The 112812-nt window shown below is 59.3% G+C and carries 110 protein-coding genes, 1 tRNA gene and 2 pseudogenes (1 of these 113 only partly in view); 59 read left to right on the top strand and 54 right to left on the bottom strand.

Going from position 1 to position 112812, the window contains the following annotated elements; genetic code table 11:
• Positions 1 to 1712: the 3' portion of an ABC transporter ATP-binding protein gene (locus tag AC1RT6_RS16565; RefSeq protein WP_079446119.1), read on the top strand. The gene continues 97 nt to the left of window position 1, outside the view; the window shows 1712 of its 1809 coding nt (coding positions 98-1809); its start codon lies off the left edge, out of view; the stop codon is at positions 1710 to 1712.
• A gap of 64 nt (positions 1713 to 1776) precedes the next feature.
• Positions 1777 to 2481, top strand: a complete 705-nt coding sequence (locus AC1RT6_RS16560; RefSeq protein ID WP_079446118.1) for a fumarylacetoacetate hydrolase family protein — start codon at positions 1777 to 1779, stop codon at positions 2479 to 2481.
• 38 nt (positions 2482 to 2519) lie between these two features.
• Here the strand turns inward: AC1RT6_RS16560 and ligA are convergent, their stop codons facing one another.
• From ligA to murB, 9 genes are all read right to left on the bottom strand, one after another.
• Positions 2520 to 4670: an NAD-dependent DNA ligase LigA gene (gene ligA / locus AC1RT6_RS16555; RefSeq protein ID WP_079446117.1), complete on the bottom strand. Its 2151-nt coding sequence runs from the start codon at positions 4668 to 4670 to the stop codon at positions 2520 to 2522.
• A gap of 6 nt (positions 4671 to 4676) precedes the next feature.
• Positions 4677 to 6362: a DNA repair protein RecN gene (recN, locus tag AC1RT6_RS16550; protein WP_079446116.1), complete on the bottom strand. Its 1686-nt coding sequence runs from the start codon at positions 6360 to 6362 to the stop codon at positions 4677 to 4679.
• Between the two features lie 174 nt (positions 6363 to 6536).
• The gene (locus AC1RT6_RS16545; RefSeq protein ID WP_079446115.1) at positions 6537 to 7433 is read right to left on the bottom strand and encodes an outer membrane protein assembly factor BamD; all 897 of its coding nucleotides are present in this window, start codon (positions 7431 to 7433) and stop codon (positions 6537 to 6539) included.
• Positions 7434 to 7788: 355 nt separating this feature from the next.
• A complete protein-coding gene (lpxC, locus tag AC1RT6_RS16540) occupies positions 7789 to 8745 on the bottom strand; it encodes a UDP-3-O-acyl-N-acetylglucosamine deacetylase (protein ID WP_079446114.1) in 957 nt (318 codons plus the stop codon).
• Between the two features lie 337 nt (positions 8746 to 9082).
• Positions 9083 to 10876 (bottom strand): cell division protein FtsZ, encoded by a 1794-nt coding sequence (ftsZ, locus tag AC1RT6_RS16535; protein WP_472789306.1) that lies wholly within the window; start codon positions 10874 to 10876, stop codon positions 9083 to 9085.
• Positions 10877 to 10967: 91 nt separating this feature from the next.
• On the bottom strand, positions 10968 to 12290 hold the full coding sequence (gene ftsA / locus AC1RT6_RS16530) for a cell division protein FtsA (protein WP_079446112.1): 1323 nt from the start codon (positions 12288 to 12290) through the stop codon (positions 10968 to 10970).
• Positions 12287 to 13291: a cell division protein FtsQ/DivIB gene (locus AC1RT6_RS16525; protein ID WP_079446111.1), complete on the bottom strand. Its 1005-nt coding sequence runs from the start codon at positions 13289 to 13291 to the stop codon at positions 12287 to 12289. Before AC1RT6_RS16525 ends, ftsA begins: the two co-directional genes overlap by 4 nt.
• A gap of 362 nt (positions 13292 to 13653) precedes the next feature.
• A complete protein-coding gene (locus AC1RT6_RS16520; RefSeq protein ID WP_079446110.1) occupies positions 13654 to 14643 on the bottom strand; it encodes a D-alanine--D-alanine ligase family protein in 990 nt (329 codons plus the stop codon).
• Positions 14644 to 14746: 103 nt separating this feature from the next.
• Positions 14747 to 15667 (bottom strand): UDP-N-acetylmuramate dehydrogenase, encoded by a 921-nt coding sequence (murB, locus tag AC1RT6_RS16515; protein WP_079446109.1) that lies wholly within the window; start codon positions 15665 to 15667, stop codon positions 14747 to 14749.
• A 140-nt stretch (positions 15668 to 15807) separates the two neighbouring features.
• Between murB and AC1RT6_RS16510 the strand changes: the two genes are divergently transcribed.
• Entirely contained in the window at positions 15808 to 16143 is a 336-nt protein-coding gene (locus AC1RT6_RS16510; protein WP_079446182.1) for a GIY-YIG nuclease family protein, read from the top strand.
• A 59-nt stretch (positions 16144 to 16202) separates the two neighbouring features.
• On the opposite strand, the gene murC is transcribed toward AC1RT6_RS16510, so the two are convergent.
• The 4 genes from murC to murD form a co-directional block, all read right to left on the bottom strand.
• Positions 16203 to 17606, bottom strand: a complete 1404-nt coding sequence (gene murC / locus AC1RT6_RS16505; protein WP_472789302.1) for a UDP-N-acetylmuramate--L-alanine ligase — start codon at positions 17604 to 17606, stop codon at positions 16203 to 16205.
• A 153-nt stretch (positions 17607 to 17759) separates the two neighbouring features.
• Positions 17760 to 18872: an undecaprenyldiphospho-muramoylpentapeptide beta-N-acetylglucosaminyltransferase gene (murG, locus tag AC1RT6_RS16500; RefSeq protein WP_079446107.1), complete on the bottom strand. Its 1113-nt coding sequence runs from the start codon at positions 18870 to 18872 to the stop codon at positions 17760 to 17762.
• A gap of 69 nt (positions 18873 to 18941) precedes the next feature.
• Positions 18942 to 20090 (bottom strand): putative lipid II flippase FtsW, encoded by a 1149-nt coding sequence (gene ftsW / locus AC1RT6_RS16495; RefSeq protein WP_472789300.1) that lies wholly within the window; start codon positions 20088 to 20090, stop codon positions 18942 to 18944.
• Between the two features lie 207 nt (positions 20091 to 20297).
• Complete coding sequence (murD, locus tag AC1RT6_RS16490; RefSeq protein ID WP_079446105.1) at positions 20298 to 21698, bottom strand: UDP-N-acetylmuramoyl-L-alanine--D-glutamate ligase; 1401 nt, start codon at positions 21696 to 21698, stop codon at positions 20298 to 20300.
• 29 nt (positions 21699 to 21727) lie between these two features.
• On the opposite strand from murD, the gene AC1RT6_RS16485 reads away from it, so the two are divergent.
• Positions 21728 to 21865, top strand: a complete 138-nt coding sequence (locus AC1RT6_RS16485; protein WP_493029544.1) for a hypothetical protein — start codon at positions 21728 to 21730, stop codon at positions 21863 to 21865.
• Positions 21866 to 21904: 39 nt separating this feature from the next.
• Here the strand turns inward: AC1RT6_RS16485 and mraY are convergent, their stop codons facing one another.
• The 6 genes from mraY to rsmH form a co-directional block, all read right to left on the bottom strand.
• On the bottom strand, positions 21905 to 23011 hold the full coding sequence (gene mraY / locus AC1RT6_RS16480; RefSeq protein ID WP_079446103.1) for a phospho-N-acetylmuramoyl-pentapeptide-transferase: 1107 nt from the start codon (positions 23009 to 23011) through the stop codon (positions 21905 to 21907).
• A gap of 11 nt (positions 23012 to 23022) precedes the next feature.
• A complete protein-coding gene (locus tag AC1RT6_RS16475; RefSeq protein WP_079446102.1) occupies positions 23023 to 24462 on the bottom strand; it encodes a UDP-N-acetylmuramoylalanyl-D-glutamyl-2,6-diaminopimelate--D-alanyl-D-alanine ligase in 1440 nt (479 codons plus the stop codon).
• Entirely contained in the window at positions 24459 to 25916 is a 1458-nt protein-coding gene (locus AC1RT6_RS16470) for a UDP-N-acetylmuramoyl-L-alanyl-D-glutamate--2,6-diaminopimelate ligase (RefSeq protein ID WP_079446181.1), read from the bottom strand. Before AC1RT6_RS16470 ends, AC1RT6_RS16475 begins: the two co-directional genes overlap by 4 nt.
• A gap of 188 nt (positions 25917 to 26104) precedes the next feature.
• Positions 26105 to 27844, bottom strand: coding sequence for a peptidoglycan D,D-transpeptidase FtsI family protein (locus AC1RT6_RS16465; RefSeq protein WP_079446101.1), 1740 nt, complete (start codon positions 27842 to 27844; stop codon positions 26105 to 26107).
• The gene (gene ftsL, locus AC1RT6_RS16460) at positions 27841 to 28221 is read right to left on the bottom strand and encodes a cell division protein FtsL (RefSeq protein WP_079446100.1); all 381 of its coding nucleotides are present in this window, start codon (positions 28219 to 28221) and stop codon (positions 27841 to 27843) included. Before ftsL ends, AC1RT6_RS16465 begins: the two co-directional genes overlap by 4 nt.
• Positions 28222 to 28224: 3 nt before the next feature.
• The gene (gene rsmH / locus AC1RT6_RS16455) at positions 28225 to 29223 is read right to left on the bottom strand and encodes a 16S rRNA (cytosine(1402)-N(4))-methyltransferase RsmH (RefSeq protein WP_472789294.1); all 999 of its coding nucleotides are present in this window, start codon (positions 29221 to 29223) and stop codon (positions 28225 to 28227) included.
• Positions 29224 to 29744: 521 nt separating this feature from the next.
• Between rsmH and AC1RT6_RS16450 the strand changes: the two genes are divergently transcribed.
• Entirely contained in the window at positions 29745 to 30602 is an 858-nt protein-coding gene (locus tag AC1RT6_RS16450; RefSeq protein ID WP_079446099.1) for an N-acetylmuramoyl-L-alanine amidase, read from the top strand.
• Positions 30603 to 30954: 352 nt separating this feature from the next.
• Here AC1RT6_RS16450 and AC1RT6_RS16445 read toward each other — a convergent pair whose 3' ends face one another.
• Entirely contained in the window at positions 30955 to 31515 is a 561-nt protein-coding gene (locus AC1RT6_RS16445) for a hypothetical protein (protein ID WP_244553434.1), read from the bottom strand.
• A gap of 478 nt (positions 31516 to 31993) precedes the next feature.
• Between AC1RT6_RS16445 and AC1RT6_RS16440 the strand changes: the two genes are divergently transcribed.
• From AC1RT6_RS16440 to AC1RT6_RS16425, 4 genes are all read left to right on the top strand, one after another.
• The gene (locus tag AC1RT6_RS16440; RefSeq protein ID WP_079446179.1) at positions 31994 to 32236 is read left to right on the top strand and encodes a CsbD family protein; all 243 of its coding nucleotides are present in this window, start codon (positions 31994 to 31996) and stop codon (positions 32234 to 32236) included.
• Positions 32237 to 33069: 833 nt separating this feature from the next.
• Positions 33070 to 33459, top strand: coding sequence for a hypothetical protein (locus tag AC1RT6_RS16435; protein ID WP_079446096.1), 390 nt, complete (start codon positions 33070 to 33072; stop codon positions 33457 to 33459).
• 389 nt (positions 33460 to 33848) lie between these two features.
• Positions 33849 to 34070, top strand: a complete 222-nt coding sequence (locus AC1RT6_RS16430; protein ID WP_420799271.1) for a hypothetical protein — start codon at positions 33849 to 33851, stop codon at positions 34068 to 34070.
• A 455-nt stretch (positions 34071 to 34525) separates the two neighbouring features.
• Entirely contained in the window at positions 34526 to 36448 is a 1923-nt protein-coding gene (locus tag AC1RT6_RS16425) for an ABC transporter ATP-binding protein/permease (RefSeq protein ID WP_079446095.1), read from the top strand.
• Positions 36449 to 36586: 138 nt separating this feature from the next.
• Here the strand turns inward: AC1RT6_RS16425 and AC1RT6_RS16420 are convergent, their stop codons facing one another.
• Positions 36587 to 36712: a hypothetical protein gene (locus tag AC1RT6_RS16420; RefSeq protein WP_274533947.1), complete on the bottom strand. Its 126-nt coding sequence runs from the start codon at positions 36710 to 36712 to the stop codon at positions 36587 to 36589.
• Positions 36713 to 36897: 185 nt separating this feature from the next.
• Here AC1RT6_RS16420 and AC1RT6_RS16415 point away from each other — a divergent pair, with 185 nt between their 5' ends.
• Complete coding sequence (locus AC1RT6_RS16415; protein ID WP_079446094.1) at positions 36898 to 37050, top strand: aa3-type cytochrome c oxidase subunit IV; 153 nt, start codon at positions 36898 to 36900, stop codon at positions 37048 to 37050.
• A 332-nt stretch (positions 37051 to 37382) separates the two neighbouring features.
• Here AC1RT6_RS16415 and AC1RT6_RS16410 read toward each other — a convergent pair whose 3' ends face one another.
• Entirely contained in the window at positions 37383 to 37586 is a 204-nt protein-coding gene (locus AC1RT6_RS16410) for a hypothetical protein (RefSeq protein ID WP_158081506.1), read from the bottom strand.
• Positions 37587 to 37860: 274 nt separating this feature from the next.
• On the opposite strand from AC1RT6_RS16410, the gene AC1RT6_RS16405 reads away from it, so the two are divergent.
• From AC1RT6_RS16405 to AC1RT6_RS16360, 10 genes are all read left to right on the top strand, one after another.
• Complete coding sequence (locus AC1RT6_RS16405; protein WP_079446092.1) at positions 37861 to 38883, top strand: L,D-transpeptidase family protein; 1023 nt, start codon at positions 37861 to 37863, stop codon at positions 38881 to 38883.
• A 648-nt stretch (positions 38884 to 39531) separates the two neighbouring features.
• On the top strand, positions 39532 to 40869 hold the full coding sequence (locus AC1RT6_RS16400; protein WP_472789287.1) for a tyrosine-type recombinase/integrase: 1338 nt from the start codon (positions 39532 to 39534) through the stop codon (positions 40867 to 40869).
• A gap of 3 nt (positions 40870 to 40872) precedes the next feature.
• Positions 40873 to 41418 (top strand): hypothetical protein, encoded by a 546-nt coding sequence (locus tag AC1RT6_RS16395; RefSeq protein WP_472789285.1) that lies wholly within the window; start codon positions 40873 to 40875, stop codon positions 41416 to 41418.
• Between the two features lie 67 nt (positions 41419 to 41485).
• A complete protein-coding gene (locus AC1RT6_RS16390; protein WP_472789283.1) occupies positions 41486 to 41692 on the top strand; it encodes a hypothetical protein in 207 nt (68 codons plus the stop codon).
• 119 nt (positions 41693 to 41811) lie between these two features.
• Positions 41812 to 42165, top strand: a complete 354-nt coding sequence (locus tag AC1RT6_RS16385; RefSeq protein ID WP_472789281.1) for a hypothetical protein — start codon at positions 41812 to 41814, stop codon at positions 42163 to 42165.
• Between the two features lie 216 nt (positions 42166 to 42381).
• Positions 42382 to 43008 carry a hypothetical protein gene (locus tag AC1RT6_RS16380; RefSeq protein WP_472789279.1) on the top strand — a complete coding sequence of 209 codons (627 nt, stop codon included), beginning with the start codon at positions 42382 to 42384 and terminating at the stop codon, positions 43006 to 43008.
• Between the two features lie 63 nt (positions 43009 to 43071).
• The gene (locus AC1RT6_RS16375) at positions 43072 to 43992 is read left to right on the top strand and encodes a DUF7146 domain-containing protein (RefSeq protein WP_472789277.1); all 921 of its coding nucleotides are present in this window, start codon (positions 43072 to 43074) and stop codon (positions 43990 to 43992) included.
• Complete coding sequence (locus AC1RT6_RS16370) at positions 43989 to 45500, top strand: YfjI family protein (RefSeq protein WP_493029543.1); 1512 nt, start codon at positions 43989 to 43991, stop codon at positions 45498 to 45500. The genes AC1RT6_RS16375 and AC1RT6_RS16370 overlap by 4 nt, the downstream gene beginning before the upstream one ends.
• A 532-nt stretch (positions 45501 to 46032) precedes the next feature.
• Positions 46033 to 46515 carry a P-loop nucleotide/nucleoside kinase family protein gene (locus tag AC1RT6_RS16365; protein ID WP_472789273.1) on the top strand — a complete coding sequence of 161 codons (483 nt, stop codon included), beginning with the start codon at positions 46033 to 46035 and terminating at the stop codon, positions 46513 to 46515.
• A 291-nt stretch (positions 46516 to 46806) separates the two neighbouring features.
• Positions 46807 to 47235 (top strand): anthrone oxygenase family protein, encoded by a 429-nt coding sequence (locus AC1RT6_RS16360; protein ID WP_472789271.1) that lies wholly within the window; start codon positions 46807 to 46809, stop codon positions 47233 to 47235.
• A 191-nt stretch (positions 47236 to 47426) separates the two neighbouring features.
• Here the strand turns inward: AC1RT6_RS16360 and AC1RT6_RS16355 are convergent, their stop codons facing one another.
• Positions 47427 to 47603 (bottom strand): hypothetical protein, encoded by a 177-nt coding sequence (locus AC1RT6_RS16355; protein WP_472789269.1) that lies wholly within the window; start codon positions 47601 to 47603, stop codon positions 47427 to 47429.
• 696 nt (positions 47604 to 48299) lie between these two features.
• On the opposite strand from AC1RT6_RS16355, the gene AC1RT6_RS16350 reads away from it, so the two are divergent.
• From AC1RT6_RS16350 to AC1RT6_RS16325, 6 genes are all read left to right on the top strand, one after another.
• Positions 48300 to 48842 (top strand): hypothetical protein, encoded by a 543-nt coding sequence (locus AC1RT6_RS16350; protein WP_493029542.1) that lies wholly within the window; start codon positions 48300 to 48302, stop codon positions 48840 to 48842.
• A gap of 147 nt (positions 48843 to 48989) precedes the next feature.
• Positions 48990 to 49172, top strand: coding sequence for a helix-turn-helix transcriptional regulator (locus AC1RT6_RS16345; protein WP_472789265.1), 183 nt, complete (start codon positions 48990 to 48992; stop codon positions 49170 to 49172).
• 185 nt (positions 49173 to 49357) lie between these two features.
• Positions 49358 to 49561: a hypothetical protein gene (locus AC1RT6_RS16340; RefSeq protein WP_472789263.1), complete on the top strand. Its 204-nt coding sequence runs from the start codon at positions 49358 to 49360 to the stop codon at positions 49559 to 49561.
• A gap of 5 nt (positions 49562 to 49566) precedes the next feature.
• On the top strand, positions 49567 to 49743 hold the full coding sequence (locus AC1RT6_RS16335; protein WP_472789261.1) for a hypothetical protein: 177 nt from the start codon (positions 49567 to 49569) through the stop codon (positions 49741 to 49743).
• Positions 49744 to 49752: 9 nt separating this feature from the next.
• Positions 49753 to 50610 carry a hypothetical protein gene (locus AC1RT6_RS16330; protein WP_472789259.1) on the top strand — a complete coding sequence of 286 codons (858 nt, stop codon included), beginning with the start codon at positions 49753 to 49755 and terminating at the stop codon, positions 50608 to 50610.
• Between the two features lie 154 nt (positions 50611 to 50764).
• Positions 50765 to 51619, top strand: a complete 855-nt coding sequence (locus AC1RT6_RS16325; protein WP_472789257.1) for a hypothetical protein — start codon at positions 50765 to 50767, stop codon at positions 51617 to 51619.
• 163 nt (positions 51620 to 51782) lie between these two features.
• Here AC1RT6_RS16325 and AC1RT6_RS16320 read toward each other — a convergent pair whose 3' ends face one another.
• Together AC1RT6_RS16320 and AC1RT6_RS16315 are read right to left on the bottom strand one after the other, a co-directional pair.
• On the bottom strand, positions 51783 to 52439 hold the full coding sequence (locus AC1RT6_RS16320) for a hypothetical protein (protein ID WP_472789255.1): 657 nt from the start codon (positions 52437 to 52439) through the stop codon (positions 51783 to 51785).
• A gap of 963 nt (positions 52440 to 53402) precedes the next feature.
• Positions 53403 to 53654: a GlsB/YeaQ/YmgE family stress response membrane protein gene (locus AC1RT6_RS16315; protein ID WP_472789253.1), complete on the bottom strand. Its 252-nt coding sequence runs from the start codon at positions 53652 to 53654 to the stop codon at positions 53403 to 53405.
• A gap of 175 nt (positions 53655 to 53829) precedes the next feature.
• On the opposite strand from AC1RT6_RS16315, the gene AC1RT6_RS16310 reads away from it, so the two are divergent.
• The 6 genes and pseudogenes from AC1RT6_RS16310 (at position 53830) to AC1RT6_RS16285 (ending at position 57976) form a co-directional block, all read left to right on the top strand.
• Entirely contained in the window at positions 53830 to 54252 is a 423-nt protein-coding gene (locus AC1RT6_RS16310) for a PRC-barrel domain-containing protein (protein WP_472789251.1), read from the top strand.
• A gap of 674 nt (positions 54253 to 54926) precedes the next feature.
• Complete coding sequence (locus AC1RT6_RS16305) at positions 54927 to 55523, top strand: hypothetical protein (protein ID WP_472789249.1); 597 nt, start codon at positions 54927 to 54929, stop codon at positions 55521 to 55523.
• Positions 55524 to 55612: 89 nt separating this feature from the next.
• Positions 55613 to 55846 (top strand): hypothetical protein, encoded by a 234-nt coding sequence (locus tag AC1RT6_RS16300; RefSeq protein ID WP_472789247.1) that lies wholly within the window; start codon positions 55613 to 55615, stop codon positions 55844 to 55846.
• Between the two features lie 432 nt (positions 55847 to 56278).
• Positions 56279 to 56436, top strand: a pseudogene (locus AC1RT6_RS16295) (transposase); the annotation flags it as partial.
• Positions 56437 to 56751: 315 nt separating this feature from the next.
• Positions 56752 to 57111 (top strand): hypothetical protein, encoded by a 360-nt coding sequence (locus tag AC1RT6_RS16290; protein ID WP_472789245.1) that lies wholly within the window; start codon positions 56752 to 56754, stop codon positions 57109 to 57111.
• Positions 57112 to 57784: 673 nt separating this feature from the next.
• On the top strand, positions 57785 to 57976 hold the full coding sequence (locus AC1RT6_RS16285; RefSeq protein ID WP_493029541.1) for a helix-turn-helix domain-containing protein: 192 nt from the start codon (positions 57785 to 57787) through the stop codon (positions 57974 to 57976).
• Between the two features lie 305 nt (positions 57977 to 58281).
• Here AC1RT6_RS16285 and AC1RT6_RS16280 read toward each other — a convergent pair whose 3' ends face one another.
• Both AC1RT6_RS16280 and AC1RT6_RS16275 read right to left on the bottom strand, forming a co-directional pair.
• Positions 58282 to 58509, bottom strand: a complete 228-nt coding sequence (locus tag AC1RT6_RS16280) for a hypothetical protein (RefSeq protein WP_472789242.1) — start codon at positions 58507 to 58509, stop codon at positions 58282 to 58284.
• Positions 58502 to 58714, bottom strand: a complete 213-nt coding sequence (locus AC1RT6_RS16275) for a hypothetical protein (protein WP_472789240.1) — start codon at positions 58712 to 58714, stop codon at positions 58502 to 58504. Before AC1RT6_RS16275 ends, AC1RT6_RS16280 begins: the two co-directional genes overlap by 8 nt.
• Before the next feature lie 50 nt (positions 58715 to 58764).
• Here AC1RT6_RS16275 and AC1RT6_RS16270 point away from each other — a divergent pair, with 50 nt between their 5' ends.
• The 5 genes from AC1RT6_RS16270 (at position 58765) to AC1RT6_RS16250 (ending at position 63811) form a co-directional block, all read left to right on the top strand.
• Positions 58765 to 59340: a hypothetical protein gene (locus AC1RT6_RS16270; RefSeq protein ID WP_472789238.1), complete on the top strand. Its 576-nt coding sequence runs from the start codon at positions 58765 to 58767 to the stop codon at positions 59338 to 59340.
• 18 nt (positions 59341 to 59358) lie between these two features.
• Positions 59359 to 60342, top strand: a complete 984-nt coding sequence (locus AC1RT6_RS16265) for a DUF2971 domain-containing protein (protein WP_472789236.1) — start codon at positions 59359 to 59361, stop codon at positions 60340 to 60342.
• A gap of 35 nt (positions 60343 to 60377) precedes the next feature.
• The gene (locus tag AC1RT6_RS16260; RefSeq protein ID WP_472789234.1) at positions 60378 to 60599 is read left to right on the top strand and encodes a hypothetical protein; all 222 of its coding nucleotides are present in this window, start codon (positions 60378 to 60380) and stop codon (positions 60597 to 60599) included.
• A 130-nt stretch (positions 60600 to 60729) separates the two neighbouring features.
• Positions 60730 to 61149: a hypothetical protein gene (locus AC1RT6_RS16255; protein WP_472789232.1), complete on the top strand. Its 420-nt coding sequence runs from the start codon at positions 60730 to 60732 to the stop codon at positions 61147 to 61149.
• 208 nt (positions 61150 to 61357) lie between these two features.
• Positions 61358 to 63811 carry a hypothetical protein gene (locus AC1RT6_RS16250; RefSeq protein WP_493029540.1) on the top strand — a complete coding sequence of 818 codons (2454 nt, stop codon included), beginning with the start codon at positions 61358 to 61360 and terminating at the stop codon, positions 63809 to 63811.
• A 1014-nt stretch (positions 63812 to 64825) separates the two neighbouring features.
• On the opposite strand, the gene AC1RT6_RS16245 is transcribed toward AC1RT6_RS16250, so the two are convergent.
• The 3 genes from AC1RT6_RS16245 to AC1RT6_RS16235 form a co-directional block, all read right to left on the bottom strand.
• Positions 64826 to 64902 (bottom strand) — tRNA-His (locus tag AC1RT6_RS16245).
• Positions 64903 to 65172: 270 nt separating this feature from the next.
• A complete protein-coding gene (locus AC1RT6_RS16240; protein WP_079446079.1) occupies positions 65173 to 65595 on the bottom strand; it encodes a phasin in 423 nt (140 codons plus the stop codon).
• A 183-nt stretch (positions 65596 to 65778) separates the two neighbouring features.
• A complete protein-coding gene (locus AC1RT6_RS16235; RefSeq protein WP_079446176.1) occupies positions 65779 to 66159 on the bottom strand; it encodes a phasin family protein in 381 nt (126 codons plus the stop codon).
• A 260-nt stretch (positions 66160 to 66419) separates the two neighbouring features.
• Here AC1RT6_RS16235 and AC1RT6_RS16230 point away from each other — a divergent pair, with 260 nt between their 5' ends.
• A complete protein-coding gene (locus AC1RT6_RS16230; RefSeq protein ID WP_472791496.1) occupies positions 66420 to 69386 on the top strand; it encodes a PAS domain S-box protein in 2967 nt (988 codons plus the stop codon).
• A 131-nt stretch (positions 69387 to 69517) separates the two neighbouring features.
• Here the strand turns inward: AC1RT6_RS16230 and AC1RT6_RS16225 are convergent, their stop codons facing one another.
• A complete protein-coding gene (locus tag AC1RT6_RS16225; protein WP_079446077.1) occupies positions 69518 to 70168 on the bottom strand; it encodes a 3-oxoacid CoA-transferase subunit B in 651 nt (216 codons plus the stop codon).
• Positions 70169 to 70246: 78 nt separating this feature from the next.
• Positions 70247 to 70954 (bottom strand): CoA transferase subunit A, encoded by a 708-nt coding sequence (locus AC1RT6_RS16220; RefSeq protein WP_079446076.1) that lies wholly within the window; start codon positions 70952 to 70954, stop codon positions 70247 to 70249.
• Between the two features lie 299 nt (positions 70955 to 71253).
• Between AC1RT6_RS16220 and AC1RT6_RS16215 the strand changes: the two genes are divergently transcribed.
• Positions 71254 to 73197 carry an AsmA family protein gene (locus AC1RT6_RS16215; protein ID WP_079446175.1) on the top strand — a complete coding sequence of 648 codons (1944 nt, stop codon included), beginning with the start codon at positions 71254 to 71256 and terminating at the stop codon, positions 73195 to 73197.
• Between the two features lie 50 nt (positions 73198 to 73247).
• Here AC1RT6_RS16215 and AC1RT6_RS16210 read toward each other — a convergent pair whose 3' ends face one another.
• From AC1RT6_RS16210 to AC1RT6_RS16200, 3 genes are read right to left on the bottom strand one after another with little or no spacing between them, the layout of a single operon-like run.
• Positions 73248 to 74066 (bottom strand): ABC transporter permease subunit, encoded by an 819-nt coding sequence (locus AC1RT6_RS16210; protein ID WP_472791516.1) that lies wholly within the window; start codon positions 74064 to 74066, stop codon positions 73248 to 73250.
• A complete protein-coding gene (locus tag AC1RT6_RS16205; protein WP_472791493.1) occupies positions 74066 to 74980 on the bottom strand; it encodes an ABC transporter permease in 915 nt (304 codons plus the stop codon). The genes AC1RT6_RS16210 and AC1RT6_RS16205 overlap by 1 nt, the downstream gene beginning before the upstream one ends.
• Positions 74977 to 76125, bottom strand: a complete 1149-nt coding sequence (locus AC1RT6_RS16200; protein ID WP_079446073.1) for an ABC transporter ATP-binding protein — start codon at positions 76123 to 76125, stop codon at positions 74977 to 74979. Before AC1RT6_RS16200 ends, AC1RT6_RS16205 begins: the two co-directional genes overlap by 4 nt.
• A 494-nt stretch (positions 76126 to 76619) precedes the next feature.
• Between AC1RT6_RS16200 and AC1RT6_RS16195 the strand changes: the two genes are divergently transcribed.
• Positions 76620 to 77723, top strand: coding sequence for an NAD(P)/FAD-dependent oxidoreductase (locus AC1RT6_RS16195; protein ID WP_079446072.1), 1104 nt, complete (start codon positions 76620 to 76622; stop codon positions 77721 to 77723).
• Positions 77724 to 77884: 161 nt separating this feature from the next.
• Here the strand turns inward: AC1RT6_RS16195 and AC1RT6_RS16190 are convergent, their stop codons facing one another.
• Positions 77885 to 78070 (bottom strand): YdcH family protein, encoded by a 186-nt coding sequence (locus AC1RT6_RS16190; RefSeq protein WP_079446071.1) that lies wholly within the window; start codon positions 78068 to 78070, stop codon positions 77885 to 77887.
• A 240-nt stretch (positions 78071 to 78310) separates the two neighbouring features.
• Between AC1RT6_RS16190 and AC1RT6_RS16185 the strand changes: the two genes are divergently transcribed.
• Positions 78311 to 78517 (top strand): YdcH family protein, encoded by a 207-nt coding sequence (locus AC1RT6_RS16185; RefSeq protein WP_009799179.1) that lies wholly within the window; start codon positions 78311 to 78313, stop codon positions 78515 to 78517.
• 73 nt (positions 78518 to 78590) lie between these two features.
• On the opposite strand, the gene AC1RT6_RS16180 is transcribed toward AC1RT6_RS16185, so the two are convergent.
• A complete protein-coding gene (locus AC1RT6_RS16180; RefSeq protein WP_079446070.1) occupies positions 78591 to 79274 on the bottom strand; it encodes a GGDEF domain-containing protein in 684 nt (227 codons plus the stop codon).
• A 121-nt stretch (positions 79275 to 79395) separates the two neighbouring features.
• On the opposite strand from AC1RT6_RS16180, the gene purE reads away from it, so the two are divergent.
• A complete protein-coding gene (purE, locus tag AC1RT6_RS16175; RefSeq protein WP_079446069.1) occupies positions 79396 to 79884 on the top strand; it encodes a 5-(carboxyamino)imidazole ribonucleotide mutase in 489 nt (162 codons plus the stop codon).
• Complete coding sequence (locus tag AC1RT6_RS16170) at positions 79881 to 80978, top strand: 5-(carboxyamino)imidazole ribonucleotide synthase (RefSeq protein WP_079446068.1); 1098 nt, start codon at positions 79881 to 79883, stop codon at positions 80976 to 80978. Before purE ends, AC1RT6_RS16170 begins: the two co-directional genes overlap by 4 nt.
• 118 nt (positions 80979 to 81096) lie before the next feature.
• On the opposite strand, the gene aqpZ is transcribed toward AC1RT6_RS16170, so the two are convergent.
• Complete coding sequence (aqpZ, locus tag AC1RT6_RS16165; protein WP_079446066.1) at positions 81097 to 81810, bottom strand: aquaporin Z; 714 nt, start codon at positions 81808 to 81810, stop codon at positions 81097 to 81099.
• A gap of 267 nt (positions 81811 to 82077) precedes the next feature.
• Here aqpZ and rpsU point away from each other — a divergent pair, with 267 nt between their 5' ends.
• Complete coding sequence (rpsU, locus tag AC1RT6_RS16160) at positions 82078 to 82365, top strand: 30S ribosomal protein S21 (RefSeq protein WP_079446065.1); 288 nt, start codon at positions 82078 to 82080, stop codon at positions 82363 to 82365.
• Positions 82366 to 82448: 83 nt separating this feature from the next.
• Here the strand turns inward: rpsU and AC1RT6_RS16155 are convergent, their stop codons facing one another.
• The 7 genes from AC1RT6_RS16155 to AC1RT6_RS16125 all read right to left on the bottom strand — a co-directional run bounded on the left by AC1RT6_RS16155 (position 82449) and on the right by AC1RT6_RS16125 (position 89650).
• The gene (locus AC1RT6_RS16155; RefSeq protein ID WP_079446064.1) at positions 82449 to 83276 is read right to left on the bottom strand and encodes a hypothetical protein; all 828 of its coding nucleotides are present in this window, start codon (positions 83274 to 83276) and stop codon (positions 82449 to 82451) included.
• A 243-nt stretch (positions 83277 to 83519) separates the two neighbouring features.
• Positions 83520 to 83969: a DUF3606 domain-containing protein gene (locus tag AC1RT6_RS16150; RefSeq protein WP_079446062.1), complete on the bottom strand. Its 450-nt coding sequence runs from the start codon at positions 83967 to 83969 to the stop codon at positions 83520 to 83522.
• A gap of 29 nt (positions 83970 to 83998) precedes the next feature.
• Complete coding sequence (locus tag AC1RT6_RS16145) at positions 83999 to 85396, bottom strand: NAD(P)(+) transhydrogenase (Re/Si-specific) subunit beta (RefSeq protein WP_079446061.1); 1398 nt, start codon at positions 85394 to 85396, stop codon at positions 83999 to 84001.
• Between the two features lie 172 nt (positions 85397 to 85568).
• Complete coding sequence (locus AC1RT6_RS16140) at positions 85569 to 85886, bottom strand: proton-translocating transhydrogenase family protein (RefSeq protein WP_011314297.1); 318 nt, start codon at positions 85884 to 85886, stop codon at positions 85569 to 85571.
• A 117-nt stretch (positions 85887 to 86003) separates the two neighbouring features.
• Positions 86004 to 87134, bottom strand: coding sequence for a Re/Si-specific NAD(P)(+) transhydrogenase subunit alpha (locus AC1RT6_RS16135; protein WP_079446060.1), 1131 nt, complete (start codon positions 87132 to 87134; stop codon positions 86004 to 86006).
• Positions 87135 to 87229: 95 nt separating this feature from the next.
• A complete protein-coding gene (locus tag AC1RT6_RS16130) occupies positions 87230 to 87382 on the bottom strand; it encodes an aa3-type cytochrome c oxidase subunit IV (protein WP_079446059.1) in 153 nt (50 codons plus the stop codon).
• Positions 87383 to 87778: 396 nt separating this feature from the next.
• Complete coding sequence (locus AC1RT6_RS16125) at positions 87779 to 89650, bottom strand: M3 family oligoendopeptidase (protein WP_079446058.1); 1872 nt, start codon at positions 89648 to 89650, stop codon at positions 87779 to 87781.
• Positions 89651 to 89801: 151 nt separating this feature from the next.
• Between AC1RT6_RS16125 and AC1RT6_RS16120 the strand changes: the two genes are divergently transcribed.
• The 4 genes and pseudogenes from AC1RT6_RS16120 to AC1RT6_RS16105 form a co-directional block, all read left to right on the top strand.
• The gene (locus tag AC1RT6_RS16120; protein ID WP_079446057.1) at positions 89802 to 91316 is read left to right on the top strand and encodes a sigma-54-dependent transcriptional regulator; all 1515 of its coding nucleotides are present in this window, start codon (positions 89802 to 89804) and stop codon (positions 91314 to 91316) included.
• Between the two features lie 317 nt (positions 91317 to 91633).
• Complete coding sequence (locus tag AC1RT6_RS16115) at positions 91634 to 93988, top strand: L,D-transpeptidase scaffold domain-containing protein (protein ID WP_079446056.1); 2355 nt, start codon at positions 91634 to 91636, stop codon at positions 93986 to 93988.
• Between the two features lie 272 nt (positions 93989 to 94260).
• The gene (locus AC1RT6_RS16110; protein ID WP_079446067.1) at positions 94261 to 95826 is read left to right on the top strand and encodes a peptidoglycan L,D-endopeptidase MepK; all 1566 of its coding nucleotides are present in this window, start codon (positions 94261 to 94263) and stop codon (positions 95824 to 95826) included.
• Between the two features lie 100 nt (positions 95827 to 95926).
• A pseudogene (locus tag AC1RT6_RS16105) lies at positions 95927 to 96095 on the top strand (transposase); the annotation flags it as partial.
• Between the two features lie 88 nt (positions 96096 to 96183).
• On the opposite strand, the gene pyk reads toward AC1RT6_RS16105, so the two are convergent.
• Both pyk and AC1RT6_RS16095 read right to left on the bottom strand, forming a co-directional pair.
• Positions 96184 to 97620, bottom strand: coding sequence for a pyruvate kinase (gene pyk / locus AC1RT6_RS16100; protein ID WP_079446055.1), 1437 nt, complete (start codon positions 97618 to 97620; stop codon positions 96184 to 96186).
• Positions 97617 to 98180, bottom strand: a complete 564-nt coding sequence (locus tag AC1RT6_RS16095) for a DUF1036 domain-containing protein (RefSeq protein WP_079446054.1) — start codon at positions 98178 to 98180, stop codon at positions 97617 to 97619. The genes pyk and AC1RT6_RS16095 overlap by 4 nt, the downstream gene beginning before the upstream one ends.
• Before the next feature lie 181 nt (positions 98181 to 98361).
• Here AC1RT6_RS16095 and AC1RT6_RS16090 point away from each other — a divergent pair, with 181 nt between their 5' ends.
• The 3 genes from AC1RT6_RS16090 to AC1RT6_RS16080 all read left to right on the top strand — a co-directional run bounded on the left by AC1RT6_RS16090 (position 98362) and on the right by AC1RT6_RS16080 (position 99528).
• Positions 98362 to 98664, top strand: a complete 303-nt coding sequence (locus tag AC1RT6_RS16090; RefSeq protein WP_079446053.1) for a DUF1244 domain-containing protein — start codon at positions 98362 to 98364, stop codon at positions 98662 to 98664.
• A gap of 176 nt (positions 98665 to 98840) precedes the next feature.
• Entirely contained in the window at positions 98841 to 99110 is a 270-nt protein-coding gene (locus AC1RT6_RS16085; protein WP_079446052.1) for a DUF2312 domain-containing protein, read from the top strand.
• 256 nt (positions 99111 to 99366) lie between these two features.
• The gene (locus AC1RT6_RS16080; protein WP_173815918.1) at positions 99367 to 99528 is read left to right on the top strand and encodes a hypothetical protein; all 162 of its coding nucleotides are present in this window, start codon (positions 99367 to 99369) and stop codon (positions 99526 to 99528) included.
• A gap of 126 nt (positions 99529 to 99654) precedes the next feature.
• On the opposite strand, the gene AC1RT6_RS16075 is transcribed toward AC1RT6_RS16080, so the two are convergent.
• Both AC1RT6_RS16075 and ykgO read right to left on the bottom strand, forming a co-directional pair.
• A complete protein-coding gene (locus AC1RT6_RS16075; protein ID WP_079446051.1) occupies positions 99655 to 100323 on the bottom strand; it encodes a tetratricopeptide repeat protein in 669 nt (222 codons plus the stop codon).
• A gap of 251 nt (positions 100324 to 100574) precedes the next feature.
• Complete coding sequence (ykgO, locus tag AC1RT6_RS16070; RefSeq protein WP_011314284.1) at positions 100575 to 100700, bottom strand: type B 50S ribosomal protein L36; 126 nt, start codon at positions 100698 to 100700, stop codon at positions 100575 to 100577.
• Positions 100701 to 101053: 353 nt separating this feature from the next.
• On the opposite strand from ykgO, the gene AC1RT6_RS16065 reads away from it, so the two are divergent.
• Together AC1RT6_RS16065 and AC1RT6_RS16060 are read left to right on the top strand one after the other, a co-directional pair.
• The gene (locus tag AC1RT6_RS16065; protein WP_079446050.1) at positions 101054 to 101359 is read left to right on the top strand and encodes a hypothetical protein; all 306 of its coding nucleotides are present in this window, start codon (positions 101054 to 101056) and stop codon (positions 101357 to 101359) included.
• Positions 101360 to 101520: 161 nt separating this feature from the next.
• Positions 101521 to 102735, top strand: coding sequence for an EAL domain-containing response regulator (locus AC1RT6_RS16060; protein ID WP_079446049.1), 1215 nt, complete (start codon positions 101521 to 101523; stop codon positions 102733 to 102735).
• Between the two features lie 40 nt (positions 102736 to 102775).
• Here AC1RT6_RS16060 and AC1RT6_RS16055 read toward each other — a convergent pair whose 3' ends face one another.
• Together AC1RT6_RS16055 and AC1RT6_RS16050 are read right to left on the bottom strand one after the other, a co-directional pair.
• Positions 102776 to 103075 carry a hypothetical protein gene (locus AC1RT6_RS16055; RefSeq protein ID WP_493029539.1) on the bottom strand — a complete coding sequence of 100 codons (300 nt, stop codon included), beginning with the start codon at positions 103073 to 103075 and terminating at the stop codon, positions 102776 to 102778.
• Between the two features lie 138 nt (positions 103076 to 103213).
• Positions 103214 to 104149, bottom strand: a complete 936-nt coding sequence (locus tag AC1RT6_RS16050; protein WP_472791487.1) for a LysR family transcriptional regulator — start codon at positions 104147 to 104149, stop codon at positions 103214 to 103216.
• 171 nt (positions 104150 to 104320) lie between these two features.
• Here AC1RT6_RS16050 and AC1RT6_RS16045 point away from each other — a divergent pair, with 171 nt between their 5' ends.
• Entirely contained in the window at positions 104321 to 105019 is a 699-nt protein-coding gene (locus AC1RT6_RS16045) for a pirin family protein (protein WP_472791486.1), read from the top strand.
• 177 nt (positions 105020 to 105196) lie between these two features.
• Here AC1RT6_RS16045 and AC1RT6_RS16040 read toward each other — a convergent pair whose 3' ends face one another.
• The gene (locus AC1RT6_RS16040; RefSeq protein ID WP_493029538.1) at positions 105197 to 105622 is read right to left on the bottom strand and encodes a hypothetical protein; all 426 of its coding nucleotides are present in this window, start codon (positions 105620 to 105622) and stop codon (positions 105197 to 105199) included.
• Positions 105623 to 105632: 10 nt separating this feature from the next.
• The gene (locus AC1RT6_RS16035; RefSeq protein ID WP_472791484.1) at positions 105633 to 106214 is read right to left on the bottom strand and encodes a hypothetical protein; all 582 of its coding nucleotides are present in this window, start codon (positions 106212 to 106214) and stop codon (positions 105633 to 105635) included.
• Between the two features lie 119 nt (positions 106215 to 106333).
• Between AC1RT6_RS16035 and AC1RT6_RS16030 the strand changes: the two genes are divergently transcribed.
• Positions 106334 to 107062, top strand: a complete 729-nt coding sequence (locus AC1RT6_RS16030) for a hypothetical protein (protein ID WP_472791483.1) — start codon at positions 106334 to 106336, stop codon at positions 107060 to 107062.
• A 124-nt stretch (positions 107063 to 107186) separates the two neighbouring features.
• Here AC1RT6_RS16030 and AC1RT6_RS16025 read toward each other — a convergent pair whose 3' ends face one another.
• The gene (locus AC1RT6_RS16025; protein ID WP_472791482.1) at positions 107187 to 107402 is read right to left on the bottom strand and encodes a helix-turn-helix transcriptional regulator; all 216 of its coding nucleotides are present in this window, start codon (positions 107400 to 107402) and stop codon (positions 107187 to 107189) included.
• Between the two features lie 79 nt (positions 107403 to 107481).
• Between AC1RT6_RS16025 and AC1RT6_RS16020 the strand changes: the two genes are divergently transcribed.
• From AC1RT6_RS16020 to AC1RT6_RS16005, 4 genes are all read left to right on the top strand, one after another.
• Complete coding sequence (locus AC1RT6_RS16020; RefSeq protein ID WP_472791481.1) at positions 107482 to 108300, top strand: YqaJ viral recombinase family protein; 819 nt, start codon at positions 107482 to 107484, stop codon at positions 108298 to 108300.
• Positions 108284 to 109426 carry an ERF family protein gene (locus AC1RT6_RS16015; RefSeq protein ID WP_472791480.1) on the top strand — a complete coding sequence of 381 codons (1143 nt, stop codon included), beginning with the start codon at positions 108284 to 108286 and terminating at the stop codon, positions 109424 to 109426. The genes AC1RT6_RS16020 and AC1RT6_RS16015 overlap by 17 nt, the downstream gene beginning before the upstream one ends.
• The gene (locus AC1RT6_RS16010; protein ID WP_472791479.1) at positions 109423 to 110691 is read left to right on the top strand and encodes a DUF2130 domain-containing protein; all 1269 of its coding nucleotides are present in this window, start codon (positions 109423 to 109425) and stop codon (positions 110689 to 110691) included. Before AC1RT6_RS16015 ends, AC1RT6_RS16010 begins: the two co-directional genes overlap by 4 nt.
• A gap of 1473 nt (positions 110692 to 112164) precedes the next feature.
• Positions 112165 to 112812 (top strand): MotA/TolQ/ExbB proton channel family protein (locus tag AC1RT6_RS16005; protein WP_493029549.1); only part of this gene is annotated, 648 nt, incomplete at its 3' end.

Genomic DNA, 112812 nt, shown 5'->3' with positions numbered 1-112812 from the left:
GCTACCTCGCCGCATTTGCGCTGATGGCCGTCTCCGCGGCGGCGACGGCGACCTCGGCCTACCTGCTCGGCGAAGTCATCAATCAGGCTTATGTGGACCGCAACGTCCACGGCATTTTCATGCTGTCGATTGTGGTGCTCGTCATCTTCGTGGTCAAGGGTGCGGCGACCTACGGTCATTCCGTAATCCTGTCCCGGATCAGCAACGCCATTCTCGCCAATAATCAGCGCCGCTTGTTTGCGAAGCTGATGAGCGAGAGCATCGGCTATTTCTCGCAGCGACATTCATCGGAGTTTCTCGCGCGGCTCACGGCCGGCGCGACATCGGTCACCCAGGTGCTCAACCTGCTGATCAACGCCGTGGGTCGCGATCTTTTGTCGTTGATCGCGCTCGTCGTCGTGATGGTGATGCAGGATCCGTATATGTCGCTGCTTGGCGCGCTGGTGGCGCCGCCCGCGATGATCGTGCTGCGCAAGCTGGTCAAGCGCATCAAGGGACTGGCGCACATGCAGTTCCATGGCACCGCCGACATCATGGAGACGATGCAGGAGTCGCTGCAAGGTATTCGGACCGTCAAGGCGTTCACGCTCGAACAGACCATGCGCGAGCGGATCGACGCCAGCATCGCCGCGGTGGAGCAAACCAACAACAAGATGGCGCGGGTTTCGAACCGCGCCAGCCCGCTGATGGAAACGCTTGGCGGTTTCGCCATCGCGGGCGCGCTGATGTATGGCGGCTATCGCGTTGTCGCCATGGGCGCGACGCCGGGCCAGTTCTTTTCGTTCCTCGCAGCCTTTCTCTTGGCCTATGAGCCAGCCAAGCGGCTGGCCCGTCTCAACATCGAACTCAACAGCAGCCTGATCGGCGCGCGCAAGCTGATTGAAATCGTGGACAGCCCCGCCAGCGAGCCGGACGACAGTGACAAGCCCGCTCTGCAATTGACCGACGCGCGCGTCGAGTTGCAGGATGTCACGTTCGCCTATCGCGCCGACGAGCCCGTGCTCAAGCGCATGAGCTTTGTCGCCGAGCCGGGCAAGATGACGGCGCTGGTCGGCCCATCGGGTGGCGGAAAATCCACCGTGCTGGCGCTCCTGCTGCGCCTGTATGAAGCCACCGACGGCGACATCCTGATCGATGGGCAGGTCATCTCCGGCGTATCGCGCACATCGCTACGCCAGCAGACTGCCTATGTCGGCCAGGACGTTTACCTGTTCCGCGCCACCATCCGCGAGAACATCGCGTTCGGCCGCCCCGGCGCCAGCGAGAACGAGATCGTCGCGGCGGCGAAAGCCGCCTGCGCTCACGACTTCATTATGAGCTTTCCGCTCGGCTACAATACCCCTGTGGGCGAGCACGGCACCCAGCTCTCCGGCGGGCAACGCCAACGCATCGCCGTGGCGCGCGCACTCATCAAGGACGCGCCGATCATCCTGCTGGACGAGGCCACCGCCGCACTCGATTCGGAATCCGAAAAGCAGGTGCAGGAAGCGATCGAGCACCTGTGCCGCAATCGGACCACGATCGTGATCGCGCACCGCCTGCATACCATCATGCATGCCGACGCCATTCTTGTGGTCGAGAACGGCGAGATCGTCGAGCGCGGGCGCCACGACGACCTGCTGCGGAGCGGCGGACGCTATGCTTCGTTCTTCCGCCTGCAGCATCGTGAGACAGCGCCGCTGACGCTGGCCCCCTTGAGCGCGTCAGCGTAAGCTCATTGCGATTGTCCGCAATGACGATCTCGTCGCGCCAGCGCAGGCAGAGCGGAGAGTTCGCATGAGCGTATCGTCGTTCGTGATTCCACAGCCGCCCCAACCCGTCATCGCGGTCGCAGGCGACGACAGATTTTTTCCGGTCCGCCGCGTCTGGTGCGTCGGGCGCAACTATCTCGACCATATCCGCGAATTGGGCCACGACGAGCGCGCGCCGCCGTTCTTCTTCGCCAAACACGCCGACATGATCGACGCCAACGGCGCGGTTATCCCCTATCCGCCCCTCACCCAGAATCTGCATCACGAAGTCGAACTGATCGTCGCGATGAAGAGCGGCGGCTTGCGCATTCCCGCCGACACCGCGCTCGATCACGTCTACGGCTACGCCGTCGGCATCGACCTCACCCGGCGCGACCTGCAAAACGCTGTGCGCGAAAAGAAGCAGCCCTGGGAGATCGCAAAATCGTTCGATCACGCTGCGCCCTGCAGCGCTCTGCAACCCGCCGCCAGGATCGGGCATCCGTCGAAGGGCCACATCTGGCTCACGGTCAATGGCAAGGAAACCCAATCCGGCGATCTCGCGCAGATGATCTGGAATGTGCCGGAGATCATCGCGCAGCTCTCGCAACAGGTCGCGCTTGACGCCGGCGACATCATCATGACCGGCACGCCAGCCGGCGTCTCCCCCCTTCAGCCGGGCGACCACGTCGAATGCGGCTGCGACGGCGTCGGTACGCTGACAGTGACGATCGGCCAGCCAGCAGCTTGAGCGCCATCACGTCCTCGACGCACCACTCAGGAAACCGCTTACCCCTCGATCAGTTGCAGCCACTCGTCTTCCGAAATCACCTTCACGCCGAACTTCTCGGCGTCCTTGAGTTTTGAGCCAGCTCCGGGACCAGCGACGACAAGATCGGTCTTTTTCGACACCGAGCTGGACGTTTTCGCGCCCATCCGCTCAGCCGATGCCTTAGCCTCGTCGCGCGTGAATTTTTCCAGCGAACCCGTGAACACAACGGTCTTGCCGGCCACGGCCGAGTCGCTGCGGGCCTGCGCGACCGGCAGCACTTCGATCTCAGCGAGCAGATCGTTCAGCGCCTTGACGTTGCGCGTCTCAGCGAAGAACTCGACCACTGCGTCGGCGACGATATCGCCGATGCCTCCGATGTTGTTGAGGTCGGCATAGGCTTCGGAATCATTGCCCGCTTCTGTCTGCGCCGCAGCGGCCTCCGCCATGGTGCTGCGAAAATTCTCGATGCTACCGTAATGCCGCGCCAGCAGCTTGGCGTTGCCCTCGCCGACATGGCGGATGCCGAGCGCGAAGATCAACCGGTTCAGTTCGATCTTGCGGCGAGCGGAGATCGCAGCGAACAGGTTGCGCACCGAGACCTCACCATAACCTTCGCGATCACGCAGCTTCTTTGTCGCGCGCGCGTCGCGCTTCTGCAACGTGAAGATATCGACCGGATGCATGATGAGGCCATCGTCATAGAATTCCTGAATCTGCTTTTCGCCGAGACCGTCGATGTCGAAGGCAAGACGCGAGACGAAATGCTTGAGCCGCTCCACCGCCTGCGCCGGGCAGATCAGTGCTCCGGTGCAGCGGCGCACCGCCTCGCCCTCCTCGCGCACGGCGTGACTGCCGCAGATCGGACACTTGTGCGGAAACGCATACCGCTTGGCGCTCGTTGGCCGCTTGTCGATGACAACACTGACCACCTGCGGAATCACGTCACCAGCGCGCTGCACCACCACGGTGTCGCCGACGCGAAGATCAACACCATCGCGGATCGGCTGGCCGTCATTTCCAATGCCTCTAATGTAGTCTTCGTTGTGCAGCGTCGCGTTTTGCACCACAACGCCGCCAACGGTGACGGGCTCAAGCCGCGCCACCGGCGTCAATGCACCGGTGCGGCCGACCTGAATGTCGATGCCCTTGAGGATCGTGATCGCCTGCTCGGCAGCGAACTTGTGCGCGATCGCCCAACGTGGGCTTCGCGATACGAAGCCGAGCCGTTCCTGCCAGTCGAGCCGGTTGACCTTATAGACCACGCCATCGATGTCGTAGCCGAGCGTGACGCGCTGCTCGCCGATGCGGCGATAAAACGCCAGCACCTCCTCGACGCTATGACACAACTCGATCAGCGGATTGACGACGAATCCGATGCCCCTGAGCCACTCCAGCATGCCGTGTTGGGTGTCGGCGGGCCGATCCGTCATTTCCCCCCATGCATAGGCGAAGAATTTCAGCGGTCGCGACGCGGTGACCGCGACATCCTTCTGCCGCAACGAACCGGCGGCCGAATTGCGAGGATTGGCGAACACGGTATCGCCAGCTTCTTGCTGCTTTTTATTCAGCGCAAGAAAATCCTGCTTCAGCATGTAGACCTCGCCGCGCAACTCGCAGGCGGCGGGAATGTTGCGGCCTGTGAGCGTCTGCGGCACGTCCTTGATAGTACGGACATTGGCGGTGACATCCTCGCCGGTGAAGCCGTCGCCGCGCGTCGCCGTGCGCACCAGTTCGCCGCGCTCGTAGCGCAATGATAGCGACAGGCCATCGATCTTCGGCTCGGCGACAATGGCGGGGAATTCGTCCGGGGCAAGCTTCAGAAAACGCCGGATGCGTTCGACGAATTCGGCGACCTCCTCGTCGCTAAAGGCATTGCCGAGCGACAGCATCGGCACCGCGTGCTGCACTTTCGCGAAGCCGCGCGCGGGGGCGGCTCCGACGGTCTGCGTGGGCGACCTTGCAGTGACGAAGTCCGGAAAGCGGGCCTCGATCGCTTCGAGCCGCTGCCGCAGCGCATCGTAGGCGGAGTCTGAAATCGTCGGCGCGTCTTTTTGGTAATAACGTTCGTTATGCGTCTCGATCTCAAGCGAAAGCCGCTTGTGCTCAACCCGAGCCTGCGACCTGGTGAGGAGATCGACGGGCGGAGGCGTTTTGGGCTTCGCCGCCACAGCGACTTACCCCGCCGCTTTCAGCAGCCGGTCCGCGGCGGCGCGAGCCTCCGCGGTGATCTCCGCACCGGCGAGCATCCGCGCGATCTCCTCGCGGCGGTGATCCTCAGCCAGCGTCGCAACACGCGTGGCGACGCGCTTGCCGCGATCCAGCGCATCCTTTGAAATGAGCAGATGCTGATCGGCCCGCACCGCGACCTGCGGCGCGTGCGTCACCGCCATCACCTGCACCTTGCCAGCGAGCCGCGCCAGACGCGCGCCGATTGCGTCGGCCACCGCACCGCCGACCCCGGTGTCGATCTCGTCGAACACCAGCGTTGGTGCCGAGCCCTTGTCGGAGAGCACCACCTTGAGCGCCAGCAGGAAGCGCGACAGCTCGCCTCCCGAGGCGACCTTCATCAGCGGCCCCGGTCGCGTGCCGGGATTGGTCTGCACCCAGAACTCGACGCGGTCGAAGCCTTGCGGTCCCGGTGCCGACGGGTCGGACTCGATCTGCGTGGAAAATCTGGCGCGTTCGAGTTTCAGCGGCGCAAGCTCGACGTTGACTGTCTTGTCGAGTTTGTCAGCAGCCTTCGTGCGCGCGGCCGAAAGTTTCGCCGCTGCCGCTGAATAACGTTTGTCGGCGGCGGCCGCCTCTTTTTCCAGAACGGTCAATCGATCCGCGCCGGCGTCGATCAGCGCGACCTCCGCAGCGTATTTCTTGGCAAGCGCAGCCAGGCCGTCGACCGGCGTCGCATATTTGCGCGACGCCGCGCGCAGCGCGAACAGCCGTTCCTCGATGCGCTCCAGCTCGGCCGGATCGAAATCGGCGGCAATGAGCGCCGCCGCGAGATGCTGGTCCGCCTCCTCCAGCGCGTTGATGGCGGCATCGATGGCCCTGACCGCCGGCTCGACCAGTTGCGGCGAATTCGCAGCTCGCCGTTCCAGCCGCCGCACCGCAGCCGCCAGCACGCTCACCGGTGAGCCATGACCGCTGACGACGTCCTGCGCCTCGCGCAGGTCGGTCGCGATCTTTTCGCCCGCCATCATCGTGGCACGGCGTTCGGCAAGCGCGGTTTCCTCGCCGTCCTGCGGTGCGAGTTGCGTTAACTCGTCGGAGGCATGACGCAGAAACTCGGCCTCTCGCGCGGCGCGCTCCACGCCGGCGCGATGATCGTCAAGCGCCGCGCGGGCGCGGCGGCGAGCTTCCCACAACACCTCCAGCGCGGCGACTTCGGTGTCCAGCCCCGCAGAGGCATCGAGCAGCCGACGGTGGGTCGATGCATCGACCAGCGCCCGCTCGTCATGCTGGCCATGAATTTCCACCAGCGTCGCGCCTACCGCCTTCAAGGTCTGCACGCTGATCGCTTGATCATTGATGAAGGCTCGGGTGCGACCGTCGGCGAGTTGAACCCGTCGAAGAATCATCTCGCCCGAATCTTCAGAAATAGAGCCGTCGATGCCATTGGTGGTCAGGATGACGCAGGCCGGATGGTTCTTGGGAACATCGAAGGTGGCCGTGACCTGCCCCTGCTCCGCGCCGTGACGGACCAGCCCGGCATCGCCGCGACCGCCGAGCGCCAGCGCAAAGGCATCAAGCAGAATGGATTTTCCCGCGCCGGTCTCGCCGGTCAGCACCGCAAGACCGGAGGCGAACTCGATGTCGAGCCGCTCGATCAGGACGATGTCGCGGATCGAAAGGCGCGCAAGCATAGGAGGCCGGTTCCTGCCGAAAGTCGTTGAGAGGTGCAGAGAAGCGTGGCACGGAGACTAGCGAAGTTCGGATCGCGAAACCAGAGCCGCGGATTGACCACAGCATTGGCAGCCCAAGGGGCGCCCTTCGATTCCGCATTCGCAACAGCATTCGCTGAAACGGCGTGGGAATGTCTAGCCAAGCCCCACTTTCCTGAACGCCTTGCTGATCCACGAGCCCTTATTCTCGCTGGGCTGGCTTCCCCCTGACGTCACGAGATTGTAGGCGTCCTTGTACCAGCGACTGTCCGGAAAGTTGTGGCCGAGCACAGCCGCGGCGGTCTGCGCCTCGGCAACGATTCCAATCGCCATGTAGGCTTCGGTCAGCCGCGCCAGCGCTTCCTCGACATGCCGCGTGGTCTGGTAGCGCGTCACCACGGCCTTATAGCGGTTGATGGCGCCCGTATAATCACGTCGCTCCATATAATAGCGGCCGATCGCCATTTCCTTGCCGGCGAGTTGATCGCGCGCGGCCTGAAGTTTCTTCTTGGCTTCGCCGGCATATTCGGACGTCGGATATTTACGGATCACCTCTTCCATGGAGTGCATGGCTTTTTCGGTGCGAGCCTGGTCGCGCGAGACATCGGGGATCTGGTCGTAGTTCGAGACGGCGATCAAATATTGCGCATAGGCGGCGTCCGGGGTGCCCGGATGGAGCGTCACGTAGCGCGATGCGGAGCCGATGCACGTATCGTAATCGCCCGCCTGATAAGATGCATAGGCCGACATCAACAACGACTTCCGCGCCCATTCCGAATAGGGGTGTTCACGGTCGACCTCGTCGAATTTCTTCGTGGCCGCCTTGAGGTCACGCTCCTTGTTCATCAGGAACAAGCCCTCATTGTAGAGCTTGTCCGCCGGATCATCGCTGAAGGTCTGTTCGTCCTTTGCCGTGAGCTTGTCCAAGAGCGGTCCGGTCCCGCAGCCGGCCACGGTAACGGCAACAAGTGCAAGACTGGCGGCGAGCCGGAGTTTCCCGCCAAGCCGATCAAGAGCGGCGCGATCCATGAACTCGCTCAGTCCGAGCGCCATACGCTTAGCCAACATTGATGAAAATCCGACGTCCGTGATACGGCGATCCAAGCACGAGGCAAACAGGATGCGCTGCTTTTACCGCGACCCGTTTAGCCGAAAAGAATCCGTCCACCAACGGGGTAAGCAGGTATTTCGCCGGGATTAAGGCGGGAACACCGGGCGCGGTGCCGAGCGGAAATCACTTTTCGGATAAGATCATGTTCGATCGAAAGTAAGGCTTTGGTCCGATTCATTCGGATCTCGCCTGTCCATACTATCGCCCAAGCATTTCGCGTGAGACTGCGGAGCCGTGCCAGGATCAGGGCGCGCGTATGGAGCAGAATGGATGAAAGCGTGCGAGGCCGGGCAGAACTCAGGACACGTTGGGACCATAGGCCGCAACCATACCGCCCACCATTCCGCCGACCACTTCGCCCTGACTGCGCGGACGCGGGGCCGGCTGATCCTCAACCACCCGCCAGGCAGTCCGATCGGCCATAAGAGCCGTGAGCACCGCGTGGTTGAGCTTGTGCCCGCCACGCACCGAACGATAGCCGCCGATCAGCGGAAACCCTGCGAGAGCCAGATCGCCGATCGCATCGAGAGCCTTGTGTCGCACACACTCGTCCGCGTAGCGCAGACCGCCGGTATTCAACAGGCGCTCATCATCGAACACCATGGAGTTTTCAAATGACGCGCCCAACGCAAAACCCGCGCTCCGGAGTCTTTCGACATCGTTCATGCAACCGAAGGTTCGAGCCCGGCTAATTTCGCGACGAAAACTTTCGGGATTGAGATCGATGGAATAGTCCTGATGACCGATCACCGGATTGGCGAAATCGATCTCGATGTCGATGCGAAAACCGCGCCTGTGCGGTCGCAGTTCGCCGAACGCCTCGCCCTTCTTCACCCGGACCGTTTTCAGAACCTGGATGAAGCGGCGCGCTGCCGACTGCTCGACAATACCAGCCTGATCGATCGCGGCGACGAACGCCGCCGAACTGCCATCCATAATCGGTACTTCAGGCCCGTCGAGTTCAATGGTTGCATTGTCGACCCCAAGGCCTCGCAACGCAGCAAGAACGTGTTCGGCGGTGGATACAAGCGAGCCTTGCTGGTCGCCCAGGACAGTGGCAAACTGGGTCGCGGTGACGGACTTTACCGCAGCTCGTACCCGACGTTCGGTTCCATCGGGACCGATACGGACAAAAATAAAACCCGCATCGATCGAGGCAGGCCCAAGGGTCAAATTGACTGGTAATCCGGAATGAACGCCGACACCCGTCACGGTGGCTCGCGAACGAAGCGTCGTCTGGCGGTTGAATCTCATAAAGTCTTGCCCAAGTGACTAATCCCGAAAGCCGATGTCTCCGCCTGCAAAGGCGACGAATCGATTCGTGATCCCCAAAGTCACGCCTAGAACATACCGGTTGCCACAAAGCACGCCAACTCACGCTTCTTTACCGATTGTTACCCCATCTCCGCCGCAATCACGCCGCCCCTTAACCAAATTTTCCGTCGGAGCGTGACCTTCTACGAAAATCCGAAGACCCTAATTTTCTATTAATTTCAGTAAAATACGTGGAAATGCTAGATACCGTATCAAGAGAGAAAGGGCCCCGACCCTAAAAGGTCGGAGCCCTTCCAATTTTCAATTGTTACAGACTTCAATGGGCCTGGCGGCGAAGAAAAGCGGGGATATCCAGGTGATCATCGCCTTGCGGGGCGGGCGTAACGGGAACCGGACGGCCGTGAAAATCCAGTCCTTGAGGCGACGGACGGCGCGCGTACTCTGATACCGGCTCGTTACCCATCTGCTCGGCAACGCTGCGCTGCGGCCGGCGCTCCGGCAATGGCGGCATCTGAGCCATGGCTGGCCCGGCCTCGCGACCCGCGAGAGGAGGCTCGGCGTCCTGATCGCGCCGGCCGAGGCCAACATTGGCCAGACGTTGCAGAAGTGACAGCCGATTCTTCTGCGGATGCTCTCCGTCGACCTCGCCCCGGGCCTGTCGGATTTCATTCTGAGCCGGCATCGGTAGTTCTTCCATCCTCGGCATCCGAGGAACGCGGACCGGGGCACGTTCGGCCGGCTGCGGGATGAAGTTTTCCGGCGGCGGCGGCTCGTGCTGCTCGCGCGGCGCAGGATCGTGATCTGGGAACAGCGTCGGCTTCTGCGCAATCGGCCGAACAGTAACGTCGCCGTACGAGGCCGGCTGCACGGGAGCCGGAGCAGGCGGTGGCGGCGTTGGCTCGGCAACCGCCGCGGCAATCGCCTCCAACGCTGCACGCTCTACATTAGCGGCGGGTTGAGCGGTCGGGGCCTGAGCTGGCTGCACCGGCTGCGCAGCAGGCCGGGGCTCGATGGGCTTCTGGGCGAGATTAGCGGAAGCACGCTTGTTGTCCTCACGGAGCTTTGCAGTCAGTTCGGCCGCGCGGGGGTCGGGCGCAGCGGATACCGTCTTCGCGGCGGGAGTGGCCGCAGCGCGCGCGATCGTGCCCTGGTCGATGCCGGTCGCGACCACGGATACCCTGATGATGCCGTCGAGACTCTCATCGAAGGTGGCGCCGACGATGATGTTGGCGTCCTGATCGACCTCCTCACGAATCCGCGTGGCGGCTTCGTCGACCTCGAACAGGGTGAGATCTTTGCCGCCGGTGATCGAAATCAGGAGCCCTTTGGCGCCCTTCATCGAACTGTCGTCGATCAGCGGATTGGCGATCGCCGCTTCGGCGGCAGTGAGCGCGCGCTTCTCGCCGGAAGCCTCCCCGGTGCCCATCATCGCCTTGCCCATCTCGCGCATCACGGCGCGGACGTCGGCGAAGTCGAGATTGATCAGACCTTCCTTCACCATCAGGTCCGTGATGCAGGCCACGCCCGAGTAAAGCACCTGATCGGCCATCGCGAAGGCGTCGGCGAAGGTAGTCTTCTCATTAGCCACGCGGAACAGGTTTTGATTGGGAATGATCAGCAGCGTATCGACCACCTTGTGGAGTTCGCCGATCCCCGAGTCGGCAGTGCGCATCCGGCGCTGGCCCTCGAAGTGGAACGGCTTGGTGACGACGCCGACGGTCAGGATCCCCATTTCGCGCGCGGCCTTGGCGATAACCGGCGCAGCACCGGTCCCCGTGCCGCCGCCCATTCCGGCGGTGACGAACACCATGTTCGCCCCTGAGAGGTGATCGCGAATTTCGTCGATGACTTCCTGCGCCGCAGCAGCGCCGACATCGGGCTGCGAACCCGCGCCGAGACCCTGGGTGACCTGCGTGCCCATCTGGATAATGCGCTGCGCCTTGGACATGGTCAGCGCCTGCGCATCGGTGTTGGCAACCACGAAATCGACCCCGACCAGTCCGGCCGTGATCATGTTGTTGACCGCGTTGCCGCCAGCGCCGCCGACGCCGAATACAGTGATCCGCGGCTTCAGCTCGTGAATGTCGGGAACGTTGAGATTGATGGTCATGGTTGCCTCTCGATTACACGCGCGGTGTCGCTATGCCGGCGGTCGTCGACCGCGGGAATTGATGGAAATCTGCAAATTGGCGGAAAATTCATCAGAAGCCCTCCCGGAGCCATCGTCCGACCTTTCCGAAATAGCCGTCTGTCCCTGTCCGGACCTGCCGCGTGCGCCGCGGTTCAACATGTTCCAGATGCGCGTATTGCGGATACACCAGCAGCCCGGTCGGAACGGCGAACGAAGCGCCTTTGGCCTCATTGGGCAGGCGGCCGAAGCCGAGCGGACGGCCGATGCGAACCGGGCGACCGAGGACGCGTCGGGCGAGTTCGGGAATGCCAGTAAGCTGAGACGCACCGCCGCTCAACACAACCCGCGCACGCGGCTCGGCGGCAAATGGGGAATCCGCGAGCCGGTCCCTGACCATCTCAAAAATCTCCTCAACACGCTGACGAACGATGTTGGCGATGGTCGCACGCGACACGACCTGCGGCGCATCACTGTCACTGTCTCCGGCTGCCGGAACCGTCATCAGTTCGCGGACATCCGAGCCGCCCGTTAGCACCGTGCCATATAACGTCTTGATTCGCTCGGCATCCGCAATGCACGCACCCAATCCGCGCGCGAGATCCATCGTGACGTGATGTCCGCCGATGGCAAAACCGCTGGCATGAATAAAGCGCCCAGCCGAATAGATCGCGATCGTGGTGGTTCCCGCGCCCATCTCCACGACCGCGGCGCCGAGATCGACCTCGTCGTCGGTCAATACCGACAAGCCAGCAACATAAGGGCTGGCAGCCATGGCTTCGACGGTAAGATGGCAGCGCTCCACCGCCAGCATCAGGTTTTTCGCGACGGTCGCCTCCGAGGTCACGACGTTCATATCGACGCCAAATCGGCGTGCCACCATGCCGCGAGGATCGCGGATACCCTTTACGCCGTCGAGCGAATAGCCGACCGGCAGCGCATGAAGCACAGTGCGTCCCGGGGCCGTGGCGTGATGCATTCCGGTCGAAGTCACCCGGCTGACATCGGACGGCGTAACCGCGCCACCCTGAATGTGGGAGGCCGCTTCAATCAACTGTCCTTGCAGCCGTCCGGCCGAGACCGACAGCAACACGGATTCGACCCGGACCTTTGCCATTTGCTCGGCCAGTGAAACGGCTTGGCGAACCGCCTGCTCGCATTGGGCGAGATCGGTCACCGCGCCGGCCTTCATGCCGCGCGACTGAATCTGGCTGTAGCCGATCAGCTCCACTGCGTGGGTTCGTCCGCGCAACGCATCGTTCGGTGCGCTCGGCCGCAGCCTTGCGATCATGCAGGCGATCTTGCTGGTGCCGATGTCCAGCGACGCCACCAGCGCGCTGCGATTACGCTGCATCGGCCGGGTTTTCGGGGCCTGGTCGCGATCGAGGACCGTCATGCGCTGCCGGCCTTTTTGCTGGACTTCTTGGTCTGTTCTTCGCGCGCCTTCGCGGCCTCTTCCGAAAGCCGCACGGTCAGGCGATCGGGCAGCCGCAGGTCGATTGCGGTGATGTCGCGCGACAGCAACTTGTTTTCTCTGTCATATTTTACGAGCGAAGCGAGCGCGAGACCGACGTCATTCTCCGGAAGCCGGATGTCGAGTCCGTCCTTGAGACGCAGATTCCAGCGCCGCTCGCCGACGAAGATCGCGGCCTTGAGTTGGCTATTCACAACCGGATAGTTCGCAACCAGCGCAAGAAAATCCTTGGCGCGGGTTTCCGCCCCCTTGCCGACCACGAGTGGCAACGACGCGAAGCGCTGCGCGACGTATGGCGTAAGCACCATTCCGTCGGCGGCGATCACCGCGAGCTTGCCGTTCTCCTGCCAAAGCGCAAAGGGAAGACGCTCGGTGATGTCGATCTGAAGCGCGCCCGGATAAAGCTTCAATACGGTCGCATCCGCGATCCACGGATTAGCCTTTAGGCTGTCACGCACGCTGGCGGCATCGAGGAACAGGAGGGATGAACGGCCGTTGACGCCGCCTGCGGCCAACACCTCATCCTGCGTCAATTGCGTGCGGCCATTAACGGTAACGGATGTGATCCCGAAGCCCGCAGCGTTGGCGAGTGCATTGCGCGTGTCGTCCAAGGCCGCGATCGCTTCATCGACATGGCCGCCCGCGACCACGCCGAACGCAGCGCTGCCACCGACGACGACAACGGTCATGACCGCGCCAAGCCGGCGCGGAACGTGGCGCTCGATAAAGGCAATCGCGCGGTTGGGATTCCTGGCACGCGCATCCAGACGTTCCGCCCGTGCGCGCTTCAGCTTGTCGATCTGTTCGCGCAGCAAGATGGCGGCACCGCTGGCGGCCAACCCGAGCAGGCCGACCTCCTTCAAGAGGCCAGACTTGAACCTCGGCAATCTCAACGACCGATCGAGGTGTCCTCCACCATTCATTGCGCGAGCTCGTCACCGTTTCGCCCCGCCCCGCTTGAACCGCGGTGCTGAACGCAGAAACACGAATTTGGGAGCGCGCCCAACGTTTTAGCGATACCGGGCGGGGTGCCGACCTCCGGCAGGTCCGCTATTCCCTCGATGCGGTCGGAAGCGGAAAATTCCGCCAGCTCGCGCCCCGGCAGCCAAAACGCCACATGCGCCGCCAGTGTTAACCTTGGGACGTCCTGGTAAACAAAAGGTAAATGCGGTGCGGACAGGCCGCATTTTGACGCGATAAAAGAATGCCTTGCGGCTTTTCGGGATCAGCCCGTCGGATTGCCGTGCACCCTTCGCGGTTCCCTCAGCGCGCTGCGTCAGGCTCCTCAAATCGGACGTACTGTCTTTTCGGCAAGCACGATTTGATCCCTGAGGAAATCCGCAAACCCGACCCCGTGTGCATGAAGCGCCTTCGGATAAAGCGACGCCGCGGTCATGCCCGGCAGGGTATTGGTCTCAAGATAGACCGGCCCCTTGTCTGTCACGATGAAGTCGGTGCGGGAATAGCCGCGACAGGACAACGCCAGATGCGCCCGCAGCGAATGATCCATAATCTGCGTGGCTATCTCCGGCGAAAAACGCCCCGGACAGATCTCTTGCGTCGTCTTCGCCAGATATTTCGCGGCATAGTCGAACGCGCCCTCGGCCGGCACGATCTCGACCGGTGGAAGCGCGACGACCGAACCGTCGGAATGCTCCAGCACGCCGCAAGTCGCCTCAATGCCGGACACGAACGGTTCGATCACATAGTCTTCTGTCTTCGCTGCGTCGCGAACGGTGACGAGGTCCTGCGGCGCATTGATGAAGATCAGGCCATAGCTCGATCCGTCACATGCGGGTTTAGCAACCAGCCGGCCGTGTTCGACGAACGCACGGTCGATGTTCTCAAGCAAGACATGCGCCGGCGTATTAACACCGGCCAGGGCCACGAACCGCTTGGCCGCAACCTTGTCGAACGCAAGATGAGAGGCGGCCGAGCCTGACCCCGTAAACGGAATGCGGCGGAGTTCGCACATCGCCTGCAGTTCGCCATTTTCGGCGCGACCTCCGTGAAGGCCGAGCACCAGAAGGCGGCCCTCGGCCTTCGCCCTATCCAGCGCCCGTTCAAGCGGCGTGCCTGCGTCGGCAGGGACGAACTCGTCCTCGAACGGCCGCGCATGATTTCTCAGCGCGTCGGGTCGCACGTCGATGACTTCGTCGCGATGGTTCCAGAACCAAAGATCGGCCTCCGGCAAAGCGTGATGCAGCGCCTGCGCGCTCGCGACCGAAACGAGACGCTCTTTGTTGCTGCCGCCGAACAAAATGGTGATGCGCATCGACCTTCTCGAGAGTCTGATCAACTGCGTTGAATCAGCCGCTCGCCTTATCTTTATGATCGAGCATGATCTTATCCGAAAGCCAGGCTTCCTTTGTCGGGGGTCATGCTCCAACCCCGATCCGCTTGATTTCCCACTGCAGTTCGATACCGGAATGCTGTTTTACCCGTTCGCGGACGGATTCGCCCAAGGTTTCGATGTCACGCGCCGTGGCCTCTCCAGTGTTGATGAGAAAATTGCAGTGCATTTCCGATACCTGCGCGCCGCCGACACGATGGCCGCGCATCCCGGCGGCATCGATCAATTTCCAGGCACTCTGGCCCGGCGGATTCTTGAACGTCGAACCACCGGTCTTTTCGCGGATTGGCTGCACCGTCTCGCGGTGAGCCTGCACGCCGTTCATGCGCGCACGGATCGTTTCCGGATCGGCGAGACGGCCACGAAATATCGCGCCGGTGAAGATGACGAAGGGGTCGACTCTGCTGCTGCGATATTCGAACGCCATGCCGGAATTATCGAAGACCATCTTTTCGCCACGGCGGCTGACTGCGCGAGCTTCGAAGAGAACATCTTTGGTCTCGCTGCCGTTGGCGCCCGCGTTCATGCGCAGCGCGCCGCCGATGGTGCCGGGAATGCCGAAATAGAATTCAAGCCCGCTAATGTTCGCTGCAGCCGCAGCTTCCGCGACGCGCTTGTCGAGCGCGGCCGCGCCGGCGCGCACGATGTCGCCATCGGTCGTAACGTCGCCGAATCCGCGCGGAGACAGGCGGATCACCACGCCCGGCAGGCCGCGGTCGCGCACCACAACGTTGGAGCCGACGCCGATGCAATAGACCGGGATCTCTTGCGGCAGATGGAGCAGGAAATAGGCGAGATCGTTTTCGTCCGCGGGCGTAAACAGCACCTGCGCCGGGCCACCGACGCGAAACCATGTCAGCGGCGCCAGCGACTCATTCGCCAGCAGCCGCCCGCGCAACTCCGGCATTTGCGATTTCAGCTTTGTCGTGATGTCGGGGAAGGTCATTGAAACCACCGCCCGACGCTATGACTCAAAAGACGTGGATGGCCGGGACAAGCCCGGCCATGACGCGTTGAGATGCAGAATTCTTTATTGGATACTAGTATCCCGCAGAAACCACTCAGAAGAAAATCTACATGTTCGTCATGGCCGGGCTTGTCCCGGCCATCCACGTCTTGCAGAATTCCCACATGGCAGGCGGATATGTTTATTTCCTGACTAACCGGCCGAACGGCGTTCTTTACGTCGGCGTGACGAATGACCTCGTGCGGCGCATCTTCGAACACCGTTCCGGATTCGTCGCTGGATTCACGAAGCGGCACGGTCTGAAGCGTCTTGTTTATTTCGAAATCTTCGACGATATCCCCAGCGCCATTCAGCGAGAACGCAACATCAAGCACTGGGCGCGCGCCTGGAAGGTCCGGACAATTGTCGCCGCGAATCCCGAATGGAACGATCTCTATCCGACGATCATCAAATAAAGACGTGGATGGCCGGGACAAGCCCGGCCATGACGAACATAAACTTCGCGCCTGTTGCATCATCCCAGCGCCTTGAGTTCACCGGGTAGCGCATAAGCCCATTGCGTGATGTTGCCGGCGCCGAGACACACGACATAGTCATCCTGCTTCGCGAGGCCTGCAATAACACCCGCGAGCGCCGCGGACTCCTGCAGCGGTACCACCTCGCGGTGGCCGTGGGCACGCAGGCCGAGCACGAAGTGATCGCGGTCGATGCCCGCGATCGGTGCCTCGCCCGCCGGATAGACGTCCGCGACGACAACCGTATCGGCGTCGTTAAAGCAGGTGCAGAATTCCTCAAACAGCGCTTGTAACCGCGTATAGCGATGCGGCTGCACCACGGCGATGACCCTGCCGCCGGTGGACTCGCGCGCCGCCTTCAGCACCGCTGCGATCTCGACCGGATGATGACCGTAGTCGTCGATGATGGTGACGCCGTTCCACTCGCCGGTCTTGGTAAAGCGACGCTTGACGCCGCCGAACCCTGCGATAGCGCTGCGGATTGTCGCGTCGGGAATGCCGAGTTCGTGCGCCACCGCGATTGCCGCTGTGGCGTTGAGCGCGTTGTGGCGGCCCGGCATCGGCAGCACCAGATCGGAAATCTCGTGGGCGGCATCGGTCTTGCGATTGCGGAACACCACCTTGAAATGCGAGCCGCCGCCGTTCGGTGCGAGATCGATCAGCCGCGCGTCTGCTTGCGGATTTTCGCCGTAGGTAATGATGCGGCGGTCCTCGATCTTGCCGACCATGCTCTGCACGACCGGATGATCGATGCACATCACCGCAAAGCCGTAGAACGGCACGTTCTCCACGAACGAGCGGAATGCATCCTGGACGGCATCGAAGGTCTTGAAGTGATCAAGATGCTCGGGATCGACGTTGGTGACGACAGCAACGTCGGTCGGCAGTTTCAAAAAGGTACCGTCGCTCTCGTCGGCCTCCACAACCATCCACTCGCCGGCCCCCAGCCGCGCGTTGGTGCCGTAGGCGTTGATGATCCCGCCGTTGATGACAGTGGGATCGAAATCGCCTGCGTCGAGCAGCGCCGCAACCATTGATGTCGTCGTCGTCTTGCCGTGAGTGCCGGCGATGGCGACGCAGCTTTTCAGCCGCATGAGTTCCGCGAGCATCTCGGCGCGGCGCACGACCGGAATGCGCTGCGCGCGCGCCGCCATCAGCTCGGGATTGTCGCGCTTGATCGCGGTCGAAACGACCAGCACGTCAGCGCCGTTTACGTTCTCGGCCTTATGGCCGACCGTGACCTTGACGCCTTTCTCACGGAGACGCACCACATTAGCGCCTTCGGAAGCGTCCGAACCCTGCACCGTGTAGCTAAGGTTGCACAGTACCTCGGCGATGCCGCTCATGCCGATGCCGCCGATGCCGATGAAGTGGATAGGGCCGATTTCGCGCGGCAATCTCATGGGTCGTCTTCTCGCAAAAGTCCTGATGCCCGCTAACCCGGCACTCGCCGGCACATGGCTTTATCACGGGTATCCACGTCTTGCTTTCGAACCGATTCATGCAAAACGCGGATGGCCGGAACAAGTCCGGCCATAGTGGCAAATGTCAAGCCGTCACGCCGGCGAATCAAGTCGCGCCACCTTCATCACCAGATCCGCCAGCCGTTCGGCTGCGTCGAGGCGGCCTACCTTGCGCGCCGCCGCCGCCATGGCCGCGAGTCGCGACGGTTCCTCCGCGAGCGCGGACAATTCCGCCGCGAGCCGGTCTGGAGTGAAGTCGGACTGCACGATGCGAATCGCGCCCCCGGCATCAGCGAGCACACCGGCATTGGCGAACTGGTCCTGATCGATCGCGCCGGGCAGCGGTACAAGAATGGAGGGGCGCCCAATCGCACCGAGTTCAGCCACCGTACCCGCCCCCGAGCGTGATACGACGATATGACTCGACGCCAGCCGCGCCGGGAGGTCGGCAAAGAACGGCGCAAGCTCCGCTTCGATCTTCAGCCGGTCATAGACCAGGCGCACCCGCGCCACATCTTCGTCGCGCACCTGCTGGGTCAATATCAATCGCTGCCGTAGCGCCGGTTCGAGTCTCTCAATTGTATCCGGCACGATGTCGCTCATGACGCGCGCACCCTGGCTACCGCCAACCACAAGAACGCGCAAAGGATCGTTCGAGCCTGGTGCGGCGAACGGCACCATGGCGGCAGCGAGAATCGCAGGCCGCATCGGCGTTCCGGTCGTCGTGGTCTTGCCGATCAGCGACGGCTCCTTGTCGAGCACGCCCGGCAACGAGGTGGCGATGGCGCTGACGCGCTTGGACAGAAAGCTGTTAGCGCGGCCCATGACCGCGTTGGAATCATGGATCAGCGTCGGAATGCCCTTGAGTTGCGCCGCGATCAGCGGCGGCAAGGTCGGATAGCCGCCAAATCCGATAACGGCGGCCGGTTTCAGGCGACGCATCAGGTTGAGCGCGACGACAGTCCCGATCGCGAGCATCAGGCCGGTGCGCGCCAGCGCCAGCGGCGAGCGGCCGCGCACCGTCTCGCTCGGGACCACGTCGGTCATGTCTTTCGAGAACAGCCCACTATAACGCAGCGCACGCGCATCCGTCACCAGCCGCACGCGCAAGCCGCGCTTCATCAGCTCGACGCCTAGCGCCTCGGCGGGAAACAGGTGTCCCCCGGTTCCGCCAGCGGCGAGCAGGATGAGAGGCGTGGTGGTCATGAGATTTGCGTTCCGAACGTCATTGCGAGCGTAGCGAAGCAATGACGAAGTTGCTTCAGCAGGACCAGGTCACGCATAACTCGCGGCGGCAGTGGCGTTTATTGATTCCATTTCCGTGCGCGGCCGTTCGCGTGTCAGCGCCAGCATCAAGCCGACGCCGTAGGCGAGCGAGATCATCGACGAGCCGCCATAGGAAATGAACGGCAGCGTCATGCCTTTGGCCGGAATCAGATGCAGGTTGACCGCCATATTGATGGCGGCCTGCACGCCGAACATGATCGCGAGCCCGGACGCGGCAAAACGCGAGAACAGATCCTCCGATACATAAGCGCGCGACAGTGTGCGCATGACGATGAAGGTGAACAGCGCCAGCAGTCCGAGGCACATGATGATGCCGAATTCCTCGGCGCCGACCGCGAACACGAAATCGGTGTGACTGTCCGGAAGACTCCGCTTGGCGATACCCTCGCCGGGGCCGAGCCCGAACCATCCACCGTTGGCGAAAGCGTCCATCGCTGTGTCGACCTGGAAGGTATCGCCGGAGGCCGGATCCATGAAGCGCCGGATGCGGAGCGCGACGTGCGGCACCATCATGTAGGCGGCGAACAAGCCGGCGATCGCCGCGCCTGCGAGACCGAATACCCAGACGATGCGCATGCCTGCGATGAAGAACAGCGCGCCCCATACCATCAGGATCAGCATGGTCTGGCCGAAGTCCGGCTCCATCACCAGCAGTGTGACGAGTCCCAGCAGCAGTGTCAGCGCCATCGAAGTCGCCGGCATCTCGGGCTTGCGCGCGGATTCCGAAAACAGCCAGGCCGCCAGCACGACGAAAGCGGGCTTCGCGGATTCCGAAGCCTGGATGTTGACACCGAGGATCGTGATCCAGCGTTTCGCGCCCTTGACCTCCGGACCGAATCCGAGCGTGGCGACGATCAACACCACGCTAAGCGCGAACACGATCAGCGCCGAGCGGCGGATCTGACGCGGAGACAGAAACGACACGCCGACCATCACGACGATCGACGGCAGCAGAAACAGCACATGACGATGAAAGAAGTGAAATGGATCAAGGCCGATCCGGGTCGCCACCGACGGGCTCGCCGCCAGCGACAGCACCACACCGGTGAGCATCAGAAGCACCATACCCGCCAGCAGCAACCGATCCACGGTCCACCACCATTCCGAGAGCGGTGTGCGTTGTTCGCGTGAAATCATGGCGGGTCCTGCGGGCGGAGATAACCCATTGGTCCCTCATCGTGGTTACCGGAGAGTTAAGGCTGTTGCTATATCTTCGTCATCGCTCGCCAAAAGCGCAAAGCACGTCTTCGCGCAAAGGGGCAACCCATCCTCTTTGCAAATTCACGAAGTTCGATGGATGTCCGGATCAGGTCCCGGCAAGAGGCCATATTTGCGGTGGACGAGCTACACGACGGGTGTGACGCCCGGTAACGCCCGAACCAGCTCGCGGAAACGATCACCACGAATTTCGAAATTGCGGAACTGATCGAATGAAGCACAGGCCGGCGACAACAGCACCACGGCGTCCGCAAGGCCGGAGGCTTCGGCATCACGCGCCGCAGCAGGTACTGCGGCCTCCAGCGTCGTGCTGATCTCGTAAGCCGCCTTGCCTTCCAGCGTCGCGGCGAACTCCTGTGCCGCTTCTCCGATCAGATAGGCTTTCCGGATGCGCGGAAAGAACGCGTCGAGCGAGGCGATGCCGCCGCTCTTCGGTTTGCCCCCGGCGATCCAGAAGATATTGGTGAAGGACGACAACGCTTTCTCGGTGGCGTCGGCGTTGGTGCCCTTGGAGTCGTTGACGAACAGCACGTGAGCCTTGTACCCCACCTGCTCCATGCGATGCGCGAGACCGGGGAAACTGCGTAAATCCTGCTGCAGAATCTCCCGGCTAACCCCGAGCGCCAGCGCCGCCGCCGAAGCGCACGCTGCATTCTGCGTGTTGTGCCTCCCGCGCAGCGACCCGATTCCACCAATGTCAGCGATTTCGCTGCGCGCACCACCAGACGCGAGAACGATCCTATCCTGTTCGACGCTGATACCGTACGCCAGCGGCCGCTTCACCGACACCCGCACGACGTTGCGGCCGGCCTGCTCCTGACGGTCGGCGACTGCTCCACACCAGCGATCGTCAACACCGACGACCGCTGTGCCCTGCGGCTGCACACCGGCGATGAGTCGCTCCTTCACCTCCGCATAGTGTTCGATGCTGCCGTGACGATCGAGATGATCGGGACTGACATTGAGCAGAATGCCGACGGTCGGATCGAGCGAGGGGGCGAGGTCGATCTGGTACGACGACATCTCGATCACATGCACGCGTCCTCTGCGCGGAGGCTCCAGCGACAGGATCGCGGTGCCGATGTTGCCGCCCATCTGCACATCGTGTCCGGCCTCGCGCATCAGATGCGCGACCAGCGCTGTGGTGGTGGATTTGCCGTTGGTGCCGGTGATGGCGACGAAGGGCGCGTCGGGGGCATGACGCTTCCGCTCGCGGCAGAACAGTTCGATGTCGCCGATCACCTCGACACCCGCCTGTCGCGCCGCAAGCACGCTCCAGTGCGGCGCCGGATGGGTCAACGGCACGCCGGGCGCAAGTACCAGCGCGGCGAAATTCGTCCACAATACGTTTCGCAGATCCGCGGTGATGAAACCAGCCTGCGCCGCCTTCGCAAGATTGTCGACGTTGTCGTCGCTCGCAATCACTTCAGCGCCGCCGGCCTTCAGCGCGTGGCAGCTTGCAAGACCCGAGCCGCCGAGGCCAAACGCCGCGACCGTCTTGCCGGCAAAGGAGGTGACGGGGATCATGTGGATAAACCGGCGAGGTTGTGGCCGTCATGGCCGGGCTTGTCCCGGCCATCCACGTCTTTGATGATTGGACCAAGCAGCACGGACCGAAGCATCAAGCACCGGCCTCGCGCCTGGAAGATTCGAAAAATCATAATAAACAATCCGAACTGGAACGATTCGCTTAAGACGTGGATGGCCGGGACAAGCCCGGCCATGACGACGAGTCACCGCAGCTTCAGCGTCGAAAGGCCGGCAAGCGCCAACATCACCGAGATGATCCAGAACCGGATCACGATCTGCGGCTCGGTCCAGCCGAGTTGTTCGAAGTGATGGTGGATCGGCGCCATTTTGAAAATGCGCTTGCCGGTGAGCTTGAACGACGTGACCTGAACGATCACCGACACCGCTTCCAGCACGAACAGGCCGCCAATCACGGCCAGCACGATCTCATGCTTCACCGCCACTGCGATCGAGCCGAGCATGCCGCCCAGCGCCAGCGAACCGGTATCACCCATGAAGATTGAAGCCGGCGGGGCGTTGAACCAAAGGAAGCCGAGGCCGGCCCCGAGCACCGCCCCGCACAGCACTGCCAATTCGCCCGCCCCCGCGATGTAGTTGATCTGAAGATAGTCGGCGAAGACCGCATTGCCGGCGAGATAGGCGATCATGGCGAAACTCGCCGCCGCGATCATGACCGGCACGATGGCGAGACCGTCGAGGCCGTCGGTGAGATTCACCGCGTTGCCGGCTCCGACGATGATGAAGGCACCAAAGGCGAGAAAGAACCAGCCGAGGTCCAGCGCCACGTCCTTGAAGAACGGGATCACCAGCGCCGTCGAGAACGGCTCGCGGCCGAGCCGCGTCAGCGCATAGCACGCGGCCAGCGCGATCAACAGTTCGAGCAGCAGGCGGGTGCGCCCGGAGAATCCGGCGTGGGTCTGCTTCGTCACCTTCAGGTAGTCGTCATAGAAGCCGATGAAGCCGAAACCGAGCGTCACCGCGAGCACGATCCAGACATACGGATTGAGGGGATTGGCCCACAGCACGGTCGACACGACAAGTCCCGACAGGATCATCAGGCCGCCCATGGTCGGCGTGCCCTTCTTGCTGACGAGGTGCGACTGCGGCCCGTCGGTGCGGATCGGCTGTCCCTTGCCCTGACGCAGGCGAAGATTGTCGATGATCCAGGGGCCGAACAGAAACACGAACAACGCGCCTGTCACCATCGCGCCGCCGGTGCGGAAGGTGATGTAGCGGAAGACGTTCAGCAGCGGCTTGAAAATGCCGAGCCCCGGAACCGTGTTAGAAAGATCGATCAGCCAGTAAAACATTTTATGAAACCCTAAACCGCGACTCCGTCGTGCGCGGCGTTGTCGGGAAACCGCTTTTCAAGCGCCGTTATAATCAATTTCATTCGCGATCCGAGCGAGCCCTTGACCATGATGACGTCGCCGGCGCGGATCGCCGCCACCACCTGCGATTCGAGCGCGGCCGAGTCCTCTGCATAACCGCCCCGCTTGCCGGAGGAAAGCGCGTCCCACAGATTGCGCATCAGAGGGCCGCAGCAAAAAATCATGTCGACCGCATTGGCATTGATCGCCTCGGTCAGGCCACGATGCAGGTCCGCACTTTTGGGACCGAGCTCCAGCATATCGCCCAGCACGGCGATGCGGCGACCCTGCGTCCCGACCCTGGTCCCGCCAAGTACGCCCAGCGCCGCAGCCATCGAAGCAGGATTGGCGTTATAGCTTTCGTCAATCAGGGTCGCCTCCCCGCCCAGCACGGTCAGCGCATGGCGCACGCCGCGCCCCGCGGCCGGCTGCGCTTGCGACAGCGCAAGCCCCGCAAGCGCAAGATCGGCGCCCGCCAGTGACGTCGCCGCCAGCACCGCCAGCGAATTCATCGCCATGTGACGGCCGGGCATGCCGAGCTTATAGGTCAGCTCATGGCCGAGAATTTTGGCGTGCACGGCGGAGCACGCCGGATGCAGCGCCACGTCGAGCAGGCGCGCGTCGGCCTTCTCGTCCGAGCCGAACGAGACGATCTTCGCGATGCCGAGTTTCTTTGCACGTCTTTGCAGCCGCGCGAACTGAGCGTTGTCCCGATTGAGCACGACGGCTCCGCGCGGCTCGACGCCTTCGAAAATTTCCGCCTTGGCGTCGGCGATCCCCTCTATGCCGGAGAAGAACTCGAGATGCACCGGCTCGACCGTGGTGATGACCGCAACATGCGGCCGCACCATCTTCACCAGCGGCTCGATCTCGCCAGCGTGATTCATCCCGATCTCGAAGATGGCGAAACGCACATCCGCCGGGCAGCGCGCCAGCGTCAGCGGTACGCCCCAGTGATTGTTGAACGAAGCCACCGAGGCGTGTGTCTTGCCCTGCGCGCCAAGGACGCTCCGCAACGCCTCCTTGGTCGAAGTCTTGCCGACAGATCCCGTCACCGCGATCACCTGCGCTGAAAGTCGCGCGCGCGATGCCCGCGCCAGATTGCACAAGGCGGCAAGCACGTCCTCGACGATCAGCAGGGGCGCATCGGCGGCGAATTTATCGCGCTGCGCGTCCTCAACCACCGCCAGCGCCGCACCCGCCTTCAAGGCGGCATCGACAAAAGCGTGACCGTCGTGCACGTCGCCCTTGATCGCGAAATAGGCCTCGCCCGGCGCGATAGTTCGGCTGTCGATGGAGATTCCGGTAATCACCGCCGGCAAAGCCCCGCGTCTCTCGGCCCGCATCGCCGTAACCATCGCGTCCAAAGTCCACAATGCGCGCACGCTCATATCTGCCTCGATGTCAGTGCCGCGATAGCCGCCTCGTGGTCGCTGAACGGCAGCACGCGATCACCCACGATCTGCCCGGTCTCGTGCCCCTTGCCGGCAATCAGCAAGGCGTCGCCCGGCTGCAGCCCCGCAATCGCAGCACGGATCGCTTCGGCTCTATCGCCGATCTCGCGGGCACCCGTGGCGGTGGCGAGGATCGCGGCGCGGATCGCGGCGGGATTTTCGCTGCGCGGATTATCGTCGGTCACGATAACCACATCCGCGTTATCGGCGGCGATTGCGCCCATCAGCGGACGCTTGCCTGCATCGCGATCACCGCCCGCTCCGAACACCACCACGAGCTTGCGCTTGGCATAGGGCCGCAACGCCTGCAACGCCTTTGCCAGCGCATCCGGTTTGTGGGCGTAATCAACAAAGACCGGAGCGCCATTGCGCTCACCGACTAGTTCAAGCCGTCCCCTGGCGCCTTCGAGATGTTCGAGCGCCGCAAATACTCCATCCACGTCGCCACCGCTTCCGATGACGAGACCGGCCGACACCAGCGCATTCTCGATCTGGAACTCTCCGACCAAAGGCAGACGTATGATACGTTCGCGTCCGGCATGTTCGAGAGTCACCCGTTGCGCAAAGCCCTCGATAGTGGCCGCGACCAGACGAATGCCGATGCGCGCACCGTCGCCGCGACGGCCGACACGCATCACCGGCACGTTGCGCGCGCTTGCCGCTTCGATCACGATAACCGAACAGTCATGATCCGCGGAAATCACCGCGACCCCGTCCGGCTCGACCAGCTCGCGGAACAGCCGCAGCTTCGTATCGAGATAGTGCGCGACGGTCGGATGATAATCCATGTGATCACGCGACAGGTTGGTGAAACCTGCAGCACGCACCCGCACGCCATCGAGTCGATATTGATCAAGACCATGCGAGGACGCTTCCAGCGCAAGATGCGTCACGCCTTCGCTCACGAGCTGATCCAGCTCCCGATGCAACTCGATCGGATCGGGCGTCGTCACAGAGCCGTAGACCGTGCGCGACGGTGCGACCACGCCGATGGTGCCGATGCTCGCCGACGAATAGCCGAGCCGCTGCCAGATCTGCCGCGTGAATGCCGCGACCGAGGTTTTGCCGCTGGTCCCGGTAACGGCGGCAATGGTCGTGGGCTGCTGCTTGTAAAATTTAGCGGCGGCCAGCGCCAGCGCGCGCCGCGGATTCGGCGTTACGATGAACGGAACGCGCCCGGACGCGGGCGCGTGGTCACCGACCACCGCAACGGCGCCCGACGCGATCGCGACATCGATGAACCGCGCGCCATCTGTCTTCGTACCGGCAAGCGCGAAGAAAAGGTCTCCGGGCTTCACCGCGCGGCTATCCACCGCGAGACCCGTGACGGCAAGCTCGCCAGTCGGCGCGTCCATGGTGGCGTCGTCACCGAAAAGCTCACGAAGTTTCATGTTCTCCCAGCCCGGTGGTTCAACTCTAACATCCCATTTCAGCGAGTTTCCGGCAAACGTCAGAATCATCAAAGTACCACCGGCGAATATCAAGTTGCCGGTGTGCTTTTTAAGTCCGAAGTTTGCTGCGTGGCGCGCTGAAAATGAGGCGAACCTCCAATTCGGGACGCCGGAAAGGCCCGGTCGTCCTATTGCGTCGCACGGGATGCCGCAAGAATGAGGCGCTCGGACGGCGGCAAATCGAACCGCGGTTGCACGCCCAGGATCGGAGCGATGCGCGCGATGACCTTGCCCCCGGTCGGAACTGCGTTCCATCCCGAGGTGATGAAGCCATGGGTTTCTTTGAGCGGCTGCGGCTCGTCCAGCATCACAAGAAGCTGGTATTGAGGATTGTCCGCGGGCAGGATCGCGGTGAAGGCATTGAGCACGCGCTTCTTGGCGTAGCGACCGTTGATCACCTTCTCGGCGGTGCCGGTCTTGCCGCCGACATAGTAGCCCTTGACGTCGGCCTTCCTTGCGGTTCCGATCTCGGCGTTCAGGCGCAGCAAGAAGCGCATCTTGTCGCTAGTTTCCTGCTTGATGACGCGCTTGGCAACCGCCCTTGCTTCCTCTTCGGTGCGCTTGAGGAATGTCGGCGGAATCAACCAGCCGCCATTGACCAGCGCATCGATCCCCATCACCGCCTGCAACGGAGCCACCGCCATGCCGTGCCCGAAAGCAATGGTGACGGTGTTCAACTCGCCCCACTTGCGCGGCAGAATCGGTGACGCGCTTTCCGGCAACTCGGTACGCAGGCGATCCATCTGGCCCATCTTGCGCAGGAACGCCTTGTGCGCCTCGACGCCTTGCGCCAGTGCGATCCGCGCCGCGCCGATGTTGGATGAGTAGGTGAACACTTCCTTCATATTGATGAAGCGGCCGAGCCGATGGTCATCATGAATCGCGAAGCGGCCGAAATGCAACGGCGCACGCGCGTCCCACATCGAATTCAGATCGTACTTGCCGGAATCGAGCGCCATCGCCAGCGTGAACGCCTTGAAGGTCGATCCCATTTCGTACACGCCCGTTGTCAGACGGTTGATACGATCGGGATCATGCGCCTCTTTCGGATTGTTGGGATCGAAGTCCGGCAAGGAGACCATCGCGACGATCTCACCGGTTCGCACGTTGGAGACAATACCCGAGGCGGCCTTGGCTTGATAGTGCTCCTTGGCATTCATAAGCTCGTCGCGCAACGCGTGCTCGACACGCAGGTCGATCGACAATTCCACCGGCTGCTGCAGGCGGTCGGTGGCGAAGCCGGCGCGGTGCAGGTCCGCGAGCCCGTTGCTGTCGAGCCACTTCTCCATCCCGGCAATGCCCTGGTTATCGATGTTGACGAGCCCGATCAGGTGCGCAACCTCCCGCCCGCTTGGATAGACGCGTTTATTCTCGCGCAGGAAGCCAATCCCAGGAATTCCGAGACCATGAATGTCCTTTTGCTGGGCAGGGGTGATTTCGCGTTTCAACCAGACAAAACCCTTACGGGTGCCAAGACGCTGTCGAACCTCGGCGGTCTCCAGATCTGGCAGCGTCGCCGTCAGTAACTCGACCGCCTCGTCCCTGTCGATGATGCGTCGCGGTTCGCCAAACAAGCTCGGCGCCTTGATGTCGGTGGCAAGAGCCTGGCCGTTACGATCGATGATATCGGGTCGCGCTGTGGCGATCGCGTCCTGCGAGGCGGCACGATGCCCTCCCCGGTCGTCCGGAAATGTTGCAAACATGACGAGACGCGTTGCGATTACCGCATAGATCAGCCCGAATAAGATGATGACGAAGCCGACGCGCACCCGCGCCTTGGCGGCGCGATCGACGTTCTGCCCATAGAGCAGGTTACGGATCACGCGCTGACTCCAAGACGCCGACGGAAGCCTGTTTTGACCACTCACTGCGGGGCCTCCTGCAACGGCAGAGAACCGGTGACGGCGTCGGGATCGATGATCTCGATCATGGCACCGATCGGATCGGAAGTGCCGGGCGGCACCAGGCTCGGCGGTCGCTCCGGCAGGTTCTTCAGAGAATCGAACTGTCTGGTTTCAATCGGCTTCAATTTCAGATGTCGTTCGGCCAAAATTTGCAGACGCCGTGGCGCATCGAGCTTTGCCCATTCCGCGCGCAGGACCGCGATGGCCTCGCGCTGCTCGCGCACCTGAGCCTGAAGCCGCGACACACGCTCAGTACGGGCGGTCGAATCCATCTTGATGCGATAGACATACGATGCCGCATAGATAAGCGCGCAGACGACGAGGAAATGGATGATCCGCACCTATCAGCCTCCCCGCATCACGTTTGCAAGCGATGGCCAGGCCGGACGCTCGGCGCCGTCATCGATTGCCGCCGCATCGGTGCGTTCGGCAGCGCGCAGCCTGGCCGAGCGAGCGCGCGGATTGGCGTGCATTTCTTCTTTACCCGGCGTCAGCGGACGTTTCGTTAGAATGGCAAAGCTGAGTGACGCCCGTTCGATTTCCGGCCGATGGCGCGAACCGCCACCCGTCTTGCCGCGCCTGACCAGGAAGTTCTTGACGATACGGTCCTCAAGGGAATGAAAGGACACCACAGCAAGCCGGCCACCCGGCTTTAGTACGCGTTCTGCCGCGGCTAGCGCCGCGATCAGTTCGTCGAGCTCCTCGTTGACGAAAATCCGCAGAGCCTGGAACGTCCGCGTCGCGGGATGAATCTCATGAGGCTTTGCGCGAACCACCTTCGACACGATATCGGCCAGCGCCCGTGTGGTCGCGATTGGCGCGAGCCGCCGGGCCGTGACGATGGCGCGGGCGACGGCGCGCGAGCGACGTTCCTCGCCGAAGATGTAGATGATATTGGCGAGATCGGTCTCGGACGCGCGCGCCACCACGTCGGCGGCAGTTGGCCCTTGCCCACTCATGCGCATGTCGAGCGGACCGTCGAGACGAAAGGAGAAGCCTCGATTGGCCTCGTCGAGCTGCATCGAGGATACGCCGACGTCCATGACGATGCCATCGACAGCGGCTGTGCCCTGCGCCGCGCAGACCGCGGCGAGATTGGAGAAGCGGTCCTCGACCAGCGTCAGCCTGCCGCCGGACTCCTCCACCAGACCGAAGCCGCCAGCAATGGCGGTACGATCGCGATCGATTCCGATCACGCGGGTATCCGCAGTTGCTAGAATGGCGCGTGAATAGCCTCCGGCGCCGAACGTTGCATCAATGTAGATGCCGCCGGCGCGCGGCGCCAGCATGGCAACAGCCTCGCGGCCGAGCACAGGCACATGACGGATGGGCGGCGCCGTCATGATCGGGCCTCCATCCGCAAATGTCTCGTTCTCGCCGCGTGTGTGCCCATCCGACTCCGACCGTCCGGAATTCCGCCTTTTCCGGTCCTGGAGCCAGCTCACCACCGTAAAACCGCTCGGACCGGCCCCCAATCGCTTCTCCACAAGGAGATGAGCTGACAAACCCGGGCTTCCGCATGGAATTTGAAGGGTTGCCATGGGGATTTCGAACGCAAATGGGACCTCGGCCGTCCCGATGCCGGTTCGGCTCTTCACCACTTAGTAACGGCGTTTAGCGTTAAGAAAGCGTTGATAGCCTACACAGCAATCGAGCTATCCCTTCCCTGTGGTGGCCCTGGGTGGTGCAGCACCCACACAGCTAACGGAAAAGCCAAAGCCGTTAACAGGAAAAAGCGAAAAGGAGTCACGCATTCGATTGCATGCCGCATGACGCCTCCGGATAATGATCCTAGTGATTCGCTGACAAGTCGGGCACGCGCTCCCGTTTTCCGCGATTTCTAATGCCTGTTTTGGATCGTTGCATGTTTGCGTCCGTCAGTCTTGACTTAAAACGCCGACGCCCTCTTCCGATCCCCAAGGCCATCGTTGGAATGCCGACCTTCGTCCCTGACTCATCCCTCGTCTCCGACACGGTGCCATCCTTAAACTTTGGCGACCGCGCCAAAGGGCGGCCGCCGGATATGATCGTGCTGCACTATACCGGGATGCCCGACGTTGAAGGCGCGCTGGCGCGGCTATGCACGTCTGGAACCGAGGTGTCCGCACACTACGTCGTGCTCGAGGACGGTCGCGTTGTGCAATGCGTTCAGGAAGCGAAGCGGGCCTGGCACGCCGGTGTCTCCTCATGGGCGGGCGAAGAGGACATCAACTCCTGCTCGATCGGTATCGAGATCGTCAACCGCGGCCACGACTGGGGCTATCCGGCTTTCCCGCTACGACAAATCGCCGCTGTCATTGCGCTATGTCGCGGCATCATTCATCGAAGGGATATCCTGGCTCATCGCATTGTCGGCCATTCGGACGTCGCACCTGCGCGCAAGAAGGATCCTGGCGAAAAATTTCCATGGCATTCGCTGGCCGATTCGGGCGTCGGACATTGGGTCCGGCCGGCGCCAATCGTGGCCGGCGACGTACTGAAGACCGGCAGCGAAGGTGAGAACGTCCGCGCGCTACAGCAATCGCTGGCGCGGTACGGTTACGGCATCAAGGCGAGCGGCAAATTCGATAACCCGACCATGGAAGTGGTCACAGCTTTTCAGCGCCACTTCCGGCCTGAAAAGGTCGACGGCGTCGCCGATCAATCGACGTTGACCACGCTGCGAGCGCTGCTTGAAAGCCTGCCCGTCCCAACCGTCGCGGCATCCCGGGACATCAGCTAAAAGCCGGAGCCACCGGTGGCGCGCAGATTTCAAACTGCGCGCTTGAGAGCGTATTCGAACCCCACCCGACAAGGCTGTTGAGCGTTGTCATCGATTCCAGCGTTGCGGGTTCCACCTATCAACGTTTCGTGGGGCGTGCATCATAGCGATGGAAAAGCCAGCGGAAGAGTCGTACCATTTCTCTCAATGGCACACGCCGGGTGACAACCGGCCGCGACGGGGATGATGGACGTAGCCTATTTTGCCGGTTTCAGGCTGCGGCACCAACGCATTGGCACGCGTTTTGTCTAACCCGTTCCCGGCGTGTGCAGCCTCCCTTTTGACCCTCCCGCTGGATCGCAGGGGCATTGCGTTAGGCGGGCAGATCCGCGACGAATTTGGGCACCTCAAGACCAGAGTCGGCAAAGAAGGACATGACCGCCGTCTTCGACCAATACTGCTCGATGAGCAATCTGGCGAAACGTTCCTTTTCTCGCGAGAACCTTGCCATGAGTGTATCGATGCTGTCCGGTTTCTTGCCAAACAGGTCGTCATTCCACGGCTCCTCGTTGAAAAAATCCTGCTCGAGGACCATTCGTTCCGATACGTCCTGGCCTTCCGCCTCACCGCGCCGGGCGAGCACGGCTTCCGATACTTCTGTAATCAGGGAAAACAGTCGCGCCTGTTCCACGAGCATATCCTGAGTCGGAAAAACATTGTCCACCAGCAGGCCGGGAACGAAATCTCGCGCCAGGGAAGTCGCTAGTTGCATCCAGGCGTCCTCCGGTGCGCGCGCTGTAATTTTGTAGAAGTCGAACAGTTCCGTCCACCGGCCGCGCAATTCCTCGACCTGGCAGGCATACCAACGCGACCAGACGGAGAGCTGGCCGAGCCGCCCATGAGCTTTTTGGGCAGCGTCAATCCGCGCCAGCAATGCCAGGTCAACCCGCATAGGATCCCTCAACCGTTCCGGAAAATCAGGCGCACTGTATTCCTCAACGTCGTGCGTGAATTCGGTCGAGTCAGGATCCGGGAAAGACGTTCTGTATGTTCCGCTTCCAGCTTTCTGTCCCATGCGAACGTCTCCTAAATATGCAGCCTGATTAACCACAGACGACATCCCGGCGCTTTCAAAGCGCAGAACGTGAAACCGCGAATTCAACCAGACAGCTATAGATTGCCGTTCGAGTCGGTCCCGGACAAGTCAACAGCAGCGGGGTATCGGGAATTTGCGCCGGCACGTTGCCATCAAGGCATTGGCGGCACAGCCCTATTCTACTCTGTTCTTGGATTCCTTGGATAAACCGGCCATGCTGCAGTCCATGTGCGACCATTCGTCCTTCGCAGCGGCGGAACGAAGTTCGAGTTTTTTAGTTTTCCCCTTTCGCGGCAATCGCGCGAAGGAGGGAACTATGGACTGGGACCGGATTGAACAAAACTGGGATCAGGTCAAGTACAAGGTCAGAGATCAGTGGGGTAAATTCACTTTCGACGACCTCTGGGAAATCTCCGGCCATCGCGAGCAACTCGAAAAGAAACTGAAGGAGCGCTACGGGTACCAGGACGACTTCGCGAAAAAGCAAGTCGATAACTGGTATGCGAAGGCGCAGTCCTGGCCTGACACGAAAGAACCGCCGCGCTGGCAGGGATACTAGAATCCCTTTCCGGCGAAGTGGACAAGACTTTTCCCGGCTAAGTGGAAATCCGGTTTAGCCGGGAGAATGCTCGAATTAGTAGCTAGCGCGTGTTCCGAGCGCAAACCGGACAATCCACTGTTCGGATGCGTGCTGGTCGTTGTTTCGCGTCTTCGATTCCTTTGGAGTGCATCGCGTATTTTGTCCGATTTCCAACGTTCGGTCTGAAGCGGACTGCACGGCGTCAACCGCCTCTGAAGATATTTTGCATCTCGTCACGCATCACAGCTCCGGCGACGCGTCTGATGGCCTTTACTTCGGCCGCTGCATTTTTGGCGAGTTCGCCCATGCATCGATTCTTGCTGCCGTTTTGGCACTCTCGATTTTCTTGATTATCTTTTCTCGCTCTATGCCGTCTGGGGCTTCGTCGGCTCTTTGTCGCGATTCCGCAAGGAAATCAAAGAGACGGTCCTGAAAAGGCTTGGTCTGTTTGTAACGGCGCCGATGAGTCATGGCTCTCTCTCCTTTCGCTTTTCCAGGAGACTGGGCTATGTCTGCGTGCCATGAACGCTGGGGGCCGCGTGCATTGGCGCCTGTCAATGTGCGGCGGGCCTTATGGTTCCAAACGCTCAAGGGACTACGGGACAAGCCGCGCTTATGACGACGAACAATGACTCCGCTCACCGCTGTTTACTGGCCCCAGCCTTATGGTAGGCTGCCGCGCGGTAGAAATTGCGGGCCACTCCTCGAGTTGATCGTGCAAATCACGCACGCCGGATTTGAGGATCCCTGTTCGCAGGTCAGCCAGCGCGAAAACTTGTTATTCTCTACGAGACAAGAGCACTCAAGAAACAATGAACCTCATGCTGACCGGCGTATTTGGCCTTATCGGATTTGTTCTGAGCTATGGATTTTTTGTTCCAGAGCTCTCTGCATTTCGGCTTTTAGCACCTGTTGGAGTTATGGTGGGATATCAGGCTGGCCAACTTGTTGGCCGGCTCGTCAGGCCACGACCCAAAAGGTTTCTCATTCTAAGCGTCGGCGTATTGTTTTGTTTTTACTTTGCGTTTGCCTACGTCCAGTTGGGAAGGGCCGACCAATCGGATATTGTGAACTTGAGCGTGCTATTCAGCTTGTCTTTCTTCTGGCTGGGATTTTTCTTACCTTTCACACGCGCCCCGAACGAAGTGAAGATCCTGTTGTCTAAGGCGGTTGAAGCATTCGGAAGGCGCTCTCGAGATTAGAAGATCAGACAACGCCGACCGGACGGATCTTTAATTCAAAGACTTACTCGCAAGACACGTTCGTGCGATTGAATCACGACCCGCGCTTTAGCACGCGAGCGCCAGCCCATTAGGGACTGGCCACTCGCGCGACGCTCTTAATTACTTAAGGCAGGATCTGATTTGTGCGGATTTTGATGTTTTCGTCCCCGCCATTTTCAATGGTGGCGCATCTACGAGAAGACTATCTTTGGAGCTGGAATTGCGTTGCGGTATACGCGGATGCGGGGCCGCGTTCGGGTGTAGACGAAGCAGCGACCGACCAGTTCGGGTGGAACCTGCTCTTCGCTCGCGAGTTGTGGGATGGCGCCGGGCAAACGGCCGAGAAAGAGGACCCCACAATGCGAAGGATGCTTTTGATTGTCCCGCTCATGCTTACAAGCACATATTGTTTTGCTCAGGGCGCGCAACATATGGGCACGCCGCAGGAGCAAAAAGCATGCTCCCGAGACGCCTCACGCTTTTGCCGACAGTTGCTAGGCGATGACATGGCCGTTCAACAGTGTCTTCAGCAGCATCGGGCGAAACTTAGCCAGAAATGCCAGAAAGTCTTTCAAAGCCACGGCATGTAAACTTCGCATGCGTGTCGCCGACTGTTGGTCAGGCTAACCAATCGAAATCCGAGAGACCCAGACGAGATGGGAGCGAGGAGATCGCCGTTCCGGTTGAGTCAATGCAGGTGGACGGAACGTGTTTCATCAAAAAAGGCCCACCGGGCAGGCGAGCTAAAGAGACGGTGTCTGGAGAACGCTGATGGGGGGTTAGCGTTCCGGGTACCGCCATATCCCGCTCTAGCGGTGTTTTCTATTTCTGACCAGACGCTAACCTCCCTCGATCAAGGGAGGTTAGTTAATGATCGAAAAACTAAATCCTGAACAAGAGATCATAGCCGCGCACATGGGCTGCGACGACCGCAGCTTTTCAGGTGCGCTTCCTTTTGCGAGCAGCCCCATCTGAGCGTCATCCCGACCGGGCACGGTACGCCACAGAACATTGACGATACCCGTATAACCGAGGTCGTGAGCGAATGCCGAAGCCGCCGATCCTTGAAGTTGTCGCGGAGACCGGACAAGCAGTTGAACCTCCGCCTCCGGAAATCTTGGAACCGAACGCGGATCTCTCGCCGGAGGAGATTGAGCAGGCACGCAGGGACTATCTGCTCACGCGATTCTGGATCAGCGCCAAAGGATTTTGGGGTGTCAACGGCGGCAAGCTGGCATGGGTGTTGTCTCTCGGCCTGATCGCCTTGATTATTATAAACGTCGCATTTCAATATGCCATCAACGTCTGGAATCGCGCGATCTTTGACGCCATCGAGAAGCGCGACTCCGCCACGGTTTATTATTTAACGGGGGTATTCTTCCCGCTCGCGATCGGCAGTGTGGCGCTCGGTGTTTTTCAGGTGTTCGCACGCATGGGCATCCAGCGCCGCTGGCGCGCGTGGCTGACCGATTCAGTGGTGTCGCGTTGGCTAACCAACGGCCGCTACTATCAACTCAATCTTGTCAGCGGCGATCACGAAAACCCGGAATATCGTATCGCCGAGGATCTGCGAGTCGCCACCGACGCGCCGGTGGATTTCGCGTCCGGCGTGATATCCGCCTTCCTCTCGGCTGCAACCTTTATTGTCGTGCTCTGGACCATCGGTGGCGCTCTGACCCTGACAGTCGGCGGGTCGACATTTACCGTGCCCGGCTTCCTGGTGGTGGCGGCGGTGATCTATGCCGGAGTAACCAGCAGTTCGATGGTTTACATCGGACGTCACTTCGTCGCGGTTTCGGAGAGTAAAAACCAGGCCGAAGCCGAATATCGCTACGCGTTGACGCGCGTTCGCGAGAACGGTGAAAGCATCGCCCTGTTGGGTGGCGAGGAGGAAGAGCGCAGCGGAATCGACAAAACGTTCGCCAGCGTCATCAAGCAATGGGCGCTCCTCTGCGGTCAGCACATGCGCACCACCATCGTCTCGCAGGGATCGAGCCTGATCGCTCCGGTCATCCCGCTGTTACTATGCGCGCCGAAATACCTCGATGGCAGCATGACCTTGGGACATGTGATGCAGGCCGCATCGGCCTTCACCATCGTGCAGAGCGCGTTCGGCTGGCTTGTCGACAATTATCCCCGTCTGGCTGACTGGAATGCCTGCGCGCGGCGGATTGCGTCGCTGATGATGTCGATCGACGGGCTGGACCGGGCCGAGCGTGGCGACGGCGTCGGCCGCATTCAGCGCGGCGAGACCGAGAACGACGCGATGCTCAGCCTTAACGACTTGTCCGTGACGCTAGACAACGGCACCGCCGTGGTGGGAGAAGCGGAAGTGATCATCGAGGCCGGCGAGCGCGTACTGGTGGCGGGCGAGTCCGGGACCGGCAAAAGCACGCTGGTGCGTGCTATCGCTGGTCTTTGGCCATGGGGTGGCGGCAGTGTCAGTTTCCATCCAGATCGACGGTTATTCATGCTCCCGCAAAAGCCGTACGTGCCGTTTGGCACGTTACGTCGCGCTGCCGCCTACCCCGCGGCTGCGGAAGACTGGACTCCCGAACAAATTGGCACTGCACTGGACAAAGTAGGACTTGCTCACCTCAAGGAGCGACTTGAGGAAGAGGCGCCCTGGGACCAGACGCTGTCGGGGGGCGAAAAGCAACGGCTCGCCTTCGCCCGGCTGTTCTTGCATAATCCCGATATTGTCGTGCTGGACGAAGCAACATCCGCGCTCGATGCAAAGAGCCAGGACAAGATGATGGACCTCCTCAATAAGGAGCTCCCTAATGCCACCGTCGTCAGCGTGGCTCATCGCGTCGAACTCGAAGCCTTTCATACTCGAAAGATCGTTCTGGAGCGAGGTAAGGGTGGCGCGAAGCTAGTCAGCGATATTGACCTCATTCCGCGCAAGGGAAAACGTCGGCTGCTGGGTCGTTTCCTGCGCCAACGTCACCGCAAGGCATCCCGTTGAAGGATGCACTGCGAAGTTCTCCAGAGCCTGTCCAGGTTGACCATAGCGCCAAACAACGCGCCTGCGCACACCGCCATCGCAGCGAACTATTGTCTAGGCGGTCCGGCTGAGGACAGCTGACTTCGACGAACACCTTCCTCACGCGACGAAAAGGCTGATCAAATGGATCATCAGCTTTGCCGCACAGACCGCGATGCCGAAATCCGTCACCATCAGCAAAAATTGTCTCTCTTGTTCATCCAATTCTGAGAAGATTCTGCGCATTGGAGATCCTCCTCCCCGCGCAAAACATTCTCTATCGCTGGTTTGTTCTAATCTCGCATACTGCGCCGTGCCACGCCGCCTTCCACCCCAACGCCTCACATGATCGTGACACACCGAAGGATCGACGACAGTGGAGATTGCGCTAATCTCTCAATGCAAGCTCAACGTGCCTTGGGAGACTTGAAATGTCAGACCATAGCGAGATTGTGTACTCAACGTCGGATGGAATGGACTATCCGGCTCATGAGCGGCAGTACAAGGCGTTCATTAAGGTAGGGGCGACCGCCACAGCGGCCGTAGCTACCATTGTCGTGTTGATGGCGATCTTCCTCACCTGATTGTGCGATCACCGTTCTAAAGGCCGGCATTTCTGCCGGCCTTCTTCTTGGCCGCCGAGGAGCAGTCACGCACGAGAGAAGCGCCTCCCCCGCCTGATCCGTATTGGATTGTCAGGGACGCACAGCACGGCGGGCACTAGAATGGTTCGAATGATCGTCGAATTGCCTTGTGATGCCCGTTGATAGTTTTAGGGTGGGCTTCCGTGTTGGCGGTTTAATACCGATCCGGCGCGGCCCCGGCGCGCCGCTTCCCAGGACCGCGCGTCGGGGGACTTGATCTCAGGCGAGATTGTTGCGGATCAACTCGCCGGAGCTTCAACCGCCGAAGTGATTCATGGGACCGATGTTTTGTCCTCTCTCCTTCCATCAGGCTCAGGCATCGGAAACTTCGTGCGTGTACGGTTGATCAACACATCCATGCTCGACATGATCGACGGCGACGGTTTCACCCAGCGCAATTCATCGCGCAGCCTGTCCAGCGCGTCACGTGCCCCGGCAGCGTAAGCGCGGCCCTTTCTGGCGCGGTGTTTGCTCATTCCCCATCCTCAGAAGCACCCGCGAATTGCGGCGCGGCCTGCTGCCGTCAGTATGATTGAAGACAGAGTGCGCGGGAATTGGGTTGTGGCCCAACCACCTTGTTCTCGTCTTCGTCTGGCAAGTCTGCCCAATATGGCCAGATCAAATTGGCGGCACTTCAATCGATCGCACGCGACTCCGCAGCGTGCTGCGGCGACCCCTTCACGAGGGATAGATGGACCGACCTTTGCGGAATCCGCGGGAACTTGCGACTGCGCTGAGCTTTGATATGTCATGTCAATTAATCTCGTGCGTGCACTGATCCTGTTTGGCGCGTTTGCGCTTTCCCTGTTATCCGCCAATGCGAAAACCTTGGACGGTATCGCAATAGAGAGCGCACAATTCCTGGGCGCCCAGCCGGATGATTCCGACATCGATGCCCTGGTGGTGAAAACGCAGATTCTGCTCGACCGCGCAGGCTTCTCGCCTGGCGAAATCGACGGAAAGCTCGGCGAGAATGTTAAGAAGGCGCTACGCGCCTATTCGGAGGCCAACGGCTTACCTTCGACGATGACGCTGAACCACGACGTCTTCGAACGGCTGACCGCGAACATGAATGGGTCCTTGCTCGTCGAGATCACCGTCACCGAGGACGATGTCAAAGGGCCCTTTCTCCCTCGGCAGCCAAAGGGCCTTGACGAGATGAAGGGCCTCAAACGCCTCGCCTATCGCGATGCCAAGGAAGCACTTGCTGAGCGCCACCACATGAGCGAGGCGCTTTTAGTGGCGCTTAACCCGCATGCGGAATTCTCACAGGCCGGCACAACCCTCATGGTCGCGAACGTCCTCAAGGCCAAGCCATCCACGATGGTTACCCGAATTGAGGTCAATAAGGACCTCCAAACGATCAAGGCTTTCTCCCAAGACAATGCGCTCGTCGCGTTTTACCCTGCGACCGTCGGTAGCGAGGAGAAGCCATCGCCGAGCGGGACGCTGAAGGTGCTCGCGGTGCGTAGCAACCCTTTCTACCGCTACAATCCGGACTACAAGTTCAAGGGCGTGAGAGCACGCCGCGCCTTCACCATCAATCCCGGACCGAACAATCCCGTCGGTTCGACGTGGATCGCGCTATCTGAGCGGGGCTACGGTATCCACGGCACTTCGGAACCCTCTAAGATCAGCAAGGCTGAGTCCAACGGCTGTGTGAGGCTGACCAATTGGGATGCGGCGCACCTAGCGCAGATGGTGAAGAAAGGGGTCACGGTGGAATTTCGCGAAGGAACAGACTCGCAAGTGAACGCCAGGCCAGCCAAGTAACGGGCGTCGTCCAACGGAATAGGGTCGATAAGGTTCTATACAGAGCAGTTCTGGAGAGCCTTGGGCATGTCTGCCAATCCCATTGTCAGCTACATCCGCGTGAGTACTTCGGGTCAGGGCCGATCTGGACTCGGGATAGAAGCACAACGGCAAAACCTCTCCTCCTTCGCTCAAACCGAAGGCTTCACCGTGGCCGGGAGTTCGGCTGTCTTCGGCTACGCAATCGATACCACTCTCTCTTGAAGCAACACTGCAGCTCGAAGGGCCCAAGGGATACCCTTGCGAGCGAACCACCGCTTGTCCGGAGCCCGGCCTAAAGAAACCATCCGCAATGCCATTTGTACGCGCCTTTGTATTTTGTGAGGCGCTAATCCACTTGGCTTATCAATATGTTGCTGATCTTGCGGGGCAATTCAACTGTATTGGTACAGTTGGGTGGGCTCGAACCACCGACCTCCTGTTCCACAGACAGGCGACACGATTAAACGATCCATCGCTATCCATCACCATCCATCGCTAAAGATGGATGAAATATCAGTTATTTCAGTTGCTTATGACTAAGACGTATGGTTAGGTTACTAACACAACCGAACACACCATAACGACCAATTACCCACACCCCTGCCCACACCCCGAAAACGCTTCAAGATGCCTCAAAAACTCACAGCGGCCGCCGTCGCGAAAGCTTCTGCTCGCGCATCTCGCTACGAAATTGCGGATTTGGGCCAGCCAGGGCTCAGGCTGGTTGTTCAGCCATCCGGGGTAAAAAGTTGGGCTTACCGCTACGAACGTCCAGACGGCACGCGCGTGAAGGTTACGCTTGGCCCGGCGACTGGAGCGGGAGCGCTCTCCTTGGCGGAAGCTCGTGTCGCGGCAAACGACGCAATGCGCCTCCGCTTCGATGGTTCAGACCCAGCAGACCAGAAAAGGACCGCCCGCAAAGCTGAGTTGGCGCGGATCGAGACCGAAGAAAAAGAAGCTCGGCGGCGCGATGATACGGTCCCGCTTATTCTTGATCGTTACTATAGCGACAAGGTGGACGCAATGAAGTCCGCCTCGGAACTCAAACGGCTCCTGTCCAAAGAGTTGAGTCCCTGGGCGAAGCGGCGCGTTGACGACATCGGCCGCGTTGACGCCATCAAATTGATCGAAGCGATCAAGAACCGTGGAGCCCCGGTGCTAGCAAACCGCACTCGGGCCGCCGCCCGGACGTTTTTTGGATGGTGTATCGACAAGGCGTTGATCGAAGAGAATCCGTTTGAGCGAACCAAGCCGGTAGCGGTCGAGGAAGCACGAGACCATGTCCTTTCCGACGCCGAACTGCGGTTGCTCTGGATTGCGCTGGACCGGTGCGACTGGATTTGGCGGGCCTTTTATCGGCTCTTGATCCTGACCGGGCAGCGCCGTGATGAGGTCGCAGGCATGGCTTGGGCCGAGATCGATTTGGAAGCCAGCGCGCCCATGTGGACGCTGCCCGCAGCGAGGTCGAAAAACGGCAGGGAGCACGTCATCCCCCTGCCCCCTCCCGCCGTAGACATCCTGCGCTCCCTTCCGAGAATCCAAGTCACGATTACAATCAACGACACCGAACGTCGTGTAGATTCGCCGCTTGTCTTAACCACGACTGGCAAAACGCCAATCTCGGGCTTTTCTCGCGACAAGGTGCGATTGGACAAACTCATGAAGGCCATCGCACACGAGGAAGCAGTGAAGCGCGGAGACGATCCTTTTGAGATCGGGCCTTGGCGGATTCACGATCTACGGCGGACGGTTGCGTCCGGGATGGCACGGCTTGGCGTTGGCGTAGCCGTCGCGGAAAAGGTCATGAACCACGTGTCCGGCACCTTTGCTGGCATCGTTGGCGTCTATCAGCGGCACGATTTTCTCGCTGAGAAGCGTCACGCCCTCAACTTGTGGGCGGATCATGTTGCCAGCCTGACGACCGCGCGCGAGTCGAACGTAGTGCGGCTTAGAATGGAGGATTGAACGATGGCAGAGCTTTTTTTGCCGCAGGAAATTGCGCGTACCGAAATCGAGCTTATGACGGAAATTTTCAAGAACGACCATGACCCGTCGGCGGCATGGCGAGCATTCTTTCTGTCTCGAAAGTATGGTCTTGAGCTTCCTGAGCTGATCAATGCCGAAATCGATCGGTTCGCGGAGGCCGTTGGATCGATAGCCGACCGTGCCCACAACGGGGACGTTGGTGCGAAAATCGACAACGAGACGGTCGGCAAAATCTGGAAAAACCATAAAAACCGCGACGCAGGACCCGCCGCATTCAGGGCGCAGCGTTCATTCGATATCGCCGTGCGAGTCGAGCAATTGCGACGAGACGGCTATTCGTCCGCGGGTGCCGTCTTTGGAGTTTGCGAAACATTGGGAGTCAGCAAGACCATTGTTCACAACGCCATGAGGCAACATGCCGATGTCAAACACGAGGGCAGCGACGTACTCGATACAATCTGGCGGCCTACAAACGAGACGCGGCAGAAAATTAAAGAGGGCAATTTCCAGCGAAGTGGTGGTAGTTAAATGAGATTACAGCGCTCTTACTCCCCGTTAGCTTCCGTTCATCACATTTCGCAACGGAGACAACATCGTGAGTAAGCGCCTTCTTCTAGCAAAAGATGTCCGCGCCACGTTCGGAGGTGTCAGCGATATGACTCTCTGGCGCTGGCTTCATGACAAGTCGCTTGGCTTCCCGATGCCAACTGTCATTCGCAACCGTCGCTATTGGGACGCCGACGAAATCGAGGCGTTTCGCGAACGCATGGTCGGCGCTGGCATGAGCCAGCGTGCGGCGTAGGAGAGGCCCCATGGCAGCCGACGCGACCACCTAACCCCCGCCCGCTCCGGCGGACAAATCATCCAAACAAATCCAAGTCACCACGCGCCAGGAATGTCTCTGGCTCGAACGATGGCCCTTTGGCCAAAACCAAGGAGAAACTGAAAATGAATGATGACATCAAGCACAAAGTCGAACGTGCTCGCAACCTGTCGCGTGAGCTAATGTTGCGAGATGAGTGCGGCGCTTTTTCCCCAAGCGACTCAGTGCTGTGTGGAGTCGCTTTCGTCAGATACGGGAAAGCCATCCTCGCGGGAGATGCAGCCAAAGACTTGGACGATGCTACACGCCACGTAGTCGCCAACTACACTGACGTCATGGCGCACGATTTTCAAAAGGGACGGATCGCTGGCCTAGGCCCGACCGACAGCGAGTTTTGCTCGCGCGCGTTGGCATTTTACGCGAGCGAGCTTTCGGCTCCGGCAGTTGTCTGACGCTAACAGCGCCCGGCCCCGTGCCGGGTGCTTTCTCTGCAAGCTCAGCCCACTAACGCGAACGCCGCAAACGTCGTAAAGGGCCTGTCAATTCACCTCAGCTACAAGGTTTCCGCAATGTATCCGCAACAAGTTTCTACTGCAACACAATCCAATACTCCGTCGACACATCGTGCCAGGGTCGCCTATCTGCGCAGCACGCTCGATGAGCTCGTCATGATCACATCCGAGCCCCATCCCAAGCTCGGTGAGGTCCTTCGCTTTACCTTTCGCAATGGGCACTCGTGCCCCGTCGATAACGAAATGCTCCGATGGTATCTGAAGCATGACCTTAAAAGCATCCGGGGCGATCCGCTTCCGGCGCTAGCGCTGATTCTCGCGCGCACGTATTTCCGTGATTCCGGCGGGACGAAGGGATGGGGCATCTCGTTCGAAGACTGGATGGTATGTGACGAGAATCGCTATCTCATCCGTCTGAAGAACGGCACCATTCGGCGGGTTAGGGTATGGCCCGGTGAGGAACCATTCGCGGTTCAGTATCGCGGTCGTTGGTATCCCGTTTTTCGGGCAGCGTCTGACGAAGAATATTTTCGTGACTTCCCGAACGCGGCATACCGAATGACCATCCGCTCAGGCTCTGACGGCTACAATTATCAGTTTAAGATCGTGACGCGCGATGGCAGCGTCTATGCCGATGGCGATCGCTATGACTTTGATGCCGTTCTTAGGAGCACGCCCAGGGACCTTTCTCCACGCACGCGATTCTACCTGGCTGTTCTGGCGATGTTGACCGATCCGCACCGCGCGTACCCGCCTTATGGGCTGTTAAACTATGCGCAGTGACGAATTTGTGAGCGTCGCGCTGGCGATGGTCGCGCTTGGTGTGTTCGCTGGTCGCATGGTGTGATGACAACCGACCTCGCCCCGCTCCGTGCCGCGCTGTCGGCCAGCATGAACGATCTTGCACGCCACCTTTGCGGCGAGCCGAACCGGCGTATGTCGAACCGCCGAGAATTGCGGTTTGGTAGGAAGGGGAGTTTCGCCGTCGTGATCGCCGGACCGAAGGCCGGCTCTTGGTATGACCACGAAACGAGCGAATGCGGCTGGCCGCTAGACCTTATCATGTCTATGCGCGAATGCAGTTTCCGTGATGCGCTGGACATCGCACGGGACTTCCTTGGTTCGGCGTTGCCGGACGCGGCCTACGAACCTTCGGAGATCGTGCTGCGCGCCACCGACGAGGAAGACGACGTGAGGCGCATCGCACATGCGCTGTCGTATTGGGAGCGGGCGCGCGACCCGCGCGGAACGATCGTCGAGACATATCTCGCGTCTCGCTGCATCGCGCTTCCCGACTGCGTGGCAGGCGAGGCCATCCGCTTCTGCGCCGGGCCGCGAATGATGGTTGCGCTGCTACGCGACATTCACACGAACGAACCTTGCGGGATTCATCGGACCTTTTTGACGGCTGAAGGCGCTAAGATCGAAAAGAAGATGCTCGGGCGCGCGAGGGGTGCCGCGATCAAGCTGAGCCCGGACGAGGATGTAACTCACGGCCTGCATGTCGGTGAAGGCATCGAGTCTACCTTATCGTTCATGATGGCCGGTTACGCTCCAGCCTGGGCGCTCGGGAGCGCTGGCTCCATCAAGACGTTTCCGGTTCTGCCAGGAATCGAAGCACTGACAATCCTCACTGAGAACGACAAGGCGGGTGACCGCGCCGCGGAAGTGTGCGCCGACCGCTGGCTCGAAGCTGACCGCGAGATGACATTCGCTACCCCGCAGCACGGCGACGGCAACGATATTCTGAAGGAAGTGGCGGCATGAACTCCGGCAATCTGAAACAGGCCTTCGACTCGAAGGTCAAGCTCAAGACGATCTCTCGCAGGCCCAAAGTGGACGAGCGCGCGAAGGTCAGCCCAGCCGAACCGGTGCTGGCCGAAGGGGGCGCTTGCTGGCACGAGGTGAAGGTGGTGTCTATCGCCGACCGCATTGATCGGCGACTCGTGGCGCACCTGAATAAGGTTGCAGGCCTGTCGTGGTCGAATGTCGTTGACGCACCCGCTCTGTCCGACCTGACGAACCCGCCCGGTCTTATCGGCGAGATCATGGATTGGATCGTTGACTCGTCGTCGTATCCGTCGCGGGAGCTTGCGCTTGGACCTGCGCTATGCGCGGTAGCCACCCTCGCCGGAAGGGCCTTCGAGACGCCGAGTCACGCGCGCACGAACCTGTACATTGTCGGGCTGGCGCAGTCTGGATTCGGCAAGGATCACGCGCGAACGTGCATCAAGAACCTGATGAATGAGGCTGGACAAGGCCTCCTTGTCGGTCCGTCGCGGTTTGCTTCGGCACCCGGACTCAGGGAGTCCGTAGCAGCGCTCCCGTCGTTCATGAGCCTCCAGGACGAGTTCGGCGGATTCCTCGCCAAGCTACAGGACCCGCGATCCGGCAGCGATTTCGCGATGATCAGGCACTACCTAATGGAATTTTTCTCGTGCGCAAGCAGCACGTATGACGGCGACGCCTACGTGCGTGGCGTCACGGAAAAACTCTACAACCCGAACCTATCGATCTACGGCACCTCAACACCGGATGATTTCTGGATGACGCTAACGTCGTCGCGAACGTCCGATGGTTTCCTTCCGCGCTTCCTACTGTTCAATGTATGCGGCGAAAAGCCGGAGTTCGTCGAGGAGCCGGTGCAGCGGCGGGACAAGCCTCCGACACACCTAATCAAGGGCGTGCGCAAGATTGTAGAGGCCGCCAAGTCTATCTGCGGAAATATCAAGATTGGGAACCACCTTGGCAAGGTGTCCGCGAAGTGCGTCGAGCTTGACGCTGACGCCAAGGCGTTTGACAGGTCGCTGCGAAGGCAGATTGATGGCGCGCTTTTTATTGCCAACCCGAAGGTCCATCCGTTCCTGAACAGGACCCGCGAGCACGCGCTGAAACTCGCCCTTACGGTTGCGGTCGGAGTTGACCCCAGCGCGCCAGTAATCACCGGAGAGATTCTGCGATGGGCGGCCGGACTTGCCTCGTACTCAACGCAGACATTCGTCGCCGAGGCGGACACGAGGCTTGCGGATAGCGACCGCGAGCGCAACTTCAACCGCGTGTTGGAGATCATCCGCGAGGCCGGCGCCGAGGGTATCACTGAAGGCAAGGTCGCCGACAAGATTCGTTCGCTCAAGGGCCACGAACTGAAGGACATCATCGATTCCGCAGATGCGGCGGGGCATATCGTCCTGCACACGCGCAAGCCGGATGGCAAGGGCCGGACCAGCAAGCGTTACTTTGCCAGCCAGCACGCCCCGGCCGACGACAAGGCCTAGCTCAGTCAAGTAACCCTGACCTGCCTGTAGCCCTCGCCAACGCGGCGGGGGCTTTGCTTTTGAGGCGGACGAAGCGGCGATTTTCATCGGGCTTAATTTCGTCGGGGACCGACCTTCCGACGAAATTAAATGGAATAAACCACGCACTAGCAGTGCCTTAGGTCTTCTTCGTGGAATTTTGTCTTTTGTCGGAGTGGTCTTCTGTCTGTGCGTAAATCTAGGTTCATGTGTACACATCACACCTACAAAAGAAGGGGTACTCAGACAATAAGATAAAAATATACATGTATATATAATATACTGATTCTAAAGGCTTTTCTGGCCTGAATTTCGTCGGAATGGCCTCCGACGAAATTCAGATGAAATTCCGACAAAAGTCCCCGCGCTGGCAACTATTTGGCTGTTAGCTATCGGTGTGATGATCGTAGACGCGTCGATATTCGCCGCTTGCGCCCCTCATGAAGTTGCTGGGGCGTCACCGCCGCCCGCTTCGCGGTTGCCTCGTCATTCCGAGACGGGCAATGGTGGTAGCATGTCGGTCTTGATCTCATTCTCCGGCCTGCCGGGCGTCGGAAAAACGACCGTGGCACGTGCTTTGGCGCAGAAAATTAGCGCAGTTTATGTGCGCGTCGACTCGATCGAGGCGGCCCTTAAGTCCAGCAGCTTGCAAATCCATCCAGCCGAAGATGCGGGATATCTCGCAGCCGTCGCGGTCGCAAAGGACAATCTGGCCAATGAGCTCGACGTCGTTGCGGACACGGTCAATCCCCTATCCGGCAATGCGCAGTTGCTGAACGTCGAGATTATTTGCTCGGATCATGCCGAACATAAGCGCCGGATAGAAAATCGTCTGAGCAATATCGCTGGGTTTGATCTGCCGGATTGGAGCAGCGTTCAGGACCGAGAGTACGAAGAATGGTCAGACGCTCGTGTGGTATTGGACTCGAGCAAGATGTCCCCGAGCGCGTGCGTCAAACGGATCGTTGAAGCGATAGCGACACTGGAATACGACTGATGATGGCAGTAGGGCCATGCAGGAGAAAAGATGAAATTCGGTTTATCGTTGATCGTGCTCTTCGCGCTTTGTGGACCGGTCGTTGCCCAGGTGAGCGATTGCCAATCAATACAAAAGGCAAAAGAGCGCCTGGCTTGCTATGATAGGGCCTCTCCGCCGTTGAGTCGGAACAAGTCGTCCACCAAGCACAAGACCGATCCACAACAGGACGGGCAAGACGATCTTCTTGGGGTTGAAAACACGCGGGTCGGTAAAAAGATAGGTAGTATCTGTAGAGGATGCTGAGGCCCCATGCTTGCCGGTCAAGTGGCACTCATCCTTGCCGCCGCATTTTCAGGGGCAGCCTTCTACATCAATTTCGCTGAGCATCCCGCGCGCCTGGCGCTGGACGACGAAAATCTGCTTAAGCAATGGAAGCCCAGCTATGACGCCGGCTACGCCATGCAGGCAAGCTTGGCTGCCATCTCAGCAGGGCTCGGTTTGCTTGCGGCGTGGATCACCTGGGATTGGCGTTGGATCGCTGGCGCGGTGCTCATATTCGCCAACTGGCCCTATACCCTCTTCGGCATCATGCCGACAAATAACAGACTGAAGGCTATCGCCGACACCGACGCGGGGCCAACGTCGCGAACCATGCTCGTGTCGTGGGGACGCCTGCATGATGTCAGAACCACGCTCGGACTTGCTGCGACTCTCGCATACCTGTGGGCTCTTAACTGAAGATCGCTCGGACTCAAACTCATGACGCACCTGCTGGCCATCTGCGATCTCGCGCAACACCCTCCATCGCAGCGGCGCGCCCACGCCGCCGACTGAGCAACATCGGGATGCAGGCCGATCAGGTCACCACACGCGCTGTTGCGGGAGCCGTCGCGTTACCGCCAACGTCGACAACCAGCCGGCCGGGTTCATTAGAGCACCACCCCAGGGAACAGGTCTAGCAGCCGCTGACGATCGGCGAAGCTGCTATCGATCACCAAGTAACCGTCCCAAGTTGGTTTGTCGGATACGTGATACCGCTCAAAGAAGAAGAGATAAATACAAGTCAGCACCGGATCGGCGTCATCAATTTTCACGAAACTTTCCATCGCACCTTCCTAACACTGCGACCGACGTTGCTTTTAGTTTCAAGGGAAGGCTTTCGTTGACAAATTTCGCCGGAGCGAGCGGTGCTTCCTACGGCCAACGCCTACCAACGGCGCTTAAAATCGATCTTGAGCGCATCTGATCGAACGCTGCGAGCGTGGCGAAGCGAAACGCGATCGATCGTTGGCGAGCATGAACATGCGTATGATGGGCGAATGCTCGCACGGCGGCGCGGATTGAAAACTGATCGAGATCAGGAAGCGCTGCGGATTGAGGGCGATTGAACGCGAGTTGATTTTGATCGTTTCGATTTGAGACGAACGCGCGATATAGGGCGACCGAACTACATCCCGCAGCCGTGTTCCGCGACCGCATGGCAGCAACCGTGCGTAGGCTCTGGTCAATTTGAGGGTCGATGGCAAACGTTCTATCAATCGTGCGATTAAGCGAAGATTATTCTATTGTTGCAATGCACAAAGGTAAAAAGGTACTGTCAGAAGCCCCCTCCCTGCGGGTGACGCGCGAGCCCGCCGCTCTGGTAGGCACAAAAAAAATAAAGTCGCTTGTTGTTCTTAATATAGGTCATTTTATTACGTGAGAATATGGGGTTCGGTGCGTTTAGGGAGACCGGACTAGTCTCTACGTCGGTAGCTCTTTGCCTGATCCTGCGGCCAGTGAACCGCCGCAAGGATTTCGACATGGCATACGCTCGACTCGACATGTACAGCCGTCACGCCGATGGCCCTGCATGGCGGCAACCCGCAAACCCGAAAGTTGAATTGCGATTGACGGTCCCCGACCGCGCGCCCGCTGTCGTGCGTTTGCTGTTCGCTCTGATGAAGTCGAAAGGGTTGGGATACGACCTGGTCTCGGAGGTCAGCGGCCTGCAACGCGCGACTTTAAAATCTTGGCGCCATCACTCGGCACCAAATTATTCATCGATCGAGGCCGCATTCGGGGCGATTGGTTGGTCCTTCGTACCGTGCCCTAGGATCGAAGTTCTGCCTGACGATATCGCCGCGGACCTCGCACGGATCGCTGCCAAGATGAAAAGCGACCTTCCGACGATGTGGTCAGCGTTGGCGGAACTAGCGGCCGATCAAGCATTCCTCCGCGAACGTGCAAAGGAACGGATGGAAAACCGCGAGGCTGAGCGCGAAGCGTTGCGGATCAAGCGCCGCCGCAAGTCCAAGACTTCGGCCTCAAACGACAACACCAGGCAAAGCAAGATCGCCATTTAGGGCTACTCGAATGGTCCTGACGACATTGAGCAGATCGCGCACATTGCTCACGTCATTATCGCTCTGACAAAGCAAGAATAGAAAGCCCTCGGTGGGTTTCTTCCTTTTGTTCGCCCACCGGCGGTTTTTCTCTCTCAGGATTATCCCATGCCGAAAAAGACTCTCAGCCTGCGCAAGGCTGCTGCGCATTGTGGCGTCGCACCGAGCACGTTTGGAAATTACGTCCGAGCAGGACGCGGACCACGTCACGTCCGCCTGGATGGTATCTGCCTGTTCGAGATTCCGGACTTGGATGATTGGGTCGCTGCCCGCACGGTGGAGGGCGCGTAATGGGCCTGAGTGCTTACATCGATGAACCGCTGAGCGAGTTCATTGCTCGCCAAAAGCGGGCCGGCGGATCAATGCCGGCAACCGAAGCAGAACGCCGCGCAAACGTATCTGTCGCCACTCGACCGTCTCAGCCGAAACCCATCACCGCGCCAGCCCAGCGGCATACTCCAAAGGGAATCCCGATCATGTCTACTCGGAAGCAAGCTATCCTCCGCGACCTGGAAAGCGCATCCGCGCGTCTCGCTGTTGCGAAACAAGGTCTTGAAGACGCGGAGCATCTCTCGCGCGCCGGAATGGCCAGCGATCTCGTCTTTGCAACTTATACCGTGACCGGGGCTGTAAATGAGTGGAATCGCGCGTGTGCGGCGTACCTGAGCTTCAAGGGCTGACAGGCATGGCCCGTAGAAACTCAATTTCCGAAGCACGAAGTGCATCACAGGCTTATGCCGCCACCTTGCGCCGCTTGACCACCGCACGGGCGCTTCACTCGCCTGACACGCTCGAACTCTCTGCGGCCGAATACATGGCGCGCAACAACCACCAACGCGCCCTCGCTGCGCTCAACACCTGACAGAAAGAAATGACCACCATGGGTATCACCATCCTCGAAAAGTTCTTCCCCGCCAAGACCACCATCACGTCGGCAACCATCAAGGCGGAAATCGAATATAGCGAGTCCGAGATCAAGCGCCTCCAAGCGAAGATCGGTCCTAAGCTTGCAGCCATTGCGACGATGGACGACGCCGAGCATCGTGCGGTTGAGTCCGACATCGCCGCCAGCAAGCGTGCAATTGCCAGGCTGGATGCACGCATCGCGCATCTGCAGTCCGAACTGCCTGCCATCCTTGAAGTGGAAGCCGCTGCGGAAAAGGCCGAATCCGACACTGCGCTTCGCGCTCGTGCCGAAGCTTGTCGCAAGGCGAACGCAAAGGACGCCGCGAAGCTGCTCAAGGAATATGACGAACACGCCAGTGCAATCGGCGATATCATCGCCAAGCTGAAGGCCATGGACGCGGAAACCGCCGCCGTGAACCAAGCGCTGCGCACCAACGCCGTGTGCGAGCCGGTGCGAAGCCTCGTAGACATTCACCGTACCACCCCGGGCACGGGAGCCACCGAGCATCGCGAGAAGGTGCCGTGTTGGGTCTACCGCTATCCTGGCAGTCCCGCCGACACGAGCGAGGTGAAGTATCAGTATGAAGCGCCGCGCGAAGAGGTCCGGCGCGCGACCATTGGTCCTGATGACAAGCCGGTGCCCGGCGCTACTGAGATTCACGATTATTACGGCCGCGAGATTGTCATCAGGCCGACCTTGGAGCATCGCGAAGTCGTGGTTTCGCGAACCAAGGCGCGTCCGCCTCGTTACGAACATCCGCTTGATGATGTTCGATTGCCACCCGCGTTTGCGGGCGGGCAGTGGGCTTGGCCGAAGGCGTAGCGGGCTTCCGCATTCCGTCGAAATCGGCGGGGGTGTGCGATGAATCTCTCCGCCCGGTTGGCGATCTGGGCGGAACGGCACGCGCAGCAATTTTTAATACGGAGATGACACGTGATGAACTTAAGCCTCAACAGCAAGTCGAAGGTCTAAGCAGATGGCAACACGTTTTTGGGTTGGCGGAACAGGTACGTGGGACGCGAGTGACACGACGCATTGGTCTGCCACCTCGGGCGGAGCAGGTGGCGCGAGCGTTCCTGGTAGTTTCGACACCGTTACCTTTGACGCTAGCTCTGGCGGCGGCGTCGTCACGATCAACGGCGACATCACTCTTTCAACGGCCGCGCCAGCCTTCACAGCGGGGTCATTCACGGGGACGATAGATTTCTCCGCCAACAACAACAATATTTCAGCGGGAGGTTTCAGTCTCACGGGAACGGGTGCGCGCAAGTTCTTGGGCGGCTCCGGAACGTGGACCGTAACGGGGACGAACGGCTCCTTCGACCTCAACATCACGACAAACCTTGATCCTGCGACCTCGTTCGCTTCCACCAACATTAAGTTTAGTGCAAACCCGAACGCGGTTCGATCCTTCAACAGCGGGGGTCTGACTTACGGTTCGTTGGAAATTGCCAATACCGGTTCAACGAACCATGTGCCGTTTTACATAAACAACACGCCAATCATCGCGACATTTATCCCCACAAATGTCCCTTGGCTTGTCCTGCTCTCAAACGTAACGATAACAAACGGGTTTACATGGGATGGGTTATCGTCGGCCACAAATATATTGATGAGCAATGGGATCAACGGAGAGATAAGGACTCTGACTGTCGGCGGCGCTGTTGATCTGTCTTATGCGACAATCTTCCAGATCACCAAAGCCGGCGCAGGTTCAATCACGGCGAGCAACTCTTTTGACGCGGGAAAGAATACCGGGATCACTATCACGCCACCGAGCGGCGGCGGTGGCCCTGGATGGGGTGGCGAAGGTTGGTGGGGTGGGAGCTGACCGCTGTCATTTGAAGGACCATCGGACAGGGCAAGAGACGGCCCGAAGGCGGTCTCTCTAAAAAACGAAAACGCCCAACCTTTCGAAGGTCGGGCGTTCACGAAGATTGGCATAACTGACGATCTTACTTTATTCGGCACATCGGTGGCTACAAGTGCATTGATCAGGCTATTCGAAATGCGGAGTTCCGATTACGATAGCTGATGAAGCCAAGGCCGAAAAAGCCCAAGATCATCATGGCCCAGGTGGACGCCTCGGGGATAGCCGCGATAGAGGTGATTCCGTCAATACGTACCTGTCGAACGTCACTAACGATTCCGCCGAAGGCTTCAAATCGAATTGAGGTAATTGACTGAAGGTCGTCCGAGTCCACCGTAAAGAAGTTCTGTCCGTTTCCGAGATTAAAAGTATTCGAGAATTCCGTATTATTCTGGTCATAGGCGTAAACCGTCACGCTGGTTGCCGGCCCACCATTTGGATTGGGAACATTGATATTAAATACCCCAAGATCATATCCCAATGTCGGATCAGAAAGATGCCATTCAAGGTTATTCAACGAGCCATCAACTGCGCTGATGCGAGCTTGCCCACTTGAATTGTCGCCGGTAAGCGCTTCGCTGCTGGTAAACGTTACCCGATCACCTTGGTTCGTGTCCGTGGAGAGGGACGTTGTGCCATTTCCGACCACGTTTTGGAAGAGAACGTTATTACCCGTGCCGGTGGCGCCTTGGGTGATAACGATGCTGGCCGAAGCCGGGACACTGAAAGCCATCACGGCCGCTGATATTGCTAAACCCCCGAGTATGGTTCGTTTCACCATGGGTTTAATCCTTTCATGGATTACTGTAAGTTGCATTTAATTTTGTTTAAACTTTTACTCGATCTCAGTATATTAAAATTATTTAAAGAAGGCAAAGTTCCGAAATAATTCATACATTAAATTGGGTCGCAAACGCATTTAGTGGCGGTGTTTATTGATGCCTCTTAGGACCTCGACGTTGGCTTCATGGTGCGCCCTAAGGCTGCGCGGGCTCCAATGCAGTCTGCATAGCGCCTTATAAAAGGTATTTCGCGACCTCGGATCCACTTATAGAACGCGGCGTGAAGTCCGCGCGAACTGGCTACACGACTGTTTCCTGCAGGCAATATCGAGGCCGCCGGCGGAATTAAGGGGATACGCCGACGACCTCGCTCCGCGCGGAGCCGGATGTGGGTGGCGTCCGGTATAACCACCAAATGTCGCAACGCACGGATGCGCAATGAAGACTTGGAATTAAGCTTTATCCGGCCGTCAGAACAGGAATGCGACATCTGCACGACGCCCTCGGCGTGATCGGAAGCTGACAGTGAGTCATCTGGAACGACCATCGGTCAAAGCAAAAGACGGTCCCCAGGGCAGTCTTTGTACAAAAACGAAAACGCCCGACCCTTGCAGAGGCCGAGCGTTCTTGAAGATTGGTATAACTGACCGTGTTTTTTTAATTCGACAACATCGGTAGGACAATCGGGTTAAACTGAATTGCAAAAGGCTGCAATTGCGCCGGCCTTTTTCTTGCACAAGAACGCTGCCCGCCAGCGCTAACTCACCAATCAGGCCTTGCTTCGCAATCTATCGCCAGTAATGTTCAAGAGCTGGGTTCCACCACCTAGCCGGGACTGCTGGTCAACGCCCCCTTTTTCCCCGCGAAGATCCGCAGTCCCGATTCAACCGAGTACTGCCAACTCTGCGCGGAGGCGGTTTATCTATTCCCTTTAGCCACGAGCCAAGCATTCTACATTCGTTCTAGGTGCGGATGGCCCTTGCACCCCCGATAAGAATGCAGGCGCCGATAAACCCGGCAACGAGATAGCCAAGCCATCCGCCAAACGAGACGCCAACCAAACCGAGCAAAGCGCTGGCAACGGCAGCGCCAACGATTCCCAAAAGAATATTCATGAGGATCCCGGTGTCGCTCTTCATGAAGTTGGAGGCGATCCACCCCGCTAGCCCGCCAATTATGATAGCCGCGATCCAACCAATACTCGCGTCGTTCATCCGTGATCTCCGCCTTCTTTTTCGCGTCCAGTGCGACTCCAAAACACTTGTCGACGGTTTGGGTTCCATCTTCGCGAAGGGCGTAGCGGATGGAGACCTGCTTTGCCTCGGTCCCCAAGGAACAATCGCCGCAGTGCTTTTGTTGTAAATCACCTAATCTTAGAAGGAGATTTCCATGAGATTGATTTCAGCGGCGGTAATGGCCTGCGTCCTCGCTTCGCCCGTGGCGGTTGCCCAAACCACTGCGCCCAGTTCATCAGCCGCTGAGGCGCCTCATTCAGCAACAGGCCAGTGGAGAGCTTCCAAGCTGGTGGGTGTAGATATTTATAATGAGCAGAACGAAAACATTGGGGAAGTGGATGATGTGATCATCGACCCATCCGGAAAGATCGACGGTGTGATTGTCAGCGTTGGCGGTTTTTTGGGTATGGGCGAGCACCACGTTCTAATGAAACTGGATCAAATCAAGTTTTCTAACAAGGCCGGAACGACCTCCACCGCTTCCACAAGCTCCGATTCCAGGCAGTGGTACCCCGACCGGGGGACGGTCAACCTTACAAAGGATCAGCTCAAGGCCATGCCTCAGTTCAAGTATTAAGCGATAGGCAAGGGAAACATTTGAACGTGCCTAGTCGTATCGTGTAGCACCCACAGTGATGCGCACGACACGCATAGGTCCGCAACTGACGGCGAGAGCACCCCCGACTAGATAGAGCCTTACCCGTTTTGATTAATTAAGCCTGGAGCGCTCACGTCCACGCCTTCAGAATCCAATGGCCGACATTCAAGCGAGCAGAGGTGCGCGATCGTTGACTTCTACGAAGCTTCGAACTTTGTACGCGTGGCAACGATCGGCGGGCGCCTTCTTCATGGGCGGATGAATAATCCAGTGTATTACGTTGTACGTTTATCCCCTCGGCCAAGACGCAGACCTCCGCTAACGGCATTCGGAGAGGAAAGTGATAACCAGCTGGGAGGAAAGCTCGGCGGGTCATCAACATGACTCTCTCGAACCGTTCGCCGGTAAGATGAAAGCAGTAGAAATCGCGGCAGCCTTGATGAACCAGCGGATCGCTTTCTTCCTCCAAAATTTTTGCATGGACCGGTGGGTCGGAGAAACCGTTTTAGTTTCGCCACGTCTGCTCTTTTGCTCATTCCCTGATTGCTAAAACGGGGAGTGAAACCAAACGAACATTGTAGACTTGCGTGTGGTCCACCAATCGTGAAACCATGTTGAGGCCTTAGCGTTGTTGCGCCACATGGGAGGCGACGATGGTTTCAACAACACGCATCTTCTTCGCCGGAGTGGCAACGTCAGCAGTATTAGTAGGAATTGGATTTAGCGGTGGCATATTACTTGGGCGAGCGGCGCTTGAACCCGTTCATCCGATGAAGACGGTTCAATCAAGGTTAGCGAAGAGATCGCTTCCTACAGCAAGAGTAGTATTGCCAGCACCTATGGAAATGGCTGACCATCCGCCCGAAACGGCTACTGCTCCCCAACAAAATCCCGAGACGTCTGAGCCGCAGAAGACGTCTCCAGAGGACCAGCCTCACGTCGCGTCCGGGAAGATCAACCAAGCTCGCATGCAGGATTTGAAGAACGCAGAGCAGGCAGAGCATCGCGCGGAAGCTGAAAAAAAGAAGGCCGAGGCTGCCGAACGACGTAAGAAGGCCGCCGAACACAACCATCATAAGCGATATGCAGAGAAGAAGGCGCGGCAGGAAGCAGCGCTGGAGCAGCAAGCACAAGAACAACGTCATCAAGAAGAACGTCAGGCCCTCCATAAGCGGGCTGGACCATTTGGTCTGTTAGCGTTTGGTGACGGTAGCGACGCGCCGAGGCAGGCTAGCTTCTTCGGTAATTAACCCGGCATTGAAAGAGGCGGCCTCTTTAATGGGGAACTTTCGACTTGGCACGATGTTACCTGCGAGCGATCCGAACAAGGAGACTATGAATGAAGAACCTTTTGATTTGTGGTGCACTTGCAGCATTCGTTTTTAGCACGCAGGCAGCGGTGGCCGATCATGAGTTTTACATCGTTCAGGATGCCCACACCAAGAAGTGCACAGTCGTTGATACTAAGCCCACGACGACTACAACGACGGTGGTCGGAGATGGCACTGTCTACAAGACTCGTGTGGAGGCGGATTCCGCGATTAAGACGACTAAGATTTGCACCGAGCATTAAAGAGTTAACCAGGGTGACCTTGGCCGCTACGAATCGATGTAGCGAATCTGAAAACGGCTCGGCAACGAGCCGTTTTCTTTTAGCGTGATTGCAAGAAATGTGACGGAAGAAGAAGCTAAGCAAATGATTGCGGCGAATATGAAGAAGTATAGCCACTGCCGCCAATGTCTATTCCGCTGTGCGCTCGGGGCAGGTCGAAGCAAGACGCGATACCAGTGCCTTAACCTGACTGACTAGGCTAACCCTTTTGATGTGGGGAGTGGCGAGCGACGTCAAACCGATAATGGTTTTGGAAGGCGCACAGACTTCGATGATTTAGATTTCGCGGCGGATTTTTACGCGTAACTTGAGACCCTGTGCTTACTCTAGATTTGGGCAGCGTCCGTCGATTAAGGAGACGGACGATGCGCCTCGCGGTTCACTGAAGAACAAATCATCGAGATTCTGAAGGAGCAGGAGGCTGGTGCGAAGACGGCTGATGTCTGCCGCAACCACGGCATCTCGGCAGCAACCTTTTACAAGTTCAAGGCAAAGTTCGGCGGGATATCCGACGCCCCCGCCTGAAGGCTCTTGAAGATCGCTCGGCTGAAGAAGCTGCGCGGCCCCTGGCGATCGGCACGCGCAGGCCCATGCTTGTGCCGGACCGGGCCAACTCAACATCATGGGCGGCGATGATCAGCGCACGAGTGCCGGTGGAACGATCGGAAGCCGAGCAACAGGGCAACGCTACAAAAGCCCGCGCGGCGCGTTCTCATTGCGAGCTTCATGCATTTTTAGATTATTTTGTTGGGTTAAGCATATCGCAACTTGTTCGGTGACTACCCGAACATTTTGATGTCCTTGGCGCAGCCTATCGCCCAACCTTCTTCGTCAAGATTAGGAATCAAGCGCGTCTGGCATCAACCATGGATATCGTTCTTATTCTATTGTCTATCAGCGCATTGATAGGCACCCTCGCAGGCTTGCGCTTTAAAGTCTTTGTCCTTGTGCCTATCGCGTTGCTGATTGTCTTGGTCTCGGCAGCCGTTCTCCGCACGCATGGTTTCGGTACCGGGAGTGGGATTGCCATCATAGTCGCGGGTCTGGTCGTGAACCAGGCTGCCTACGCCCTGATTCAGATCGGCTTGGGGGCAAATGCTTATGACCGATCATTTGAAGAAATAGCCGACGGCGAACCAGCCCCCGACCCCGAGCAGGATGTCGGCGACGATCACCGCGATCAAAAGACGTCCCCATCCCGGCCTTTTCTTTCGCATAAAAATTAGCGCTTGGCGTATTTTCCAAGGGCTACTGTACCATTTTCGCTTGAAGGGCAGGCACGTTGCGTCGTGGTGGGACAATGTTTGGGTCATAACAAGGCACTTTACGTTGTGATTTCACTAAACGCTCTCTTCAGAGCAAAGCGAGTGCCATTCGTTAGTGACGGACGCGCTGAGAGAAGACGGTGATGTTCCGGAGCTTTAACGAAAATTCCTGCGAACAAAGCCATCCCTCGGAAGCCGCTCGATTTGCGCGAACACGGCTTCGGCTTGGCTTTCTTTGAGCAGTCAAGTTTTTACGACGGCGCAGCGCGGATCAGTCGTATCAAGCTTCGGCGCGCCACCTCACCCTGCCATAACGACAAACGTGATCGCCTGTTTGAATGCATCCGCTAGGGATTAATGAATGGCAATGCAATCGTATGACGTGGCGAGTCCACCACTCCTAGTTGTTGAAGAAAACTGGGGCTACGCCCTGCGCGAATTATCAGACGTTCGAGGGATTCAAGAATCCCCCTGTGAAAGATGCTCCTCTAACAAGATGCCCGCCTATGGTCACAATCCCCACTCATCAAGGAAGCAAGTCTGATTCGATCATAGGGATTGGCAGTTGTACGGTTGGATTCGCGAGGAAGAAGCTGTTCGGAACGCTAAAGCCAGCGAGACGGGACTGATTGCCTTGCTGATCGGATACACGGTTGCTGAAGTTGAACGCGATCTCATTATTGAAACGCTGCGTGCTTACGATGGCAATCGGACGCGGGCAGCAAAGACGCTTGCTGTTTCGGTTCGCACCTTGCGCAACAAGATCAACGAATATGAAGCCAAAGGTTTTGATATTCCCACCTCGGTTCACAATCAGGTCTGCTAATCGATTCCAGCCTTCCGCTTCATCAGTAACTCGACGGCTTATCCGCTCACTTCATCTTATCAATTTGTTTTAGCGGATGGTCGCGCCATCGATACTTGGCTCCGGCACATTTTCCAGAAGCAAAGTGGTTGACCCTGTGCAAGGCGTAGAACGTGGTCAGGCGGTGGAATGCCTACGTGAACTTGGGCAACGGCTTCATAACCCGGCTCACTCATCTGATATCGGATGATGCCGCAAGCTAACGTGTTGGTGCCACAGACGGGTTAAGGCAGCGGGCAAAAAGGAGCTGGTCGACGAATGGTGTCCTATAATCGGTTCCGTCGCTGAGGTCCGGTGCGGTCGATCAAAACATCTATTCCGGGATCGCCGGTGCGACTGAATGCCACCGCACCGATATTTCCCTCAGCCCGCGCCATTCGTTCAGCGCTTCGCATTGCGGCATTCGCGTTTGTGCATTCGGTGGCCTCGCGCGGTTCGGGACCGTCTTCGCCAATGCCGAAGGGCAGTGCCACGTAGTAGGTTACATCAGCCATCGCGGCTTTCCCCTATTCCGCGCGCGAAGCCACGTGAGACTGACGCATATACGTCAGACAGTTCGCTTTCCATCATGGTCATGGCGATTAGCGCGGCCTCACGTGCAGCGCGCATATCACCGCCACAGGCTTCAATCGCTTGATCGGTTGCGGTTTCTAACCACTCGTTTTCATCCGCTAGTTTTTCAGCGAGCAGAGCAGACATCGGGCATTTTCCATCTTGACGGTGCAGGATAATGTTCTCATTTTGTTCTTATGGAGTCAAGTGCCCCTCATCGGCGTTTCCCCGTTCCGTGGCGGGTCGAAAGAACACAGCATGGTTTTGAAGTGCTGGATGCTAACGGGATTCGGCTAGCCCATGTCTTTGCTCGCGATGACCTGCACCGGGTGCGCTTCGGCCAGTACCGTGAACACCTGACTTCAGACGAAGCCCGACGTATAGCAAATGGCATTGCTCGGCTGCCCGAGTTCATGATGCATCGAAAAGAGTTTTACCAACGCGGCGGTGGACAATACCGGTGGCGAAGCGCACGGCCCTACCATGTCGCGCTTGAAGACAGCTACATTCGCGCGCATTGGCCACTCATCGACGCGGTTTGCAAAATGAATAATATCCCGTTTGACGGGACAGGTGAGCGCATCGAACGCGATGGCTCATGGTGCGTCTATGAATTCGCAGTGCAGCTAGACGCGATTCAGTTTTGGGATCGCTTCGACGGGCGATGGCTTCGCGGCGAAGAGTTCATTTATCCGGATCGGCCGAAGGGGTTGCCGACGCTTCGGGAGCCGGCTGATACGGATAAGTTTAGAAGACGATCGGTGGACAGGTAGCGGTTAGGAACGATGTTCATGAACGGACTTTATAGACGTTTAGGCGTTTCCGAAGAGCGAGCCCGATTGTTTGAAGTCTTTCATCCCTTCGCATTTCCGCGCACGCTCCATGCCGTCAACTCTAGACAGCGTTTCGTTTACTACACAGACGCTGATACGGCGATGAAGATCATAAAAAATAAAGAAGTTTGGATGCGGAAATCGCACAGCATGAACGACTACCGCGAGATAGAACACGGTTTCGACTGTTTGAAGAACGCCCACTATAAACACAAGGACAGGCTTTGTTCTTTAATGGATAATATCCATCCGGGGCTGTGCGCAGAATTAGAAAAGCTACTCGACGGTTGGATGCCCCACTTCAGGGCTAACACCTATATTGCTTGCGTATCCGAACACAACGCGTCGGAGGATAAGCACGGACGCCTATCTATGTGGCGCGCATACGGAAGAAACGCAGGAGTCGCGATTGTCTTTAAGGGCGATGTTTTCTTAGTCGCATCGGACGCTTTGAAAGCGTATTCGAGCCCGGTTGCTTACTTGGACGACGAGGGGTTTGGAGCCGAGTACCAAAAGCTGCTGAACAGTATTGAGCAGAATGTCGACCTTCTGAAATCGATCGGAGAAACCAGCACAAAGAACTACCTTTTTAACGCATACAGGTACGCTATATTGTGCACGAAGCATCTGGGCTTCGCAGAAGAACGGGAATGGCGGGTTGTTTATCAGCCCACGTTTGAGCGCTCGGCACGCATCCGCATGAACGTTGAGTCGATCAACGGCATACCGCAAATGGTTGCTAAGATTCCGCTGAAGGATGTTCGTGAAGAGAATTTAGTTGGCCTTGAACTACCTGGATCAATGGAACGTATCATCATTGGTCCGAGCAAATTCCCGGCTGAAATCTCTGATGCTTTTCATAAGCTAATAATGGATATCGGCGCAAGCGAGCAAGAAGCAGCACGCAAGATCATGGTATCTGATTTACCGTTGCGCCAGTGAAACAGTTCCGGATCGAACAGAGAAAGGGCTAGCCTTTGCCTCGCAACTTTGCATTCGTCCTGCTTATCGTGTCTGCAACCGGTGTCGTCTCCGCCCAAGAGCCGAGAACCATCAAGACTGTCAAAGTTACACAATCGCTTAACGATACAGCGCTCTATGACGTGAAGGACCACGGCACCATTCTGATCGATTGGGACGAAGTCGAGGCGCTCGCTGCGAGCAAGCAGAACCCCATTCTCTCGCCCCAGGCGGCGTGACGGTAAATGGAAAGCCAAGGATATGCAAGATTGCGTGCCTCCGAAAGCAGAAGTGGATAGCGCTCAGCGGGAACGAGTTGAACGAGCGATAGGACATTTCATTCTCGACCTTGGGATGATTGAAGGGACCATGATCCAAGCGCTTGCAGCTTTGGTATCCGTACCTCCTACTCAAGCGCACTTTCTTTTGAGCAAGACTGCAGGTGGCGCAAAAGCCGATCTTCTCAAGGAGGCTGCGATAGCGAAGGGAATTGACGTTAAGACTAGTGGCTTGAAAGGCGCGCTAGGAACAATTCATAAAATATTCAACTACCGGAACCAGATCGTATGGCGTTGCGGTAATGTCCATTCGGCCTCAAAATCGGACATCAGCCGGGGGAAGCGAAAGCATGTCCGCAAAGAACCAACAAGCAGACATCGCAGCATGGCTAGCTATGAAGATGCCCAATTGCGGGAGGCGCGCCCGGTGGCCATTAAACCAACTTTGATCGGTCTTTGCCAGGATCGGCAAGGTCGGAAGCGGTCAGGAAATGATAGAGCGGAAAGCTAAATTTTTTCAAAAATTTACTCGCATTTTGCCGCGAATCATTACGGGCTTGCTTCTTGTCAAGAAAAATTTTAAAGAAGTATCTTCTCGGTGACCGCTATGATTGAATATCAAGCGAAGAGCCCCTGCGAGAAGTCGCCGGGGCTTTAATTTTTTCCGAAGCCATGTTCCAGTTCGCTAGCTGTCTCATGACTCGCGGGAAACCACTGCTGTGACCACTCCAGCGGAAATTATTGCTCAATATGACCACCTGCTCCTTCACGACGCTAACGAGGCGGCGACACGCCTCAAAGTAATTAATGACGTGCTCTATAGTGTGCTCGGTTGGACGCATTCTGATATCGCTCCCGAGGAGCGGGTCAGCGAAGATCGTTCGACCACATGGGCCGATTATGTCATCCGCACTGGAATGACAGCCGCTGTTGTAGAAGCGAAGAAAGTCGGCGTCTGCTTTGACAATGTGCCAAACACTAGGCGCGCTCAGCTCAACGGAAAGTTAGTCAAAGACGCGCTCGGCGATGCAATCGTACAGGCCAGAGACTACGCGCGGAAGTTAAGTATACCGTTTGCAATCGTGACGAACGGAGATGCTTGGATCATCTTCCCGGCAACGCGCACCGACCAAGTAAAATTTCAAGATTCTTCCGCTATTATATTCCCGAGTCTTCGGTCCGCATTGCAAGATGACTACGCTGAGTTCTACGACTTACTATCGCGAGCCTCGGTTATTAGCGGGCGTCTCGAGCATGAGCTGTTAGGACGAGTTGAGAACCAAATCGAGGCGCGGCGCCTCAATAGTTATTTTAAGGTTGGGTTCTCGAGAGTAAGCCGACACAGCTTGTTTCCCCTTATTGAAGACGCTGTCACTTCGGCATTCACGGAGGACATCGTAAACGCAGACCCTGACCTGCTAGAGAAGTGTTACGTAAACACGCCTGACCGACTGCGCTTCGACAGCCGCATCAAGATGCATGTGGCTCGGAAGGAGAGCGCGACCGCGAAGGCACCGCACCGGCCACTACGCGACAAAAACCCGCAAGTCGGGTCAATAATTTCTGACGCTGCTTCACGAGCTAGGCCGCTTGCCCTCTTGGTCCTAGGTCAAGTTGGCGCGGGAAAAACAACGTTTCTGGAATATACTCACAAGATTGAGGCCGCTGAAACATTTCAGCAACGAGCAGACCAGTCCTACGCCTACTGGATGCAGATCGACTTCCGTACCTTCTCGAAGGAAGAGTCGGCACACGATTATATTCTGCAGGCGCTGAAGAAATTGATTAGCGCAGACCCTTTCTTGTCTGACTATAATCGCTGCATCAAACATGCTTATGCGTCAGAGATAGAAGAGTTGTTCAAAGGTCCTCTATTCCTGATCTCAGGCGAAGAGAAGGAGAAGAACACTCGGATCAGTGCGTTGATAATGAGTGATTATGAAAAGACGCAGCCCTATGTCGAGAAGCTAATATCTTACGCTGCTCAAAATGTCCCGGTATTTCTCGTGATCGACAATATCGATCAATTCGAGGACGAGGAGGTCCAATCCAGCATCTTTGCGGATGCCATGGCTCTCGCTCGAAAACTAAGTGTGAGTTTGATTTGCGCAATGCGTGAGACAACGTTCGTTCGGCACAGAAATACGCCGATTTTTGACGCGTTCGATTTCGACCCCGTTACTATCGATCCGCCTCAAGTCCTGTCCGTTTTGTCGAAACGTTTTTTTGTTGCTCGACATCTACTTCGGGATAAATCAGGGCGATTTACTGCCGAGAATGGTGCAGATGTTCAAGTGGCCGACTTGCGCGTGGTCATCGATCTCGTTCAAGGTTCTGTTCTAGGAAGCGAAATCGGCACGCTAATTGATGTTCTTGCGACGGGTGATATTCGCCTGGCGCTAAGAATGACTCGCGAATTTTTGCAGTCCGGCTGGACCGCATCCGGAAAGGCGCTTCGTATTTATCAGCAGACTGGAAAATATGTAATGCCGAGACACGAGGCGCTCCGCGCGATTATGCTTGGCAATAATACGGTTTATTCCGAGGCTACCTCAGTCCTGGGCAATCCGTTCGATAGTCGCCTCGCGAAAACCGAGGCACAGTTGCTGCGACTGTTCGTACTCGCAGCCGCTGTTCAGTACAGCAGTGAATCGAACTTTCGCTATCTCGAAGGTCTCGAGATTCAAAGGGCTGTGCGTGAGGTTGGTTTTGGGGATAGCGCAACGACTCGAGTTTTGTCTGATCTCTGTAGCTTGAGGTTCATGCATACGGTCTCTCACTCGATGCCGACGTTTGAGTCAAATTATATAGTCAGTCGTCTTGGTGGCTATATCGTGAGACACTTCATGTCGAACATGATGTTCGTCGAGAATGTTATGATGGACACGTTCATTCCGAAGGAGTCGACTTGGAATGAGTTGTACGGTCTTACAAACCAGATTTATTCAAGCCGTGACACGATTGGTCGTTTGAAGATCAGAAAGAAGCGGGTCCAGTTCTTTATGGAAGTTATGCGAGAGCAATATGCTCCCTTGAGAAGCGAAAGTATTCGGCGCGGCCTGCCTAAAGAGTGGTGCACCGATCCCTTTGCTGCGGCAGCCAATCAGCTTTCAATCAATCTTGAGAAAGCAATGCATTCGGCCGAGAGGAACTACGGAGCTGACGCCAAGTAACGCCCAATACCGAGTGGAGTTGACCTCACTCTGATAGGCTGCAGCTAACCTCGCGGAGGAGATTGAATGTTCTCCGCGCTTGAAGGATGAGGCCGGCTCCCTCTATATCGGCCGCGACCTGCCAACGGAGTTACGTGATTTTCGATCTCGCAGCCCACAATTGCCAATTCCGGCGAGCTGTCGGTCTTCCTCCATGGCTTTGTGTCGCTTGGGTCGTTCCGGAGCGGTTGCAAACGTAAAGGCTGCAAAGGCATGCGCGGCGCGACGCCCCCCGGCGCTGCGGCTGCTTCCTGATAATCTCGCTGATAGGCCGCATATTCCGCGATGATGCGCCGTGCCAAACGCGCTGCTCCTCCGGTTCCGGCCTATCCGAACTTGGTTCGTGGTGACCTGCCCCTGCTGTCATCCAGCCGCGCTTACGCGCGCCAAAGCCTCCACCAGACGCTGCTCGAAATCTGCCGTCCACAAGCGTTGTAATGCTGCCCGCGTGGCAAATCTCCCATGCTTATTACTTAGCAACGGATAGACCCGAGATGGCTGCTAGCACCACTGAGATGCTGGCGAATGGTGCGAATTCAGCGCCACCGCTAGACCGTCCAATAGTGCGGATGCGGATAGGATCGCGAGCGATCACCCCAGTCGAAGGTCTCGTCGTCAAAACTCAGAGGGGCCTGCACGCAGTTCATTCATCGTCAAATCGGTTTCATAGATTTGGCGCTTTGGATCGTATCTGAGTGCATTCCACAAGACCGGATAATGATGGTGGCTGCCGAGCACCCTCCGGCTAGCGCGAACGGACACGGTGTGCTCCTGTCGTATTGACGACGAGTACAGGCCGATTACAGAGCTCGCCCTTATTCACGATTCTCTCTGCGACGATCCGCCACATCCCGCCCTCTCTAGTGGCCTCGCGACGGATGAACGATGGATGAAATCCACACCCCTGCCCACACCCCGACGAGAAATGTATCTATCGGTGGCAGATCAAAATATCATTTAAGTGATTGATTTTGTTGGTACAGTTGGGTGGGCTCGAACCACCGACCTCCTGTTCCACAGACAGGCGCTCTAACCAACTGAGCTACAACTGCATCATGCTCGCGCGCCCAAAACGCACTGCGAACGGGGCGGAAACTAGGTGCAACGCTCCGCTTTGGCAAGGCCACAACGATCCGTTATCGCGCGCCGCTTGGTCGTTTCAGACAGCAATCCTTTGGTCGTTGCATCTTATCGCGAGCTTTGGCTCCACGGCAATCGGGCGTGGGCATAGGCCGGATCTGATCGCGGCGGAAGCGACACTGAAAATAGCAAACCCGGACCGAGGGGCCCGGGTTGATAGATTTAACGCGAACAGGCGTTTATCAAACGGTCGGCTGGAACAGTTTCGACGCGCCAGTCCTGATCGGCTCGGCAGTCTCCGCCGCAATTTTCTGGGTCAGTTCGGTCAATTCCTTGGCCTGGACCGCGAACGTTCCGAATTGATTGCGGGTATGGGTGCTCCATAGTTCGGTCGCATCGGACAACGATTTCGCGCCGACCAGAGCCTGCAAAAAATCGAAGCTGGCATTGGTATTGGCCTGACCGAAATCGAGCAGCTTAGCGGAATAAGCATGCGCCCCTTTAGTTGCAGCGTTAAACACGGCCTCAACGGCGCCGTTGCCGTCCTGCGCGGCTTCCTTGAACTTCGCGTAGTTATCGCGCGCCTGCAAAACACCCTTCTCGGCGAATGCACGCACTTCCTCGGGAACTTCAAAAGCCTCGGTTGGATTAGCCATGGCAGTCATCCTTTGCAGTTGGGAACGCGGTGTGACCTGCAACGACGATCGTCCTGCAACTCAGCTTGATTGCGAACTGATCAGGCCAGCATCTGATCTACTCCTACCATGACTCCCTTGTGCGACGCAACAATATATTGCGACGCAAAACTTATCGCGGAGCGCGAAAACTCGAATAGCGGCCTTGGCCCCTTAGACTTGAGGTTTGCGGGTTCCCAAGGCGGCCCGGCCCATGCTCTGCCCTATTTCGCTGGCCTGCTCGCTCAAGGCCTTCATTTGACCCTGCACATATTCCGTATTCAGCCGCATCACCTCCGCGAGATCCCTCGCGCGGAGAAGTTGCTCGGCATAGTCCAGTGATGCGGTCATATTCTGCTGGGCAAAGGAGATTGCCTTGCTGCTGATATCTCGAACGCTGTCGCGAACCGCCTCGTTGCGACCCTCGATCGAATTGGCGGTTTGCTGGGCGCCGTCGAGAAAACTCTCAAGCGCCTTGCGTGCCTGCTCGAAACCTGCCTCCGCTAGCGACTGCATCTCGTTCGAAACTTCAAAATGCCGTCCCTGGTTGCTCATGGTCGCCGCTCCATGTGGTGGTTCTTTCATGGGTCCCGGTCCTCCGGTCCCCACCACCTCAACGTGCCACCGATCGCGGAGGTCCCATGACAACGGCCAAATTAAGGTTATCCCGGCTTTGCCGGGGATTTCAGGAGAGCGGCCGTGGACCTCCGACATGGCGGACACGATACTGACGATCTGTTAGGACTGCGGCCAATGAAAGCCGACATGCGCAGCCGCCGAAGGCAAAAGCCCAAGACATCTGACACGCGGTGCCCATGAATAGCGCCGATTTCCAGTTGCAGGGTATGACCGACCCACGGCTGGCCGTTCATGCGGCGAGCGCCCTGCCCGCGTGGCTGTGGTCGCTGGACGGCGCCTGCATCCTGTGGGCCAATCCGGTGGGCGTCTCTATTGTCGGGGCAACCAACACCTCCGCTCTTGCTTCACGACACATCGACCCCGACGACCCGCGCCGACGGCAGCTGGCGCAGCTCGCGCGCCGTCTGCCGCCCACTGGCGCAGTGCAGCTGGAACGAATGCGGGGCTATGCCGGCCTAGGAAGCCTTCTCACCTGCGCCTGCTCGCGGCTCGAATTTCCGGGCGTCGGCAGCGCCATCCTCGTGAGGGCCGCTGAGCCGGCCGGTCGCGGCATGCCGCTTGTCGAACGATTGCAGCGACTGGTGGATGGCGTCGATATGCCGGTGGCTGCATTCTCGCGCGACGGCCGGTTCGTCGCCGCCAGCAACAGGGGACGACCGCTGTTCGGCATTGGCAGTCTCGCCGAGGGCGGGCTGGACGGCTTGCGCGACAATGCACTACGCGAGGGTCGCGCCCAGACCCCGGTCGGACTTTGGCAGTTGGTGCTGCAACGTGTCGGAAGCGGCGACGACATTGGACTTGTCGCCCTGCTGGAGCCGAACATCTCCGAGCGCTCTTCGACTCACCCGGCACCGTTGACTGAACCGGAGACCGAATTTCCATTGCGGAACACCGCAACCGTTCCACCGATGCAAGCCATCGAGTCGCCGCCCGAGCCGGATAAAAGTCCGTCGCGTGATTCTCCACCGCAGAGGCGCCACCATCCCTTGCGCTTCATGTGGCGGATGGATGCCGAAGGCCGCTTCTCGTTCGGATCCGACGAATTCACCCGCATCATCGGAATGCGAACAGCCTCAGGATTCGGCCGGTTGTGGAGCGAGATCACGGACGTATTCGGATTCGATCCTGAAGGCCGCGTTGCGAAAGCGGTCCAAACCCGCGACACCTGGAGCGGCATCACGCTCCTTTGGCCCGTCGATGGATCGGATGCACGTTTGCGTGTCGAATTGTCGGGGCTTCCGATCTACGACCGCGCACGCAATTTCGTCGGCTATCGTGGCTTCGGCGTCTGCCGCGATCGGGAGGGTTTGGCGCGGCTCGCAGCAAATCGGCGCCACGAATTTTCGTTCAGCGAGACCTCCCATCCGCCGCCGGCGGGCCCAGCGGGTTCTGCCGACACCGAGCCCTCCGAACTCTTGCAACAACCAACAGAACCGGACACCACCGTGGAAACGCCCAAGAATGTCCTGCCGTTCAGGCCTCCGGTCGACTTGAAACCGCCTCCTCTCACGCCTGTCGAGAACAATGCCTTCAACGAACTGGCGCGCCAGCTCTCGGCCCGGCTGGAGGGCGAGCCCGACGCCGCCGAGCCTGGAACTAACGCCGAGCAGCCGGTCGTGCAGAAGCCGTCCGAAGCCACCCAAACACAGGTGGATGGATTGTCACCGCCCGAACCGACTCCGCAGGCCACTATCGCGCGCGACAGCCTGATCCTCGACTTGCTTCCAGGCGGCGTGATGATCCACCGAGCCGGCCGCGCACTGTACGCTAACCCGGCGTTTCTCGCGCAGGTCGGCTACAGCAGTCTTCAGGCGCTGCAAGAGGCCGGCGGGCTCGATGCCCTCCTGGTTCAAGCCGACATGCCCGCCGCCGACAGCATGCCGCCCACTGGCTCTCCCGTCACGGTCTCGGCAACGCCACCGTCGGGCGCGCCGCAACAACCGATCACCGCCCGTCTTTTCGTGATGGCCTGGGATGGCGAGCCCGCGCATGCCTTGATATGCGGCGGTGCATCGGCGCCCTCTCGCGTCGGCCATGCAAGCGCCGAGGAGCTTGCCACCATCGTCGACACCGCAGCCGAAGGCATCCTGATGTTCGACGACGGCGGACACATCACTGCTTGCAACCGCAGCGCCGAAGCGTTGTTCGGGCATTCCGGCGACAGTCTCACGCAGCGTAATCTCGCCGATCTCTTCGCGCCGGAAAGCCAGGGCGCGGTGCGCGATTATCTCAAGGGCCTCGTGGACGACGACGCAAGACTGCTCGATCACGGGCGCGAGGTGTTGGGCCGCGTGCGCGAGGACAGCCTGATCCCGCTAGCGATGACGATGGGCCGGACCCAGACTGAAAGCCCCAACTTTTTCGCCGTGTTCCGCGACCTGTCGCAGTCAAAGAAAATCGAGACCGAGTTGTCACAGGCGCGACGGCAGGCCGAGCGCGCAGCGAATGCAAAGGCCGACGTGCTGGCGCGGATCAGCCACGAAATCAGAACGCCGCTGAACTCCATTATCGGGTTTGCCGAGGTGATGATCGATGAAAAATTCGGCTCGCTCGGAAACGAGCGCTATGTCGAGTACATGAAGGACATCCGTGCTTCGGGCGAACGCATCATCGCGTTCATCGACGACCTGCTCGACCTGTCGCGGATCGAGACCGGCAAACTTGATCTCGCCTTCGTGAACCAGAATCTCAACGAAATCGTCGAGCAATGCGTCGCCGTGATGCAGCCGCAGGCCAATCGCGAGCGTATCATCATACGAACCTCGCTTGCGCACACGCTACCGCCGGTCGTCGCGGACGCACAGGCGCTACGTCAGATCACGCTCAATCTCATCGGAAACTCGATCCATCTGGCCAATGCCGGCGGGCAGGTCATCGTCTCGACGACAATCAATGATTTCGGTGACGTGGCGTTGCGCGTCCGGGACACCGGACACGGCCTCAGCGAAAACGAGTTGGCCGCGGCGACGGAGCCATTCCGCACACCGGCGCCGAGCGATCAGGCTTCGAAGAGCGCAGACGTCAGCCTGTCGCTCACCAAGGCGTTGGTGGAGGCCAATCGTGCCCAGTTCCACATCAAAACGGGGCCACACTCCGGCACGCTGATCGAAGTGGTATTTGCGCAAACAAACGCGCTATCCTAGAGCGTTTACGAGCGAAGTGGAATCCGGTTCGCGTGAAGAAAACGCGTCAAATCTATGACTGAAACCCTGCGGCCGGGTCTGTAGCGCCTGAGGCCATCGGATATCGGCTTCTGGCCGCTGTCGCATCGTCCTCAAGCGCTCTGCAGCCCGACGCCGAATTCGGCTTCGGTCTTAGCCCTGACCTCGTCCAGCGTGACGCTGTCGGCGAGCTCGATCAGCGTCATGCCATCCTTGCCGTGCTTGTCGATGGTGAACACCGCAAGATCGGTAACGACCATATCGACAACCCTTTCGCCGGTCAGCGGCAGCGTGCACCGCTTGAGCAACTTGGGGCCATCCTTGGCGGAATGCTCCATCACGACGACGACGCGCTTGACACCGGCGACGAGATCCATCGCGCCGCCCATGCCCTTGACCATCTTGCCCGGGATCATCCAGTTGGCGAGATCGCCGTTCTGCGCCACCTGCATCGCTCCGAGGATCGAGAGGTCGATATGGCCACCGCGCACCATGCCGAACGAGTCGGCCGACGAGAAATAGCTGGAGGTCGGCAATTCTGTGACGGTCTGCTTGCCCGCGTTGATAAGGTCGGGATCCTCTTCGCCTTCATAGGGAAATGGACCCATGCCGAGCATGCCGTTCTCGCTCTGAAGCTGAACGTCGATATTGTCGGGAATGAAGTTTGAGACCAGCGTCGGAATACCGATTCCGAGATTGACGTAATAACCATCGCGCAATTCCTTGGCGGCACGCCCTGCCATCTGCTCGCGGGTCCAGGCCATGGGGCTCTCCTGTCATATTGTTGTCGTTGCAAGGAGCTTATCGGAAGCGATCCAGCACTGTCCTGAGCCTAGAAGCGCCTATGCCGCCGGGCGTGGACGGGTGTTGCGGAATTCGATGTGCTTCCTGGCGCTCCCCACCTCGACGATACGCTTGATGAAGATGCCGGGAGTATGGATATGATCGGGATCGATCTCGCCAGCGGGCACCAGATGTTCGACTTCTGCGATGGTAACCTTCGCGGCAGTCGCCATGATCGGGTTAAAGTTTCGCGCGGTCTTGCGATAGACCAGATTGCCAGCGGTGTCGCCCTTCCAGGCGTGGACGATGGCGAGATCGGCGAATAGCCCTCGCTCCATAAGATATTTCTGGCCGTCGAATTCCTTCACCTCCTTGCCCTCGGCAATGAGGGTGCCGACGCCGGTTTTTGTGTAGAACGCCGGAATGCCGGCGCCGCCCGCGCGAATGCGCTCAGCCAACGTGCCCTGCGGATTGAATTCAAGTTCCAGATCTCCGGCAAGATACTGTTGGGCGAAAAGCTTGTTCTCGCCGACGTAAGACGAGATCATCTTCTTGATTTGCCGTGTTTCGAGCAAACGGCTCAGTCCGATTCCATCGACGCCGGCGTTATTGGACACGAAGGTCAGATTTTTGACTCCAGAGTCACGAATGGCATCGGACAACGTTTCCGGGATGCCACACAAGCCGAATCCACCGGACATGATCATCATGCCGTCCCTGAGGAGACCATCGAGGGCCGATTTGGCGTCGGGGTAGACTTTGTTCATGAGCTGCGACCTGCAAGGAGGAAAGCGCCGCTACCGGCGCACGGGCAGGGTTAAAGGGGAGTATTAGGCAAAATCCTCGTGGGGCGTCAATTGGAGCTATGGCCGTCTTAGCGTAGCGAATTTGACATTCGCTATTCACGTTTACAGCAGCAAAACTCTCGCCGTAGCGGCGTGTAAATGTCAAAATCGGACTGTCGGCGGCCTTGAAAGCGTCAAGAAAACCAATCAAGTTGCGGGCGCTGCCGGACGGCGTCCGACCGGCCGGCAAGCGTCAACCAACCCCGGACATGTCATTGACGATGGCCCAAGGAATGAAGCGCCTGGGAATATCGGTCGCGGCCGTTCTGGGAGTTGCGGTGATCGGCCTGTCGGGGCTGATCTCCATGTCGCGGCTGCTCGACCACGACGCCTTGCGAGACGCCGTCGAAAGTCAGATCCGCACGGTGACGGGACTCGACTTCGTCGCAGATGGCCGCATCGACGTCTCGGTTTTTCCCGGCAGCTATGTTTCCTTCCATGGTGCCCGCATCAAGGGTAGCGACGCCGAGGCTCCCGCACTCAGCGTCGATGTGCTGACCGCCAATCTGCGCCTGATTCCGCTTCTCATGCAGCATTTCCAGATCGACGACGTCATGATGCTGCACCCTCACATCCGCGTTAAGCGCGCTGCCGACGGCCGTAGCAACTGGACCCCCTTCGTGGAAACGATTGCGCGAAATATGAAGCCCGGAGCCGACAGCCCGGTCTCGTTTTCGGAAATCCAAATCCAGAATGGCGAACTCAGCTATGAGGATACGGCCGGTGAGATTTCCGAAAACCTCCGCGACCTCAATCTGTCGCTGGCGTGGCCCTCGATTTCCCGCTCGTTCGCAGCGACAGGACAGTTCGACTGGCGCGGCGAACGCGTCGACGGCAGCATAAGCCTCAGTGATTTTCTTGCAGCGCTATCGGGCGATCGATCCGGCCTGAAGATCAAGGTCGCCAGCGCACCGCTGAAATTCTCGTTTGACGGTACGGTCGCCAACCCGATCAGTTGGATGATGGAAGGTACGCTCTCCGCCGATAGCACTTCCTTGCGCGAGGCGCTGCGCTGGATCGGACAGCCTCCTCCCGGCGACGGCGGTTTCGATCGCTTCGCGCTCAAGGCGCGCGCCAGCATGATCGGCTCGTCGGTCGCGCTCACGAACGTCAACGTCGAAATCGATGGCAATGTCGCCGAGGGCGTAATGACCTACGCCAATAACGGACGGCAGACCCTGCAGGCCACGCTTGCCGCCGGAACGCTGGATTTCACCCCTTATGTCAAGACGATCCGGCTGCTCGCCGGCGGAGCTCGCGACTGGAACCGGCAACTATTCGATCTGCATGCGCTGTCCGCCACCGACCTCGACATGCGGCTTTCGGCGGCAAAGGTCATCGTCGGCTCCACCAGGCTTGGCAAAACCGCACTCGGCGCCAACCTTCGCAACGGATCGCTCGCGCTCAGCATCGGCGAAGCGCAAATCTATGACGGTATCGCGAAGGGATCGTTCGGCATCTCGTACGCCGAAGCGGCCGCCGATGTGAAGGCGCAGTTTCAGCTGATCGACGTCGATCTGCAAGCCTGCCTCAGCGATCTGTTCGGCACCGGCCGGCTCTCCGGGCGCGGCAACCTGAATATTTCGCTTGAGGCCAAGGGATCGAGTCCGTACGGGCTGGCGCAATCGCTCGACGGGACGGCGGTTCTGACCGGCCACGACGGCGCGATCAGCGGATTCAATGTCGAGCAACTGCTGAAGCGGCTGGAGCGGCGGCCGCTCTCCGGCGGCGGAAATTTCCGCAACGGAAAGACACCATTCGACAAGCTGAACATCGCCCTCGATTTCGACGACGGGGTCGCCGTCGCGACGGACGTGCGCGTCGAAGGGCCTGCAGCGCGTCTCACTCTGACCGGCACTGCCTCGGTGCCTTCGCGAGACTACGATCTCAAGGGCGTCGCGAGCCTGACGTCGTCAGCGGGTGCCGACAATTTCGAGTTACCGTTCGTGGTCCAGGGACCATGGGACGATCCGCTGGTCTTTCCCGATCCGGAAAGCCTGATACGGCGGTCCAAGGCGTCAGCGCCCCTACTCGACGCGGTCAGGGACCGCAAAACGCGCGACGCGGTTCGCTCGGTGATCGAACATCTAACGGATCAGAAGGCAGTTCCCGAGGCGACCGTTCCGGACACCCCGACCGGGTCCGGAGCGTCGCGTACAAACTGACGTTGTCCGCAAGCCTCTTCCTCAATCCCAAGCCCTTCTTCCACCAACGTCTACAAGGGTGCGGCGCTTTCGCCTTGCCGGCTCGAGAGTTTCGAAGCCAGCGACGCGGCCACGATAACCGCAGCGATCGATCCGACGATCAGTGTGCAGATCGCATTGATCTCCGGCTTCACGCCAAGACGCACCTCTGAATAAATCCGGATCGGGAGCGTTGTGGACCCGGGACCGGTGGTGAAACTCGCGATCACCACGTCGTCCATCGACAGCGTAAAGGCAAGCATCCAGCCCGCGATGACCGACGGAAGGATCAGCGGCAACGTCACCTTGACGAACGCCTGGAGGGGGTCGCAGCCCAGGTCCATCGCAGCTTCCTCCAGGCTTCGATCGAGCGATCCGAGTCGCGACTGCACCACCACGGCAACGAAGCACATGGTCAGCGTCGTATGCGCGATCGTGACCGTCCAGAACCCGCGCTGCGCATCGACCGCAACGAACAGCAGTAACAAGGACAGTCCGGTAATCACCTCGGGCATCACCAGCGGGGCGTACAGCATTCCCGAGAACAGCGCGCGTCCATGGAAGGCGCCGGCGCGCGTCAGGGCGACCGCAGCCAGCGTTCCCAGAACGGTAGCGGCCGTGGCCGACACTGCGGCAACCCGCAGGCTCATCGCAAGCGCGGACAACATCGCCTCGTCGTTGAAAAGTTCAACGTACCAGCGCACGGACCATCCGCCCCAGACCGTCACCAGCCGCGAGGCGTTGAACGAATAGATCACGAGAACGACGATAGGCAGGTACAGAAACGTCAACCCGAGCGCGAGCGCAATAATGTTGAAAGGCGACAGTCTGGCGAGCGCGGGCCTTGCCATCATCGCAGTTCTTTCAGCTGGCGACGCTGCACTCGCTCGTTAATAAGAAGCGGCGCCAACAGCAGCACCAGCAGCACGACGGCGATCGCCGACGCCACCGGCCAATCTCGGTTGGTAAAAAATTCCAGCCATAAGGTCTGCCCGATCATCGGCGAGGTTGACCCCGCGAGCAGATCCGGAATCACGAACTCGCCAACAATCGGAATGAAGCACAGCAGCGCGCCTGCGCCGATACCCGGCAGCGACAACGGCACCGTCACCAGCCAGAACGTGGTCAGACGCGAACCGCCGAGGTCAGCGGAAGCCTCAAGAAGCGCGGGATCCATTTTGGCCAATGTCGCGTAGAGCGGCAGGATCATGAACGGCAGATAGGAGTAGACGATCCCGATATACATCGCCGCATCGGTGGACAGCCACACGACGGGAGCGCTGACGAGGTGCAGCGCCATCAGCACGTTGTTCAGGATGCCATCGTGCTGGAGAATGTTGATCCACGCGTAGACGCGGATCAGAAACGAGGTCCAGAACGGCACGATCACCAGGATCATCGCAATCGGTTGCCAGCGTGCCGGCAGGCGCGACATGCCGTAGGCAATGGGATAGCCGACCGCGAGCAAGATCGACGTCGATATCAGGGCGACGACAACGCTTCGCAGGTAAGACAGGACGTAAAAATGGTCCGACGCAAGCAGCTTAAAATTTTCAGGCGACAGCGCCGCAATGGCTGCCTTAAGGGCAGCTATGCCCTCAGCCGGATCAAACACGGGCAGATAAGGCGGCTGCGCCATCACCGTTTGTGACAGGCTGATCTTGAGCACGAAGCCGAACGGCAGCAAGAAAAACAGCAACATCCACAGAAATGGCGCAATCGCCGCCCTGCGCGCGGGAACGGAAAAAAGACGTCGCCCGTTCATCGGTCAAGCACCATGCAATCGTCTGGCGCGAAACACACCACCACGCGCTCCGCCTTATCGTAGGCGTCAACCTCCCGCCGAACGTTGTTAGCAACCGACGCGGACAGCAGCGCGCCGCGATCAAGCCTGACCTGATAGCGAGTCTGACCGCCAAGATAGCTGATGCCGGAAATGACGCCTTCCAAGCGGTTGATCCCGGCCGCGTCGCCCGCATCGGATGTCGCCTCGCCTCGCGACAAGCGAACCTTCTCCGGGCGTATTGCAACGCAGACCTGATCCGTCGTTAGCGCCTGCACGGGTGCCGCAGCCGTCACCTGTCCCGCTGCTTGCGTTGCGACCGTTACGCGGCCGGCGTCGCGCGACTCCACTTCGCCATCGATGATGTTGATTCCGCCAACGAACTCGGCAATCCAGCGAGAGTTCGGCGCTTCATAGAGCTGGCGTGGCGTCGCCACCTGTTCCAGACGCCCCGCATTCATCACCCCGATGCGATCCGCCATCATCATCGCCTCTTCCTGATCGTGGGTGACGATGATGAAAGTCATACCGAGCTGGCGCTGCAGCCGCATCAATTCGGCTTGAGTGTACTCGCGCAGTTTCATGTCGAGCGCGGCCAGCGGTTCATCGAGCAGCAATAGCCGCGGGCGCCGCGCGAGCGCGCGCGCCAGCGCCACGCGCTGCTTCTGACCGCCCGAAAGCTGCTCCGGCTTGCGCTTTTCCATGCCATCGAGACTCACCAGTGCCACCATCTCCGCGACGCGAGCATCGATCTCGGCGCGCGACAGGCTCGCCCGCCTCAGCCCGAATGCGATGTTGTCTCGCACAGACAGATGAGGAAATAGCGCATAGTTCTGGAACATCATGTTGACGGGACGCCGATGCGGCGGAACGCCGGATATGTCTTGACCACCGAGACGGATGCGCCCGCTGTCAGGCGTCTCGAACCCGGCTAGCATCCGGAGCAGCGTGGTCTTGCCGCAGCCGCTTGGCCCCAGCAGCGCAAAAAATTCCCCCGCCCTGATGTCGAGTGACAGGCGATCAACAGCGGTAAATCCGCCAAAGCGCTTGACGACCGCATCGACCTGCAACAGCGGCAGGTCGGACGGGGCGGCCGCATCGGAGGTAGGTCTCGCTTCTTTCGTCATTCCATCCCGTCTCGTTTCGCGATGAAGGCTATAGCGTTTTCGAGGTGGATACCGGTTCGCGTGAAGACGCATCAAAACATAAAGATAGAGTCCCACTTCTGATCCATCAGAAGCGGAGAGGCTCTAGTGATCCGATTCCAATGATCGCATCATCTACTTGCGAATGTCGAAATCAACCGACCAACGGCAATACACGTTGTCGGCAGAGTTTTGGATGCGGCATTCGGGCTCGGAGATTGCACTCGCGCTAGCAATGCTCCTCGATGTAACCCATAGATCGGAATATTGGTCGTTACAGATCCGATGGCACAAACCTGCATCATCGCGCCTGATTGAGATTGGTTGGCAAATATGCCCTGGATTGCCACAATCGATCTCTCATGATTAATGGCCCCGCTAGAGCATGATGCCGAAACGTGGAGACGTTGAATCGGATTCCAGGCGACGGACCAGCGGGAATTACGCGGGCGACAGAAAACAGTCCGGATTACCAAATGGACAGGGTTGAATGCGTGGTCGTGGGCGCAGGCGTGATCGGGCTTGCGATCGCGCGGCAGCTCGCGCGATCCGGCCGCGAGGTTATCGTTCTCGAAGCTGCGGACAACATCGGAACGGAAACGTCGTCGCGCAACAGCGAGGTGATCCACGCCGGTATCTACTATCCCGCCGGCAGTCTGATGGCGCGGACTTGCGTCAGCGGACGCCCCGCCCTCTACGCTTATTGCCGGGAACACGGGATTCCACACCGCACCTGCGGCAAGCTGGTGGTTGCGACCACCGAACGTGAGGTCGACAGGTTGCGGGCCATCAGAGCTCACGCGGAGGCCAATGGCGTCGAAGACATACAGTTCCTGAGCGGCGGCGATGCCCGCGCGCTCGAACCGGCGCTGCACTGCGTGGCCGCGCTACTATCTCCGTCGACAGGCATTATCGACAGTCACACCTTTATGCTTGCCTTGCGCGGTGACGCCGAGCGGGACGGTGCGACGTTCGCATTTCTTACCCCCTTGTTGGGCGCCAAGGCGACGCCTCATGGGCTGGAAATCGAAACCGGCGGCGACTCGCCGATGACACTCGCCTGCGATCTGCTGATCAATGCCGCTGGCTTGGGCGCTCCGGCGGTGGCACGCCGTATCGAAGGCATGCCCGTCGACCGGATTCCACCCGCTTATCTCGCCAAGGGAAGCTATTTCAGTTGCAGCGTCCGTGCGCCGTTTTCGCGCCTGATCTATCCGGTCCCGGAGCCCGGCGGCCTTGGCGTGCATCTCACGCTCGACCTTGCCGGCCAGCCCCGCTTCGGCCCCGATGTGGAATGGATCGAGATACCGAACTATGACGTCGATCCAGGGCGGGCAACCCAGTTTTACCCGGCGATCCGACGCTACTGGCCTGACCTGCCTGACGGTGCCCTGATCCCCGCATATTCTGGAATCCGTCCTAAGATCGTGCCGCCTGCGGTTGCGGTGCAGGACTTCATGATCGAGGGACCCGCAGACCACGGCCTGACCGGGCTGATCAACCTGTTCGGGATTGAGTCGCCCGGCCTGACCTCGTCACTTGCGATTGCCGACCATGTCGCTGCCTTGGCCGTGAAATAGCAAACAAGGCTAATTGAAAACAGGCAACAGCTATCGAGCGGAGTGTCCCCCTTTGGGCGATAGCTGGCACTATCGTTTGGGCTCCGCCCGCGCGAACCGGCAGCAGCAGCAAAACGGCTACTGACTCCATGACCCTAAAAGTGAGAGGAGAGGTCGAGAGTTTAGTGGACGGTCCCGGCTGTGGAGAACTTGAGTCGTTCGATCTCGTCCTTGAGCATCAGTTTTCGGCGCTTCAACTCGGCAATCCTCGTATCGTCGGTGGAAAGGTGCCTGAGAGCATCGTGCAATTCGCTTTCCAGGATTCGATGTTTCCGTTCCAGTTCAGCGAGATGCGCCTGAATTGCCATTCGAACCTCCTAGGTGAGATTAGACCCCCAGATTCGCTCCGAACAGTAAAGTCTACATGAATGGCGACGACTGTCGATGGGACAGAAAGGCCCATCGATCATATTTGTGAGATTCCAAAATGAACCCGCCCGCATGGAACCCGGCGACTTGCGCGCAGCGCGGGCACGGGAGATAATTCGCGGAGTAGAAACTCCCCCAACCCTTCGCAAACTCTTCGCGATTCAAGTCAGTACGTCATCATGACCGACGAAGAAGAGCGTGAACTCGGAGCCGAGCTCGCCCGTCTGCAACAGGAACACCGCGACCTGGATGCCGCCATAGATGCGCTGCATCAATCGCCTGCACCCGATTTGTTGCGGCTACAGCGGCTAAAGAAGCGTAAGCTGCAGTTGCGTGACCGCATCTCCTTCATCGAAGACCAGATCACGCCGGATATTATTGCCTGAACGCCGAGCGACCCCCGCGGTCGTCGGAGATGAACGTCAGTGCCTCCCCAACCGGCCGCAAGGCATGACCCGTTCAACGACAGCGCCGCTGCGCCTTGCGAACATACATTTCGCAGTCGGCCTGCTCCAGCGCGCTCGCCGCGTCGATGTGCGGTCCGAGCATGGCGACCCCGATCGAGGCTCCGGTTGTGATCGCCTCTCCACGGAAAGTCAGTGTCAGCCGGTCGATGGTTTCTTCGAGCATCGACGCCTTCGCTTTGGCGTCGGTCTCGCTGAGATTCCACAATAACACCGCGAACTCGTCGCCGCCGAGCCGCCCTATCAGGTCGGAGGATCGCACGTCTCGCGACAGTGCGCCGACCACGGCTTTCAGCACCGCATCTCCCGCCGCATGACCGAAGGAGTCGTTGATGGGCTTCAAGCGATCAACATCGAGCACGAATAGCGCACCGCTTGCGTGATAACGTCGAATGTAGGCTACCGAGCGGCGCAGTTCGCGTTCGAAGCCGCGGCGATTGAGAACGCCCAAAAGATGATCGGTATCCGCTGAGGCCTCGAGATCCGCAATCCGCGCCTGGGCCGCCGCGAGCCGGGATTTGAGGCGGCGGACGGCCGCCCTGGCATCTGCCGCCAGGTCAGGTTTTGCCGTTTGGCGCTTGGATCCGAGCGCTGCCAGCTGCGCGGCAGACGCTGCCTTGCGATGACTAGCCTTCCGCTTGACGGTCGGGGACCGAGCCGCTTTAGGTGTCTTTTTCATCGTCGCAAGGCTTGCCGCCGTTCACCAAGAAAGGATAGTTCATTCCCAGCTGCTTGCCTCGTCAAGACGCCTTCCTATAATTCGGATCGGTTTCTGGATTCCCGAACAAACAAATAGATAAATGACCGCCGTTGTCGCCATCATCATGGGAAGCCAGTCGGATTGGGAGACCATGCGCCACGCCGCGGAAACGCTGGCCGCGCTCGGCATCACCAGTGAAAACCGGATTGTCTCCGCGCACCGCACACCTGAAAGACTGTTTACATTCGCCCGGGGCGCCAAGGCCGAGGGGTTCAAGGTCATCATCGCGGGCGCAGGCGGCGCGGCGCACCTGCCCGGCATGGCGGCATCGCTGACGGAACTTCCGGTGCTTGGCGTGCCCGTCGAGTCCAGGGCGCTTGCCGGGGTCGACTCGCTCTATTCCATGGTGCAGATGCCGGCCGGCGTTCCAGTGGGAACGCTCGCGATCGGCAAGGCCGGCGCCATCAATGCGGCGCTGCTGGCGGCAAGCGTGCTGGCGCTCAATGACCCATCGCTCGCTGGCCGCCTTGCCGCCTGGCGCAAGCGGCAGACGGATGCAGTAGCCGAGCGCCCGGAGGAAACAGCGTGATTGGTTCTCGGCGGCCGACGCTCAAACCGGGAGGCACCATCGGAATTCTCGGCGGCGGTCAGCTCGGCCGGATGCTGGTCTTGGCGGCCGCACGCCTCGGCCTCAAGTGTCAGATATTCTCGCCGGACCCGGACTCCCCGGCGTTCGACGTTGTGCAGAACGCCACCTGCGCAGAATACGCCGACGTCGAGGCACTGGAATTGTTCGCAGCCGACGTCGACGTGATCACCTATGAATTCGAGAACGTCCCAGCGGCCACCGCGATGATCCTCGCCGCACGCCGGCCGGTGCTGCCAGATCATCGTATCCTGGAAACGGTGCAGGACCGTTTGCTTGAAAAGAAATTTGTCGCGGGTCTTGGGATCGGTACTACCGCCTATGCCGACGTGGCGTCGGCGCAGGGGCTTCGCGAAGCAATCGACGTCATCGGCCTTCCCGCCGTGATCAAGACCCGTCGCTTCGGATACGATGGCAAAGGACAGGCCATCATTCGCGCGGGCGACGATCTTGATCAGGTGTGGGACGATCTCGGCACCAAGTCCGCAATCGTCGAGACCTTCGTGTCGTTCGAGCGTGAGATTTCTGTAATCGCCGCGCGCGGTGTCGATGGACGTGTCGAATGTTTCGACGTGACCGAGAACGAGCACCACGATCACATCTTGAAATATTCGCGCGCGCCGGCCGCGATTCCTGATGCGCTCGCCGCGCAGGCTCGCGACACGGCAGAGAAAATTGCTGTTGCCCTTGATTATGTCGGTGTGCTGGCCGTGGAAATGTTTGTGGTACCCGGCGCGAGCGGGCCAACGCTGCTCGTCAATGAGATCGCACCACGAGTCCACAACTCCGGTCATTGGACGCTCGATGGCGCCTCGGTCTCGCAATTCGAGCAGCATATTCGCGCAGTCGCCGGCTGGCCGCTCGGCAAGCCGGTCCGGCGGGGTAGTGCCGTCATGACAAACCTGATCGGCAAGGACGTCCTCGATTACGGGCGGTGGCTCACCGTGCCCGGCACCGCCGTTCACATCTACGGCAAGGGCCCCCCGCTCCCCGGTCGCAAGATGGGGCATGTGACAGAGGTGAAGGGCCGCGACTGACAACGGCACTTGACTGACAACGCGCTTACGCCGAAACGCTCATCATGCCCGGAGAAGAATCTTCACCGGGGAGAGGATTGCCGGGCCAAGCCCGGCAATGACGCTCAGGAATAACCCGCTACTTTCCCGCGACGACGCCTTCCGGCTCAGTGCTCAGCCCGCGATAGACCACGCCGCCGATGATGCCGCCGATCAGCGGTGCTACCCAGAACAGCCAGAGCTGCTCCAGAGCCCAGCCGCCGACGAACAGTGCGGGACCGGTGCTACGCGCCGGATTCACCGACGTGTTGGTCACGGGAATGCTGACAAGGTGAATCATCACCAGCGCAAGTCCGATCGCCAGCGGCGCGAAACCCGCCGGAGCCTTGCCGTGGGTCGATCCCATGATGACGAACAGGAACATGGCCGTCATTGTCACCTCGGTGATAAAGCAAACCATGAGGTTATAGTGACCGGGCGAGTGCTCGCCGTAGCCATTCGATGCGAAACCCTTGGTTACGTCGAATCCTGCCGCACCGCTGGCGATCACATAGAGCAGCGCCGCGCCAGCGACCGCCCCGATCACCTGCGCAATAACGTACGGCACCACTTGCCCTGCCGGAAACCGGCCACCGGCGGCCAAACCCACTGTGACCGCTGGATTGAGATGACAGCCTGAAATATGCCCGATCGCGTAGGCCATGGTGACAACGCTCAGACCGAAAGAAAAAGCCACGCCCAGCAGCCCGATGCCGACTTGCGGAAACGCGGCCGCGATGACCGCGCTGCCGCATCCCATAAACGTCAGCCAGAAAGTGCCAATCAGTTCGGCCACGTATTTCCTGACATCCATGACACGCCCTCCTCGGTTGCGGGGGATCACACCACCCGGATTCAGGTTCCATAGAAGCCCGATATGAGGCTTCCTAAAACCCCAATGGTTGTTCTTTGGGGGAATTTCACCTGAATTTTTGGCTTTTTCCCCCGCGCCCAACGATCGCCTATGGTGGACATCCGCGCCTTGATCTGATACATCGGCGCCCTTGACGCTGAGGGCTTGGCCTTTGTCGGCCCTTCGCTGTCTGAAAAACTCTCACCGTAGTTGAAAAGAGGATGCCGCGTGCAGGTTCTCGTTCGCGATAACAATGTCGATCAAGCCCTCAAGGCGCTGAAGAAAAAGATGCAGCGTGAGGGAATTTTCCGCGAAATGAAGCTCCGCGGCCATTACGAAAAACCCTCGGAAAAGAAGGCTCGCGAAAAGGCCGAGGCCGTGCGCCGCGCCCGCAAGCTTGCACGCAAGAAGATGCAGCGCGAAGGTCTACTGCCCATGAAACCGAAGCCGGTTTTTGGCGCCGGACCTGGAGTCGGCCGGGGCGGTCCAGCCGCTGGCCCTCGTGGACCGCGCTGAACAATTACTACAAGTTCGACATTGAATTCAGCGCGGGCTTTAGGCCCGCGTTGTTATTGCTGCATGCTGATGGATTTCTGTGACTACCGCGGCAGCACAGTCTCGACGACCGCTTTCGCAGCCGAAAGCATATCGTCGGCGACAGCCTGAGCCCGCGTCGCCGGCGCTGGCTCGTTGGCCTTTAGATCGAACGGCCGAGATGCTTGCGGGATATTTTCAGGGGGAACCGGCAGCCGCGCACGGTCGGCCTGGTCGAAAAGCGTCCCTTCCCCAGCTCCGGCCGGATCAAACCTGCTTGTTTCCACTTTGGGCGTAGACGCTTGGATCGCTGATGGAAGCGACTCCGCCGCCTGAGGTGTGGCATGCGTGACCTCTTGGAGTCGTGAAGGCGCGACCGACTGACGATCGGCATCCTGCTGCGCTCGAGGAGGCCCCTCTGATCGAGGACGTACCGCCTCGACCTCCAAGGACGCCTCGGTCGTGTTGTGCAGCCGATCGATCGCGGCCCGCGCAAGACCGTTGGCATCCGCGGCCGAAGCCGCTTGTGCCGGAGCGGTCGTCATCGACCTGACCTTGGCAGTCTTCTCGCGCTGCGGCGTTTGGTGCTTTTTCGTGTCGGCCGGCAAACTCGCCGCCCGCTTCTCGGCAGGTTTCGCTGCGGCAGCCTCGGATGGAATCTTCTCGGGCTGGACCTTCTCGTCAGGCGCCGTGGCGCTTTCTTTCCCGGACATATCTCCCGCCCGGACCTTGGCCTCGGAATCGGTGTCGCCCGCTTTGTCGGAAATCGCGGCCGACGCCGCAGCAGCCGGCGGCGTATCCGGCTTGACGGCGATGTAATGGTTCACAATGTAGGCGGCTGTCACCGTCGCAATGATGGAAGGCAATATTTTTTCAACAAAGTATTTCAGCATGATCGGCTTCTCCCGCGCTGTCTGTGGGAGAGTTTTTGGGCCGATTAAGGGATCAATCGCGACGGATCGGAGGCAAACGGTGTTCCTCACCATTTCGTGTTACTTGATCCGGCGGCTTGCCGACCTATTGCGAGAAGTCGGGGTATTCGGGGACGACGGCGATGTCGAAACCCGGCCGGACCCAAGCACGAAAGCGAAACCACCAGCGCGGTAAAATCCACGCCGGCAGCGGCATTGGAAAAGTTATCTGGCGCGCTTACTGGCGCTCTTTTTTGCCTTTTTCGCCTTTACCTTCTTCACCCTTACCTTCTTCGCTGTTGTCTTCTTTTTGCCGGCAGTTTTCTTTCTGACGGTCTTCTTGGCAGCGAGAAGGGCGCCGACTTTCTTCGAGGAGCGTCCGACCTCCCCAACCGCGGCGCGAAGCCGTGCCGGCGTCACCTTGAACTTCTTCGACCAGTAGCTGACTTCATAGGGTTGGGTCAGCGCGATCAGTGCCCGGTCGTTCGTCGCACGTTTTTGCAGCTTGAGGTAGGCTTCGACTGTTTTGGCGGAGCGACCGACAGCCTTGACTGCGGCCTTCAGCTTTAACGGCGTGACTTTGAATTTTCTGGACCAGTAACGGACCTCGTAGGCCTCACCCAACGCGATCAAGCGACCGTCACTTCCGCCGCGCTTCGCCTTGTCATCCGCCATACCGGCCTCCACTGTTGAATAGCGCCGAATTACATTCCCTTGACGATATTCTCCGTCATCTTCTTGGCGTCGCCAAGCAGCATCATGGTGTTGTCCCGATAGAACAGTGGATTATCGATGCCGGCATAGCCCGATGCCAGCGAGCGCTTGATGAACATCACCGTGCCAGCTTTCCAGACCTGCAACACCGGCATGCCATAGATCGGCGAAGACTTATCTTCCTCCGCCGCGGGGTTGGTGACGTCGTTAGCGCCGATGACGAAGGCCACGTCGGCCTGCGCGAATTCCGAATTGATGTCCTCGAGCTCGAACACCTCGTCGTAAGGCACGTTGGCCTCGGCCAGCAGCACGTTCATGTGGCCGGGCATCCGGCCTGCCACCGGATGAATCGCGTACTTCACCTCGACACCCTCCTTCTTGAGGTTGTCGGCCATCTCGCGCAGCGCGTGCTGCGCCTGCGCCACCGCCATGCCGTAGCCCGGCACGATGATGACCTTCTGTGCGTTCTTCATGATGAAGGCGGCGTCATCCGCCGAGCCGAGCTTGGCTGGCTTCTGTTCACCGCTGCCGCCACCGGCCGCCACCGTCTCACCGCCGAAGCCACCCAGGATCACCGAGATGAACGACCGGTTCATGGCGTGGCACATGATGTAGGACAGGATCGCGCCAGAGGAGCCGACCAGCGCGCCCGTGATGATCAGCGCCGAGTTGCCGAGCGTGAAGCCGATGCCGGCCGCAGCCCAGCCGGAATACGAGTTCAGCATCGAAATCACGACCGGCATGTCGGCGCCGCCGATCGGGATGATCAAGAGCGCGCCGAGCAGAAGCGCCAGAATCACGATCAGCCAGAAATCGAGCGCGCTGCCGGACATCACCAGCCCGACGATGAAGAACACCAGTGCGAGTCCGAGCACGATGTTGATGATGTGACGTGCCGGCAGGATAATCGGAGCGCCACTCATGCGGCCCGACAGTTTCAAGAACGCGATCACCGAGCCGGTGAATGTCAATGCGCCGATGGCAACGCCGAGCGACATCTCAATCAGACTCTGCGCATGGATGTTGCCGGGTGTGCCGATTCCGAAAGCCTCGGGCGCATAGAACGCGCCAGCGGCCACCAGCACCGCCGCCATGCCGACCAGCGAGTGGAACGCCGCGACCAGTTCCGGCATCGACGTCATCGGCACCCGGCGCGCGATCACCGCGCCGATGCTGCCGCCGATCGCAACACCGAGGATCACCAGCACCCAAGCCACGGCGTCGGCGGGCGGATGCGCAGCGAGCGTGGTCGCGACCGCGATCGCCATGCCGGTCATGCCGAGGAAATTGCCTTTCCGACTGGACGCCGGACTGGACAACCCCCGCAGCGACAGGATGAACAAAACGCCGGCGACGAGATAAAGAAGCGCGGAGAGATTGGCGTTCATGGCGTCTGCTATCTCCCGGGCATTCCGTCATGCCCCGTCTTGCGTCGGGCATCCCGGCTTTTTCTTATCAATAGAACGCGGACATTCTGGTCATCCGCACGAAGACGCGCTTCACGCGCACGCCCGATCATCACGACTTCGCTTGCCGACAATCGTCCCATCGCGGATCGGCCTACTTCTGCTTCTTCTTGTACATCGCCAGCATTCGCTGGGTGACGAGAAAGCCGCCGAAGATATTCACGCAGGCAAAAACCAGAGCGACGAAACCGAAGGCCCGCGCCCAGCCCGAGCCTTCTGAGATCATGCCGACGCCGACGGCGAGCAGCGCGCCGACCACGATCACCGACGAGATCGCATTGGTGACCGACATCAGCGGAGTATGCAGTGCCGGCGTCACCGACCACACCACGAAATAGCCGACGAATACGGCTAGAACGAAAATCGACAGCCGAAAAACAAAGGGATCGACGGCCTGCACGACATGTTCCATGGAGGCATTCCTATTCGTCGTTTCCGAGCGTGCGAGAAGCGTGAACGGCAAACCCGGAAATGAACGCGCACGTCGTGTTCTCCGGAACAATCCGCTGACCGGCTGGGCTCATGATCATCATGCGCTTTTCGGCTGGAAGTTCGGATGAATGATCGCGCCATTCCGGGTCAGCGCGGTGGCCTTGACCAGTTCGTCGTCCCAGTTCACCGCAAGCGCCTTGGTCGTCTTGTCGACCAGCGTCTCAATGAACGAAAACAGGTTGCGAGCGTACAGGCTGGACGCCGAGGCGGCGACGCGGCCAGCGACGTTGGTAAAGCCTATGATCTTTACACCATCGAGATCGACGACCTTACCCGCCTGGACGCCCTCAATGTTACCACCGCGCTCAACCGCGAGATCGACCAGCACCGAGCCAGGCTTCATCGAGCGCACCATCTCCGCGGTCACGAGCCTCGGCGCCGGGCGTCCGGGAATCAACGCCGTCGTGATGATGATGTCCTGCTTCTTGATATGTTCAGTGGTTAGCGCCGCCTGCTTGGCCTGATACTCTTTCGACATTTCCTTGGCATAGCCGCCAGCGGTCTGCGCGTTCTTAAACTCCTCGTCCTCTACGGCGAGAAATTTGGCGCCGAGGCTTTCCACCTGCTCCTTGGTCGCGGGTCGAACATCGGTCGCGGTGACTACGGCGCCGAGACGGCGCGCGGTGGCGATCGCCTGAAGGCCAGCAACGCCGACGCCCATGACGAATACCTTCGCAGCAGGCACGGTGCCGGCGGCCGTCATCATCATTGGAAATGCGCGGCCGAACGCCTCGGCGGCCTCAATGACGGCCCGATAGCCGGCCAGATTTGCCTGGCTGGACAGCACATCCATCACCTGGGCGCGCGTGATACGCGGCATCAGCTCCATTGCGAAAGCCGACACACCGGCGTCCGCGATCTTTTTTAGTGCAGCCTCGTTTCCGTAGGGATCCATGATCGCGATCACCAGAGCGCCACGCTTGTAGCGCGCCAGCTCGGATGCCTCGGGCCGCCTCACCTTAATAACAAGGTCGGCGTCTTTCACGGCATCGGTACTTACCACCGCTCCGGCAGCGGTGAAGTCCGAATCCGGCACACCCGATTTAGTTCCGGCGCCCGGCTCGATTGCGACATCCGCGCCGAGCGCCTTGAACTTCTTTACTGTGTCGGGTGACGCGGCAACCCGCGGCTCCGACTCATCGATTTCCTTCGCAATCGCAATCTTCATGATGCCCCCCGCAGCCAACGGCCACGCACGACTAAAGCACCAGCCACGTTGCTAGCAATGGAAATCCAGAACGGTCAGAAAGGTCGACCGTACAATCAGGTGAGGAAAATCGCCATCAACGAGACAATGGTGATCACGGCCGCCGTGCCGATCGTCCCCATCTTGATGAAAGCCTTATATGTTCCCTCGTGCGCCGGGTAATCCATGCCGTCCGCCGTCGAGTAAACGATTTCGTTATGATCTGACACGTCAAGTCTCCAGCCAGGGTTGATCTTGCGATGGAGGAATTAGCGCAATCAGAGGGACAGAGCAACGGTGCGGCGGTCACCTTGGCGAAGTCATCGCCCCTTTATGTATAAAATATACAAATCCAGCCCCTCGAACTCGCCGGAAGCCAAGTTTTCCTGGCTTACGGCCCGCCCTTCGCCTGATGATTTCAACGGATAAAGGGGCAGCACCCCGCCTGTCCGGAACCAGACCTCCCTTCCGGTTGCCTTACGCATCTGTCCCGGTGGGCCGTTCGCGCCCTGAAGAATCCACTTCCCGCCAGAAAATACACGCTGCGATTGTAATTCAGCTCGGTACCGGCCTCTGAGACAAGACTGCGCCATTTTGCCGCGCAGCACGGCGGCCGATGGGCCAACCTATCCCATCCTCTCAAGCTCATCGATCATGCCGGCTATCACCGATAATCCGCCATCCCAAAATTGTGGATCCCTGGCGTCGAGCCCGAACGGCCTCAGCAGTTCGGAATAGTGCTTGGTGCCGCCGGCCGCGAGCATCGCCAGATAGCGCTCGGCGAAACCATCGGACGCGTGTTCATACACTGCATAGAGCGAGTTCACGAGGCAATCGCCGAACGCGTAGGCATAGACATAGAACGGCGAATGAATGAAGTGAGGAACGTACATCCAGAAGGTCTCGTACCCCGGCTTGATTTCGATCGCGGGACCGAGGCTCTCGCCCTGTACGCCAAGCCAGAGCTGACCGATGCGCTCTGCGGTGAGTTCGCCGCTCTTACGCTCGGTATGAACCGCGCGCTCAAAGGTGTAGAACGCGACCTGGCGCACCACGGTGTTGATCATGTCCTCGACCTTGCCGGCGAGCAGCGCCTGCCGTTGCTTCGCGTTCTTGGTCTGCGCCAGCAGGCGCCTGAAGGTCAGCATCTCCCCAAAGACTGACGCGGTTTCCGCAAGCGTCAGCGGCGTCGGCGCCATCAGCGCGCCGTTCTTCGCAGCCAGCACCTGATGCACGCCGTGCCCCAGCTCATGCGCCAGCGTCATCACATCGCGCGGCTTGCCCTGGTAGTTCATCAGCACGTAGGGATGCGCCGACGGCGTGGTCGGATGCGAAAACGCTCCCGGCGCCTTGCCGGGGCGCACAGGCGCGTCGATCCACCGGTCGGTAAAGAATCGCTCGGCAATGCCGGCCATCTCTGGCGAAAATTCGCCATAGGCGGTCAAAACCATCTTGCGCGCATCGGTCCAGGGGATGACGCCGGTGGCGGCGAACGGCAACGGCGCGTTGCGGTCCCAATGGGCGAGCTTCTTCTTTTTGAACCAGCGCGCCTTCAACGCATAATAGCGATGCGACAACCGCGGATAGGCCGCGCGCACCGAGGCCACCAGCGCATCCACCACCTCGCGCTCGACGCGGTTGTTCAGGTGGCGCGAATCGGCGACGTCGTGAAAGCCGCGCCAGCGGTCGGAAATGTCCTTATCCTTGGAGAGCGTGTTGGTGATGAGCGCGAAGGTTCGCTCGTTGGCCTTGAACGTCTTCGCCAGCGCCTGAGCAGCCGCTTTCCGCTTCTCCGGCGAGCGATCCTGCAACAGGTTCAGCGTTGGTTCGATCGCAAACTCCTTGTTCCCGACCCTGAATCGTAACCCTGCAATCGTCTGGTCGAATAATCTGTTCCATGCCGAGTAGCCGGTCTGCGACTTCTCATGGAAAAGCTGCTCGAGCCGATCCTCAAGCTGGTACGGCTTGTCTTTGCGACTATCCTCGATCCAGGGGCGATAATGCTCCAGCTCCGGCGCCTGCATGGCGCGCTCGATCACGTCATCGTCGATGCGGTTGAGCTCCAGCGGGAAAAATAGCAGATGCAGCGACGCAGCCGTCAGACGCTCCGAGACGTCGCCATAGAATTTCGAGATCGCGGGATCGACGCTGTCGCCAGCGTGTATCAAGCCTGCAAAGGAACTGAGCCGGCCCGCGAGATCGTCAATCGCCTCATAGCGTCGTACGGCTCCCGCAAGCCATACGCCGCCTTCAGGGCTCGACGTTTCCGTCGCGAGCTTGCCCTTGTAGTCCGCCTCAAAAGCCTTGCATTCAGCATCGATCCTGTCGAGATCGCGCGCGACCTCGGGCGCATCAATCCCGAAATAGAGATCCGCGAGATTCCACTCCGGCAGACCTCCCGGTTTCACGGCAACCGCTTTTTTGGCCGGCTTGCGGTGGGAGGCGGGTTTACGAGCGGTAGCGGATTTGCGTGAGGCGGAGGAAGTACGCGCAGCCATTATCGATCCAGACTTTCTCTATGAATACCGATCAACGGGAGAGCAGTTACGACATCATGATGGCACGGCGGCAAACCTTAAGAGCGAATTAATCACCGTCCGCCAGTGTGCCTCGATTCGGTACAGATAGTTGTAGTGCGCGGGGAATGCCATGACTGCCACGATTTTGATCGCCGACGATGACGCGGTGCAGCGTCGTCTCGTCGAGAACATGGTGCGGCGGTGCGGCTATGAAACGATGGTGGTCGAAAGCGGCGACGCCGCTGTCGCCGTAATGACGGCGAGCGACGGACCGGTAATCGATGCTCTTGTCCTCGACCTCGTGATGCCCGGCCTCGACGGCATGGGCGTGCTCGCGGGAATCCGCGAGGCCGGCCTCGCCATCCCCGTCATTGTCCAGACCGCACATGGGGGTATCGACAATGTGGTTTCGGCCATGCGTGCCGGCGCACATGACTTCGTCGTAAAGCCGGTCGGCATCGAGCGTCTTCAGGTCAGCTTGCGCAATGCGCTCAACGCCAGCGCACTAAAGAACGAATTGCAGCGCGTCCGTCACAGCCGTGAAGGTCGCCTCACCTTCGCCGACATCATCACCCGCAGCGAGACCATGGCCGACGTGATGAAGGTCGCGAAAAAGGCAGCAGGCTCGTCGATCCCGGTGCTGATCGAAGGCGAATCCGGTGTCGGTAAGGAGCTATTCGCACGCGCCATCCACGGCACTAGTGACCGCAGTGCCAAGCAGTTTATCGCGGTGAACTGCGGCGCGATCCCGGACAACCTCGTTGAGTCAATCCTGTTCGGTCACGAAAAGGGGTCATTCACCGGCGCGACCGAGCGCCACACCGGCAAGTTCGTCGAAGCTTCCGGCGGCACGCTGTTTCTCGATGAAGTGAGCGAGTTGCCGTTAGCCGCGCAAGTAAAACTATTGCGCGCGCTGCAGGAAGGCGCGGTCGAAGCGGTCGGCGGCCGCAAGCCGGTCAAGGTCGACGTCCGCATTATCTCAGCCACCAATCGGCGGCTGCTCGATCGCGTCAAGGCCGGACAGTTCAGGGAAGACCTGTTCTATCGCCTGCACGTGCTGCCGCTGACGATCCCTCCGCTTCGGATGCGGCGCGACGATATCCCGAACCTACTGCGGCACTTTCTGGCGCGCTTCTGCGCCGAGGAACACCGAACGATCAACGGCATCAGCGGCGAGGCGATGGCGGGGCTGTCACAGCTCAACTGGCCCGGCAACATCCGCCAACTCGAAAACGCTGTTTACCGCGCGGTCGTCATGAGCGAGGGCACGCATCTTGGCCTGTCGGATTTTCCGTCAACCGGTTTGCAGCCCGCTACGGACATTCACCCGAATACGTACGCCGAAGCTGGCGAGCCGCTGATCATGGAGCCGGTTTCGCCACGAACAGCATCGAACGTCGTAAACGGTAACGACATACCCCTTGCACCTACGCCAGATCCCGGCAGCCTGCCATTGTTCACTCAAGACGGCGAAGTACGCCCACTCGAGGAGTTGGAAGCCGACATCATTCGCTTCGCAATCTCGCATTACCGCGGACAAATGTCCGAAGTGGCGCGCCGATTGAAAATCGGACGATCCACGCTTTACCGCAAGCTCGACGACATCGCCGCGAAAAATGGCATCGTCGCCAAAGAGGAACAGTAACGAGCTCAAGTGCGTTTTAGGTAAGTTCGGCGCGCGCATTTGAACCTGATCACGCGAGAGTGCGCGCGGGCGACTGAACCGTTGCGGCGTAGTGACAGACCAACGGAAAATACGCGTCAAAACAACACATCGCGTTGCCAACGATGTCTTTTGAGGTCAGTTTGTCGTGAATCGCGGTTTGCGGCGTTGGCTGCCCGAATCAGGCGTGCGAGTAGCAGCATCCGGGTGTCGTGAAGGCCAAAACAAAGCCTCGACGGACACAGGACAAAAATTCACCAGATTGTTCCGTGGGGACAGTTTCACCCGAGGGTGCGAGAATGCGAGACTACCCGACTAACCGGAGAGGATTCGATCGGATCCTGACAGTGCTTGCAGCCACCTTTTTAGCAGTTTCGACCTCGGCCGCATTTGCCCAGGCGGATGTCGCAAAAAAGAGCGCCTCCGAACTCGCAATCGACGCAGCGATTCCAACGCCAGAGCCAGCCAACATTCCGCCGCCTACGGCAGCCGATTTTAAGGCGGATGATGTGCAGCCTGCACCACCGGTGGTCCGCGAGTCGAAGCCGGACGATCAAAAGACCGAGACGCGCGCAACCGATCCGAAGCCTGCCGATTCAAAGGCAGCCGACACGGCCACCTCGCACTCTGATACATCTACCAACGCAACCGCGTCTTCCGATGCGAAGCCCTCAAGCGTCCAGCCGGGCCCAAACCCCGAGACCACAGAAACGAAGCTTGACGAGCCCAAGACTACTGCCGCCAAACCAGATGATGTCACTGCGGCTCCGTCAGACGGCATCAAGACGAACGAAGCGATGAAGGATGAGCCGAAGAAGGACGCCACCGCGACGATCACCCCCGCGGCCGCGCCATCTCAAGCGGAGACCGGCTCCGCGACGGCCACCGATCAGCCGAGCGAACCAGTAAAGGCCGCGAACATCGTCCCGCCTGCGGATCAGCCGGTCGCCGAAAAGCTGCGCCCATTGCTCGATACCGAGGCGACAAAATTCTTTGACCGCAAGGCCGAGCGGGCGGCGATCGAGAAATTCTACGCGGCGCGGAGCTATGCGCCACTATGGACCGAGGGCGGCACACTGAATGCGCAAGCCAAGGGTGTGATTGCGCGCCTCAGGGACGCTGCGGCCGACGGCCTCAATCCCGCCGACTATCCGGTACCCAACTTTGCTGCGGCGTCATCGCCCGACCAGCTGGCAGAAGCCGACCTGAAGCTGACCGCGAGCATGATGGACTACGCCCGTCAGGCCCAGAGCGGCCGGATGCACTGGTCGCAGGTCAGCGCTGATATCCAATATCCCGAGCACCCTGTCGATCCCGAGCAGGTTTTAGCGAACGTCACCACCGCCAAGGATTCCTCCGCAGCGCTCGACAGCTACAACCCACCGCATAAGCTTTATCGGGAGTTGAAGCAGAAACTGGCCGAGTTGCGTGGGGTGGGCGATGGCCCTGTCACACAGATTGCGGACGGCCCTGCACTTAGATACACGCCGGCGCGTGGCAAGAAGCACCCCGCCGTGGTGATGGAAGATCCCCGCGTGCCAATCCTGCGCGCGAAACTTGGCGTGTCTGAAAACGCCGATGACACGCATTATGACGCGAAGGTCGCGGCCGCCGTCCGCAAATTTCAGGCGAACGCTGATCTCAAGGCGACTGGCGTGCTCGACGAGCGGACGATCAAGGCGATCAACAGCCCGAAACGGGATCGCCAGATCGACACCGTCATCGTCAACATGGAGCGCTGGCGCTGGCTGCCGCGCGAGCTTGGAGCTCCATCGCTGGGCGACGCCTATGCCATCCTGAATATCCCGGATTATTCGCTCAGGGTGATGCAGCATGGTACGCCGATCTGGACCACCCGCGTCGTCGTGGGCAAGCCGGGAGTCCATGCCACGCCCCTTCTGACGGAAACGATGAAGTACATCACCGTCAACCCAACCTGGAACGTGCCGCCCTCGATCATCTACAAGGAATACCTTCCCGCCTTGCAGCAGGACCCGACCGTGCTGGAGCGCATGGGTCTCAAGCTGGAGCGTGATCGCAACGGCGGAATTCACATTTCGCAGCCGCCAGGCGAACGTAATGCGCTGGGCCGCATCCGCTTCAATTTTCCAAACAAGTTTCTGGTGTACCAGCACGATACGCCGGACAAACACCTGTTTGCAAAAGAGACGCGCGCCTTCAGCCACGGCTGCATGCGGGTTCAGAACCCCGACCAATACGCCGCTACGTTACTCAACATCGCCCTTCCGCAGGAGCATTACACTCCGGAAAAAGTCCGGAGCATGTATGGCCGGAACGAGTTTGACATCAAGTTCCCGACTCCAATTCCGGTGCACATCACCTATCAGACCGCGTTTGTGGATCATGCGGGCAAATTGCAACTTCGCGCAGATGTCTACGGCCGAGATGCCAAGATACTGGCGCTGCTCCAAAACTCCAGTGGGCGCGATCTCGAAACGGTCATCGCTCATGCCCAGCCGAGTTATTCCCGTCCCAGGGGGAGTATTCCGCAGCAAGGAGTGGCCTTCAACGAAAACCGCGGGTTTGGTGGTGGTTTCGACAACAGCGGCCCGTCGTTCTTCGAGCGGCTGTTCGGTGTCCAGACCCCGCCTCCGCAGATGGACGACCGTCGCCGGCGGATATACGGGCGCTAACTCGCCTTTCACGAGCCATCGAAAGCGGATTACTTGATTAAAAACAAGGGCGTCATCACCTGATGGCGTCCTTTTAACGTTAACCACTATCCACCCCTTCTCGATAACATGGCTCTTTTTTGCCACAGTCAGCGAGCTAATTAATCTTTAGAGCAGGAAGGTAAGGTAAATCGGCGTTAACCGTCCTGCCCTACGACTTGGCTTATGTCCTTTCACATGGGGTTTTCGTGGAAGGGCTTTCCGACTTGATCGTCTTCCGGGTGGGCTCATACGTGCTTTCTGGTTTTGCACGCGGCTTGAAATCGTTGTCGATTTCACGGACGGGTTTCCGCATCGGCCTGTCGTCGCTTCTTTTACTTGCAGGTGCTGGATCGGTCCATGATGCCGCGGCGCTGAATGAAACGCGCACGCTGTCCTTTCATCACACCCATTCCAACGAAGACCTGACCATCACCTTCAAGCGCGACGGCCGCTATGACGATGGCGCCCTGAAACAGCTCAATCACTTTCTCCGCGACTGGCGCAGCCAGGAGCAGACCACCATGGATCGCCATCTCTTCGATATCCTCTGGGAGGTCTATCGGGACGTCGACGCCAAGCAGCCGATCAACATCGTCTCGGCCTACCGCTCTCCGGGCACCAACGCCATGCTTCGCCGCCGCTCCAAGGACAGCGGCGTCGCGCGATTCAGCCAGCACATGCTGGGGCACGCGATGGACTTCTTCGTTCCTGGCGTGTCGCTCGAAAAAATCCGGTTCGCCGGATTACGCCTCCAGCGCGGCGGCGTCGGCTTCTATCCCAAATCTGGTTCGCCATTCGTTCATCTCGATACCGGACATGTGCGACACTGGCCGCGCATGACCCACGATCAGCTGGTGCGTGTCTTCCCGAACGGCCGCACCGTGCACATTCCCTCGGACGGCAATCCGCTGCCGGGCTATCAGGTCGCGATGGCTGACATCGAAAAGCGCCGGCAGGCGGGTGACGAAGGTACTGCGACCAGCAAGCCGTCGAATTTCCTGATGGCGCTGTTCCGCGGCAAGTCGGCCGACGAAGATGACGAATCTGACGGCACCCCTGCGGCGGAGCCAGATCAGCCGGTCGCACTCGCCGCTTCATCGGTCCCGGTGCCGCGGCCGAAGCCCGGGGCCTTCAAATTGGCCTCCGCCGACGTACAGTCAGTTCCGCCGCCGCCGCCCGCGAAACAGGCGGCGGACGGCAAACCTCAGACCCCCGCCGACATCATCAATTCCCGTGGGTTCTGGGATGAAATCCCGCCGGCCTCGAAGCAGGTCACGCCAAAGCAGGTTTTGGCCGCCGTCAGCGCGCGACAGGCGGTCTCCGCAGCCGACCGGCAGCCGACCGACGGTGTCTCTAGTGCCTTGCAGGCACTGGCCTATGCGTCAGAGCAGGACGTCCGCCGGGCGCGAATAGTCGCGGCGACCGCATCGATCCCGCCCATCCGGCCGGCGACCCTCCCCGCGCGTAACCCGATGGCGGTGGACAGCGTGACGACCGTCGTGGCCAAAAGCGCTCAAGGCCAAAAGTCCAGCGTATCGATATCCCGCCGTTTAGCACGGGCGACTGCACGCGACAGCGACGCATGGATGCGTGCGATGATCCTTGCCCCGAGCGCGAGCCGCACAATGTTGGCGACGGTCATGGGCGAGCAGGACATGACGTTGATGCAGGTCTATTTTGATAAGCCGGACCGGATGATCGCAATGGCTTTCTCAGACGATTCGCAGATGGGTCTGGTCTGCGATCGATTCACCGGATCGGCCGTTGCCAAGTTGACCACGACCGCGCTCGTGGTGCGAGCGGCCTCGCAACGCTAGGCTGCGGGTCAAACTTGCCCGGAAACGACAGCGCGCAGCCCTAAATCCCTCGCGCACCTCTGTTTGGGGCTACGCTTAAGCCCGGCGACATCGTCGTCAGCTCTGCAGTCATAGCGGAAATGCCATAAGGCCGCGCAATCCGAGCGGCCGGCGCCAGGCCGTTCTTCCTGCCGCCCTACAGTCCCGCTCCCAATCCGGTCGAGCAGGTCTTTGGTAGGCTGAGGCCCTCGCTCCGAAAAGCAGCTGAGCGAATCGTCGAAGCCACATGGAAGCGCACGTCACCACCTTGCTGACAGCCGCCCCAGCGCCAATTACTTCTTCAACGCAGGATCCGCCTCAACGTGAAACAATCATGCTCTAAACACCCGTTTCACCGTTCGGACCGACGAAGGCGATACGGACCATGTTCGTCGCGCCCGGCGTGCCGAGCGGCACGCCGGCCACGATGATGATGCGCTGGCCTGCCTTGGCAAACCCGTCGCGGAAAGCGATGGAGCCTGCCCGGTCGACCATGTCGTCTTGGTCGTGAGCGTCTTCCGCCACCACGCAATGTACGCCCCACGCCACGGCCAGCTTACGCCCCGTCGCAAGGTTCGGGGTAATGGCGACCACCGGCGGCTTCGGGCGCTCGCGCGCCATACGCAGCGCTGTCGAACCCGAACTGGTCCAGCATATGATCGCGGAGAGATCGAGCGTCTCTGCGATCTGCCGGGCGGCGTCAGCGATGGCATCGCCAACGGTAGGCTCCGGCTCGGCGCGCTGCGCGTTGAGCACACCCCGATAGATCGGGTCGCGTTCCACCTCTTCGCCGATCCGGTTCATGGTCGCGATGGCTTCGATGGGATATTTTCCGGCCGCGGACTCGGCGGACAGCATGATGGCATCTGCGCCTTCGTAAACCGCGGTGGCGACGTCGGAGACTTCGGCACGGGTGGGCACCGGCGACAGGATCATCGATTCCAGCATCTGCGTCGCGATCACCACTGGCTTGCCGGCACGGCGCGCCATCCGCGTCATCTGCTTTTGCAGGCTGGGAACCTGCTCGAGCGGCAATTCGACGCCAAGGTCACCGCGCGCGACCATCAACGCATCGGCCATTTCGATGATTTCAGGCAGCCGGTCGATCGCTTGCGGTTTTTCGATCTTGGCCATCACTGACGCACGGCCGCGGATCACCTTCTTGGCTTCGGCAACATCGTCTGCTCGCTGCACGAAGGACAATGCAATCCAGTCAACGCCGGCTTCCAGCGCCGCATCGAGATCGGAGCGGTCCTTGGGGGTCATCGCCGACACCGGCAAATCGGTATCGGGCAGGCTCACTCCCTTTCGGTCAGACATCCTGCCGCCGACGACGACGCGTGTCACTGCGCGCTCGGGCGAAGTTTCCTCGGCGATCAGGCGGACCTTGCCATCGTCGAGCAGCAGGGTGTGACCGGGGCGCAGCGCCGCCAGGATTTCGGGATGCGGCAGATGAACCCGGGTTCTGTCTCCGGGGCTGTTGTCGGAATCCAGAACGAAGGTTTCGCCGTTGCTCAACTGGATCGGGCCGTCCGCGAATGAGCCGAGCCGGAGCTTGGGTCCCTGAAGATCGACGAGAATGCCGATCGGCCGACCGTAGCTGCCCTCGACGTTGCGGATCGTGGCCACCAGTTCGCGCATCTTGTCATGCGTGGTGTGGCTCATGTTGATGCGGAAAACGTCCGCTCCAGCCTCGAACAGGCGGCGCACCATCGCGCTCTCGGATGAGGCAGGCCCGAGGGTGGCGAGTATCTTGATACGGCGCAAGCGTCTCATGGCTTGCGTCCGGGCAACGCACCTGGAGACGTTCCGCCCGTAGAATCGGGCGCGCCCGGCATTTCACCTTGTGGCAACCCAGGCACGCGCTGTGGCCCATGCTCACCGGTTTCCGTCAATTGTACGGTCCACGCGCGCTGGTCTCCGGTATCTATCTCGAAGAAGCCGGTGCGGTCGAAGCCTCTGGCGAGACAATTGTCGGTGCCTTTGATTGTGAATTCTTTATCGCGCGAGCACATGAAAGCCTGTCCCGACCATTCGCCGCCGTGGTCGTAATCTAGAGCATAAATATAATAATAACGTGCGATGAGCGTGCCTCGCAGCAGCGTCTCGCAGGCATGCGATGAAACATTCCACCAGCCCTCGGTGGTCCAGCCATCAGCGTCCTTGTAGCCAAGGGCGATGCCGACGCGGCTGGAGGTATTATTGCAGAGCCGGAAGTCTGCAGCTGCGGGCACCGACCACAGACAGACGACGAGGATGCCGAGGGCAGGTAAGAAGCCCGCGATACTCGCGCGCCGCGAGAACGTGGGAAAGAGGGGGTGGTCTGATATGGTCATTAGCCGGGCAAATCGTTTCGCCGTGATTTCGCGTGACCTGCTGCGCCTGTCAACGGTTTGAGCTGGCTTTTCACGTCAAGGTGCTCATTTTCCAGCCTATGAACTCCTATTTGCGCCGCGATATGGTAAAATCCGTGACACGCTCCAATTCAACTCAGACAGGCTATGGCGAGATCAGTGCATGACCATTGATGACAGAACGAGAACCGAACTGGAAGCTGCGGTATTCCGTCGGCTGGTCAATCATCTACAGTCCCGTAGTGACGTTCAGAATATCGAATTGATGAATCTGGCCGGTTTCTGCCGTAACTGCCTGTCAAACTGGCTCAAGGACGCCGCTGACGCAAATGGCGCTGTCATGACCAAGGACGAAAGCCGTGAAGCGGTGTACGGCATGCCCTACGAGACCTGGAAGGCAAAACATCAGGGCGAGGCAACGCCGGAGCAACTCGCAGCGATGAAGAAGAACCCGGGCAGTCACTGATTCGTTGGCGAGCGGCCTGTGGGTCGCTGTGGATGAGCGCGATGTCGCCTTGACGCCGAGCACGCCGCTCGGGAGTGTCGAGTTTCATTCAAATGTGACAGGCGGCCGGTGTATCCGAGCTCACAGTCCCAACGTCATCTTTCATAGCAGTCATCGTTCATATCAGGAGTAACAGGATGGCCATCGCTGTCGCCGCCACGGAAGAACCCGCGACCAGATTCGCGAAGGACCAGCTCAGGGCCATCATCGAGCGCATCGAGCGGCTAGAGGAAGAAAAAAAGACCATTTCCGACGACATTCGCGACGTCTACGCCGAGGCCAAGGGCAACGGATATGACGTCAAGGCGTTGCGAACGATCGTGAGAATGCGCAAGCAAGACGCCAACGAGCGTCAGGAGCAGGAAACGATCCTGGAAACCTATATGCACGCGCTTGGAATGCTGTGAGGCGCGGGCGCGGTAAGCTGTCGACCTCCGGACTTGGTCGACCTCCGGACTTGCAGGAGCGCCGCGTAGAGTATCCACGGTTGCAATCTTAGGGCCCATGCCCGGATTTTGTATTCTGGCGTGATCGGCCAGGATTGAAACGGCTTACCTCGGCCTCGTCCCTTATCCTCATAATCCACAGGAACGCGAATCGGCCTGCAGAAATTATTCACGTTCTTGGTGGAAAGTGGGGCGACTTCAACCGGAGTGGAATCAGATGAGTTTTGAGGCAGGCGAAGCCGTCATAGATGAGATCGTGGCGTCATGCGACGGCGACATGCGCGGCGCGCTGATGGCGCTCCTGATGATCAACGAGAAACTTGAGGATGAACTGCAACGGCTTTATGCGGCAGTCCGCGAAGGCAATACGCTGCATTAGTGGCCTTCCTCACCGCCGCCCTTCATACTTGCACTGTTAGTCGATCGGGCGATCGTCAATGACGATCTTGGTTTAGATCCAGCGCTGGAGCGTAGCGAAACGCCCTGGGTTTCCGCCCCCCGGCGATCAGATATCGCGCCCTTCGACCTTTTCAGTCAGGCTCTTGACCAGTTCCTGCACTCTCTCGAGATAGGGATTGATCGTGATCGCCTTGCGGAAGGCGTCAAGCGCACGCTTGTCATCACCGAGCTCTTGCATGACCACGCCGAGACCTGCAAGCGCTCCGAAGTGGCGCGGCTCGCGGCTCAGTACCTGCTCGATATCCTCAAGCGCACGCTGATAGTCGTTGCGCATGTAGTGCAGGGTCGCACGCCGGCTCCATCCCTCAATATACTCGGGATGCAGCTTCAGAACCGCGTCGAGCAGCTTGAGCGCGACGTCGAGTTGTTTGGCGTCCGTCGCCGTTTTCACGCGTTGCATTAAAAGCAACGTCGTGTCGCTTGAAGACTGACTCCACAGCGCCAGGATTTGGGCTTCCACATGTCTGGCGCTCTCCTGGTCCGGCGCGGCCTTGAGAGCTCCCAGGAGGAAATCGAGTCCGCGAGCCGTTTCTTTCGGGCTTTTCGGCAGCCTCGATGGCGGCCGCGGCAGATCGCTTGGCCGAGTGGCCTCAGGCGGCGTGGCCTGCGGAGAGCTGCGCGGTGGGGCTTGAGTGGACGCGACGGCCGGCGCCAGAGCCCCAGCGAGGGCAAGCATCGTTAGGACACAACCGATCGCGGAGATTCTCTGTTGCATTCACAAGCTCCGGAAATCGCGCGAGCTTGTCGAGCCTACACTACAGCGGTTCTCCGATCCACGGATCGATCCCACTCCGGCGTCATGCTGAAGGGCTCGACCTTCTTCGCGATCAAGCCAGGCGTGAGGACAATCGAGGTGTTTTCCTCAACGTAGGACGCTATAGACACAATAAACCCCGGCAAAGCCGGGGCATCAACGAGCTGTGATAACGATTTACGGACGACGTGCCGTAACGGAATGTGTGTGAATCAACCCTGACGAGCCTTGAAACGCCGTTGTGTCTTGTTGATCACATAAACCCTGCCCTTACGACGAACCAGACGGTTGTCGCGATGACGGGAGCGTAGGGATTTCAATGAATTACGGACCTTCATGGAAACGTTCCTGATCTTTCAAAGTCCGTGTACGAAGGCCGAGAAAACAGCAAACGCAAGGCTCGCGGACAAACCGCTCGGGACGCGCGGTTCTAGGCCATCGTGCCGGGGACTGTCAATCCAAACAACCACCTGCATTTGAATTTCCAGCGTCCTGATCCTATTTTCATGTCAGGCCCCCACACAAGGGCAAGCTCGGCGTGTGCGAGACGGGACAGCCAAGCAGCCGCAAAACCAGATTGGACGGAGAACTTTCTCGGCAGTAACATCTTCAAGCGCGCCGATGGCTCGTAGTGAAGACAAGGAACATCGCGAGAGCCAGACGGCGACGGACACATGTTTGGAGGTCCGTTATGAAATCGCACCGACTTCCCTTTGAAAACAGATGGACTAACGGCGAGCACGCTTGGCAGTGGCATTGCGAACTGGAGCGGCTGGGAGTGTCCACGGTCAGGACCATGTTCGCCGATCATGAAATACATCGAAGCAGGAGGCAGGTGGTCGTATACGATATCCCGCCGGAATTTGTCCGGGACTGGCTGGCATTCCACGACCGGGACAAAACGAGGCGGCAGCGCCTTTGGCAACTGATTTTCGCCGTGGTGGCAATCGCCGCATTGGCGATCGCGGTGGCAGCCTTCCTGCGAAGCATGACTTGAGTCCACCGACACCTTCGCGGCAGCAGGTTCCCGTCGATTCAATCTTGAATTGCTTTATCAAGGTTAACGATGCGCGGACATTCTCCGGTGCATAGCCGGAACGATCCCTCGTGCGGCCATACACAAAGTCTCACTTTGGCCGCCAGCGAGGGGGCTCAAATATGACCGACACAGCCAAGCAGGACAACCAAATCGCGGAAACGCCTTTCGGCAAGCGAAGGATGAAACCCCGCGCCTGCATTGTCGAAAGCAAGCATCACGTACGATCCCTGCTCAGCGAAGCCCTCGAAGAACAGGGTTTCATTCCGCATGCCTGCGCAACGCTGGACGACCTCGATACATCGTTGCGCTCCGATTTCCCCGACGCCATTGTCATCAGCTTCTCGATGAACGGCCTGGCGGTTTCGGACATCTTGAACCTGCTCGCGGTGCGAGCCTGCGCCGCAAGTGTGCTGCTGATCGGCCGGCCGGATGCGCCTGCCGTCAAGGCAGCCTGCGAGCTCGGAAAAAATTTGGCGCTCGACCTGCTGCCGGTCCTGCCGACGCCTTTCAGCGACAGGGACCTGCACGCACGGGTCGCCGCCCTGGTGCCGGCCGAACCCCCATCGCCACCGGTCGATGTGGCCGAGGCGCTCGGCGCCGGCTGGCTCGAACTCTGGTATCAACCCAAGATCAACGCGCGAAGCCTTTCGCTGGGCGGCGCTGAAGCACTGATCCGGATGCGCCACCCGAACTGGGGGATCGTGCCGCCAAGCCATTTCATTCCTGATGCGGATGATCCACACTTCCGCGCGCTGTCCGACTTCGTCATTGGCCGGGTTTTCCAGGACTGGCGCTATCTCGTCGCCAAGTCGGGGAGCATCCATATCTCCATCAACCTGCCCCTTGCCTTCTTCACGGACGCCAATGCCGTCGAAGTCCTGCGCATGCAGTTCCCGAATCATCCGGCCTTCGACGGCATGACCGTGGAGGTCGATGGCAGCGAAGTCGTGCAAAATTTACCGCTAGCGGTAGAGGCTGCGCATCGGCTGCGGTTTCACAACATTGGCCTGTCGATCGATGATGTTGGCACGGAATGGCCGGCGCTAGCCGCGCTGAACGAATTTCCATTCGCTGAGATCAAGCTCGATCGCAAATTCGTGGACGGCAGCTCTTCCGCGCGGCTCAAGCGTTCTGTCTGCCGCCAGATCGTCGATCTGGCCAAGAGCCATGGCGTCAAGACGGTGGCTGAGGGCGTCGAGACCCGCGACGATTTCCTGGCGATGCACGGCATCGGCGTCGATTTCATCCAGGGTTTTCTGTTCGGCAAGCCGATGACCACCCGGAAATTCGCACGCAACAGTCGTCAACGTCCAGCCTTCGTTCCTGTGGCCTGAAGTGGCGCGTATGGTCGGCGTCTGTCAGCACGGCCAGTGACTATTGGTGACTGCCTGCCTTCACCACACCTCCAGTTGCTCTTGCCGCGATATCATCGCCGGTCGCCTCGGCATTGGACTCGAACACCGCGCGGCACGGCCCAGCGAGCTGAGATTGATTCTGCCGCAGGCAGGCGACAATACGGCCAACGTCGGGAATCTCGCTGCCGCATAGCTTGAAGACGTCCGGCGTGCAGGCCATCCTTTGGGCGAACGTGCCGCGATATTCGTCCGCGTGCGCGGCGGCCGCGATGCAGCCTGCCAGAATTCCGGAAAACAGGACAACTCCGTGCCTGAGCATGTGTCACCTCGTCCAATGCTTCACACGCCGACACCTCCTCAAACCTTTGAGGCGACAGAAAGGTTCGTTTCAGGCAATAAAATGGGGGTAGCGTGACTTTGTCGAATGCGTTCCGCACTCGGTCACCGCACTCTCCCGCTATGTCGCGCGACGAGACGCACTTCCCTTGCGTCGTCTTGGACGGGCGAGTTGATCGGCAAGATAATCGATCAACGCATCGACGCGCGCCGGCCGCGGCCCGCCCGGCGGCATCACCAGATGAACCGCGCCCTCCACCTGCTTCCAGTCCTTCAGGAGAACTTCGACCTTCTTCGCGGCAATGGCATCGCCGACGATGAATTCCGGCAGGTCGGCGATTCCGAGTCCGGCGATGACTGCGGGCAGCAACGCCTCGCCGTTATTGACACGCAATTGACCGGATGGCCGCACGGTTGCCTCTTCGCCGCGCGCATTGACGTAGCGCCAGATTCCGGGCGTCGACAGATAGGCGTAGCCGAAGCAGCGATGCTGAGCGAGATGCATCGGATGCGTCGGCCTGCCGTGCGCCTTGAGATAGGCCGGCGACGCAACGGTATGACGCGGCATCGGACAGAGCCGCCGCGCGAGCAGTGACGAATCGGGCAAGCTGGCAATCCGCACGCCCAAGTCGAACCCCTCCCCGATCAGATCGACCATCGCGTCGCTGAAATGAAGATCCACCGAAACCTCGGGATACTTCTCAAGGAAGCCAGGCAGCAGCGGTGCGATCACTTTGACGCCGAACGTCATGGGCACCGCCAGTCGCACCAGACCGCGCGGCACTGTTGATCGTGCCAGCGCCTCGCTCTCGGCCGCTTCACCATCTGCGAGCAGCCGCGCGGCGCGTTCCGACAGATTCTTGCCGGCATCCGTCAGCGCCAGACGGCGCGATGTTCTGTTGAAAAGGCGGGCGCCGAGCCGCTCTTCAAGCCGACTGACGGCCTTGGAAACCGTCGCTTTCGACAGGCCCAGATCGGCCGCCGCACCAGCGAAGGACCGCAGCTCGACAACCTTGGCGAAGATCGCCAGCGCCTCGAAATCCGGAAGTCTCGCCATCACACCGCCCTGCCCACCATGGGTAATTTTTAGAAACAATGAGTTTCAGTAGTTTCTATTTATATACTCATCCGGAAGGCATATTCCAATCCTCGAGCAAGGCCGGTCGGCAGCGCGGCAATGGGAGCCGCAAGGCCCGATGGTCACACGGATAATTGGAAAGGACAGGTCATGATCGAACTCAGACCCTTCAACAAACTCGGCGGCGCCGATCACGGCTGGCTGAAGGCCAGGCACCACTTCTCGTTCGCCAGCTACTACGATCCCAAGAACGTGGGGCACGGCAGCCTGCGCGTATGGAACGACGACGAGATCGCGCCGAACAGCGGATTTCCGCCCCATCCCCACGCCAACATGGAGATCATCACTTACGTTCGCGAAGGTGCGATCACCCATCAGGACAGCATGGGCAACCAGGGCCGCACCGAAGCGGGCGACGTGCAGGTGATGAGCGCGGGCTCCGGCGTGCGGCACTCCGAATACAATCTGGAGCCAGTGAAAACCACACTGTTCCAGATCTGGATCGAGCCAACGAAGGATGGCGGCGAGCCCGCCTGGGGTGCAAAGCCTTTTCCGAAAGGCGATCGCTCAGGCAGCTTGGTCACGCTCGCTAGCGGATTTAAGGCCGACAGCGACGCGCTGCCGATCCGCGCCGATGCGCGCGTGCTAGCCACAACGCTGAAGGCCGGTGAGAGCACAAGCTATCCTGCGGACAGAACACGCAATCTGTATCTCGTCCCCGCGGTGGGCGCCGTCGAAGTCAACGGTCTGCGCGTCAACGCCCGCGATGGCGCCGCCATTCGCGACGAAGCGACCGTGAACATCACCGCGCTAGAGGATTCCGAGGTGGTGCTGGTCGACGCGGCTTGAAGCCGTCCACCCAACGCAGCGAACGCGGATGCGCGGCTTGATCGCCGCGCATCTTCCCTCAACGCGGAAACCCGAAATGGCAAAAGTTCTCGTTCTTTACTATTCCGCATATGCGTCAATCTCCAGTTTTATTCACCGCGACAACGGCTGAGATCAAATATAAGTTGTTGATATTAATCAATTAATTGGCTTCGTTTTGGCAGTTTCAATGACTCGTCGCGCTCGTTCCCGCATTGTGACTGCGTATCGTTCGTAGCGATCTAATGCTCCCAGCCGGCGGAGGGCTTTTGCATTATCCCCTTCGGGGACTTTTGACAGTTCCGCAAGCGCTTCCGATTGGGTCTTGCGAATCTTCGATACGTGGACCTGGGCTCGTGCAAACTCCTCGGCGGCTCGCTCCATATCTTGATTTGCATCCTCGCCGAGCAATTTCCGTTTCAATGAATTCACTTGTCGGATACTCGCTGGATCGAGCGCGAGGCCTAGCGAAAATCCATGCCTCAGAGCATTACGACTCGAATGGAATTTCCCGAGCCCGCTTTTGGGCCCCGTGCTGCGCGTGGCGTTGCGCCGATTGGCCGCGATCTGCTTTTCGCTTGCCATCCTATTACACTCAATCTTTTCGCAAACGCTGAATTCTTTCCCTTGGTATTTTTGCACCCTTCTCATTTGCCGTCGGCACAGAATTCCTCGAACTCGCTGCCCTCTTGTTTTTCAGATGGCGCTTGATAATTCGATTGCGGCCGCCTTCCCTTCGATCGATCATGGCGTCGAGCGCGTGAATGCTGGCCATACGTAGGTGCAACGCATTAGCGTTGATATCTTCGATCGATATTTCAAGGTCAAGCACCAGATCTTTGGCAGCGCGCTGCCGTTCTTCGGACCCGCCAAAGTAATCTTGTGCTGCCTTAAACGCCTTATCAGTATTCTGACCGAAAGCCGGGCCAAGCAGCATCGCTAGTGACTGCACTCGGGCGCTTCTGACGATTGCAGTTTGCATGTCTTTCAAAAGCTGCTCTTCCTCGACTTTATGGCTGATGTCTCGTGCCTCGATTTTCTCGAAGATATTTATCGGCGCAATTTCGCGCTCGACGTCCTCGCTCAGCCTTCGCAACCGGTCCAGGCTCGTCCGATCAGCAAGCGTCGGCCGACCTATCCAATCGTCGACCCGATCAATCTCAGCTCTTTTCGCCATGGGGTTGCCCTTGTACTGAACTAGGGATTCGGCCCTCTTGAAGCGTGGGAAATCGTAATTTACAACGGATGGCCGCCGCTAATAGTAGCTGAACCTTTATCAACTACAAGAGATCGTATGTGACTCGGAGCCTGATTTCACTCGACAGTTGGCAGGTGATCGACGCAGCCCTATGCCCTGACGACGGATTAAGTCAAAACTGGAACTTTCATATCCGGAACGGCAATATCATCTTGCTGAACCGCAGCTTCAGGCGATCTTGCAGCACTGGCGTATTCTTGCTCCGGATCATGTGTCCAAGGCGAGCCACCGATATCGTCCCTGGAGTTGCTGTTCTCGCGCATCCAACGTGGGAGACACTTCCTCGAATTATTCCTCTGGCCGGAATACCGACGGCTATCCCGCAAGACCGCGACTGGCGCTTTATATGTCCGATCAGAAAGACTTTAGAACAGATCCTCTACCTCGATTCCGAAAGCACGCTGTTTGTGTCACGCAAGGCATTGGGGCGGCGCCAGCGGCGATCCGATTTTGCTCGCATCCTGCGGGCTCTTGAGCAGATCCTTCGTTTGGAGGAGAAACACGGCGCACTTGATGAAATCCCGCCCACCATGAGCCCTTGGCTTTACAGCCAATTCAAGGATGCGCGTGAAGCATTGTATCTTGAATGGAATCTTGCATTCAGCGGCGTGCCCGAAGATATTCTTGATAGCCACGGCTTTGGCAAATTTATCGCTACGTCAAGAGTGCGGTCAACAAAACGTGCCGCTGGTCAAACCTACTTTCTTGACAAAAAAGGCTCGCTAAAAATGAGCGCCACACTGAAAAAACGCCTTGGGATACTTTGAACTGGGATAGGGTCGCCGCCTGCATGGACCCGACACTCGCTTTGCAATTTTAGCAGGCGACACCCTCCAATGCGATGCAGAACGCTTTTGCCAGCAGCGTAGTCTAGCAGATCCGTAGGGCGGCTCACCGTTGAGTAGCTTTGCGCAACCTTACTCCTGCGCCCCCGCCGTTCTCTTCGATAAATATTATGCCCTCGCGCGAGAACACCCGTCTGATCAAGTCGAGGGTCTCGGGCTCTCCTGCGTAGCGACCAACCTCAATGTTGGTAATTGTGTTGCGGTGGAGCCCAGTAGCTTCTGCCAAATCTCGAACAGTCCAACCTAGAGCGGCTCTTGCCATTCGAACCTGTGCACTTGTCACAAGCATAAGATTGTGCTTTTGTCACATGTGCTAATGGCATATGTCATAGGAGTGACCTATGGGAGTTCTAGAAAAAACAGACAGGAAAACGTTCATCGGAGGGTCCGATGCCCGAATTATCATGGCGTCAGCACAGGATAAACTGATTCGTCTGTGGAGAGAAAAGCGGGGAGAAATTGCGGCGGAGGATTTATCGGGTAACCTCGTGGTGCAACTAGGGACCGCCACCGAAGACCTCAACCGTCGTTGGTTCGAACAGAACACAAAACATTCGATCAAGGATGTCCAGCGGCATATTCGACACCCGGTCATCAAATGGATGGCAGCCACCCTCGACGGTCTTGTCGAACAAACGGGCGCGGTGTTTGAAGCCAAATTCATGCTGCCGTGGACATTTTCCGAAGAAATGGCCGCTGAAAAGCACATGGCGCAGCTTCAGCACAATATGTGGGTTACCAATGCCCGTTCAGCCATTCTGTCCATCATCACAGGGGGCGGCAAATGGGTCGAGATGACTATCCATGCTGACCCTCTTTATCAACACCTGCTTTTGACCGCAGAGAAAAAATTCTGGCGCTGCGTCCAGAATGGCGAGGCTCCTCGACTCTTCGGGGTTGAACCCCCTCGAGCACGGTTGGAAGCCGTCCGAGTGGTCGACATGAGCGCATCCAACAGCTGGGCTGAGCTAGCCTCCATCTACCAACGAACGAGAGAAGCTTACCAGGAACATGAGAGCGCCAAGAGCGACCTCAAGAAGCTCGTGCCGGAGGACGCCAAAGAAGCTATGGGCCATGGCATCCGCGCAAAGCGATCAAAAAGCGGAGCGGTTAGTTTCGAATTAGCAGATAGGGAGGCCGCCAATGCACAGCTCCAGTGAAACCATTGGCGTGATCGCCGCCGCCTTAGCCAAAGCTCAAGGAGAACTCGTCAATCCCGAAAAAAACCTGACCGCAACCATCAGTTCGCCATTTCCTCGTGAAGAAGCCAAAACCTTTCGCTACGCATCCTTGGCTAGCGGTCTCGATACCATCCGCAAGAACCTTAGCGCCCACGAGATTGCAACCATCCAAACCACGGTGATCGACCGGGATCAAATCCGCCTTACCACGCTTTTAGCCCACGCCTCGGGGGAATGGATTGCGTCCGACTGGCCGGTCTGCTCGGTGGCTGATCTGGCTGCACCGCACAGAATGGGCACCGCGCTCACATATGCGCGCCGCTATGCGCTGTTCGCATTGGTCGGCATTGCCGGCGAAGACGACCTCGATGCTCCGGATCTCGCTGCCGAGCCGTCACCGCCCCCTAGGTCTCCTACAACTCCCAATGTTGCACGCAGGCAACGTAGTGGCACCCGACATCTGCCTCCGCAGCTCGGTCCAATCCCCTCGGCCACGTTGCGCGACCAGATGCTCGCCGAGATCACCGAGATCACCGATAGCGACGGCTTGGCGACGTGGATCCACCGTCGGATGCGGGACAAGAACACGCTGACAAATGCCGACGCGCGCGCGATCGAGGAAACCTGCGAGGCGCTTCTACGGATCCACGGCGATAACATGGTCGGCTCGATCCCCAACCCGATAGACCCGTCCCCGCCTGGGGGAACCAACGACACTCCTTGCCTGTTGGATGCGGCTCCCACGCCGGCATCGGGTCGGCCAACCGTTCGGCCGCTCATCAAACCTCGGCGCCGGCGCAGCAAGGCGCATCTGGCGTTCGTCGCGGCGCAGCCTTGCCTGATCTGTCAGCGCACTCCATGCGACGCCCATCACCTCAAATTCGCGCAACCCAAAGCCTTGGGGCGCAAAGTCAGCGACGAGTTCACCGTGCCGCTGTGCCGGGACCATCATCACGAGCTGCATCGCCATGGCAATGAGGCTGCCTGGTGGGCGAATCTAAAGCTGGCGCCGCTGGAGGTGGCGAAAGACCTTTGGCGGACCGACCCCGCCCACACGCCATGTCCATACAGCGAACCGCCGACACCGGCGGGGACGATGCCATGAGCGATCCTCGGATCGTGTGCCCAAACTGCCGTATGTCGATCGGCTTGACCGACACCGTGGTCGCACCGTTGATCGCTCGGGCTCGCGAGCAGGTCGAACGCCAATTCGCGCGAAAGGACGCGGAGTTTTCAAAGCGGGAATCCAGCATTCGCAAGATGCGGGATGCGCTTGCCAAGACCCGCAAGACGATCGACGCCGAGATCGCCAGGAAACTGCGCGCAGAGCGGACCTCGATTGCTAAATCCGAAGCGAACAAGGTTCGCCGCGCGTTAGCGGGCGATCTTGCGGAGCGCGATCGACGCTTGGCCGAACTGCAGCGCAACCTGAACGTCAACAGGTCCAAGCTAGCAAGCGCCCAAAAGGCCCAGGCTGAGGTGATGCGCAAAGCACGCGAACTCGATGATGCCAAACGTGAACTCGATCTGAGGGTAGAGGAAAAGGTGCAGGCCTCACTTGCGAAGGTGCGCAGCACCGCGAAAGCCGAAGCCGAAGATCACCTCAAGAACAGGGTCGCCGAGAAAGAAACTCAGATCGCTAGCATGAAGCGCCAGATCGAGCAGCTGCGTCGCAAGGCCGAACAGGGTTCGCAGCAACTGCAAGGCCAAGCACGCGAGGTCGAAATGGAGGCCTTGCTTTGCCAGCGCTTTCCCGGCGACCTAATCGAACCGATACCAGTCGGTGTATCGGGTGGTGACATTCTACATCGCGTGCGTGGCGCCGCCGGTCAAGCCTGTGGCACGATCCTATGGGAGTGCAAGCATACCCGGACCTGGAGTGACCGCTGGCTCGCCAAATTGCGCGACGATCAACGTGCGGCAAAGGCCGAGATTGCATTGATCGTGTCAAGCGCGTTACCCAATGGTATTGATGGCTTCGGTTTCATCGACAACATCTGGGTGACCGCGCCCCGTTTCGCGGTTCCGCTGGCCATGGTGCTCCGCCAATCACTGATTGATCTGGCCGACACCCGCCTTGTCCTCGATGGACGCCATACAAAGATGGAGATGGTCTATCAGTACCTCACCGGTCCCCAGTTCCGGCAACACATCGAGGCCATCATCGAAAAGTTCTGCGAAATGCAATCCGATCTCGCTAGCGAGCGCAGGGCCACCTTGCGACTATGGGCCAAACGCGAAGCCCAGCTCAATGGGGTCATCAGCGCCAGCGCACGCTTCTACGGTGATCTTCAGGGGATCGCTGGACGCGCTATACCGGACATCGATAGCCTAGAACTTCTCACGATCGAAGACAAGTCTGTCAGTTAGTGCAAATAGATGCACTTTATGGACCGCCCTAATGATGTGTGTTCTAAAACCAGAAATGAACAGGATACTGATGCGTTCGTTTGCTCAGCAATTTTTGCAACAACCAAGTGAACCACTCCATATAAATTCGAGAATCTAGGACCTGCGATAATCATCCTGAATTCGGATGATGTCGTCCTCGCCGAGATAGCTTCCTGCAGACCGCGACCAACCTGGGGTCCGCCATAAAGCCGCGCACCGTGCCGGGGTCCGCAGCGTTTGCAGACCGTCAGCAATTGACCCCGTAACGCTCGCATGCCCAAGGCCGGCGAGCGGCCACCAGCTACGCTCCGAAAAGGCGCGTAAGAAGAAGTGATACCACGTAAGCGGTATCCGACCGTGTTCAACTTCATCGAGCAGGGTTCTTTGGCCGCGGCCGGAAAGTTCATAGGCAACAGACAGCCTCGCGGAGCGCAGGTGAAATCTAGCTTATTCCAAGGTCTTTGTCGTCGAGCTAAAGTACCGCTCCGGCATCGAGATTGATGCCCGAACCGGATCGGGATTGGTCGCGCATTAAGCTCACGACTTACCGGTGAGTCTTTGATTGGCCCTGCTGGGCGACGGTATGTGTTGAAGTTGCAGCTCATGCCGCACGAGTGCAAGTGGCTGCGATGTCGACTAGATAGCGGCTGCGCTAGAGACGGTCTTGCCGCCTTGGGCGCGTGGCAACCCTGATTGAGAGCATCGCGGGCCCGGCGGAAGATTGCACCGCATATTTGTTCGCTCGGCTTACGGACATTACGCGTAACTGGCTTTGATCGACTAATAGTCGCAGCTTGCGAAGCTAACCCGATTGCCCTAGGTTGTTAAATCGGTTGGAGCAAATCCTGTGCTTGCGACGTTGAGGAAAAGGTTTGCGAGCATCACTGTTGCGGCGTTTTACGCGCTGGCGATGGTGACGTTGGGCGTGGCACATCAGTCTACCAACCAGCATCAGGCCTCTATTGAGCTCGCCAAGTACAATCTTCCGGACGGCTCTGTTCCGGCCCTATGCTCCAGTGACGCGGGCAGTACGGACGAAGACCCCACGGTCCCGAAACCGGCCTGCTGTAATGCCTGCACACTTATTTCTGGTCCTGGCATCGCCGGTGAGCTCCATGTTGTCGGCTCCGATCAAATCGCGTCGCAGACGCGTTTTTCGCGCGATAGCTATCCATATCAGCCCATTGTTCGAGCCTCTGACAATTTCCTGTCACGAGCGCCTCCAGGCATGGCCTGACACTTTGCCGCGACGAGGAAACAGCGCGGCACTCATCAAATCCTGACATAGCTGGTGATCGGCTTGTGCAGATTCTCTGCCCCAAGCATTCACAGGCTTGAACTTGCGGTCAGCTATTTGACCCGCATGGAAGGTATCCCGTGTCCATTCCCATTCATGTTCACATGATCGCTCTACGGCTCGCACCAGTCCCGATCGCCATCGGCGCGTTATTCATGGCTTTCTGTTCGAAACGGATGTCCTCAAGCTGGGATCATGCTCGAATCTCCGGCGTCGCAATTGCCGGCATAGTCCTGCTGATTAGTCTGTCGGGCTCGCTTCACGCACAAGAGCGTCCACAAGGCCCACCGCTTATCACCGCTCCCAACGCTTCCTCCGGCTTACCCACATCGGGCACATCGTCCACCACTGGTTCTGACCTTAGAAAGACGCCGCCGCCACCCAGGCCGGATGCTACCTTGCCAGTTTCTTCGTCTGCATCGCCGCCCTCATCCGAGACGTCCTCCATCGAGGCCGCGCCGTCCCCCGCCGGTGACGCCGGCGCCAACCTGCTGGAGCAGGCGTCACCTCACGACCTGTCTCCGTGGTCGATGTTTATGTCGGCCGACATCATCGTCAAGCTGGTGATGATCGGTCTTGCGTTCGCCTCGCTGGTGACGTGGACGATCTGCATCGCGAAAATGGTGGAGCTGTCGCTGGCGCGGCGCAAGCTCGGCGCGGCGCTGACGGAGATCAGCGAGTCACGTTCGCTGGCGGAAGCGCAGATGGCGCTCGGCGACAAGAACAGCGTGCTGGCGTCGTTGCTGGCGTCGGCGATGCACGAGGCGCGGCTGTCGGCCGGAATTTCCAGCGACGCCGGCATC

It is taken from the genome of Nitrobacter sp. MLSD-S21 (genome assembly GCF_058809865.1).
Note: the sequence above shows the minus strand (reverse complement) of the source record. Positions and strands in the feature narration are given on the sequence as shown.

What these genes read in the sequence shown, in the direction of transcription:
- AC1RT6_RS16275 (WP_472789240.1), bottom strand. Translation starts at nt 58,714, where the DNA reads ATGTCTGCTCTGCTCGCTGAAAAACTAGCGGATGAAAACGAGTGGTTA.
- purE (WP_079446069.1), top strand. Translation starts at nt 79,396, where the DNA reads ATGACCGCCGTTGTCGCCATCATCATGGGAAGCCAGTCGGATTGGGAG.
- AC1RT6_RS16120 (WP_079446057.1), top strand. Translation starts at nt 89,802, where the DNA reads ATGACTGCCACGATTTTGATCGCCGACGATGACGCGGTGCAGCGTCGT.
- AC1RT6_RS16180 (WP_079446070.1), bottom strand. Translation starts at nt 79,274, where the DNA reads ATGAAAAAGACACCTAAAGCGGCTCGGTCCCCGACCGTCAAGCGGAAG.
- AC1RT6_RS16425 (WP_079446095.1), top strand. Translation starts at nt 34,526, where the DNA reads ATGCCGAAGCCGCCGATCCTTGAAGTTGTCGCGGAGACCGGACAAGCA.
- AC1RT6_RS16450 (WP_079446099.1), top strand. Translation starts at nt 29,745, where the DNA reads ATGTTTGCGTCCGTCAGTCTTGACTTAAAACGCCGACGCCCTCTTCCG.
- AC1RT6_RS16200 (WP_079446073.1), bottom strand. Translation starts at nt 76,125, where the DNA reads ATGACGAAAGAAGCGAGACCTACCTCCGATGCGGCCGCCCCGTCCGAC.
- AC1RT6_RS16080 (WP_173815918.1), top strand. Translation starts at nt 99,367, where the DNA reads ATGAGTTTTGAGGCAGGCGAAGCCGTCATAGATGAGATCGTGGCGTCA.
- AC1RT6_RS16085 (WP_079446052.1), top strand. Translation starts at nt 98,841, where the DNA reads ATGGCCATCGCTGTCGCCGCCACGGAAGAACCCGCGACCAGATTCGCG.
- AC1RT6_RS16195 (WP_079446072.1), top strand. Translation starts at nt 76,620, where the DNA reads ATGGACAGGGTTGAATGCGTGGTCGTGGGCGCAGGCGTGATCGGGCTT.
- AC1RT6_RS16315 (WP_472789253.1), bottom strand. Translation starts at nt 53,654, where the DNA reads ATGAACGACGCGAGTATTGGTTGGATCGCGGCTATCATAATTGGCGGG.
- AC1RT6_RS16090 (WP_079446053.1), top strand. Translation starts at nt 98,362, where the DNA reads ATGACCATTGATGACAGAACGAGAACCGAACTGGAAGCTGCGGTATTC.
- AC1RT6_RS16430 (WP_420799271.1), top strand. Translation starts at nt 33,849, where the DNA reads ATGCTTTTGATTGTCCCGCTCATGCTTACAAGCACATATTGTTTTGCT.
- AC1RT6_RS16210 (WP_472791516.1), bottom strand. Translation starts at nt 74,066, where the DNA reads ATGGCAAGGCCCGCGCTCGCCAGACTGTCGCCTTTCAACATTATTGCG.
- AC1RT6_RS16525 (WP_079446111.1), bottom strand. Translation starts at nt 13,291, where the DNA reads ATGAATGGTGGAGGACACCTCGATCGGTCGTTGAGATTGCCGAGGTTC.
- AC1RT6_RS16265 (WP_472789236.1), top strand. Translation starts at nt 59,359, where the DNA reads ATGAACGGACTTTATAGACGTTTAGGCGTTTCCGAAGAGCGAGCCCGA.
- AC1RT6_RS16225 (WP_079446077.1), bottom strand. Translation starts at nt 70,168, where the DNA reads ATGGCCTGGACCCGCGAGCAGATGGCAGGGCGTGCCGCCAAGGAATTG.
- recN (WP_079446116.1), bottom strand. Translation starts at nt 6,362, where the DNA reads ATGCTTGCGCGCCTTTCGATCCGCGACATCGTCCTGATCGAGCGGCTC.
- AC1RT6_RS16435 (WP_079446096.1), top strand. Translation starts at nt 33,070, where the DNA reads ATGAACCTCATGCTGACCGGCGTATTTGGCCTTATCGGATTTGTTCTG.
- AC1RT6_RS16185 (WP_009799179.1), top strand. Translation starts at nt 78,311, where the DNA reads ATGACCGACGAAGAAGAGCGTGAACTCGGAGCCGAGCTCGCCCGTCTG.
- AC1RT6_RS16400 (WP_472789287.1), top strand. Translation starts at nt 39,532, where the DNA reads ATGCCTCAAAAACTCACAGCGGCCGCCGTCGCGAAAGCTTCTGCTCGC.
- AC1RT6_RS16025 (WP_472791482.1), bottom strand. Translation starts at nt 107,402, where the DNA reads ATGGCAAGAGCCGCTCTAGGTTGGACTGTTCGAGATTTGGCAGAAGCT.
- AC1RT6_RS16510 (WP_079446182.1), top strand. Translation starts at nt 15,808, where the DNA reads ATGGCCGGGCTTGTCCCGGCCATCCACGTCTTGCAGAATTCCCACATG.
- pyk (WP_079446055.1), bottom strand. Translation starts at nt 97,620, where the DNA reads ATGAGACGCTTGCGCCGTATCAAGATACTCGCCACCCTCGGGCCTGCC.
- murD (WP_079446105.1), bottom strand. Translation starts at nt 21,698, where the DNA reads ATGATCCCCGTCACCTCCTTTGCCGGCAAGACGGTCGCGGCGTTTGGC.
- AC1RT6_RS16415 (WP_079446094.1), top strand. Translation starts at nt 36,898, where the DNA reads ATGTCAGACCATAGCGAGATTGTGTACTCAACGTCGGATGGAATGGAC.
- AC1RT6_RS16475 (WP_079446102.1), bottom strand. Translation starts at nt 24,462, where the DNA reads ATGAGCGTGCGCGCATTGTGGACTTTGGACGCGATGGTTACGGCGATG.
- AC1RT6_RS16560 (WP_079446118.1), top strand. Translation starts at nt 1,777, where the DNA reads ATGAGCGTATCGTCGTTCGTGATTCCACAGCCGCCCCAACCCGTCATC.
- AC1RT6_RS16345 (WP_472789265.1), top strand. Translation starts at nt 48,990, where the DNA reads ATGCCGAAAAAGACTCTCAGCCTGCGCAAGGCTGCTGCGCATTGTGGC.
- murB (WP_079446109.1), bottom strand. Translation starts at nt 15,667, where the DNA reads ATGACCTTCCCCGACATCACGACAAAGCTGAAATCGCAAATGCCGGAG.
- AC1RT6_RS16410 (WP_158081506.1), bottom strand. Translation starts at nt 37,586, where the DNA reads ATGAGCAAACACCGCGCCAGAAAGGGCCGCGCTTACGCTGCCGGGGCA.
- AC1RT6_RS16050 (WP_472791487.1), bottom strand. Translation starts at nt 104,149, where the DNA reads ATGGCGAGACTTCCGGATTTCGAGGCGCTGGCGATCTTCGCCAAGGTT.
- AC1RT6_RS16035 (WP_472791484.1), bottom strand. Translation starts at nt 106,214, where the DNA reads ATGGCGAAAAGAGCTGAGATTGATCGGGTCGACGATTGGATAGGTCGG.
- AC1RT6_RS16485 (WP_493029544.1), top strand. Translation starts at nt 21,728, where the DNA reads ATGGCCGGGCTTGTCCCGGCCATCCACGTCTTTGATGATTGGACCAAG.
- AC1RT6_RS16325 (WP_472789257.1), top strand. Translation starts at nt 50,765, where the DNA reads ATGGCAACACGTTTTTGGGTTGGCGGAACAGGTACGTGGGACGCGAGT.
- AC1RT6_RS16355 (WP_472789269.1), bottom strand. Translation starts at nt 47,603, where the DNA reads ATGGAAAGTTTCGTGAAAATTGATGACGCCGATCCGGTGCTGACTTGT.
- AC1RT6_RS16060 (WP_079446049.1), top strand. Translation starts at nt 101,521, where the DNA reads ATGACCGACACAGCCAAGCAGGACAACCAAATCGCGGAAACGCCTTTC.
- AC1RT6_RS16145 (WP_079446061.1), bottom strand. Translation starts at nt 85,396, where the DNA reads ATGAACGCCAATCTCTCCGCGCTTCTTTATCTCGTCGCCGGCGTTTTG.
- AC1RT6_RS16340 (WP_472789263.1), top strand. Translation starts at nt 49,358, where the DNA reads ATGTCTACTCGGAAGCAAGCTATCCTCCGCGACCTGGAAAGCGCATCC.
- ftsZ (WP_472789306.1), bottom strand. Translation starts at nt 10,876, where the DNA reads ATGACCATCAATCTCAACGTTCCCGACATTCACGAGCTGAAGCCGCGG.
- AC1RT6_RS16370 (WP_493029543.1), top strand. Translation starts at nt 43,989, where the DNA reads ATGAACTCCGGCAATCTGAAACAGGCCTTCGACTCGAAGGTCAAGCTC.
- AC1RT6_RS16155 (WP_079446064.1), bottom strand. Translation starts at nt 83,276, where the DNA reads ATGCTGAAATACTTTGTTGAAAAAATATTGCCTTCCATCATTGCGACG.
- AC1RT6_RS16300 (WP_472789247.1), top strand. Translation starts at nt 55,613, where the DNA reads ATGAAGAACCTTTTGATTTGTGGTGCACTTGCAGCATTCGTTTTTAGC.
- AC1RT6_RS16305 (WP_472789249.1), top strand. Translation starts at nt 54,927, where the DNA reads ATGGTTTCAACAACACGCATCTTCTTCGCCGGAGTGGCAACGTCAGCA.
- AC1RT6_RS16380 (WP_472789279.1), top strand. Translation starts at nt 42,382, where the DNA reads ATGATCACATCCGAGCCCCATCCCAAGCTCGGTGAGGTCCTTCGCTTT.
- AC1RT6_RS16140 (WP_011314297.1), bottom strand. Translation starts at nt 85,886, where the DNA reads ATGGAACATGTCGTGCAGGCCGTCGATCCCTTTGTTTTTCGGCTGTCG.
- mraY (WP_079446103.1), bottom strand. Translation starts at nt 23,011, where the DNA reads ATGTTTTACTGGCTGATCGATCTTTCTAACACGGTTCCGGGGCTCGGC.
- AC1RT6_RS16020 (WP_472791481.1), top strand. Translation starts at nt 107,482, where the DNA reads ATGGGAGTTCTAGAAAAAACAGACAGGAAAACGTTCATCGGAGGGTCC.
- AC1RT6_RS16290 (WP_472789245.1), top strand. Translation starts at nt 56,752, where the DNA reads ATGGATATCGTTCTTATTCTATTGTCTATCAGCGCATTGATAGGCACC.
- AC1RT6_RS16190 (WP_079446071.1), bottom strand. Translation starts at nt 78,070, where the DNA reads ATGGCAATTCAGGCGCATCTCGCTGAACTGGAACGGAAACATCGAATC.
- AC1RT6_RS16545 (WP_079446115.1), bottom strand. Translation starts at nt 7,433, where the DNA reads ATGGCGCTCGGACTGAGCGAGTTCATGGATCGCGCCGCTCTTGATCGG.
- AC1RT6_RS16045 (WP_472791486.1), top strand. Translation starts at nt 104,321, where the DNA reads ATGATCGAACTCAGACCCTTCAACAAACTCGGCGGCGCCGATCACGGC.
- AC1RT6_RS16365 (WP_472789273.1), top strand. Translation starts at nt 46,033, where the DNA reads ATGTCGGTCTTGATCTCATTCTCCGGCCTGCCGGGCGTCGGAAAAACG.
- AC1RT6_RS16420 (WP_274533947.1), bottom strand. Translation starts at nt 36,712, where the DNA reads ATGCGCAGAATCTTCTCAGAATTGGATGAACAAGAGAGACAATTTTTG.
- AC1RT6_RS16520 (WP_079446110.1), bottom strand. Translation starts at nt 14,643, where the DNA reads ATGCGCATCACCATTTTGTTCGGCGGCAGCAACAAAGAGCGTCTCGTT.
- ykgO (WP_011314284.1), bottom strand. Translation starts at nt 100,700, where the DNA reads ATGAAGGTCCGTAATTCATTGAAATCCCTACGCTCCCGTCATCGCGAC.
- AC1RT6_RS16330 (WP_472789259.1), top strand. Translation starts at nt 49,753, where the DNA reads ATGACCACCATGGGTATCACCATCCTCGAAAAGTTCTTCCCCGCCAAG.
- ftsA (WP_079446112.1), bottom strand. Translation starts at nt 12,290, where the DNA reads ATGACGGTCCTCGATCGCGACCAGGCCCCGAAAACCCGGCCGATGCAG.
- AC1RT6_RS16470 (WP_079446181.1), bottom strand. Translation starts at nt 25,916, where the DNA reads ATGAAACTTCGTGAGCTTTTCGGTGACGACGCCACCATGGACGCGCCG.
- AC1RT6_RS16075 (WP_079446051.1), bottom strand. Translation starts at nt 100,323, where the DNA reads ATGCAACAGAGAATCTCCGCGATCGGTTGTGTCCTAACGATGCTTGCC.
- AC1RT6_RS16240 (WP_079446079.1), bottom strand. Translation starts at nt 65,595, where the DNA reads ATGACTGCCATGGCTAATCCAACCGAGGCTTTTGAAGTTCCCGAGGAA.
- AC1RT6_RS16375 (WP_472789277.1), top strand. Translation starts at nt 43,072, where the DNA reads ATGACAACCGACCTCGCCCCGCTCCGTGCCGCGCTGTCGGCCAGCATG.
- AC1RT6_RS16205 (WP_472791493.1), bottom strand. Translation starts at nt 74,980, where the DNA reads ATGAACGGGCGACGTCTTTTTTCCGTTCCCGCGCGCAGGGCGGCGATT.
- AC1RT6_RS16095 (WP_079446054.1), bottom strand. Translation starts at nt 98,180, where the DNA reads ATGACCATATCAGACCACCCCCTCTTTCCCACGTTCTCGCGGCGCGCG.
- AC1RT6_RS16125 (WP_079446058.1), bottom strand. Translation starts at nt 89,650, where the DNA reads ATGGCTGCGCGTACTTCCTCCGCCTCACGCAAATCCGCTACCGCTCGT.
- AC1RT6_RS16255 (WP_472789232.1), top strand. Translation starts at nt 60,730, where the DNA reads ATGATCCAAGCGCTTGCAGCTTTGGTATCCGTACCTCCTACTCAAGCG.
- murC (WP_472789302.1), bottom strand. Translation starts at nt 17,606, where the DNA reads ATGAGATTGCCGCGCGAAATCGGCCCTATCCACTTCATCGGCATCGGC.
- AC1RT6_RS16215 (WP_079446175.1), top strand. Translation starts at nt 71,254, where the DNA reads ATGGCCCAAGGAATGAAGCGCCTGGGAATATCGGTCGCGGCCGTTCTG.
- AC1RT6_RS16270 (WP_472789238.1), top strand. Translation starts at nt 58,765, where the DNA reads ATGGAGTCAAGTGCCCCTCATCGGCGTTTCCCCGTTCCGTGGCGGGTC.
- AC1RT6_RS16065 (WP_079446050.1), top strand. Translation starts at nt 101,054, where the DNA reads ATGAAATCGCACCGACTTCCCTTTGAAAACAGATGGACTAACGGCGAG.
- AC1RT6_RS16235 (WP_079446176.1), bottom strand. Translation starts at nt 66,159, where the DNA reads ATGAGCAACCAGGGACGGCATTTTGAAGTTTCGAACGAGATGCAGTCG.
- AC1RT6_RS16405 (WP_079446092.1), top strand. Translation starts at nt 37,861, where the DNA reads ATGTCAATTAATCTCGTGCGTGCACTGATCCTGTTTGGCGCGTTTGCG.
- ftsW (WP_472789300.1), bottom strand. Translation starts at nt 20,090, where the DNA reads ATGATTTCACGCGAACAACGCACACCGCTCTCGGAATGGTGGTGGACC.
- AC1RT6_RS16350 (WP_493029542.1), top strand. Translation starts at nt 48,300, where the DNA reads ATGGCATACGCTCGACTCGACATGTACAGCCGTCACGCCGATGGCCCT.
- AC1RT6_RS16115 (WP_079446056.1), top strand. Translation starts at nt 91,634, where the DNA reads ATGCGAGACTACCCGACTAACCGGAGAGGATTCGATCGGATCCTGACA.
- AC1RT6_RS16360 (WP_472789271.1), top strand. Translation starts at nt 46,807, where the DNA reads ATGCTTGCCGGTCAAGTGGCACTCATCCTTGCCGCCGCATTTTCAGGG.
- aqpZ (WP_079446066.1), bottom strand. Translation starts at nt 81,810, where the DNA reads ATGGATGTCAGGAAATACGTGGCCGAACTGATTGGCACTTTCTGGCTG.
- AC1RT6_RS16230 (WP_472791496.1), top strand. Translation starts at nt 66,420, where the DNA reads ATGAATAGCGCCGATTTCCAGTTGCAGGGTATGACCGACCCACGGCTG.
- AC1RT6_RS16310 (WP_472789251.1), top strand. Translation starts at nt 53,830, where the DNA reads ATGAGATTGATTTCAGCGGCGGTAATGGCCTGCGTCCTCGCTTCGCCC.
- murG (WP_079446107.1), bottom strand. Translation starts at nt 18,872, where the DNA reads ATGACCACCACGCCTCTCATCCTGCTCGCCGCTGGCGGAACCGGGGGA.
- lpxC (WP_079446114.1), bottom strand. Translation starts at nt 8,745, where the DNA reads ATGAGATTCAACCGCCAGACGACGCTTCGTTCGCGAGCCACCGTGACG.
- AC1RT6_RS16220 (WP_079446076.1), bottom strand. Translation starts at nt 70,954, where the DNA reads ATGAACAAAGTCTACCCCGACGCCAAATCGGCCCTCGATGGTCTCCTC.
- AC1RT6_RS16015 (WP_472791480.1), top strand. Translation starts at nt 108,284, where the DNA reads ATGCACAGCTCCAGTGAAACCATTGGCGTGATCGCCGCCGCCTTAGCC.
- AC1RT6_RS16280 (WP_472789242.1), bottom strand. Translation starts at nt 58,509, where the DNA reads ATGGCTGATGTAACCTACTACGTGGCACTGCCCTTCGGCATTGGCGAA.
- AC1RT6_RS16135 (WP_079446060.1), bottom strand. Translation starts at nt 87,134, where the DNA reads ATGAAGATTGCGATTGCGAAGGAAATCGATGAGTCGGAGCCGCGGGTT.
- AC1RT6_RS16335 (WP_472789261.1), top strand. Translation starts at nt 49,567, where the DNA reads ATGGCCCGTAGAAACTCAATTTCCGAAGCACGAAGTGCATCACAGGCT.
- rsmH (WP_472789294.1), bottom strand. Translation starts at nt 29,223, where the DNA reads ATGACGGCGCCGCCCATCCGTCATGTGCCTGTGCTCGGCCGCGAGGCT.
- AC1RT6_RS16395 (WP_472789285.1), top strand. Translation starts at nt 40,873, where the DNA reads ATGGCAGAGCTTTTTTTGCCGCAGGAAATTGCGCGTACCGAAATCGAG.
- AC1RT6_RS16040 (WP_493029538.1), bottom strand. Translation starts at nt 105,622, where the DNA reads ATGGCAAGCGAAAAGCAGATCGCGGCCAATCGGCGCAACGCCACGCGC.
- AC1RT6_RS16440 (WP_079446179.1), top strand. Translation starts at nt 31,994, where the DNA reads ATGGACTGGGACCGGATTGAACAAAACTGGGATCAGGTCAAGTACAAG.
- AC1RT6_RS16150 (WP_079446062.1), bottom strand. Translation starts at nt 83,969, where the DNA reads ATGGCGGATGACAAGGCGAAGCGCGGCGGAAGTGACGGTCGCTTGATC.
- AC1RT6_RS16055 (WP_493029539.1), bottom strand. Translation starts at nt 103,075, where the DNA reads ATGCTCAGGCACGGAGTTGTCCTGTTTTCCGGAATTCTGGCAGGCTGC.
- AC1RT6_RS16010 (WP_472791479.1), top strand. Translation starts at nt 109,423, where the DNA reads ATGAGCGATCCTCGGATCGTGTGCCCAAACTGCCGTATGTCGATCGGC.
- AC1RT6_RS16320 (WP_472789255.1), bottom strand. Translation starts at nt 52,439, where the DNA reads ATGGTGAAACGAACCATACTCGGGGGTTTAGCAATATCAGCGGCCGTG.